Source organism: Streptomyces sp. NPDC034085, assembly GCF_055575555.1.
On the sequence record NZ_JBVISL010000006.1, the window covers coordinates 132,656 to 245,975 of the forward strand.

Genomic DNA, 113,320 nt, shown 5'->3' on the forward strand with positions numbered 1-113,320 from the left:
ATGTGTCCGAGGGGGGACTTGAACCCCCACGCCCGATAAAGGGCACTAGCACCTCAAGCTAGCGCGTCTGCCATTCCGCCACCCGGACCGGGTGTGTGCCTCACGTCCCTCGCGGGCCGTTGCGACGTGGAAAACATTACCAAACATTCCGGGGCGGCTCGTCCCCGCCCTCGCCGGCCCCTACGCGGCCCGTTTCCGGCCCCCACCGGGGCGAAAACGAAGAAGGACCCCGCCTCAGCGGGGTCCTTCTCACATGTGTCCGAGGGGGGACTTGAACCCCCACGCCCGATAAAGGGCACTAGCACCTCAAGCTAGCGCGTCTGCCATTCCGCCACCCGGACCGGGTGTGCGCCTCACGTCCCTCGCGGGCCGTTGCGACATGGAAAACATTACCAAACCGCCGGGGGTCCTCGATCACACCCCCCAGTGGGCCCGGAACGCCCTTGGGCGGACGGGCCCGGGGCGGGAGGATGGGGGCGGTAGCCGGTACTGATCAGTGGGAGGAACAGCGTGAGCGCAACGGGCGCGGGCAAGGCCGTCTCCGGCGAGGACGAGGTCGTCGACCTCTGCCGGGACCTCATCCGGATCGACACCAGCAACTACGGGGACCACTCGGGCCCCGGCGAGCGCAAGGCGGCCGAGTGGGTCGCCGAGAAGCTGGCCGAGGTCGGCCTGGAGCCGCAGATCTTCGAATCGCACAAGGGGCGCGCCTCGACCGTGGCCCGGATCGAGGGGGAGGACCCCTCACGGCCGGCCCTGCTGATCCACGGGCACACCGACGTGGTGCCCGCCAACGCCGCCGACTGGACCTACGACCCCTTCTCGGGCGAGATCGCCGACGGCTGCGTGTGGGGCCGCGGCGCGGTCGACATGAAGGACATGGACGCGATGACGCTGGCCGTCGTGCGCGACCGCATGCGCAGCGGGCGCAAGCCTCCCCGGGACATCGTGCTGGCCTTCCTCGCGGACGAGGAGGCGGGCGGCACGTACGGCGCCCGGCACCTCGTGGACAAGCACCCCCACCTCTTCGAGGGCGTCACCGAGGCCATCGGCGAAGTGGGCGGTTTCTCCTTCACCGTGAACGAGAACCTGCGCCTCTACCTGGTGGAGACGGCCCAGAAGGGCATGCACTGGATGCGGCTCACGGTCGAGGGCACCGCGGGCCACGGCTCCATGACCAACAACGACAACGCGATCACCGAGCTGTGCGAGGCCGTCGGGCGCCTCGGCCGCCACCAGTGGCCGGTGCGCGTGACGAAGACCGTCCGATCCTTCCTCGACGAACTCTCGGACGCGCTCGGAACCCCGCTCGACCCGGAGAACATGGACGCCACCCTCGCCAAGCTCGGCGGGATCGCCAAGATGGTCGGCGCGACCCTGCGCAACTCCGCCGCCCCGACGATGCTCGGCGCCGGCTACAAGGTCAACGTCATCCCCGGCCAGGCCACCGCACACGTCGACGGGCGTTTCCTGCCGGGCTACGAGGACGAGTTCTTCGCCGACCTCGACCGGATCCTCGGCCCGCGCGTCAAGCGCGAGGACGTGCACGCCGACAAGGCGCTGGAGACGGACTTCGACGGGCGGCTCGTGGACGCCATGCAGGGCGCCCTGAAGGCGGAGGACCCGATCGCGCGGGCGGTCCCGTACATGCTCTCCGGCGGGACGGACGCCAAGTCCTTCGACGACCTCGGCATCCGCTGCTTCGGCTTCGCGCCGCTCCAGCTGCCGCCGGAGCTGGACTTCGCCGGCATGTTCCACGGCGTGGACGAGCGGGTGCCGGTGGACGGCCTGAAGTTCGGCGTCCGCGTCCTCGACCGGTTCCTCGACAACGCGTGACGCGTGACGCCTGACCCTGGCGCCTGGCGCCCGATAACGCCGCAGATTCGGGAAGGTGTGCGCATTCCACTGAGAAGAGTGAATGCGCTCATACGCTCGTAGCCCCGGTGAGTCCTCCTCGTTACAGGTGGTGCGGTCCGCGGCTGGGACCGCACTTGCCTACTAGGAGGAACAATGCTCAAGAAGGTTGCTGCCGCTGCGGCTGCCACTGGTGGTCTGGTGCTCGCGGGTGCGGGTCTGGCTGTCGCCGACGCGGGTGCCCAGGCTGCGGCCGTCGGCTCCCCCGGCGTCCTGTCCGGCAACGTCGTCCAGGTCCCGATCCACATCCCGGTCAACGTCTGCGGCAACACCGTCAACGTGATCGCGCTGCTGAACCCGGCCTTCGGCAACACCTGCGTCAACGCCTGACGCATCTGAAGTTCTGGCCCCGGGGCGCTGCCAGCGCTCCGGGGCCGCCGGGCTTTTCCGGCCCGGCCGCTCACATACGGCGCGGCGGGCGGGGGAGCCCGTACGGCCTGCGTGCCGAACGGTACGTACACACCAGGGGACGAGTACAGATGCGACGACCGGTCCAGGTCACGAGGAAGACGCTGATCACCATGGCGGCCGCGGGAGGTGTCCTCGCGTTCGCCGGCGGTCAGGCCCAGGCGGACTCGGGGGCGTCCGGGCACGCCTCGAACTCTCCGGGCCTGCTGTCCGGGAACAACGTGCAGGCGCCGGTGGACACACCGGTGAACGTCTGCGGCAACACGGTGAACGTGGTGGGGGCGCTGAACCCGGCCTTCGGGAACCGCTGCGCCAACCAGTCGGACGACCCGCGGTACCCGGGCCAGTCCGGCCACCCGGAGCACCCCGGCCACCCGGAGCACCCCGGACATCCGGAGCACCCGGGCCACCCCGGGAATCCGGGAGAGCCCGGACACCCCGGCCACCCGGGGCACCCCGGCCACCCGGGCGGCGGGGACGACGAGCCGTGCGACGAGGACGAGCCCGGGCACCCCGGTACGCCGGGCGGTCAGACGCCGGGCAACCCCGGCACCCCGGCCGGACACACCCCCGCGAACCCGGGCACCCCGGCCTCGCCCGGCACCCCCACCGGCCCGGTCACCCCGGCCGGCCACCACGCCCAGCTCGCCGCCACCGGCTCGGGCGACGCCCTGACCGCCGGCGTGCCGCTCGCCGGCGGCCTGCTGCTGGCCGGCGCCGTGCTCTACCGGCGCGCCCGCAACGCCGCCTGACGGGCACTCACGACGCGGGCCCCGGCAGCGGGGCCCGCGTCACCAGGTCGCGCGGACCTGGCGGATGATCCGGCGGCGCAACCGCACGCGGCGGCTGCCGTCCCGGTGCAGGGTCAGGCGCTCCAGCTCCCAGTTCCCGTATTCCGCATGATCGGTCAGCAGGCGGGTCGCCTCCTTGCGGGGCGTCCCGCGAGGCACGTACACGTCGACGAATTCGTATTCCGGCATCGCATCTATTGTGCGGGCACCGGCCCCCTACGGATAGCGTCTGCACTATGTCTGATGCCGCTCTGCCCACTGTTGCCGAGGTACGCGCCGCCGCCGAGGCGGTCAAGACCGCACTCGACCGTCACCTCGCCGCGGTCGAGGGCAGGATCGGGGACGAGGATCCAGCCGTCTACGCCGCCTTCAACGAACTCGCCGCCGCGGCCGAGGAGTACGACGAACTCCTCTACGACCGCTACGACGAGGTCACCCCCTTCGAGATCCCCGCGCCCGAGACCGGTGCCCCGTACACCGGCCCCGCCGAACCCGCCGCTTTCAGCGTGCTGATCCGCCGCGACTACGCCGTGGTCGAACCGGCACGGCTGATCGCCCAGGCCGAGCGCGTCGCCGCGCACGACCAGGACGCCGAGCTCCTCGACGACGGCGGTACCGCCGGTGCGCTGGGCGTGCTCTTCGGTGAGTACGAGCCCGACGAGATCGCCTCCCGCTACAAGGAGTTCGGCTTGGAGGAAGGGGACTCCACGCTCTGGGTCGCCGCCCTGGAAGAAGTCGCCGAACCGGGGGACTGGCTCAACTCCCCGTTCCAGCAGACCGACCCGCAGGACGTGCTGCACCGGTTCGACGTGAGCTCCGTCTTCGACGAGGAGCCCGGTTTCGAGGACGGGGACGAGGAGGTCTTCGAGGCCGCGGCCGGCGCCGACGGCGAGGAGAGCGCCCCCGAATCCGGGCTGACCCCGGCCTGAGTTCCCGCACCCGCGTGCCCCCGCCCGGCGACGGGCGGGGGCACGCGGGCGACCGGCCGTTACGGCTGCTGCTCCTCCTGGGCGGCCGTGAGGGCCCGCAGCAGGCCCGTCAGCCGGGTCGTACGCGGCTTCGGCAGCCCCTGCGCCACCGCCCGCGGCAGCGCCTCGTCCACCCCGTGGACCACGGACAGGTGCCGCTCGGCCCGCCCGAAAGCCGTGTACACCCAGTCCCGGGACAGCGCCTCGGCCGCGTCCCCGGGCAGTACGACGACCACCGCCGGCCAGCGCGCGCCCACGGCCTGGTGCGCGGTCACCGCCCAGCCGTGCCGGACCTGCGCCTCCACCCGCTCCTGCGGTACGACGACCCGCGCGCCCCCCGCGTCCAGGTGCAGCCCCTGCGCGTCGGCCGACACCACCCGGGCCGGCAGCGCCCGCCCCGGCGAGGGCACGTGGACCACCCGGTCACCGGGGTCGAAGCCGCCGAACCGGCCGGGCCCGGGGTTCAGCCGCTCCTTGAGGGCGGCGTTCAGCGTGCGGGTGCCTGCCGAGCCGCCGTGGCCCGGGGTGATGACCTGCACGGCCTCCGCCGGGATTCCGAAGGCGCGGGGCACCGACTCGGCCACCAGCTGGACGGTGCGGTGCACGGCCTCGCCGGCGTCCCGGACGGGGACGATGACGACCTCCTTGCCGGGGGCGTCGACCCGGTTCAGCTCCCCGATGCCGACCCCCGAGACCAGCTCGCCGATCGGGCCGGGGTCCGGGGTGCGGGACACCACCTGGGGGAAGGCCCGTGCCGCCAGCACGTCGGCGAACACCCGCCCGGGCCCGGCCGACCCGAGCACCCCGGGGTCGCCGGAGAGCACCAGGCGGGCCCCGTCGGGCACGGACTCCACCAGGGCGGCCGCCGTGCCGACGTCCAGCTGGGGCGCGTCGAGGACGATGAGCAGGTCCAGGTCGAAGCGGCCGTCGGCGTCCCGGCCGGGGCCCTCCGTCCCGGCGAGCAGACCGGCCACCGTGACGGCCTCGGCGCCCGCGGCGGCGGGGGCGTGCGCCGCCAGACAGGCCCGCAGCCCAAGCTGCCGCGCGGCCGCCAGCAAGGCCGCGGGCTCGGCCCGCGCGGCCTCGCCGCCGGTGTGGGTGACCAGGCCGTGGGCCGCGACGGCCCGGACCAGTTCGGCGGCGGGGCCGGTGGCGGCCGCCGACCAGTCCGCGGGGCCGCCGAAGGTGCCCGCCAGCCGGGCCAGGCCGTCCGCGAGCGCCTCCTCGGCCAGGGCGTGTTCCTCCAGGCCCACGAGGATGCGCACGGGCTGTTCCTCGTCCTCACCGGCGGGCGGCCCCAGCGGCTCGTGGAACACCAGCACCGCGCCGTCGCCGATGGCCGTCTCCAGCGTCTCGGCCGGGGCCGGCACCCCGTACTGGGCCAGGGCCTTCTCCAGGACCGGGGCCTCCAGGGCGGTGTGCCCCTTGACGGCGGCCTGGTCCAGCAGCCAGCCGAGCACCGCGGCCCCGCGCCGCTCGTCGGCGGGGCCCGCCGCGGGGCCCAGCAGGGCCTGCGCGAAGCCGTCCGCCTGCGTCGGGCGCACCCCGGGGACGGCGAGGAGCCGCCAAGGATCCTCGGCGAGCTGCTCGGCCGCGCCCTCGCCGAGGGCCTCGGCGGCCTGCCCGGCCAGGGCCTCGGGGGCGCCGCCGCGGGCGAGCACGGCGCGGACGGCGCCGACGTCCCCGGCGGTACGGGCCGGGGCGGGGGCCGCCGGGCGCGGCTGCGGGGGAGCGGGGGCGGCCCTGCGCGGCGCGGCGGGGGCCTCGTCGAAGTACACGGCGGCGGGCTTGGCCCCGCTCTCCACGGCCCGTACGGCGGCCAGCAGGTCGGCGGCCTTGCCGCTGAGCTTGCCGCCGGCGTCGACGGGGGCCTCCCGCTCGGCCTTGCGGCGGGCGATGCGTTCGCGCTCGATCTTCTGCGCGGCCAGCTCGGCCTGCGCCTCGGTGAGCCCGGCCGGGGTCTCCGCCGCTGCCGGCTCCGCCCCGACGGCGTCCTGGTCAGGGGCCCCGGGCTGTGCGGCGGTCCCTGCGGGGCTCTCCCCCACCCCGCCCCTTCCCGAAACAGGGGGCTCCGCCCCCGGCCCCCCGCCGACCCCGCCCGGCCCCTCGCCCCCGGCGTCGCCGGTCGTCTCAGGGCTCTCGCCCTCGGCGCCGGCGGTCGTCTCAGGGCTCTCGCCCTCGGCGTCGCCGGACTTGTTTGGGCTTTCGGCCACGGCGTCGCCGGTCGTCTCCGGCCGTTCGACCCCGGCTGCGCCGGTCGTCTCCAGGCGTTCGACCCCGGCTGCGCCGGTCGTGTCCCGGCCCTCGACCCCGTCGCAGGCCGTCGTCTCCGGGCTTTCGGCCCCGGCGTCGCCGGTCGTGTCGGGGCCGCCGGTCCCGGTCGTGTCGGGCGCCGGGGCTTCGGCCTGGGCGGCCGGGCCGTCCGCATTGCCCTCGGCCGGGGCAGAGGCGGAGCCGTCCGCGTCGCCCTCGGCCGGGGTGCCGTCCGCGGCGGGTTCCGCAAGGGGCTCCGGGGTTTCGGCGGGGTCCGGGGCGGCCCCGTACGGTTCCTCCGCGGCAGCGGGGTTGGCGGGCTCGGGGGCCGTACTCACAGGGTGCTCCAGTCCTGGTCGGGGTAGCGGTGCACGGGCGCCGACACGTCGTCCAGCGCACGGCGGATCTCCTCCGGAAGACTAAGGGCCTCCACCGACAGTGCCGCCTCCAGCTGCGCGGACGTCCGGGCGCCCACGATCGGGGCGGCCACCCCGGGCCGGTCCCGGATCCAGGCCAGGGCCACCTGGAGCGGGGTCACGGCCAGGCCCTGCGCGGCCGTCACCACCGCGTCCACGATCCCTCGCGCCGCGTCGTGCAGGTACGGCTCCACCAGCGCGGCCAGCGACGGCGACGCCCCCCGGGAGCCGGCCGGCGTCCCGTCCCGGTACTTGCCCGTCAGCACCCCCCGCCCCAGCGGCGAGGACGGCAGCAGGCCGACCCCCAGGTCCAGTGCGGCGGGGAGCACCTCGCGCTCCACACCCCGCTGGAGGAGCGAGTACTCCATCTGGGTCGAGGCCAGCCGGGTCCGCGTCCCGGGCGCGGCGAGCTGCCACGTCGCCGCCCTGGCCAGCTGCCAGCCGCTGAAGTTGGACACCCCCGCGTACCGGGCCCGCCCGCTGGCGACGGCCAGGTCCAGCGCCTGGAGGGTCTCCTCGACCGGGGTACCGGGGTCGAAGGCGTGCACCTGCCACAGGTCCACGTAGTCGGTGCCGAGCCGGTCCAGGGAGTCGTCCAGCGCGGTCAGCAGGTGCCCGCGCGAGCCGTTGAACCGCCGGTCGGGATCGGGGACGCTGCCCGACTTGGTCGCGATGACCAGGTCCCGGCGCGGCACGAGGGAGCCCACCAGCTGGCCGAGGAGGTACTCCGCCTCTCCGTCGCCGTAGACGTCGGCCGTGTCCACGAGCGTCCCGCCCGCTTCCCAGAACGTCCGCAACTGCTCGGCGGCGGCTTCCTCGCCGGTGTCACGGCCCCAGGTGAGGGTGCCGAGGCCGATCCGGGAGACGCGCAGTCCGGTGCGGCCGAGATGCCTCTGCTCCATGAGCGCTGAGACTACTGGGGCACTGCCGTGTGGCCGTCGGGCGCGCTACAGTCCCCCGCAGACCCACGTTACTGATCGGTAAACCGGCACATTCGTGAGAGGGACGACACATGCGGCTCGGCATCAATCTCGGCTACTGGGGTGCGGGCATGGACGCCGACAACCTCGCCGTCGCCCAGGAGGCCGACCGGCTCGGCTACGACGTCTGCTGGGCCGCCGAGGCCTACGGCTCCGACGCGGCGACCGTGCTCGCCTGGGTGGCCGCACAGACGGAGCGGATCGACGTCGGCTCGGCGATCTTCCAGATCCCGGCCCGCCAGCCGGCGATGACGGCGATGACCGCCGCCACCCTGGACTCGCTCACCAAGGGCCGCTTCCGGCTCGGCCTCGGCGTCTCCGGCCCCCAGGTATCCGAGGGCTGGTACGGCGTCACGTTCGACAAGCCGCTCGCCCGCACCCGCGAGTACGTGGAGATCGTCCGCAAGGCCATGTCCCGCGAGCGGCTGACCTACGAAGGCGCCCACTGGACCCTGCCGCTGCCCGGCGGGCCCGGCAAGCCGCTCAAGCTGACCGTGCACCCCGAGCGCGAGCACATCCCGCTCTACATCGCCGCCATCGGGCCGAAGAACCTGGAGCAGACCGGCGAGATCGCCGACGGCGCCCTGCTGATCTTCCCGGCCGCCCAGCACCTGGAGGAGACGGCCCTGAGGCACATCCGCGCGGGCCGCGAGAAGGCCGGCCTGACGATGGACGGCTTCGACGTCTGCCCGACCGTTCCGCTGGCCGTCGGCGAGGACGTGACCGCGCTCGCGGACGTGTTCCGCCCCTACACCGCCCTGTACGTCGGCGGCATGGGCAGCCCGAAGCAGAACTTCTACAACCAGCTCGCGCAGCGGATGGGGTACGAGAAGGAGGCGGCCGAGATCCAGGCCAAGTACCTGGGCGGCGACAAGGAGGGGGCGGCCGCCGCCGTCCCGCACTCGCTGATCGACTCGACCACCCTGCTGGGCTCCGTGGAGCGCATCGCGGACGGGATGCGGGCCTACGCCGAGGCCGGGGTCACCACCCTCACGCTGGCCCCGGCCGGCTTCACCCTCGACGAGCGGATCGCCGCCCTGCGGGCCGGCACCGAGGCCCTGGAGATCGCCGGCCTCGCCTGACGCGACGGAGGCCGACGCAGCCGCCCCCGCACCGTGGAGCGGTGCGGGGGCGGCGTCCGGAAGGAGTCAGCGGCCGTGGTGGGGGCTCGGGGGGTCTTCCCCGCCACGGCCGACACAGCGAACAACGCCGGGGCCGCCCCCGGGGTTACGCCCCGCCGCCCGTCCGGCGGTTTCGTTCATTCGGCCGAGCGGGGCGACGCATCGGTTGCCCGCCCGGTCGATCCGCATTTGACTCGTTGCATGCTCTCTGCCCGCAGCCTGTTCCAGGAGATCGTCGACCACGACGACTCCTTCCAGCTGTTCTGCTCCATCGCCGCCAGCGGGGAGTCCCAGGGCGGCTGGGAGAACGGCCGGATCGCCGCCCTCGTACCCGAGGGCATGCGCGACCTCGCCCCCAAGATCACCCGGCACGGCGCCGACGAGGACAAGCACGGCCGGATCTTCCGGGCCCTGCTGCGCAAGCGCGGCCTGCCCGCCGTCCCGGTCCCGCCCGAGACCGACTACACGATGCTGCTCGAACGCCGCGGCATCGGCCTCGCGCACGACAAGCTCCGCCGCGACCAGCCGCTGACCGAGGAGGACATCGTCGTCTACCTCGCGCACAGCCGGGTCACCGAACAGCGCGCCGCCGACCAGATGGACATGCTGCTGCGCCACTTCGGCGACCACCCCGAGGTCGGCAAGGCCGTCCGCGTCATCAGCAACGACGAGGACAACCACCTCGCCTACTGCCACGAGGAACTGCTGCGCCTCGCCCGCCACGGGCACGGCCGCACCATCCAGCGGGTCCTGCGCGAGAGCGCCCTCGCCGAGATCGGCGTCTACCGGGACGTCAGCCTCGCCGTCATGGACCACATGGGCCGGCTGCTGCGCTGGCCCGCGCCCAAGACCGCCGCGCTCGCCTGCGGCATCCGCGCGATGTACGCGTACGAGCGCTTCAGCGGCTGGCACCGCATGGTCCGGCTGCGCCCGCCGGAGCGCAGGGACCCGCTGGGCGGTGTGGTGAAGGCCGGCCACGGCTTCGCCTGACCAGCGGCCCGCGGTACGGCAGGCGGCCCGGAGCACGGCCGGCGGCCCGGAGCACGACCGGCGGCCCGGAGCGCGGCCCGCGGCCCGCGGTACGGCTCGCGGCTCAGAGCCAGCCGCGCCGTTTGAACAGCCGGTGCAGGCCCAGGCACACGCCCACCATGAGCAGCACCACCGCCGGATAACCCCAGGCCTGCCTGAGCTCCGGCATGTCGGCGAAGTTCATCCCGTAGATCCCCGCGACCATCGTGGGGACGGCCGCCATGGCCGCCCAGGCGGAGATCTTGCGCATGTCGTCGTTCTGCCGGACGCCCATCTGCGCCAGGTGCGCGGCCAGCGCGTCCGACAGCAGCCGGTCCAGGCCCTCGATGTACTCGCTCGCCTTCGTCAGGTGGTCGGCGACGTCCCGGAAGAAGGGCTGGGCGTGCCCGTGCACGAACGGCACCTGCCCGAAGGCGAGCCGGTCCATGGGCTGGAGCAGCGGACTCGTCGCCCGGCGGAACTCCAGGACCTGCCGCTTGAATCCGTAGATCCGGGCGGCGGTGTTCTTGAAGTCCCTGGGGTTCGGCGCGAACACCTCCGCCTCCAGCTCCTCCAGGTCCGCCTGGAGTTCGGCCGCCACCTCGATGTAGTGGTCCACCACCGCGTCGGACACCGCGTACAGCACCGCCGTCGGGCCGTGCCGCAGGACGTCCGGCTCCTGTTCCAGCCGGTGCCGTACGGCAGCCAGCGCGGCCCCCTCGCCGTGCCGGACCGTGACCACGAAGGAGTCGCCGATGAACACCATCAGCTCGCCCGTGGTCACCGTGTCCGCGGAGTCGTCGTACAGCACCGGCTTGAGGACCACGAACAGCGAGTCGTCGTACACCTCCAGCTTGGGACGCTGGTGCGCCGTCAGCGCGTCCTCCACCGCCAGCGCGTGCAGGCCGAACTCCCGGCTCACCCGGTCGAACTCCTCCGCCGTCGGCTCGTGCACGCCGACCCACACGAAGGCGTCCCCGTGGGTCCGGGCCTCCGCCAGGGCCGAGGAGAACTCCCTGGGGGCCTCCGAGCGGCGGCCGTCCCGGTACATCGCGCAGTCCACAATCACGCCCGGCATTCTTCCCCCACCCGCGCCCGCCCGCACGCCGACGGCACCGCATACCCTGCATGCATGGCCACGCTGATCCTCGTACGACACGGGCGGTCCACCGCCAACACCGCAGGGCTGCTCGCCGGATGGACCCCGGGGGTGGCCCTGGACGAACACGGCGCGGAGCAGGCCGCCGCCCTGCCCGGGCGGCTCGACGGGGTACCCCTCGCGGCGGCCGTCAGCAGTCCGCTCCAGCGCTGCCGGGAGACCCTCGCCCCGCTGCTCGCGGCCCGTCCCGGGCTCCCGCTGCACACCGACGAGCGGATCGGCGAATGCCACTACGGCGACTGGTCGGGCCGCAAACTCTCCGAACTCGCCGGCGAACCCCTCATGAAGATCGTCCAGCAGCACCCCTCGGCCGCCGTCTTCCCCGGCGGCGAGTCCATGCGCGCCATGCAGGCCCGCGCCGTGGACGCCGTACGCGCGTGGAACACGCGGATCGAGGAGGAGCACGGCGCCGACGCCGTCTTCCTCATGTGCTCCCACGGCGACATCATCAAGTCCCTCGTCGCCGACGCCCTCGGCATGCACCTCGACCTGTTCCAGCGGATCCACGTCGACCCCTGCTCGGTCACCGCGATCCGCTACACCCCCACCCGGCCCTTCCTGCTGCGCCTGGGCGACACCGGCGACCTCACCCCGCTGATCCCCCGGCCGGCCGCCTCCGCCGAGAGCGAGACCGAGGGCGGCGGCGACGCCGTCGTGGGAGGCGGCGCGGGCGCGGCCTGATCGAACGGCGCAGTAGGGTGGCAGGGCCAGCAACACGTGCGCAGCCCTGCCCCTGCCCCAGACTTGGAGACCGGTCGTGCCCCGTCAGGTGTTCCTTTACGACCCCCCGGACCGCTTCGTGGCCGGCACGGTCGGTCTGCCTGGACGCCGCACCTTCTTCCTCCAGGCCTCCGCGGGCCCCCGCGTCACCAGCGTCTCCCTGGAGAAGACCCAGGTCGCGGCGCTCGCCGAGCGCATGGACGAGCTCCTCGACGAGGTCGTACGGCGCACCGGCGGCAACGCGCCCGTCCCGGCCGTCGCCTCCGCCGAGGCCGCCGACACCGCGCCGCTGGACGTCCCCGTCGAGGAGGAGTTCCGCGTCGGCACCATGGCCCTCGCCTGGGACGGCGAGGAGCAGCGGATGATCGTCGAGGCCCAGGCGCTCGTCGAACTCGACGCCGACTCGGAGGAGGACCTCGCCGAGGCCGAGGAACGCCTGCTCCAGGACGAGGAGAACGGCCCGCCCATGCTGCGGGTGCGGCTGTCCGGCGCGCAGGCCCGGGCCTTCGCCAAGCGGGCCCTCGACGTGGTCAACGCCGGCCGCCCGCCGTGCCCGCTGTGCAGCCTGCCCCTCGACCCCGAGGGCCACGTCTGCCCCCGCCAGAACGGGTACCGGCGCCAGGTGTGAGCGAGGTGACCCCGATAGAGGAGCTGCTCACCCGCGGTGAGCTCACCGTCCGCGGCCGCATCGCCGAGGCGTCCAACGCGGTCCTGCTGTGCACCGTGGCCTACGAGGGCCGAAGCGCGGAGTGCGTCTACAAGCCCGTCAAGGGGGAGCGGCCCCTGTGGGACTTCCCCGACGGGAACCTCGCCCGGCGCGAGCGCGCCGCGTACCTGGTCTCCGAGGCCACCGGCTGGGGGCTGGTCCCCACCACCGTGCTGCGCGACGGCCCGTACGGAGAGGGAATGGTCCAGCACTGGATCGACGCCGGAGAAACGCCGGAGCCCGCGCTCCTCGCGCTCGTCGAGGGCGAGGAGGCCGGCGAGGGCTGGAAGGCGGTGGCCCTCGCCGAGGTGGAGGAGGGCCGCACCGCCCTCCTCGTGCACGCCGACGACCCCCGGCTGCGCCGCCTCGCCGTGCTGGACGCGGTGATCAACAACGGCGACCGCAAGGGCGGCCACCTGCTGCCCGCGCCGGACGGCAGGCTCTACGGGATCGACCACGGAGTGAGCTTCCACACCGAGGACAAGCTGCGCACCCTGCTGTGGGGCTGGGCGGGGGAGCCGCTGACCGACGAGGCGCGCACGGTCCTGGAGTCCCTGGAGGCCCAGCTGGCCGACGGGGGCCCGCTCGCCACCCGGCTGGCCGAGCTGATCACCTCCGTCGAGCTGGCCGCCGTACGGGCGCGCGTGGCCCAGCTGCTGCGCGAGGGCAGGCACCCGCAGCCGTCGGGGCAGTGGCCGGCGATCCCCTGGCCGCCCGTCTGAGCAGGACCGCCGCCGGATGGTGGCGGACGCACAGAACCGGCCAGATCGCAAGAGTGCTGATCAAGCCAACAGTGCTGGTCGCATTCGTTTCCGGAACACTCGTCCGGTTAGGCTCGAGCCATGCATGCCTGGCCCGCTTCTGAGGTCCCCGCCCTGCCCGGCAAGGGCCGCGACCTCCAGATCCACGACACCGCGACCCAGGGGACGATCACCCTCGCCCCCGGTCCCGTCGCCCGCCTCTACGTCTGCGGGATCACCCCGTACGACGCGACCCACATCGGTCACGCGGCGACCTACAACGCGTTCGACCTCGTGCAGCGCGTGTGGCTCGACAACAAGCGGCAGGTCCACTACGTCCAGAACGTCACGGACGTGGACGATCCGCTCCTGGAGCGGGCGCTGCGCGACGGACACGACTGGACCGAGCTGGCGGAGCGCGAGACGGCCCTCTTCCGCGAGGACATGACCGCCCTGCGCATGCTGCCGCCGCAGCACTACATCGGCGCCGTCGAGGCCATACCCGGCATCGTGCCGCTGGTCGAGCGGCTGCGCGACGCGGGCGCCGCGTACGAGCTCGACGGCGACGTCTACTTCTCGGTGGAGTCCGACCCGAACTTCGGCGGGGTCTCCCACCTCGACGCCGCGGCGATGCGGGCGCTGTCCGCGGAGCGCGGCGGCGACCCGGACCGCCCGGGCAAGAAGAACCCCCTCGACCCGATGCTGTGGATGGCCGCACGGCCGGGCGAGCCGAGCTGGGACGGGGCCTCCCTGGGGCCCGGCCGGCCGGGCTGGCACATCGAGTGCGTGGCCATCGCCCTGGACCACCTGGGCATGGGCTTCGACATCCAGGGCGGCGGCTCCGACCTGGCCTTCCCGCACCACGAGATGGGCGCGTCGCACGCCCAGGCCCTGACGGGCGAGTTCCCGATGGCCAAGGCCTACGTCCACGCGGGCATGGTCGCGCTGGGCGGCGAGAAGATGTCGAAGTCCAAGGGCAACCTGGTCTTCGTCTCGGCGCTGCGCCGCGCGGGCGTCGACCCGGCCGCCATCCGGCTGGCCCTGCTGGCGCACCACTACCGCGCCGACTGGGAGTGGACGGACGACGTCCTCGCCGAGGCCGTGTCCCGCCTGGAACGGTGGCGCGCGGCGGTCTCCCGGCCGGACGGCCTCCCGGCGGACGCCCTGGTCGAGGAGGTCCGCGAGGCCCTCGCCCGCGACCTGGACGCCCCGGCCGCGCTGGCCGCGGTGGACCGCTGGGTAGACGCGCAGAACGCCTCGGACGGCGACGACGAAACGGCCCCGGGCCTGGTCTCCCGCACGGTGGACGCCCTCCTGGGCGTGGCCCTGTAACACCGCCGCCGATGCCCCCTGGCTCCGCCCGGGCCGGGGGGCATCGGCGCGCCCGGGGCCGCGCGGGCCCTGCCTGCGGCGCCGCTCCCCGCCCCGCCCTTCAGCCGTTCTCGCCTCGGTCGCCGGCGCGGCTACCAACACGGCGCTACCGCGCCTGCGGGCGGAGCCCGCCCCGCAGGGCTAGGCCGACGGGGGCTCCGGGGTGTCGCCCGGCTCGTCCGGGTCCGGCGGGGTCGGGGGCTCCTCCCCGGAGGGGTCCGGGCGACGGCGCGACGGCCGCGTCAGCCCGCTGGAGGTGTCCCGCAGGTACGAGCCGTCACCCGGCTGCTCCGCGCCCGCGGACGGGTCCCGCCGCCGCAGGTACCGCTCGAACTCCCGGGCGATCGCGTCCCCCGACGCCTCCGGCAGGTCCGCGGTGTCCCGGGCCTCCTCCAGCGTCTGGACGTACTCCGCCACCTCGCTGTCCTCCGCGGCCAGTTGGTCCACGCCCAGCTGCCACGCCCGCGCGTCCTCCGGGAGTTCACCGAGCGGGATCCTGATGTCGATCAGGTCCTCCAGCCGGTTCAGCAGCGCCAGCGTCGCCTTCGGGTTCGGCGGCTGGGACACGTAGTGCGGCACCGCCGCCCACAGCGACACCGCCGGAACCCCGGCGTGCGTGCAGGCCTCCTGGAGCACGCCGACGATCCCGGTCGGGCCCTCGTACTTCGTCTCCTCCAGGTCCATCGTCCGCGCGAGGTCCGCGTCCGAGGTCACCCCGCTCACCGGCACCGGCCGCGTGTGCGGGGTGTCGCCGAGCAGCGCGCCGAGGATGACCACCATCTCCACGCCCAGCTCGTGCGCGAAGCCGAGCAGCTCGTTGCAGAACGACCGCCAGCGCATGGAAGGTTCGATGCCCCGCACCAGCACCAGGTCGCGGGGCTTCGCACCGCCGATCCGGACCACCGACAGCCGCGTCGTCGGCCAGGTGATCTTCCTGACGCCGTTGTCCAGCCACACCGTCGGCCGGTTGACCTGGAAGTCGTAGTAGTCCTCGGCGTCCAGCGCCGCGAAGACCTCGCCCTTCCACTCCCGGTCCAGGTGCGCCACCGCACCGGAGGCGGCGTCACCCGCGTCGTTCCAGCCCTCGAACGCGGCCACCATGACCGGGTCGATCAGCTCGGGCACGCCCTCAAGCTCGATCACCCAGGTCTCCTTCCGAAGTTCCTTGCCCACGTGGGCCAGCCTAAGCCTTCGCGGGACGTCGGCCACAGCCCACGACAGAGGGGCGGTTCCCCTCGGAACCGCCCCTCTTCCCCACCTGCGTACCAGCTATGCCTTGCGGCTCAGCATCTCCTCGACGCGGGCCCGTACGGCCTCGTCGTCCAGGCCGCGGACCGTCACCGTCGTGCGGCGGCGCAGCACGTCGTCGACCGTCTCGGCCCACTCGTTGTCACGGGCGTAGGCCACCTGCGCCCAGATCTCCGGGCCGTCGGGGTGGATGCGCTCGGCCAGCGCCGGGTCCTCGTTCGCCAGGCGCGCGATGTCGAAGGCGAGCGAGCCGTAGTGCGAAGCCAGGTGGCGGGCGGTGAGCGGGTCCATCCGGCTGCCGGGCTCGCGGTCCACCAGCAGCCGGTGCGCGACCGCGTTCGGGTTGGCGACACCGGGCAGCGGGACGCGGCGTACGAGCGACTTCACCGGCTCCATGTCCTCGGTCAGCGGGCTGCCGGGGAGCTTGGCGAGCTTGTCCATGACCACGCGGCCGATGTGGCGGTACGTGGTCCACTTGCCGCCGGCCACCGACAGCATGCCGCCGGCGCCCTCGGAGACCACCGTCTCGCGCTTGGCCTTCTCGACGCCGCCGGGGCCGCCGGGCAGGACGCGCAGGCCGGCGAAGGCGTACGTCATCAGCGACCGGTCGAGGTCGGCGTCCTTGATGGAGAACGCGGCCTCGTCCAGGATCTGCTGGATGTCCTTCTCGGTGGCGCGCACGTCCGCCGGGTCGCCCTCGTACACCTCGTCGGTGGTGCCGAGCAGCAGCTGGTCCTCCCAGGGGAGGGCGAAGGTGATGCGGTACTTGTCGATCGGGGTGGCCATGGCGGCCTTCCACGGCGACTTGCGCTTCATGACGATGTGCGCGCCCTTGGAGAGGCGGATCGACGGCATGGCGTGCTTGTCTTCCATGCGCCGCAGGTGGTCCACCCACGGGCCGGTGGCGTTGAGCACGACGCGTGCGTCGACCCCGAACTCGGTACCGTCCAGGCGGTCCTTGAGCTCGGCGCCGCTGACCCGTCCGCGCGTCATGCGCAGGCCGGTGACCTCGGCGTGGTTGAGGACGACCGCGCCCGACTCGACGGCCGCGCGGACCGTCATGACCGCCATGCGGGAGTCGTTCATCTGGTGGTCGTAGTAGACGGCGACGGCCTTGAGGTCGTCCGTCTTGAGACCGGGATTGTCGGCGACGGCACGGGCCGGGGATATGACCTTGCCCATGCCGTCGCCGAAGGCCGAGAGGGCGGAGTAGGCGAAGACGCCCGCGCCCAGCTTGGCCGCACCCACCGGGCCGCCCTTGTAGACCGGCAGGTAGAAGGTGAGCGGGTTGACCAGGTGCGGGGCCACGTCCTTGGCCAGCACCCGCCGCTCGTGGTGGTTCTCCGCCACCAGCTTGACCGCGCCGGTCTGCAGGTAGCGCAGACCGCCGTGGACGAGCTTGGAGGAGGCCGAGGAGGTGGCGCCGGCGAAGTCGCCGGCGTCCACCATGGCAACCCGCAGACCCGACTGCGCGGCGTGCCAGGCCACCGAGGTGCCCAGGATCCCACCGCCGATGACCAGCAGGTCGTACGTGGCCTTCTCGAGCTGCTCACGGGTCTCGGCGCGGCTCGCGTTGGCACCGGAAGTCGGGTGCGTACCCAGGGCGGGAACGCTCTGCAGGGTGCTCATGTCTCTTTCAGCTCCTCGTCGATTGACTCAGCTGGTGCGGTCAGCTGGCGTCTTCGTCGTCGACCCAGCCCATGGACCGCTCCACGGCCTTGAGCCAGCTCTTGTACTCGCGGTCCCGCTGGTCGGCGGGCATCCGCGGGGTCCACTCCGCCGCGCGGCGCCAGTTGGCGCGCAGGGCGTCGGTGTCGGGCCAGAAGCCGACGGCCAGGCCGGCGGCGTAGGCGGCGCCGAGGCAGGTGGTCTCGGCGACCATCGGGCGCACCACGGGGGCGTCCAGGAAGTCCGAGAGCGTCTGCATCAGCAGGTTGTTGGAGGTCATGCCGCCGTCGACCTTGAGGGCCGCCAGCTCGACGCCGGAGTCCTTGGTCATGGCGTCGGTGATCTCGCGGGTCTGCCAGGCCGTGGCCTCCAGGACGGCACGGGCGATGTGCGCCTTGGTGACGTACCGGGTGAGGCCGGCGATCACACCGCGGGCGTCGGAGCGCCAGTACGGGGCGAAGAGGCCGGAGAAGGCCGGCACGAAGTAGGCGCCGCCGTTGTCGTCGACGGAGAGCGCGAGGGTCTCGATCTCGGCCGCGGTCTTGATCATGCCCATCTGGTCGCGCATCCACTGGACGAGCGAGCCGGTGACGGCGATGGAGCCCTCCAGCGCGTAAACCGGCTTCTGGTCGCCGATCTGGTAGCCGACCGTGGTCAGCAGGCCGCTGTAGGAGTTGATGATCTTGTCGCCGGTGTTCATCAGCATGAACGTGCCGGTGCCGTAGGTGGACTTGGCCTCGCCCTCGGCGAAGCAGGTCTGGCCGAAGAGCGCGGCCTGCTGGTCACCGAGCGCCGAGGCGACCGGGACGCCGGCCAGGACGCCCTCCTTGACGTGGCCGTAGACCTCGGCGGAGGACCTGATCTCCGGGAGCACGTTGAGCGGGACGCCCATGGACTCGGCGATGCGCTCGTCCCAGGCCAGGGTGTGCAGGTTCATCAGCATGGTGCGCGAGGCGTTGGTCACGTCGGTGACGTGCACGCCGCCCTGGGCGCCACCGGTGAGGTTCCAGATGACCCAGGAGTCCATGGTGCCGAAGAGGATGTCGCCGGCCTCGGCGCGCTCCCGCAGGCCCTCGACGTTGTCGAGCATCCAGCGGATCTTGGGGCCGGCGAAGTAGCTCGCCAGCGGCAGGCCGGTCTCGCGGCGGAAGCGGTCCTGGCCGACGTTGCGGCCGAGCTCCCTGCACAGGGCGTCGGTGCGGGTGTCCTGCCAGACCAGCGCGTTGTGCACGGGCTCGCCGGTGTGGCGGTCCCACAGGAGGGTGGTCTCGCGCTGATTGGTGATGCCGACGGCCTTGACGTCGGCGGCGGTGATCTCCGCCTTGGCGATGGCGCCGGCGACGACCTCCTGGACGTTGGTCCAGATCTCGGAGGCGTCGTGCTCGACCCAGCCCGGCTTCGGGAAGATCTGCTCGTGCTCCTTCTGGTCGACCGCGACGATGCGGCCGTCGCGGTCGAAGACGATGCAGCGGGAGGAGGTGGTGCCCTGGTCGATCGCGGCGATGAAGGGGCCGGTGCTGCTGGTCATGGTGGCTGCTCCTGGCAGGTCTGTGGAGTAGGCGGAATCAGGAGGGCGGTGCGGATCTTGCGAGCGCGGCCGAAGCTGATCAGGCGAACGCGATGTTGTACAGACCGCCGGCGAGTGCGGCACCGACGAGCGGGCCGACGACCGGGATCCAGGAGTACCCCCAGTCCGAGCCGCCCTTGTTGGGCAGCGGGAGCAGGGCATGGACGATGCGCGGACCGAGGTCGCGGACCGGGTTGATGGCGTAGCCGGTCGGACCGCCCAGCGAGAGGCCGATGCCGACGACGACGAAGGAGGTGATCAGGACGCCGATGACGCCGAGGCCCTTGCCGCCGTCCTGGAGGCCCTGGGTCAGGATCGCCAGGACCAGCACGGCGGTGCCGATGATCTCCGTCGCGAGGTTCTGGACCACGTTGCGGATCTCGGGGCCGGTCGAGAAGATGCCGAGGACCGGGCCGGCGACGTCGTGCGGGTGCGGGTCCTCCGGACCGAGCCTGGCGTCACGGATGTGCTCCGGGTCGGACAGGTGGGCCCGGAACTGGCCGTAGTAGGTGATCCACATCAGGACCGCGCCCAGCATCGCGCCGAGGAGCTGGCCCGCGAAGTAGACGGGGACGTCGCCCCACTCGCCGGTCTTGACGGCGATGCCGACGGTGACCGCCGGGTTGAGGTGGGCGCCGGAGAGCGGCGCGGAGACGTATGCGGCGATCAGGACGGCGAAGCCCCAGCCGAAGGTGATCGCGAGCCAGCCCGCGCCTCGGGCCTTGGAGCTCTTGAGCGTGAGGGCGGCGCAGACGCCACCGCCGAGCAGTGTGAGCAGGGCGGTACCGATGGTCTCGCCGATGAAGATGTCGGAGCTGGACACCCGCGACTCCTTTGTCTTACGTCCAGGGGCGGGCGGACACCGGGTCCCTCCGGTGGTCCACCCACTCGGTGAGTGCTTCACCGGTCCATGGCCTCGCCATACCCTAACGCGTATTGCCGGTAGGTGTTCGACAATGCCGACCGATGAACGGCAGTTTTCCGCCTGGGTGAAGAACGCGTCAAGGCCTGGCCTGGTCAAAGAACCGGATCGTTACCACTCGGTACGATCGCCCAAATCAGGCCAATGGATGATCGGAAAACGCCAAGGTCCACCCGAACGCCGCGCAAGGCGGTGATCGGGTGGACCAAAGGGATCAGGTCAAGCTCAGAACCGGCCCGCTCCGAGATCGCGCGAAACCGACCGCGCGCAGTCCCGCACCGACGCCACCAGGGCCGCCCGCGGCTCCCCGGACTCCCCGCAGACCCGCTCCACGGCGCCGGCGACCGCCACCGCGCCCACCGGCATCCGCCGCCGGTCGTGGATGGGGGCGGCCACCGAGGCGACGCCCTCCCAGGTCTCCTCCACGTCCGCCGCCCAGCCGCGCGCCCGCGTCAGCCCCAGGACCTCCTCGAAGCCCGCCGCGTCGGTGACCGTACGGGGGGTGAACGCCTCCCGCTCCGCGTCCACCGCCTCGGTGTGCGCCACCGGGTCGTAGGCCGACAGCACCTTGCCCAGCGCCGTCGAGTGCAGCGGCTGCATCGCCCCCACCTCCAGCACCTGGCGGCTGTCGTCCGGGCGGAACACGTGGTGCATGATCAGCACCCCGCTCTTGTGGAGCACGCCCACGTACACGCTCTCGCCGCTCGCCCGCGCCAGGTCGTCCGTCCACACCAGGGCACGGGCGCGCAGCTCGTGCACGTCCAGGTAGCTGTTGCCCAGGCGCAGCAGCTCCGCCCCCAGCTGGTAGCGCCCGGACGCCGGGTCCTGCTCCACGAAGCCCTCGGCCTGCAGCGTGCGCAGGATCCCGTGCGCCGTGCCCTTGGCCAGGCCCAGGGCGGACGCCACGTCCGAGAGACCCAGCCGGCGCTCCCCGCCGGCCAGGAGCCGCAGCATCGCAGCGGCTCGTTCGAGCGACTGGATGTTCCGTGCCATCGCGCAGCCTCCTGCTGACGTAGTTCGACAATGCTGAACACTATCGGTCGATGCCGACCTGGTGCATGCTTGGGTGTTTCCCGCTGCGGCGCGCCCGACGCACCCTCCCACGTGACTCCCGCGCACAGGATGCAGTCCGCCACGTGGGACGCCCCCACCGGGGCCGCCGCCTCGCGGTTACCCTGACCGCGTGCACCCTTGACACAGAGGGTGCAAAGCCGACAGCCGTCGCAGCCCAGGGAGCTCAACCATGGCCTCGTTGCCGAACCCGACCGCAGACACCCAGACACGGGCCGATGCCCTCCGAGAGGCGCTCGCGACCCGCGTGGTCGTCGCCGACGGAGCCATGGGAACCATGCTCCAGGCGCAGGACCCCTCGATGGAGGACTTCCAGCAGCTCGAAGGCTGCAACGAGGTCCTCAACATCACCCGGCCCGACATCGTCCGCTCGGTCCACGAGGCCTACTACTCGGTTGGTGTCGACTGCGTCGAGACCAACACCTTCGGCGCCAACTACGCGGCCCTCGCCGAGTACGACATCGCCGAGCGCAACTTCGAGCTGTCCGAGGCCGGCGCCCGCATCGCCCGCGAGGTCGCCGACGAGTTCACCGCGTCGACGGGGCAGCAGCGCTGGGTGCTCGGGTCCATGGGCCCCGGCACCAAGCTGCCCACCCTCGGCCACATCACCTACGCCCAGATCCGCGACGCCTACCAGGTCAACGCCGAAGGCCTGATCTCCGGCGGCGCCGACGCGCTGCTCGTCGAGACCACCCAGGACCTGCTCCAGACCAAGTCCTCCATCATCGGTGCGCGCCGCGCCATGGAGGCCCTCGGCGTCACCGTCCCGCTCATCTGCTCCGTCACCGTCGAGACCACCGGGACGATGCTGCTGGGGTCGGAGATCGGGGCGGCGCTGACGGCGCTGGAGCCGCTCGGGATCGACATGATCGGTCTGAACTGTGCGACCGGTCCGGCGGAGATGAGCGAGCACCTGCGGTACCTGGCGCGCAACGCCCGCATCCCGCTGTCGTGCATGCCGAACGCCGGCCTGCCCGTCCTCGGCAAGGACGGCGCACACTACCCGCTGTCCGCCCCCGAGCTCGCCGACGCCCAGGAGACCTTCGTCCGCGAGTACGGGCTCTCCCTCGTCGGCGGCTGCTGCGGTACGACACCGGAGCACCTGCGCCAGGTCGTCGAGCGGGTCCGCGAGCTCAGCCCGGCCGTGCGCGAGCCCCGCCCCGAGCCCGGCGCCTCCTCCCTCTACCAGAGCGTCCCCTTCCGCCAGGACACCGCGTACATGGCGATCGGTGAGCGGACGAACGCGAACGGGTCGAAGAAGTTCCGTGAGGCGATGCTGGAGGCCCGCTGGGACGACTGTGTGGAGATGGCCCGGGACCAGATCCGTGAGGGCGCGCACATGCTGGACCTGTGTGTGGACTACGTGGGCCGTGACGGTGTGGCGGACATGGAGGAGCTGGCGGGTCGTTTCGCGACGGCCTCGACGCTGCCGATCGTGCTGGACTCCACGGAGGTTCCGGTCATCCAGGCGGGTCTGGAGAAGCTGGGCGGGCGTGCGGTCATCAACTCGGTGAACTACGAGGACGGTGACGGGCCCGACTCCCGGTTCGCGAAGGTCACCCGTCTGGCGCGGGAGCACGGCGCCGCGCTGATCGCGCTGACGATCGACGAGGAGGGCCAGGCCCGCACGGTCGAGCACAAGGTCGCCATCGCCGAACGCCTCATCGCCGACCTGACCGGCAACTGGGGGATCCGCGAGTCGGACATCCTGATCGACACGCTGACGTTCACGATCTGCACGGGTCAGGAGGAGTCCCGCAAGGACGGCATCGCGACGATCGAGTCGATCCGTGAGCTCAAGCGCCGCCACCCCGACGTCCAGACGACGCTGGGCCTGTCGAACATCTCCTTCGGCCTGAACCCGGCCGCCCGTGTGCTGCTGAACTCCGTCTTCCTGGACGAGTGCGTCAAGGCGGGTCTGGATTCGGCGATCGTCCACGCCAGCAAGATCCTTCCCATTGCCCGGTTCGACGAGGAGCAGGTCACCACGGCTCTGGATCTGATCTATGACCGGCGCAGTGAGGGCTACGACCCGCTGCAGAAGCTGATGGCCCTGTTCGAGGGGGTCAACACGAAGTCGCTGAAGGCGGGCCGGGCGGAGGAGCTTTTGGCGCTGCCGTTGGACGAGCGGCTCCAGCGGCGGATCATCGACGGGGAGAAGAACGGCCTGGAGGCCGATCTGGACGAGGCCCTGGGGTCCCGGCCGGCGCTGGACATCGTCAACGACACCCTGCTGGAGGGGATGAAGGTCGTCGGTGAGCTGTTCGGCTCCGGTCAGATGCAGCTGCCGTTCGTCCTCCAGTCCGCCGAGGTCATGAAGACGGCCGTCGCCTACCTCGAACCGCACATGGAGAAGACCGACGACGAGGGCAAGGGCACCATCGTCCTGGCCACCGTCCGCGGCGACGTCCACGACATCGGCAAGAACCTCGTGGACATCATCCTCACCAACAACGGCTACAACGTCGTCAACATCGGCATCAAGCAGCCGGTGTCGGCGATCTTGGAGGCGGCGCAGGAGCACAAGGCCGATGTGATCGGCATGTCGGGCCTGTTGGTGAAGTCGACGGTGATCATGAAGGAGAACCTGGAGGAGCTCAACCAGCGCAAGCTGGCGGCCGACTACCCGGTGATCCTCGGCGGCGCCGCCCTGACCCGCGCCTACGTCGAGCAGGACCTCCACGAGATCTACGAGGGCGAGGTCCGCTACGCCCGCGACGCCTTCGAGGGCCTGCGGCTGATGGACGCGCTCATCGCCGTCAAGCGCGGCGTCCCCGGCGCGAGCCTGCCCGAGCTGAAGCAGCGCCGCGTGGCCAAGCGGGACACTCCGGCCCTCCAGGCGGAGGAGCCGCAGGAGCCCGGCGGCCGCTCCGACGTGGCCGTGGACAACCCCGTCCCCACCCCGCCGTTCTGGGGCACCCGCGTGATCAAGGGCATCCCGCTCAAGGACTACGCCTCCTGGCTGGACGAGGGCGCCCTCTTCAAGGGCCAGTGGGGCCTGAAGCAGGCCCGCGCCGGCGGGGCCACCTACGAGGAACTGGTCGAGAGCGAGGGCCGTCCGCGCCTGCGCGGCCTCCTGGAGAAGCTGCACACCGAGAACCTGCTGGAGGCGGCCGTGGTCTACGGCTACTTCCCCTGCGTCTCCAAGGGCGATGACCTCATCATCCTCGACGAGCAGGGCAACGAGCGGACCCGCTTCACCTTCCCGCGCCAGCGGCGCGGCCGGCGCCTGTGCCTCGCGGACTTCTTCCGCCCGGAGGAGTCCGGCGAGACCGACGTCGTCGGCCTCCAGGTGGTCACCGTCGGCTCGAAGATCGGCGAGGCCACCGCCAAGCTCTTCGAGTCCGACTCCTACCGCGACTACCTGGAGCTGCACGGCCTGTCCGTCCAGCTCGCCGAGGCCCTCGCCGAGTACTGGCACGCGCGCGTCCGTGCGGAGCTCGGCTTCGGCGGCGAGGACCCCGACAAGGTCGAGGACATGTTCGACCTCAAGTACCGGGGCGCCCGCTTCTCCCTCGGCTACGGGGCCTGCCCCGACCTGGAGGACCGGGCCAAGATCGCCGACCTCCTCCAGCCGGAGCGGATCGGCGTCCACCTCTCGGAGGAGTTCCAGCTCCATCCGGAGCAGTCCACGGACGCCCTGGTGATTCACCACCCCGAAGCGAAGTATTTCAACGCACGCTGATACGGACCGGCGTACACTGGTCGGTCCCGTACAGGCCGGTCACCTGTTCCCGAGGGGATGCTCCCGCGGGTCGAGGTGGCCGGCCTTGTCGTCCCCCAGAGAGGCGCCCGCATGACCAGCACCGTTCCCGCATCCGTCACCCGCACGGCCGACGGGCACGCTCTGCAGGCAGTGCTGCTGGACATGGACGGCACCCTGGTCGACACCGAGGGCTTCTGGTGGGAGATCGAGGAGCAGATCTTCCGCGAGCTGGGCCACAGCCTCGAGGAGTCCTGGCGGAACGTGGTCGTCGGCGGCCCCATGAGCCGCAGCGCCGCCTTCCTGATCGAGGCGACCGGCGCCGCCATCGGCCTCGCCGAGCTGAGCGTCCTGCTCAACGAGCGCTTCGAGGCCCGCATCGCCGACCGGGTCCCCCTGATGCCCGGCGCCGAGCGCCTGCTGAGCGAGCTGGCGCGGCACAACGTGCCCACCGCCCTGGTGTCGGCCTCCCACCGCCGCGTCATCGACCACGTGCTGCGCACCCTCGGCCGCGACCGCTTCACGCTGACGGTCGCCGGCGACGAGGTGCCCCGCACCAAGCCCCACCCCGACCCGTACCTGATCGCCGCCACCACCCTCGGCGCGCACCCCTCGCGCTGCGCCGTGATCGAGGACACCGCCACCGGTGTCGCCGCCGCCGAGGCCGCCGGCTGCCGCGTCGTGGCCATCCCCTCCGTCGGCGGGATCGAGCCCGCCCCCGGCCGCACCATCGTGCGCTCGCTCGAGGAAGTGAACCTCCCCTTCCTGCGCTCCCTCATCACTCCGATGAACTGAGCGCGCACGCTCCGTACCGAACGGTACGGGGGTGAGACGGAGGTCCGACGAGAGGATCTTCCGCCACCCGCGCCGGAGGCCGGAATTCCATCCTCCCCATCCGTGTCCACCCGGGTGACGTTGGTCACCCGCCAAGCCCCCGCCCAGCCCGTCCACAGGCTCCGGGGGCTTCCCTTGTGTCCGGTTTGATCATCTCCTGACCGCATCTGCGAGGACTCCGGCATAAGCGGTAAGTCCGCACCCATCACGGTGCGATTACACCCCAACTCCTGCCAGTTCCAGCCATCCCGCCCCAGGCCACTAATGTCGACGCGGGCACTCCGCACGCACCTTGCCGCACCGGACGCACACCCCTGCGCCGGTACGAGCGTGGACCGATCGTCAAACACCGGCCCGATCGTTCCGCCCCGAACGGGCGACCGCCGCGCAGTGCCCTCTACGCCGCTTTGAACAAGTGCCGGGTGAGGGAGTACTTCCAGCATGAACCGCAAGACCATGGTGCTGACGGCCGCGATCGGCCTGCTCACCCCCGCGCTGTCCGCGTGCGGCAGCGCGAGCGGCGGAGGAGCAGCGTCCGGAGCGATCGTCGTCGGTACCACCGACCGGTTCGAGGCAGCCGACTACGCCCCCGCCCCCGTCGACCCCGCGTACGCCTACGACGCCGGCGCCTGGAACATCCTGCGCCAGACCGTCCAGACGCTCGTGCGCACCCCGCGCGGCGGCGGCCAGCCCGTCCCCGAAGCCGCCTCCGACTGCCGCTTCACCGACACCGGCAACGAGAGCTACCGCTGCACCCTGCGGCCCGGCCTGAAGTTCGCGAGCGGCGACCCGGTCACCGCCAAGGACGTCAAGTTCTCCATCGACCGCGTCCTCGCGATCAAGGACGAGAACGGCCCCTCCTCCCTGCTCTCCACCCTCGACACCGTCGAGGCCAAGGGCGCCGACACCGTCGTCTTCCACCTCAAGACCGCCGACGCCACCTTCCCGTACAAGCTGGCCACCCCCGCCGCCGGCATCGTCAGCGCGAAGAACTACGACGCCAGGAAGCTGCGCCCCGGCTTCGCCGTCGACGGCTCCGGCCCCTACACGATGAAGGCCGAGGTCAAGGACAACCACCTCGTCCGGGCCGTCTTCACCAGGAACCCGCACTACAAGGGCGACATCAAGCCGCAGAACGACAAGGTCGAGCTGCGCACCTTCGCCGACTCCGCCGCCATGGGCAAGGCGCTCACCGACGGAAAGATCCACGTGGTCTCCCGCACCCTGTCGCCCGCCCAGATCACCGAGTTCGCCAAGCAGCCGCCCAAGGGCGTCAAGCTGACCCCGATGCCCGGCCTGGAGATCCGCTACATCGGCTTCAACACCGACGCCCCGGCCGTCAACAACAAGGCCGTGCGCCAGGCCCTCGCCGCTGCCGTCGACCGCAACAACGTCATCTCCAAGGTCTACGGGAAGGCGGCCCAGCCCCTCTACTCGCTGGTCCCCACCGCCGTGCCCGGCCACGTCAACTCCTTCTACAACAAGTACGGCGAGGCCAACACCGCCAAGGCCGCCGAACTGCTCAAGGCCGCCGGGGTCAAGACGCCCGTCAAGCTGACCCTGAACTACACCACGGACCACTACGGCGACGGCACCGCCGCCGAGTTCGAGGCCCTCAAGGCCCAGCTGAACTCCACCCAGCTGTTCGACATCACCGTCCAGGGCAACGAGTGGGGCGACTTCCGCCCCGCCCAGAAGAAGGGCGACTACGCCGCCTACGGCCTCGGCTGGTTCCCCGACTACCCGGACGCCGACAACTTCCTCGCCCCCTTCCTGGAGCAGGACAACTTCCTGGGCACGCCGTACGCCAACACCGCGGTGCGCACCAGGCTCATCCCCGAATCGCGCCGCGCGGCCGACCGCAACGGCGCCGTGCCCGCGATCACGGAGATGCAGGACATCGTCGCCGAGGACGTACCCGTCCTGCCCCTGTGGCAGGGCAAGCAGTACGTCGCCGCACGCGACGGGATCACCGGAGTGGAATGGTCGGTCAACGCCATCTCCGACCTCCAGCTGTGGGAACTCGGCCGGGGTGTCAGCGGCTGAGACCGGCAGCAACCGGCGGCGGACGTCGCAGGCCGGCGCAACGACCAGACAAGACTGTGAAGGACATTCGCGTGAAGAGACGTAACCAGTGGTTGGCAGCCCCCCTCGGCGCGGCCACTGCCGCAGCGCTGCTCAGCGGTTGCGGGTCGCAGGACGGCTCCGCCGCCGGCAACGGCAAGGGCGTGGTCATGGGCATATCCGACAAGGTGAAGTCCACCGACCCCGCCTCCGGCTACGACCCGGGCTCCTGGCTGCTCTTCAACAACGTCTTCCAGTCCCTGCTGACGTTCCCGAAGGGCGGCACCACCCCCGAGCCCGACGCCGCCCAGGCCTGCAACTTCGAGGGCGGTGACAGCAAGGTCTACAAGTGCGTCCTGCGCACCGGCCTGAAGTTCAGCAACGGCGACAGCCTGACCTCCAAGGACGTCAAGTTCTCCTTCGAGCGCACGCTGAAGATCAACGACGAGAACGGCCCGGCCGTCATGCTCTCCTCCATCGCGAGCATCGACGCCCCCGACGAGAAGACCGTGGTCTTCAAGCTCAAGTCCTCCGACGCGACCTTCCCCAGCAAGATCGCATCGGGCGCCGGCGCCATCGTCGACCACCGCGAGTACCCCGCCGACAAGCTCCGCACCGACAACAAGGCGGTCGGCTCCGGCGTCTACAAGCTGGACGCCTTCAGCGAGAAGAGCGCCAACTTCTCGGTCAACGACTCCTACAGCGGCAAGGCCAAGGCCAAGAACACCGGCGTCACGCTGAAGTTCTTCAACGGCGACCAGGCCGGCCTCAAGACCGTCCTGGAGAGCGGCGACGTCGACTTCGCCTTCCGCGGCCTCGCCGCCAAGGACATCGCCGGCCTCGCCGCCACCAAGACCGGCGACAACAAGGTCGACGTGGTCCAGGGCACCGGCGCCGAGGTCCAGCACATGGTCTTCAACGTCAGCGACCCGGTCGTCGGCAAGCTGCCCGTCCGCAAGGCGATCGCCTACCTCATCGACCGCGAAGCGCTCGTCAAGGACGTGTACGCGGGCACCGCCGCCCCGCTCTACTCGATCGTCCCCGCCGGCATCGCCGGACACACCACCCCCTTCTTCGACCGCTACGGCGGCAGCCCCCAGGTCGAGAAGGCCAAGGCGGTCCTCAAGGCGGCCAACATCTCCGGCAAGATCAAGCTGACCCTGTGGTCCACGCCGGCCCGCTACGGCCCGTCCACCGACCACCAGTTCCAGGTCATCGCCAAGCAGCTCAACGACAGCGGCCTCTTCGAAGCCGACGTCAAGTCCGTCGAGTTCGAGCAGTACGAGAAGGACATCCAGGCCGGCAAGTACGGCGTCTACGTCAAGGGCTGGGTCCCCGACTACCCGGACGCCGACAACTTCACCCAGCCGTTCTTCGGCCCGGACAACGTCCTGCACAACAACTACGACAACAAGGAGATCAGCGGGAACATCATCCCGGCGACCTCCACGAAGTCCGACCGCACCGCGGCCAACACCGACTACACCCGCCTCCAGGACATCGTCGCCGACGAGATCCCGGTCCTCCCGCTCTGGCAGGGCAAGCAGTACGCCGTCGCCCGCCAGAACGTGACCGGCCTGCAGTGGTCCCTGGACGCCTCCACGGTCTTCCGCTTCTGGGAGATCAAGAAGGGCTGACCCGCCCCGGACACGGCTCCGCCCCGGCACCCTTCCCGAGTGCCGGGGCGGAGCCGTGTCCGCGAGCCCGCTACTGCGCGCCCGGACGGACCAGGCCGCTCTCGTACGCGTACACCGCCGCCTGCACCCGGTCGCGCAGGCCCAGCTTCGTCAGCACGTGCCCCACGTGCGTCTTCACCGTCGTCTCGCTGACGAACAGGTCCGCCGCGATCTCCGCGTTCGACAACCCCCGCGCCACCAGCTTCAGCACCTCCACCTCACGCTCGGTCAGCGTCCCCAGCATGTCCGGCAGGCTCTCCTCACCCGACGGCAGATGCCCCGCGTACTTGTCCAGCAGCCGCCGCGTGATGCTCGGCGCGAGCATCGCCTCGCCCGCCGCCACCACCCGGATCGCCTGCACCAGCTCGTTCGCCGGGGCGTCCTTCAGCAGGAACCCGCTCGCCCCCGCCCGCAGCGCCTCCACCACGTACTCGTCCAGGTCGAACGTGGTCAGCACCAGCACCTTGGCCGGCCCGTCCCGGTCCGGGCCCGTGATCTGCCGGGTCGCCTCCACCCCGTCCATCCGCGGCATCCGGATGTCCATCAGCACCACGTCCGGCTGCAGCGCCCGCACCTGCTCCAGCGCCTGCAGACCGTCCCCGGCCTCACCCACCACCACCAGGTCCTGCTCCGCCTCCAGGATCATCCGGAAGCCGGTGCGCAGCAGTGGCTGGTCGTCGACCAGCAGGACGCGGATCGCCACGGGGTACCTCGTATTCGTCGGGCGGCAACGGCGGACGCCGCCCATTCTGCCCTGGCCGGACGATCAGCCTCCCGCCGGATCCGCCCCGCTCCGGGGCGAGATCACCAACGGGTAGACCGGGGGAGTGCCCCCGAACTCCGGACACACCGCCCGGTGGTCGCACCAGCCGCACAGCTTCGTCGGCCGCGGCCGCCACTCACCCGTCTCCGTCGCCACCCGGATCGCCTCCCACAGGGCGTGCAGCTTGCGCTCCACCCGCTCCAGGTCCGCCACCACCGGGTCGTACGTCAGCACGTCCCCGCTCCCCAGATAAACGAGCTGGAGCCGCCGCGGCACCACCTGCCGCAACCGCCACACCACCAGCGCGTAGAACTTCATCTGGAACAGCGCACCCTCGGCGTACTCCGGCCGCGGCGCCTTGCCCGTCTTGTAGTCGACGATCCGCACCTCACCCGTCGGCGCCACGTCCACCCGGTCGATGATCCCGCGCAGCCGCAGCCCCGACTCCAGCTCCGCCTCCACGAAGAACTCCCGCTCCACCGGCTCCAGCCGCGTCGGATCCTCCAGCGTGAACCAGCGCTCCACCAGCGCCTCCGCCTCCGACAGCCAGCGCGCCAGCCCCGCCCCCTCGTCACCCTCCGGGAACAGCTCCGCCAGCTCCGGCTTCGCCTCCAGCAGCCGCTCCCACTGCCCCGGCAGCAACTCCTTCGCCCTCGGCACCGTCCGCTCGTGCGCGGGATGGTCGAAGAGCCGCTCCAGCACCGCGTGCACCAGCGTCCCCCGCGTCGCCGCCGCACTCGGCTTCTCCGGAAGCCGGTCGATCACCCGGAACCGGTACAGCAGCGGGCACTGCATGAAGTCACCGGCCCGCGAGGGGGACAGCGAGGTGGGGCGGGAAGCGGCCGCGGAAACATCCGCGGAACCGGCGCCGGGCGTCGTCGTCATGCGTAAAACCCTACGACCCGCCGCGGACGGCACGCGCATACCATCGACTCCTGGCCCCTCGCACTGCATGATCGGAGCATCACACCCCGCAACGGAGCAGCAGCGCGGAGCGCCACCCACGCGACGTGGACCACACTGGAAACAACGCACCGAACGAAGGAAAGCCGTGGCAGACACCGACGAATCCGGCGAGCGCAGGGCCAAGCGCTCCGACCCGGGCGGCGGGATCCTCATGGGCCGCCCCTTCGGCGTGCCCGTGTACGTCGCGCCCAGCTGGTTCCTCGTCGCCGCCCTCATCACCTGGGTCTTCGGAGACCAGCTCGACCGGGTCCTGCCCGACCTCGGCCCCGCCCGCTACCTCGTCTCCCTCTTCTTCGCCGTCGCCTTCTACGCCTCCGTCCTCGTCCACGAGCTCGCGCACACCATCGCCGCCCTGCGCTACAAGCTCCCCGTGCGCCGCATCCAGCTCCAGTTCTTCGGCGGAGTCTCCGAGATCGAAAAGGAATCCGAGAGCCCCGGCCGCGAATTCGTCCTCGCCTTCGTCGGCCCCCTCCTCTCCCTGGCCCTCGCCGGCCTGTTCTACCTCGGCATGACCGCCGTCGACCCCGCCACCGTCCCCGGCGTCCTCCTCGCCGGCCTGATGATCTCCAACCTCCTCGTCGCCGCCTTCAACCTCCTGCCCGGCCTGCCCCTCGACGGCGGCCGCATGCTCCGCGCCGTCATCTGGGGCATCACCGGCAAACCCATGACCGGCACCATCGCCGCCGCCTGGGTCGGCCGCGCCCTCGCCGTCACCGTCCTGCTCGGCCTGCCGCTCCTCACCCACACCGGCGCCCTCGGCAACCCCGCCCAGGAGATCGGCGGCATGGACACCGTCATGGACGCGCTCCTCGCCGCCATCCTCGCCGCGATCATCTGGACCGGAGCCGGCAACAGCCTGCGCATGGCCCGCCTGCGCGAACACCTCCCCGAACTACGGGCCCGCACCCTCACCCGCCGCGCCGTCCCCGTACAGACCGCCACCCCGCTCTCCGAGGCCCTGCGCCGCGCCAACGAAGCCGGAGCCCGCGCCCTCGTCGTCGTCGACGGACAGGGCGACGCCACCGCCATCGTCCGCGAGACCGCCATCGCCTCCGTCCCCGAACACCGACGCCCCTGGGTCGCCGTCAGCACCCTCGCCCAGGACCTCACCGACGGCATGAAGGTTTCCGCCGACCTCACCGGCGAAGAACTCCTCGACCACCTCCGCGCCACCCCCGCCACCGAGTACCTCGTCCTCGAACCCGGCGGCGAGATCTACGGCGTCCTGTCCGCCCTCGACGTCGAGAAGGCCTTCGTGAAGGCCATGGCGCGGCCCCAGTCCTGAAGCCAATACACTGGTCACATGTCCGAACCGACCGGTGCCGCCCGCCGACGCGGGCCCTTCGAGGTCGGGGACCAGGTTCAGCTCACCGACCCCAAGGGCCGCCACTACACGTTCACGCTCGAAGCCGGGAAGAATTTCCACACCCACAAGGGTTCCTTCCCCCACGACGAGCTGATCGGTGCTCCCGAGGGCAGTGTTGTCCGTACCACGGGGAACGTCGCGTACCTCGCGCTGCGCCCCCTGCTCCCCGACTATGTCCTGTCCATGCCCCGCGGTGCCGCCGTGGTCTACCCCAAGGACGCGGGCCAGATCCTGGCCTTCGCCGACATCTTCCCCGGCGCCCGCGTCGTGGAGGCAGGAGTCGGCTCCGGCTCCCTCAGCAGCTTCCTGCTGCGCGCCATCGGCGACCAGGGCATGCTCCACAGCTACGAGCGCCGCGCGGACTTCGCCGAGATCGCCACGGCCAACGTCGAACGCTACTTCGGCGGACCCCACCCCGCCTGGCAGCTGACCGTCGGCGACCTCCAGGACAACCTGTCCGACACCGACGTCGACCGCGTGATCCTCGACATGCTCGCCCCGTGGGAATGCCTGGAGGCCGTCTCCAAGGCCCTCGTCCCCGGCGGCATCCTCTGCTGCTACGTGGCCACCACCACCCAGCTCTCGCGCACCGTCGAGTCCATCCGCGAGTTCGGCTGCTACGCCGAACCGCAGCCGTGGGAATCGATGATCCGCAACTGGCACGTCGAAGGCCTCGCCGTCCGCCCCGACCACCGGATGATCGGCCACACCGGCTTCCTGGTCACCGCCCGCCGCCTCGCCGACGGCGTCGAGCCCCCCATGCGCCGCCGCCGCCCCTCCAAGGGCGCGTACGGCGAGGACTACGAAGGCCCCGGCAGCGACCGCTCCGCGTAGCCGCCCCGCGCGGCCGTCCGGCCAACACGAAAGCGCTGTGGCTCAGTTCCCCGTCCGATCCGGGAACTGAGCCACAGCGCCTTTTCGTTGCCGGAAACGGCCCCGCGCACAACCGGTGCGGACCCGGCCGTTCCAGCCCGGTGTGAGGTATGGCACGATGCTGGCTCCCCGTCACCCTTCGCACAGGAGACACCCGGCGTGCTGCACAGCCCCACCGACCTGGCGCACCGTCGCACCAGGCCCCTCCACTGGCTCGCCACGGCCACCGCCCTCGCCGCCGTCATAGCCGGCGCCGGCCTGCTCCAGCCCGGCCGCGCCACCGGAGCCACTCCCGCGACGGGCCTCCCGGCCGGCGTCCCGGCCGCCGCCCCGGGCGGCCCGCCGCCCGCCGCCCCCGACGCACAGGCGGCCGCGTACCCCCTGGACTGCAAGGGCGCCCCGCACACCGTCACCGCGACCGCCCAGGGCGACCTCGACGGCGACGGCCGCCCCGAGACGGTCGCGGCCGTCCGCTGCGACGCCGGCTCCGGCACCCCGCCCCACGCGCTCTACGTACTGGCCCGGGACCCGCAGGGCCCGGCCCCGCGCGTCGTCGCCACGCTCCTCGACACCGCGCTCCGCCGCACCGCCACCGAGCTCACCGTGCGCGACGGACTCGTCACCGCCCGCCTGCTCGGCTACTCCTCGCCGTCCGTACCGCGCTTCAGCCCCGACGTGGAGCAGCTCGCCAAGTGGCGCTGGACCGGCGGAAAATTCCGCCAGGAGCTGACGGACTCCGCCGCCGGAAGTGTTTGAACCGTCACTCCGCGTCCGGGCCGTACACCTCGACCCCGTCCGAAACGCGCCTTACGTGGATGCAGTCACCCGGGCATTCCTTCGCCGAGTCGACCACGTCCTGAAGCAGCACCAGAGGAACCGGAGTGGTCGCCCCCGCCTCCTGCAGCAGCTCGTCGCCGGCGCTCTTCACGTACGCCAGACCGTCGATGTCCAGCTCGAACACCTCCGGGGCGTACTGCACGCAGATGCCGTCGCCGGTGCACAGGTCCTGGTCGATCCAGACCTCCAGCGGCTCCCCGGCCCCGTCGGAACCACCCGTCGGGGCCTCCTGCTGCACGGTCATATCTCCTGCCGTTTCCTGCTCTGAGTGATCCGACCCGGCCACAACTCGCGGCAAGTCGCGCGGGCTCTGACGGGTGTTGAACGCTTCGACCTTACAACCGGCTGCTTTCCGATGTTGAAGGGTGGGTATTTCCCTGGCGTGAGGGAGTACGCAAGGGTGAAGATCGGACACACCTCTACCGTCTTTGTGATCTAGGGGTTTCAATCACCACCAGCCCAGGTAGGGTCAGGAAGCGTCCAGCTCCCCTTGGAGGAGGTGAGGACCGTGGCAGCCCACGACGACGACATCAACCGCGGCATCCGGCCCGGGCGAGGGTCTGAGGACCCCGCTGGCCAGGTTGCCTATCTCGAGCAGGAAATCGCCGTCCTGCGACGCAAGCTCGCCGACTCTCCGCGGCACACGAGGATTCTCGAAGAGCGGATCGTCGAGCTCCAGACGAATCTGGCAGGCGTCTCCGCGCAGAACGAACGACTGGCGAATACCCTCCGTGAGGCCCGCGACCAGATCGTGGCCCTCAAGGAGGAGGTCGACCGGCTCGCACAGCCGCCGGCCGGCTTCGGTGTCTTCCTTCAGGCGAACGAGGACGGCACCGTCGACATCTTCACCGGAGGACGCAAACTCCGCGTGAACGTGAGCCCCAGCGTCGAGCCGGAAGACCTCCGGCGCGGCCAGGAGGTCATGCTCAACGAAGCGCTCAACGTGGTCGAGGCCATGGAGTTCGAGCGGGCCGGGGACATCGTCACCCTCAAGGAGATCCTCGAGGACGGCGAGCGCGCCCTGGTGGTCGGGCACACCGACGAGGAGAGGGTGGTGAGGCTCGCCGAGCCGCTCCTGGACATCACCATCCGCCCCGGCGACGCCCTCCTGCTCGAGCCCCGCTCCGGCTACGTCTACGAGGTCGTCCCCAAGAGCGAGGTCGAGGACCTGGTCCTCGAAGAGGTCCCGGACATCGACTACGAGAAGATCGGCGGCCTGGGCGACCAGATCGAGCTGATCCGCGACGCGGTCGAGCTCCCGTACCTCTACCCCGACCTGTTCAAGGAACACGAACTGCGGCCCCCCAAGGGCATCCTGCTCTACGGGCCGCCCGGCTGCGGCAAGACGCTCATCGCCAAGGCCGTCGCCAACTCCCTTGCCAAGAAGGTCGCGGAAGTGACCGGGCAGGCAGCCGGCAAGTCCTACTTCCTGAACATCAAGGGACCCGAGCTCCTCAACAAGTACGTCGGCGAGACCGAGCGGCACATCCGCCTCGTCTTCCAGCGGGCCCGGGAGAAGGCGAGCGAGGGCACCCCCGTCATCGTCTTCTTCGACGAGATGGAATCCCTCTTCCGCACCCGCGGATCCGGAGTCAGCTCGGACGTGGAGAACACCATCGTCCCCCAGCTGCTCGCCGAGATCGACGGCGTGGAAGGCCTGGAGAACGTCATCGTCATCGGCGCCTCCAACCGCGAGGACATGATCGACCCGGCCATCCTGCGCCCCGGCCGCCTCGACGTGAAGATCAAGATCGAGCGCCCGGACGCCGAGGCGGCGAAGGACATCTTCGCCAAGTACCTCAAGGCCTCGCTCCCGCTCCACACGGACGACCTGAGCGAGCACTCCGGCTCCGCCCAGGTGGCCGTCCACAGCATGATCCAGACCGTCGTCGAGCAGATGTACGCCGAAACCGAGGAGAACCGCTTCCTCGAGGTCACGTACGCCAACGGCGACAAGGAAGTCCTCTACTTCAAGGACTTCAACTCCGGCGCCATGATCCAGAACATCGTGGACCGGGCCAAGAAGATGGCCATCAAGGCCTTCCTCGAGCACAACCAGAAGGGTCTGCGGGTCTCCCACCTCCTCCAGGCGTGCGTGGACGAGTTCAAGGAGAACGAGGACCTGCCCAACACCACCAACCCGGACGACTGGGCCCGCATCTCCGGAAAGAAGGGCGAGCGGATCGTATTCATCCGCACGCTCGTCACCGGAAAGCAGGGCGCGGACACCGGGCGCTCCATCGACACGGTGGCGAACACAGGTCAGTACCTCTGATGAAGCGAGGCGGCCGCGGATGCCCCACACGGCACCCGCGGCCGACTGCTTTACCACTCCGTAATACCGCAAGCCTTACCGCCCGCCCTTTTCAGCCGGTGACAAGGCAAATCCAATGACTGAAATGATCTCCCCACCAGCGCGGAGTGGTTCTAGGCTCTTCCGTACCGCCGGCCGCGCAGTGCGGGGACGGGCACCGCACATGACGCACCGGAGCACCAGCGGTACTTGAGCGCCGCTCCCGAACGGGAGCGCCGCCGGGCAAGGAGGGCCGCATGACCGTACGGCGAGTAATGGGGATCGAAACGGAGTACGGGATCTCCGTTCCGGGGCACCCGAACGCCAATGCCATGCTCACCTCGTCCCAGATCGTCAACGCCTACGCGGCGGCGATGCACCGGGCGCGACGCGCCCGCTGGGACTTCGAGGAGGAGAATCCGCTGCGGGACGCCCGCGGCTTCGACCTCGCCCGCGAGGCCGCAGACAGCAGCCAGCTCACCGACGAGGACATCGGCCTGGCCAACGTCATCCTGACGAACGGCGCACGGCTCTACGTCGACCACGCGCACCCCGAGTACAGCTCGCCCGAGGTCACCAACCCCCTCGACGCCGTGCTCTGGGACAAGGCAGGCGAACGGATCATGGCCGAGGCAGCCGAGCGGGCCGCCCAGCTGCCCGGCGCCCAGCCGATCCACCTCTACAAGAACAACACCGACAACAAGGGCGCCTCCTACGGCACGCACGAGAACTACCTGATGAAGCGGGAGACCCCCTTCTCGGACATCGTGCGCCACCTGACCCCCTTCTTCGTCTCCCGCCAGGTCGTCACCGGCGCCGGCCGCGTCGGCATCGGCCAGGACGGCCGCGAGCACGGCTTCCAGATCAGCCAGCGGGCGGACTACTTCGAGGTCGAGGTGGGGCTGGAGACCACCCTCAAGCGCCCCATCATCAACACCCGCGACGAGCCCCACTCGGACGCCGAGAAGTACCGCCGCCTCCACGTGATCATCGGCGACGCGAACCTCTCCGAGATCTCGACCTACCTCAAGCTGGGCACGACCTCCCTGGTCCTGTCGATGATCGAGGACGGCTTCATCACCGTCGACCTCGCCGTCGACCAGCCCGTGCGCACCCTCCACCAGGTCTCCCACGACCCCGGCCTCCAGCACCTCATCACGCTGCGCAGCGGGCGCACCCTGACCGCCGTGCAACTCCAGATGGAGTACTTCGAGCTGGCCAGGAAGTACGTGGACGAGCGGTTCGGGACGGACGCCGACGATCAGACCAAGGACGTCCTGGGCCGGTGGGAGGACGTGCTGGGCCGGCTGGAGACCGACCCGATGAGCCTCGCGGGGGAGCTGGACTGGATCGCCAAGCGGGAGATCCTGGAGGGCTACCGCAGGCGCGACGGACTCGGCTGGGACGCGGCGCGGCTGCACCTGGTGGACCTCCAGTACTCGGACGTACGGCCCGACAAGGGCCTGTACAACCGCCTGGCGGCCCGCGGCAAGATGAAGCGGCTGCTGGAGGAGCCGGCCGTGGAGCGGGCCGAGGGCAAGCCGCCGGAGGACACCCGGGCCTACTTCCGGGGCCGGTGCCTGGAGCAGTACGCGGACGACGTGGCGGCGGCCTCCTGGGACTCGGTGATCTTCGACCTCCCGGGCCGGGACTCCCTCCAGCGGGTGCCGACCCTGGAACCCCTGCGGGGGACGCGGAACCACGTCAAGGAGCTCCTGGACCGCTGCCGCACGGCGGAGGACCTGGTCCGGGTGCTTTCGGGGCAGTGAAGGGGCCTGAAAGGCCCCCGTCCAGGGAATCATGAAGAGACCCGGACGTTGTGAAAGTACGGGGACGAACGCCGGACCCTCCTTGTAGGGTCCGACGTAGGGTCTGATCTTGAGAGGTCCCGAATCCCGGGGTCTCTCCGTGTGAGCGTGCGAACCGAGCGGGGTGAGGTAGACATGGCGACCAAGGACACCGGCGGCGGACAGCAGAAGGCGACGCGCTCGACCGAGGAGGTCGAGGAGGCGGCGGTCGAGGAATCGACCGACCTCAAGGAGCGCCAGGAGAAGCTCTCCGACGACGTCGACTCCGTACTCGACGAAATCGATGATGTGCTCGAGGAGAACGCCGAGGATTTCGTGCGATCCTTCGTTCAGAAGGGTGGAGAGTGATTTCACCTTCGAATCGAAGGTGAAACGCTCGCGGGGGAGGGTGAGTGTCGGGGGCGGGGAAGCAGTGTCCGCGGTGCGGCTTGATGAAGCCGTTTGAGGCTTTCGCCTCGAACAAGGCCATGCGTGACGGCCTGCAGTGCTACTGCAGGCCGTGCGCGGCGGAATATCACCAGCAGCGTCAGAAAGCCAAGGGGAAGAACGTTCGGCCCCGGGTCGAAACCCCTGAGGGTCACAAGTACTGCCGCCGGTGCGGGGAGACCAAACCTCACTCGGAATGGGACCGGAACAAGCGGGCCTCGGACGGGCTCTCGACACGCTGCAAGGCCTGCCGGGCCATCGAAAGCCGGGCGGCTCATCTCAAGCGGGCGTACGGCATGACAGAGGCTGAACGGGACGCCATGGTTGCAGCTCAGGGCGGTCTCTGTGGTATCTGCCTGAAAGCTCCGGCCGTGCATGTGGATCACTGCCACGAGACGGGTAGGGTCCGAGGCGTACTGTGCTTCAACTGCAACTCGGCCATCGGCAAGCTGGGGGACGATCCCGACACCTTGCGTCGGGCCATCTCATACCTGGAGGGACACGCGTGGAAGCCAACAATCGTGGCACAGGGCGTCTACCGGCAGCCTTCCTGACGCCGGGGTCGTCGTCCTTCATGGACTTCCTGGGTGCGCACGCGCCCGAGATGCTGCCCGGGAACCGGAAGCTGCCCGAGGGGATCGTGGAGGCGCCGCACGGGACGACCATCGTCGCCGCGACCTTCCCCGGCGGGGTCGTGCTCGCCGGCGACCGGCGGGCGACCATGGGGAACATGATCGCCCAGCGGGACATCGAGAAGGTGTTCCCGGCCGACGAGTACTCCGCGGTCGGCATCGCCGGCACGGCGGGCCTGGCCGTGGAGATGGTCAAGCTGTTCCAGCTGGAGCTGGAGCACTTCGAGAAGGTGGAGGGGGCGACCCTCTCCCTGGAGGGCAAGGCGAACCGGCTCTCCACCATGATCCGGAGCAATCTGGGGATGGCGATGCAGGGCCTGGCCGTGGTTCCGCTCTTCGCGGGGTACGACGAGGCCAAGGAGAAGGGCCGGATCTTCTCCTACGACGTGACCGGCGGCCGTTCCGAGGAGCACGGTTACGCCGCCACCGGTTCCGGTTCGATCTTCGCCCGGGGCTCGATGAAGAAGCTGTACCGCCCCGACCTGACGGAGGAGCAGGCCACGACGCTGGTCGTGCAGGCGCTGTACGACGCCGCCGACGACGACTCGGCGACCGGCGGACCGGACCTCTACCGCAAGATCTTCCCCATCGTCACCGTCATCACCGACGAGGGTTTCCGCAGGCTGGACGAGACGGAGTCGCAGGATCTCGCCCGCCAGGTGACGGACCGCCGGCTCCAGGAGCCCGACGGGCCGCGCGCAGCCCTGCTCTGACCAGTCCTCCTCTCGTCGCCCAGAAGAAAGGGACGGATAACCGGTGTCGACTCCGTTCTATGTGTCACCCCAGCAGGCCATGGCCGACCGGGCGGAATACGCCCGGAAGGGCATCGCCCGCGGCCGCAGCCTCGTCGTGCTGCAGTACGCCGACGGCATCGTGTTCGTCGGCGAGAACCCGTCCCGTGCGCTGCACAAGTTCAGCGAGATCTACGACCGGATCGGCTTCGCGGCCGCCGGCAAGTACAACGAGTACGAGAACCTGCGGATCGGCGGCGTGCGCTACGCCGATCTGCGCGGGTACACCTACGACCGTGACGACGTGACGGCGCGTGGGCTGGCGAACGTGTACGCGCAGACGCTCGGCACCATCTTCTCCTCGGCCGGTGAGAAGCCGTACGAGGTGGAGCTGGTGGTGGCCGAGGTCGGTGCGACGGCGGCCGGGGACCAGATCTACCGGCTGCCGCACGACGGCTCGATCGTGGACGAGCACGGTTCGGTCGCGGTCGGCGGCAATGCGGAGCAGATCAGTACGTACCTGGACCAGCGGCATCAGGACGGCATGAGCCTGCCGGACGCGCTGAAGCTGGCCGTGCAGGCGTTGTCGAGCCAGGCGAACGGCGCGGACAAGACGATTCCGGCGGACCGGCTGGAGGTGGCGGTGCTGGACCGGACGCGGGCGCAGCAGCGCAAGTTCAAGCGGATCCGGGGCCGGCAGCTGGCGCGGCTGCTGGAGGCGGACGTTCCGGCGGCGGTTCAGGCGGATGCCGTGTCGAACGACGAGGCGGCGGAGGACGACGCCGAGTAGGGCCGTGGTGTCCGGGCCCCGGTCCGCCCCTGTGGGGGTGGGCCGGGGCTTTCGTGTGTCTCAGGGGGTGGGTGCGGGGCCGGTGGAGTCGCGGACGGTGAGTTCGACCGGGATGTCGGGGGCCGTCCAGGGGGTGCCGTCGAGGACGGCGAGGAGGGCGGTCATGCCTTGTTCGCCGACGCGTTCGGCGGGGAGGCGGACGGTGGTGAGTTCCGGTTCGACGGCGGTGGCGAGGGCGAGGTCGTCGAAGCCGGTGACGGAGAGGTCCTCGGGGACGCGCAGGCCGAGGCGGCGGGCGGCTTTGCAGACGCCGGCGGCGAGGATGTCGTCGTCGCAGACGACGGCGGTGGGCCGGTTCCGGGGGTCGGCCAGGGCGGTTTCGGAGGCGGTGCGGGCGGCGTCGACGGTGAGGGGGGCTCGTACGGTGTGCAGCTCGGTGTGGGGGCCGAGGAGGGTGGTGAGGGTGCGGGCGCGGATGTGGAAGGTCCAGGAGTCGACGGCGGCGGCGAGGTGGAGGAAGCGGCGGTGGCCGAGGCCGAGGAGGTGTTCGGCGGCTTGGCGGACGCCGTCGGTGATGGCGAGGTTGACGTGGGCGGCGGCTTGGCCGGAGGTGGGGTCGCTGTCGAGCATGACGAGGGGGAGGCCGTCGCCGCCGAGGGCGTCGAGGGCGTCGGTGGCCATGGAGGAGGCGATGACTCCGTCGAGGGCGGCGCGGGCGGAGGCGAAGGGGTCGCGGGCGGGGCCGGTGCCTTCGGGGGAGGGGTAGAGGACGACGCCGAAGCCGTGTGCGGAGGCGACGCGGGCGGCGCCGGTGTAGACGCGGGCGAAGAATTCGTTGGTGAGGGCGGGCACCACGAGGAGGGCGGTGCGGGTGCTGCCGAGGCGTAGGTTGCGGGCGGCGAGGTTGGGGCGGTAGCCGAGGGCGGTGGCGGCTTCGCGGACGAGGCCGGCGGTGCGTTCGGAGACGCGGCCGCGCCATTTGTCGCCGAGGACGAGGGAGACGGTGGCCTGGGAGACCCCGGCGGCGGTGGCGACGTCGCGGCTGGTGGGTCTCGTCACAGGGTGCTCCTGAAGTGCGAGGTGGGGCGGGTCGGGGTGGTTGGCCGGGTGGACCCGGGGTCTGTCGCCATGGTACGTATGACGTGTCTCGTTATACGTATTACCCCGGAGGGTTCCGGGTAGAAGGGGGCGGTCATGGCCGCGGGTTACGCGGAGCTGCTCAGGACCCGGTACGCCGCGAGGCTGCTGGTGGGCACGCTGATAGGCCGGCTGCCGAACGCCACGGCGGCCATCGCGATCGTCCTCTTCATCCGCCACGAGGGCGGCAGCTACACCCTGGCGGGCGCGCTCGCGGCCGCCTACGGGCTGGCGAACGCCGTGGGCCAGCCCCTGCTGGGCCGGGCGGTGGACCTGTACGGGCAGCCGCGTGTGCAGCTGCCGGCGGCGCTGGTGTCGGCGCTCGGCATGGTCTGGCTGGCGGTGGCGGGCACGGGCTCGGTGGCGGCCGCGTACGCGGCGATGGTGGTCGCCGGGCTGTTCACACCGCCGCTGGAGGGTGGTCTGCGGGCGTTGTGGCCGGGTGTGCTGGGTGGCCGTGAGGAGCGGGTGCACGCGGCGTACGCGATGGACGCGGTGGCCCAGGAGGTCATGTACACGGTCGGTCCGCTGTTGGTGACCCTGTGCGTGTCCCTGTGGTCGCCGGCCGTGGCGCTGCTGGTGCTGAACGGTGTCGGGCTGCTGGGGGTGCTGTCCGTGGTGGTCTCGGAGCCCTCGCGGACCTGGCGCTCCGCGCCGCGTGAGGCGCACTGGCTGGGCGCGTTGCGCTCGCGCGGGCTGCTGGCCCTGCTGGGGGCGTTCTTCTTCGTCGGCATGGCGCTCGGCTCGATCGCGGTGGCGGCGGTGGCGTACGCGGACGGGCACGGGGGCCAGGCGGTGTACGGCTGGCTGATGGCGGCGCTGGGTCTCGGCGCGCTGGCCGGCGGCGTGTGTTACGGCGCGCGCCAGTGGGCGGGTGCGCCGGAGCGGCGGCTGCGGGTGCTCGTGGCGCTGCTGGCGGTGTGCTACCTGCCGCTGATGCTGGACGTGGGTCCGGTGGCGATGACGGCGCTGGCGGCGGTGGCGGGCGTGTTCCTGGCGCCTTCGCTGGCGTGTGCGTTCATCGTGGTGGACCGGCACGCTCCGGCGGGCACGGTCACGGAGGCGTTCTCCTGGCTGGTGACCTTCTTCGGGGTGGGCGCGGCCATCGGTACGGCGGTGGCGGGTCCGGCGCTGGAACTGGGCGGTACGGCGGCCGGTTTCGCGGTGGCCTGCGGGGGTGGCGCGGCCGCGCTGCTGGTGCTGATGCTGACTCAAGCCGCGCTGGCCGGGGCGGGCCGCAGCCGGGCGGTGGCGGGGTCGGCGGAGGCCGTTTCGGAGCCGTTGATCAAAAACTGACCTGAACGCCGGTCTCGAACCCGGTTTCAGAAGAGGGCAGAAGGCGTAATGTTCAGTCATGGACCGCCGCATTTTCGGGCTGGAGAACGAGTACGGCGTCACGTGCACGTTCAGGGGACAGCGCCGACTGTCTCCTGACGAAGTGGCGCGCTACCTCTTCCGCCGTGTTGTGTCATGGGGCCGCAGCAGCAATGTGTTCCTGCGGAACGGCGCCCGCCTCTACCTCGACGTGGGTTCGCATCCGGAATATGCAACTCCCGAATGTGACAACCTGACCGAACTGGTCACTCACGACAAGGCCGGCGAGCGCATTCTCGAAGGCCTGCTCGTCGACGCCGAACGCCGCCTGCACGAGGAGGGAATCGCGGGCGACGTCTACCTCTTCAAGAACAACACCGACTCGGCGGGCAATTCGTACGGCTGTCATGAGAACTATCTCGTGGCCCGGCACGGAGAATTCTCCCGTCTGGCGGACATCCTGATCCCGTTCCTCGTCACGCGCCAGCTGATCTGCGGTGCGGGCAAGGTGTTGCAGACGCCCAGGGGCGCGGTCTACTGCGTCAGCCAGCGGGCCGAGCACATCTGGGAGGGCGTCAGTTCCGCCACGACCCGCTCCCGGCCGATCATCAACACGCGGGACGAGCCGCACGCCGACGCGGAGCGCTACCGCAGGCTGCACGTCATCGTCGGCGACTCGAACATGTCCGAGACGACGATGCTGCTCAAGGTGGGCGCCACCGATCTCGTCCTGCGGATGATCGAGGCGGGCACGGTGATGCGGGACCTGACGCTGGAGAACCCGATCCGGGCGATCCGCGAGGTCAGCCACGACATCACCGGCCAGCGCAAGGTGCGTCTGGCCAGCGGTCGGGAGGCCTCGGCGCTGGAGATCCAGCGGGAGTACTTCGACAAGGCCCTGGACTTCGCCGAGCGCCGGGGCATCCGCACCGGGGTGGTGGAGCAGGTCCTGGAGCTGTGGGGCCGCACCCTGGACGCCATCGAGGCCGAGGACCTGGACCGGATCGGCACGGAGATCGACTGGGTGATGAAGTACCAGCTGATCGAGCGGTACCGGGCCAAGCACAACATGACGATGTCCAACCCGCGGGTCGCCCAGATAGACCTCGCGTACCACGACATCCACCGCCGCCGGGGCCTGTACTACCTGCTGGAGCGCAAGGGCCAGGCGGCGCGGGTGTGCAACGACCTGAAGATCTTCGAGGGCAAGTCGGTGCCCCCGCAGACCACCCGGGCCAGGCTGCGCGGCGACTTCATCCGCCGGGCGCAGGAGCAGCGGCGGGACTTCACGGTCGACTGGGTGCACCTGAAGCTCAATGACCAGGCGCAGCGCACGGTGCTGTGCAAGGACCCGTTCCGGTCGGTGGACGACCGGGTGGAGAAGCTCATCGCCGGCATGTGAGGTGGTGCGGCCGAGGACCCCGTGCGCTGTGGCGTACGGGGTCTTCGCACGCCACGGCCTTGTCGGAGAGGGGCCAGCCCGTAGAGTGGGCCGCTACGACGGACCATTCCAGCGACCCTGAGGACCATTGTGCGACGCCGACTTGCTGCCGCGCTCATCGTGCCGGCTCTGATGCTCACCGCGGCCTGCGGAGGGGGCGACGACTCCGGTAAGAAGGACTCCTCCGCCTCTCCGTCGGCCGATGCCGCGAAGGCCGAGGTTCCGAAGCCGGTGGCGTCGGCCGACCCGATGCCGACGGTCGCCGGCGAGGCCGGGAAGAAGGCGGAGATCACCGTCCCCAAGGGCGAGCCCAGCGGCAAGTTCGTGGTGAGCACCGTCAAGGAGGGCACGGGACCGGAGATCAAGAAGGACGATCTCGTGGTCACCAAGTACACCGGCAAGGTCTGGAAGAGCGGCAAGGAGCTGTCCGGTTCCTACGACCCGGAGGGCCAGCCGCTGGTCGTCCCGGCCGGTTCGGCGCAGATCCTGCCGCTGTTCAGCGACGCGGTGCTGGGCAAGAAGGTCGGCAGCCGGGTGCTGGTCGTCGCCCCGCCGGCGGCGGCCTTCGGTGAGCAGGGCCAGCCGCAGCTGGGCGTCGGCCCGAAGGACAACCTGGTGTTCGTCCTCGACGTGGACTCGGTGCTGCCGAAGAAGGCCGAGGGCACCCAGGCGCCGATCCCGTCGGACCTGCCGCAGGTCAAGGCCGACGAGGAGAAGGCCGCTACGATCACGGTCCCGAAGAACGACCCTCCGAAGGAGCTGGTCGACAAGGTCCTGATCGAGGGCAAGGGCCCCGAGGTCAAGTCCGGCCAGACCGTGTACATGCAGTACAGCGGTGCGGCGTGGGCGCCGAACCAGGGCAAGGACGCGGCGAAGCTGTTCGACACCTCGTGGAAGACCGGCGCGCCGTTCTCGACCAAGATCGGCCAGGGTCAGGTCATCGAGGGCTGGGACAAGGGCCTGGTGGGCAAGAAGGTCGGCAGCCGCGTGCTGCTGGTGATCCCGCCGGAGCAGGCGTACAAGGACCAGGCGAAGGGTGAGGACCTGCCGGCCAACTCCACGCTGGTCTTCGTCGTGGACATCGTCGGAGCAGTGTAAGACTGTTCCGGTTGTACATCGTTTCGTACGTATGAGGAGCAGTTCCGTGCGCGAGCTCGAGAAGCCCGAGATCGACTTCCCCGAGGGCCCGGCCCCGACCGACCTGGTCATCGAGGACATCTGGGAGGGTGACGGCCCGGTGGCCGAGGCCGGCAAGAAGGTCTCGGTCCACTACGTGGGCGTGGCCTTCTCCTCCGGTGAGGAGTTCGACGCCTCCTGGAACCGCGGTGCGCCGCTGCAGTTCATCCTGGGCATCGGCCAGGTCATCCCGGGCTGGGACCAGGGCGTCCAGGGCATGAAGGTCGGCGGCCGCCGCAAGCTGACGATCCCCGCCCACCTCGCGTACGGCGACCAGGGCGCCGGCGGCGCCATCAAGCCGGGCGAGACGCTGATCTTCGTCTGCGACCTGATGGGCGTCTGATCTCACCCGGTGTGATCATGGAGGGCCCCCGCCGTGAGGCGGGGGCCCTCGCTTTTGCCGGGGACCGCGGGGGCGGTACGGTCAACGGTCACGAGTGTGTGCCGAGGAGTGGGGGGAAGGGCGTCGATGGCGATTGCCAAGGCCGAGCGGCTGATGAACCTGGCGCTGTGTCTGCTGGGGACGCGCCGTCCCCTCAGCAAGCGTGAGCTGCGCGGTTCCATCGAGGCCTACCTCGAAGCCGGGAACGACGAGTCCTTCAACCGGATGTTCGAGCGGGACAAGGACGATCTGCGCGAACTCGGTCTGGTGATCGAGACGGTGGAGAACCTGGAGGGCGAGACGGGTTACCTGGCCCGCCGGGACAGCAACCGGCTGCCCCCCGTCTCCCTCGACGCGGAGGAGGCCGCCGCCCTCGGCCTCGCGGCCAAGGTGTGGCAGCAGGCCCGCCTGGCGGGCGCGGCCAGCGGCGCCCTGCAGAAGCTGCGCGCGGGCGGGATGCCGGAGGCCGGCGACCCGTACGCGGGCCAGCACTCCGCCATCGAGCCGCGGATCCCCGTCCACGAGGCCGCCTTCGAGCCGCTGATGCTGGCCTGCCGCGACCGGCGCCCGGTGGTCTTCGAGTACCGCAGGTCCAACGCCGCGCGGCCCGAGCCGCGCCAGGTGGAGCCGTGGGCCCTGGAGTGCTGGCGCGGCCACTGGTACCTGGCCGGCTACGACCGCGACCGCGGGGCGGAGCGGGTGTTCCGGCTCTCCCGGATCACCGGCAAGGTCCGCTCCCGCGCCGGGAAGTACACCGCCGAGGTGCCCGACGTGGTGACCGTACGGGAGACCGTGGCGGCCTGGGCCGGCGAGGGCGCCCAGCGTTCGGCGCTGATCCGGCTGCGCGCCGGCGCGGGGTACCCGCTGCGCGCCAAGGCGACCGCCGTGCGCGAGGACGGCGACGGCTGGGACGAGCTGGAGATCCCCTACGGGCACGGGCTGGACGCCTGGCTCGTGGAGTTCGGCCCGGACGTCGTGGTGGTGGGGCCGGCCGACCTGCGGGCCGATGTGGTGGACCGGCTGCGCGCCGTCGCCCAGGGCTGAACCCGAACAACAACAGCAACGCCCTGAGGGGGAGACGTAGCAGCATGGCCGCCAACGCCATCGACCAGACCCGCCGGATGCTGTCCCTGGTGACCTACCTGCGCGAGCGCCCCGGCGCGCACGTCGCGGACGTCGCCCGCGCCTTCGGGATCACCGAGGACGAGCTGATCTCGGACCTCGACGTGCTGCCCATGTGCGGGACCAGCTTCCGCGGCGGGGACCTGCTCGACATCGACACCGACGGGGAGCGCATCTGGTGGCGCAATCCCGACGCCTCGGGGGAGTCCACCGCCGAGCCGCTGCGCCTCGCCGCCGACGAGGCGACCGCGCTGCTGGTCGCCGCCCGCGCGGTGGCGACCCTGCCCGGGCTGCGCGAGAGCGACCGCAACGCGCTGCTGCGCGCCACCGCCAAGCTGGAGGCCGCCGCCGGCGAGGCCGCCGGGGCCAGCTCCCGGCTGTCGGTGACCTTCGAGTCCGAGGGCGGCGTCTTCGCCGACGTCGACCGGGCCATCGCCGAGCGGCGCCGGCTGTGGCTGCGCTACTACTCGCCGGCCCGCGACGAGCTGACCGAGCGCACCGTCGACCCGATCCGGCTCTTCGCGGTCGGGCACACCTACATGGAGGGGTGGTGCCACCTCTCGGAGGCCCGGCGCACCTTCCGGCTCGACCGGGTCGCCGAGATCCGGCTGCTCGACGAGCGGGCCGAGCCGCCCGCGATCGAGCCCCGCGACCTGTCCGAGGGCCTGGTGCAGCCGGCCGCCGAGGACCCGGAGGTGGTGGTCGAGGTGGGCCCCGGCGGGCGCTGGGTCGCCGAGTACTACCCGCACGACAGCGCCGAGGAGCTGCCCGACGGGGGACTGAGGATCACGCTGCGCAGCCCCGACCCGGCGTCCCTGCGCCGGCTCGCGCTGCGCCTGGGCCGCGACGGGCGGATCGTGTCGCCGCCGGAGCTGGCGGACAGCGCCCGGAAAGCGGCTCGAGAGGCACTCGCGGGGTACGGGGAACAGGTCTAGAGGGGGAGCGGGGAGCGATGTCGCGATCAGCAGGTGTGGTGCCGGTCACCTTCAAGGCCGCCTGTCCTGAGTGCCGGGCGCGTTTCGAGCTCGCGGCGGACGCGCTGCGCCTGGCGATCGGCGGCAGCCGGCGCACCACCTTCTACTCCTTCACCTGTCCCGAGTGCGCGAGGCCGGTCCGCAAACCCGCCGGTGAACGCATCGTGGAACTGCTCACGGGCGGGGGAGTGAGCACCCTGCGCAGCGTGTGAGGCCGGCGCGCTAGGCTCCTTCCATGCTGTGGCCGATGCTCGCGATCGCCCTGGGGTTCCTCGGGCTCGCCGTCCTGTCCGTCCTGGCCGTGCGGGTCTTCCTGGAGGTGCGCCGGCTGTCCGGGCAGGTCGCGCTGGCCAGCCGCCGGATCACCGAGGCGTCGGGCGACCTGGAACGGGCCGCGGCCGACCTCGCCCGGACCGGGCGGGCAGCGGCCCCGTGACCGCCGCGCCCGGCCGCGTGCTCGTCCGCTCGGGGGCGTCCCGTCCCCGTCCGCGTATGGAATCCGCGGAGCCGGACCCGTACCGTCGGTGGGGCGGGCCATTGCACGGACCCCCGGGGATTGCCGCCCGTTTACCCGTGGGGGTTACGATCCATGTCAGAGCGGCACCGGATCTTTGTCCGGTATCGCCAGGCCACCACAACCAGCCGCTTCGGTGAGAAGGAAGACACACATGATCGGCAATCTGAAGCCCCTTGAGATCCTTCTGATCATCGCTGTCATCGTGCTGCTGTTCGGCGCCAAGAAGCTCCCCGAGATGGCCCGCTCGCTCGGCAAGTCGGCCCGCATCCTCAAGAGCGAGGCCAAGGCCATGAAGAAGGACGGCGAGGCGGACGACGCCGCCACCGCCGCTCCGGCCGCCGACCCCGCGGCGCAGCAGCCCGTGGCCCCGCGCACCATCCAGGCCGCGCCCGGCGACGTCACCAGCGCCCGGCCCGTCAGCGAGCCGAACCGCACCGCCCAGGGCTGACGCGCGGCGGTCGCCCGTCACGACAGTCATCTGTAACGAGACAAGGGACGTGGGTTGCTCAAGTCTGCCCGCAAGCAGGGGAAACGAGACCGGCAGGCGAAGGACGCCGAAGGGCGGATGCCGCTGGTCGAGCACCTGCGTGAGCTGAGGAACCGGCTGCTGAAGTCGGTTCTGGCGATCATCGTGGTCACCGCGGTCGCGGCCTACTACTACCGGCCGATCATCGATTTCCTGCTGGAGCCGATGCTGTCCTCCGTGGGCTGCACGGGCGGGGCGACGCACCAGCGCAACGGCGCCCCCTGCGCCGAGATGACCACCAACGGCCTGACCGCGCCCTTCTCCATCGCGCTGAAGGTCGGCCTGTCCGCGGGCATCGTGCTCTCCGCCCCGGTCTGGCTCTACCAGCTGTGGGCGTTCGCCGCCCCCGGCCTGCACAAGAACGAGAAGAAGTACGCACTGAGCTTCGTCGCGGTCGGCGCACCGCTGTTCGTCGCCGGCGCCGTCCTCGCGTACAAGATCCTCCCGCAGACCGCGGAGATCCTCCTCGGCTTCACCCCCGACCACGTCAAGAACCTGCTGCCGGTCGACGACTACCTCGACCTGGTCACGCGCATGGTCGTGGTCTTCGGCCTCGCCTTCGAGCTACCCCTGATGCTGGTGCTGCTGAACTTCACCGGCGTCCTCACCGCCAAGCGGCTGGCGAGCTGGTGGCGCGCCATGGTCCTCGGCATCACGGTCTTCGCGGCGTTCGCGACGCCCACCGGCGACCCGGTGACCATGCTGACGCTGGCCTCCCCGATCGTCGCCCTGTACTTCGTCGCCCTCGGCGTCTGCCTGCTGAACGACCGGCGTCGCAAGCGCAACGACCCGGACGCCGGACTCGACGACGACGAGGCCTCCGAGCTGGACCTGACCCCGGCCCCGATCGGCCCGGCGGAAGCGGCCCCCGCGCCCTCCCCCGTGCCCGGGCAGGACGACGGCGGACGCCGCCAGATCAACGGTTACGACGACGCCACCTGACCGGTAGATTCCGGGGGTGAGCGCTGAGATCACCCTCTTCGTCAACCCCACCGCGGGACGCGGCCGGGCCGCGCACGCCGCGCAGCCGGCCGCTTCCGCGCTCCGGGCCGCCGGCTTCCGCGTCCGGACCGTCGTCGGCACCGACTCCGCCGACGCGCTGGCCCGGCTGCGCACCGCCGTCCGCGAGGGCACCGGAGCGGTGGTCGCGGTGGGCGGCGACGGGGTGGTCTCCCTGGCCCTCCAGGCCCTGGCCGGGACGCTGGTCCCGCTCGGGGTGGTCGCGGCCGGCACCGGCAACGACTTCGCCCGCTCGCTCGGGCTGCCCGTACGCGAACCCGCCCGGGCGGGCCGGCTGGCAGCCGAGGCCCTCAAGGAGGGCCGGATCCGGGAGATCGACCTCGGCCGGGCGGCCGGCACCTGGTACGGGACCGTGCTGTGCTCCGGCTTCGACTCGCGCGTCAACGACCGGGGCAACCGGATGCGGCTGCCGCTGGGCCGCTTCAAGTACGACCTGGCCATCGCCCTGGAGCTGGCCGCGTTCCGCCCCTTCCCGTACCGGATCACCCTCGACGACGGCCCGGTCGTCGAGACGGAGGCGACCCTGGTGGCCGTCGGCAACCTGTCCTCGTACGGCGGCGGGATGCGCATCTGCGCCGGCGCCGTGCCCGACGACGGGCTCTTCGACGTGACCGTGGTCGGCGACTGCGGGCGCGCCACCCTGCTGAAGGTGTTCCCGCAGGTCTACCGGGGGACCCACCTGACCCACCCCGCGGTCACCGTCCACCGCGCCGCCAAGGTCACCCTCGAAGCACCGGACCTGGGCGCCTACGCCGACGGCGAGCCGCTGGGTCCGCTCCCCGTGACGGCCGAGTGCGTCCCCGGGGCGGTCCGTCTCCTCACGTAAATGACCGGGACTGTTGTCAGGGGCGACGGGTAGGCTCGACAGCAAGATGACCGAAGAACTCTCACCCGCGGAGCGGTACGCCGCTGCCCGGATCCGCGCCGCCGAAGAGGCCTCCGCCCTGGCCCCCTTCCGCGAGATGTACGCATTCGACCTGGACCCGTACCAGGTCGAGGCCTGTAAGGCACTGGAGGCCGAAAAGGGCGTCCTGGTGGCCGCCCCGACCGGCTCGGGCAAGACCATCGTGGGCGAGTTCGCCGTCCACCTCGCCCTCCGGCAGGGCCGCAAGTGCTTCTACACCACGCCCATCAAGGCCCTGTCGAACCAGAAGTACGCCGACCTCGTCAAGCGCTACGGCGCCGCCAAGGTGGGCCTGCTGACCGGCGACAACAGCGTCAACGGCGACGCCCCCGTGGTCGTGATGACCACAGAGGTCCTGCGCAACATGCTCTACGCGGGCTCCCAGGCGCTCAGCGGCCTCGGCTACGTCGTGATGGACGAGGTGCACTACCTCTCCGACCGGTTCCGCGGCGCCGTGTGGGAGGAAGTGATCATCCACCTCCCCGAGTCGGTGACGCTCGTCTCGCTCTCCGCGACCGTCTCCAACGCCGAGGAGTTCGGCGATTGGCTCGACACCGTGCGCGGCGACACCGAGGTCATCGTCTCCGAGGAGCGGCCCGTACCGCTGTGGCAGCATGTGATGGCCGGCCGCCGGATCTATGACCTCTTCGAGGAGGAGTCCGACCACGGAGGCCGCGGCTCCGGGCGCCGGGAGGTCAACCCCGACCTGCTGCGCATGGCCCGCGAGGAGAACAGCCGCACCTACAGCCCCAAGGACCGGCGGCGCGGCAAGATGGTCCGCGAGGCCGACCGCGAGCGCGAGCGCCGCTCCCGCAGCCGGATCTGGACGCCGGGCCGCCCCGAGGTGATCGCCCGCCTGGACAACGACGACCTGCTGCCCGCCATCAACTTCATCTTCAGCCGGGCCGGCTGCGAGGCCGCCGTCCAGCAGTGCCTGTACGCGGGCCTGCGGCTCAACGACGACACCGCGCGCCTGAGGGTCCGTGAGATCGTCGAGGAGCGGACCGCCTCCATCCCCGCAGAGGACCTGCACGTCCTGGGCTACTACGAGTGGCTCGAAGGCCTGGAGCGGGGCATCGCCGCGCACCACGCGGGCATGCTGCCCACCTTCAAGGAGGTCGTGGAGGAGCTGTTCGTACGCGGCCTCGTCAAGGCCGTCTTCGCCACCGAGACCCTCGCGCTCGGCATCAACATGCCCGCGCGCACGGTCATCCTGGAGAAGCTGGTCAAGTGGAACGGCGAGCAGCACGCCGACATCACCCCCGGCGAGTACACGCAGCTCACCGGCCGGGCCGGGCGTCGCGGCATCGACGTCGAGGGCCACGCGGTGGTGCTGTGGCAGCGCGGCATGGACCCGGTGCAGCTCGCCGGGCTCGCGGGCACCCGCACCTACCCGCTGCGCTCCAGCTTCAAGCCCTCGTACAACATGGCCGTGAACCTGGTCAGCCAGTTCGGGCGGCACCGCTCGCGCGAGCTGCTGGAGACCTCCTTCGCGCAGTTCCAGGCCGACCGCTCGGTCGTCGGGATCTCCCGGCAGGTCCAGCGCAACGAGGAGGGCCTGGAGGGCTACCGCGAGGGCATGACCTGCCACCTCGGCGACTTCGAGGAGTACGCGCGGCTGCGCCGCGACCTCAAGGACCGCGAGACCGACCTGGCCAAGCAGGGCGCGGCGCAGCGCCGGGCGCAGGCGGCCGGTTCGCTGGAGAAGCTCAAGCCGGGCGACGTCATCCACGTGCCGACGGGCAAGTTCGCCGGGCTCGCGCTGGTCCTGGACCCGGGCGTGCCGGGCGGACGGGTCAACGGGCACCGGGGGTACGAGTACCAGGAGGGCCCGCGCCCGCTGGTGCTCACCGCCGAGCGGCAGGTCAAGCGGCTCGCCGCGATCGACTTCCCCGTCCCGGTCGAGGCCATCGACCGGATGCGGATCCCCAAGACCTTCAACGCGCGCTCCCCGCAGTCCCGCAGGGACCTGGCGACGGCGCTGCGCAACAAGGCCGGCCACATCCACCCGCAGCGGCACCGGCCGGGCCGGGCCGCCGCGGCCGACGACCGCGAGATCGCGCGGCTGCGCGCGGAGCTGCGGGCGCACCCCTGCCACGGCTGCGACGAGCGGGAGGACCATGCGCGCTGGGCGGAGCGCTACCACCGGCTCAAGCGGGACACGCAGCAGCTGGAGCGGCGCATCGAGGGCCGGACGAACACCATCGCCCGCACCTTCGACCGGATCCACGCCCTGCTGACCGAGCTGGACTACCTGCGCGAGGACGAGGTCACCGTGCACGGCAAGCGTCTGGCGCGGCTCTACGGCGAGCTGGACCTGCTGGCCTCGGAATGTCTGCGCGAGGGCGTCTGGGAGGGGCTGAACCCGGCCGAACTGGCCGCCTGCGTCTCGGCGTTGGTGTTCGAGGCGCGGCAGTCCGACGACGCGGCGCCGCCCAAGGTGCCGGGTGGCGCGGCGAAGGCGGCGCTGGGCGAGATGGTCCGCATCTGGGGTCGGCTCGACGCGCTGGAGGAGGAGCACCGCATCAACCAGGCGGAGGGCGTGGGCCAGCGCGAGCCGGACCTCGGCTTCGCGTGGGCGGCCTACCAGTGGGCCTCCGACAAGAGCCTGGACGAGGTGCTGCGCGAGGCGGAGATGCCGGCCGGTGACTTCGTACGCTGGTGCAAGCAGGTCATCGACGTGCTGGGGCAGATCGCGCAGGCGGCCCCCGCCTCCACGGCCCCCGCGTCCTCGGCGGGCGGCAGCACGGTGGCGCGCAACGCCCGCAAGGCCGTTGACGCACTGCTGCGGGGTGTAGTGGCCTACAGCTCGGTCGGCTAGGCGCATTTGGGGCTTCCTCCAAAGCCCCTCCTGGCCGGATCTCATCTCTTGCCATGATCGTTTCCGTGTGTCCTGTGCGACGATCGGAGTATGAGCGGGGGAACGGGAGAAGGTCCGAGACGGGTCGGTCGGCCGCGCGCCGATCGGCTGAGGCCGGACAGCGGCCGGCCGCCGCGCGAGGAACTCCTCTGCGCGGCGGCCGAACTGTTCACGGTCCGCGGGTACGCGGCCACCACCACGCGGGCGGTGGCCGAACGGGCCGGAATGCGGCAGGCCACGATGTACCACTACTTCGGCGGCAAGGAGGAACTCCTCGCCGAACTGCTGGAGTCCACCGTCGAGCCCTCGCTGGCGCTCTCCCGCCGGCTGCTGGCCGACACCGGCCGGCCCGCCGCCCGCCGGCTGTGGGAACTGTGCCGCTCGGACGTGCTGCTGCTGTGCGGGGGTCCGTACAACCTGGGCGCCCTCTACCTGCTGCCCGAGCTGCGCGCGCAGCGGTTCGCGCAGTTCCGCCGGATGCGCGAGCAACTGCGGGACGGCTACCGGGCGTTGCTGGCCGCCACGCCCGTCGGCGCCCAGCTCGCCGGGGACCAGGCCGGGCTGGACCTGCGCAACGACCTGGTCTTCGGCCTGATCGAGGGCGTCATGCTGGTCCGCCGCTCCGATCCGGGCCGCCCGGTCGCGGCCTTCGCGCAGGCCGCGGCCGACGCCGCCCTGAGGATCGCGGGGCTCACACCGCCGGGCCCGCTTCCCAGCCCGCGCGGTCCTGCCAGGCCTGGAGGGTGAGGCCGGTCTCCAGGCGGTGGGCCAGGCCGGTGACCGGGTCGGTGAAGGCCAGGGTCCGGGCCAGCAGCTGGAGCGGGCGCCGGTAGTCCGACGGGTCGGCCGCCCCGGCCACCACCGGGTAGACGGGGTCCCCCAGGATGGGCAGCCCCAGGCTGTTCATGTGCACCCGCAGCTGGTGGGTGCGTCCGGTGTGCGGGGTGAGCCGGTAGCGGCCCAGGCCGTCGCGGGCCTCGGCGAGCTCGACCAGGCTCTCCGCGTTGGGCTCGGCGCCGGGGACCTCGACGGCGGCCATCACCCCGCGGGTCTTCTCGATGTGGCTGCGGACCAGCCGGGGCAGCTCGAGCGCCGGGTCGTGCGCCGCGATGGCCTCGTACTCCTTGTGGACCCGCCGCTGCTGGAACAGCAGCTGGTAGGCGCCGCGGTCCTCGGGCCGGATGCTGAACATCACCAGCCCGGCCGTCATCCGGTCCAGGCGGTGCGCCGGGCTCAGGGCCGGCAGGTCCAGCTCCCGGCGCAGCCGCGCCAGGGCGGTCTCGGTGACGTGGCTGCCGCGCGGGGTGGTCGCCAGGAAGTGCGGCTTGTCCACCACCAGCAGGTGCCGGTCGCGGTGGACCACGCGGATCGGGAAGGGCACCGGCGGCTCGGGCGGCATGTCCCGGTGGAACCAGAGCCAGCCGCCCGGCTCGTACGGGTCCTCGTGGCGCAGCACCCGTCCGGCCGGGCCGAGGACCCGCCCGGCCGCGAGCAGCCGGGCCATGGACTCCGCGCCGCGGGTGCCGGCGTACCGCTCGGTCAGGTAGTCGCCCAGCCGCGGCCACCGGCCCCCGGGGTCGGGGGGCAGGCGCATCCGGACCGGGTCGATGCCGGCCTGCTGGGGGAGGGGCGCGGGCGGGATGTGCGATCTGCGGGTCATCGGGACCAGGGTAGGCCGCTACCGCCGGGTGAAGGTGCCGAGGTGGTTGTGGTCGAGGTACTCGACGCGGACCGTGCCGTCGGAGAAGGACACACCGGTGCGGCCGACGGCGTTCTCGCCGGTGGTCTCGAAGCTGAACGTGTCGCCGTCGTAGTGCGTCAGCGGGAAGCGCAGGGGCCGCGGCCCGAGGGAGAGGACCAGCCCCTTGCCGGCGGGGTCCGCGGTGACGGTCAGCCGGCCGTAGTACGGGTTCTCGTAGGTGCCGGTGTAGACGCCGTCGGCGCGGGCGGGCTTCGCGCCGGCCGGGGGGTGGTCGTAGTCGGTGTCGGACCGGACCGCGTCGTTCAGCTGCTCGTACGTGGCGGCGAGGAGCGGCAGCCAGTCGGCGGTCGGCTTGCCGTGCTCGGCGATGTCGAAGAAGTCCAGGGCGATGGAGTCGGCGAGGCCCACGGGGGAACCGTTGGTCAGGACGACGATGCCGAGGCGCTCCAGCGGGAGCATCGTGGCGTTGGTGTTGGCGCCGAGCTCGAAGCCCCCGGAGTGGCTCAGGCGCAGCCGGCCGGCGTCGTCGTAGCTGACGTTCCAGCCGAGCCCGTAGAACTGCGGGACGCCGCGGGGGGTCTGGGCCTGGGAGACGATCTCGGGGATCCGGGTGCGGGTGAGGGTGTCGGCGGGGATGACGCGCTTGCCGTCGAGGGTGCCGGTGTTCAGCTGGAGCCGCAGCCAGCGGGCCATGTCGCGGGCGGTGGAACTGGTCCCGCCCGCCGGGGTCTGGGCGTCGGCGTCGCGGACGTGGCGGGGGCTCCAGGTGTTGCCGCCCTTGCCGGGGGTGCCGGTCCTCACGTGGCCGGAGGCCCGGTCCGGGGCCTTGGCGTAGGCGGAGAACTCGGTACTGGTGCGGGTCATGCCGGCGGGCTTGAACAGGGTGTCCTCGCTGAGCCTCTGCCAGCTCACGCCGTGGTCGCGGGCGACGGCCTCGGCGGCGGCGGTGAACCCGAAGTTGGTGTACGCGTAGCTCGAACGGAAGGGGGTCAGCGGCTCCTCGCGGAGGTGGCCGAGGATGTACGCCTGGTCGTAGCCGAGATCCTCCAGGAGGTCACCGGCGTGGTCGGGGAGGCCGCTGCGGTGCGACAACAGGTCGGCGGGGGTGACGTGCGAGGTGACCCACGGGTCCTTGAGGGCGAAGCCGGGGAGGGTGCCGGCGAGGGGCTTGTCCCAGGCGTCGGGGGAGGCCAGGGCCCCCGCGATCACGGTGGAGGTGACCGGCTTGGAGACGGAGGCCAGCTGGAAGACGGTGTCCGGGCCGACCTTGGCGCTCTCGCCGGTGCGGCGGAGGCCGAAGCCCTTGAGGTAGACCACCTCGTCGTCGTGGACGACGGCCACGGAGAGGCCGGGTACCCCGGTGCGGCGCATGCCGTCGGCGATGACGGCGTCGAGGCGGGCCACGGCGGAGGCGACGGCGGCGTCGGTGAGACGCGGCCGCGGGGGCGGGGGAGGGGCGGGCCCGGCGGCCACGGCCCCGGCGGAGGCCAGCAGCATCGCGGCCCCGACGAGTCCGGCGGCGCGGAGCGTACGCATGGGGTCATTGTCCGCCCTGCGGCTGCGGCGCGCCGCTCGGGCGCTACCGGACTCCGCCCGGCCGGGCGTGGGCCGCCGTGCCGGACTCCGTCCGGTGGGCCTGGGGCCGGGGCCGGCACGTGGCCTGCCGGAGTGCACCGCTGCGGGGGCTGCCCCCCCGCCCCGCCCCTTCGCCCGTTCCTCCAGGACTCCGCCCGGACCCCTTCTGGGGCTCCGCCCCCAGACTGAGGCGCGGGCGCGCGGCGCCCGTACGGGGTCCGGGGCGGAGCCCCGGGGAACGGTGGAAGGGCGGGTAGGGGACGGCCCCGCGCAGCGGCGCCCCACCCGCAGGCGACCCACGGGCACCGGCCCCGCCCCAGGTGCGACGGCCGGGGTTCGGCGCGGCGGGCCCGGACCGGGGCGCACCCGGGCGCTGACCGGTGCGAGGCCCGCGTCGCGAACAGCTCGGCTAGGCGGCGGCCCGGGCCGCCAGGTCCTGTTCGGCTTCGACCGTGGCGTTCCAGTCGCGCTTGATCGCGCGCCAGCCCTCGTCCGTCTCGCCCAGGCGCCAGTACCCGGAGATCGACAGCCGCTCGCGGGCGATGCCCCGGTCCAGGCGGAGGTGGCGGCGCAGCTCCTTCACGAAGCCCGCCTCGCCGTGGACGAAGGCGTGGACGTCCGTCGAGGGGAACTCCAGCGCCTTGACCGCTTCCACCAGCGCTTCGCCCACCGGGCGGTCGCCGCGGTGCAGCCAGACCGGGGAGACGCCGTCCGGGGTCGTGACGGGCTGCTCGTCCGCCGGGCCCGAGACCTCGATGAAGGCGTGCACCCGCGCGCCCCGCGGCATCCGCTCCATCGACGCGGCGATGCCCGGCAGCGCGCTCTCGTCGCCCGCCAGCAGGTGCCAGCCCGCGACCGGGTCGGGGGCGTAGCTGCCGCCCGGGCCCAGGAAGTGGACCGGCTCGCCGGGCTGGACGCGGGCCGCCCAGGGGCCGGCCAGGCCCTCGTCGCCGTGGACGACGAAGTCCAGGGTCAGCTCCAGGCGCGCCGGGTCCCACGCTCTGACGGTGTACGCGCGCTGGCGCGGCCAGGCCTCGCGGCGGTGCGTCGCGCGGATCACGTCCAGGTCCCAGGGCTCGGCGTACCGCACGCCCTCGGGTGCGAGGAGGAGCTTGACGTAGTGGTCCGTGTACTCGCCCGCGCCGAAGCCGGCCAGCCCGTCGCCGCCCAGTACGAGGCGGACCATGTGCGGCGTCAGTCGTTCGGTGCGTACGACGACTGCGGTGCCGACGGTACGGGCGCGTCCTTCTGCCACGGTGTCTCCCCTCACGAAGCTTAGGATTACCTAAGTTAGCATCTCATGGGCGCATCGCGCTGCTCAGACGTGACGCCGCTCCTCCCAGTCCCCACCGATGGGCGAGTGCCTCCACCATCTCGGGTCGAGCGGGTGCCTTCGGAAGGGCCGCTTCGAAGGCCGGGAGCGGCACGTCGGCCGCCACCCGGACGACCTTCGGGGCGACCGCCAGGTAGGGGCGGGACTCGTCCAGGCGCTTGCGCTGGGTGGGCGTCAGCTTCGACTTCGGGTCGTCGACCGCCGCGAGGATCCCGGCCAGGTCGCCGTACGCGTCCAGCAGCTTGGCCGCCGTCTTCTCGCCGATGCCCGGCACGCCCGGCAGGCCGTCGCTCGGGTCGCCGCGCAGCAGCGCGAGGTCCGCGTAGCCGGGGCCGTCCACCCCGTACTTCTCGCGCAGCCAGGCCTCGTCGGTCACCTGGAGGGAGCCCACGCCCTTGAGGGGGTACAGGACGCGGCGCCGGCGGGCGTCGTCCACCAGCTGGTAGAGGTCCCGGTCGCCGGTGACGATGTCCACCGGGCCGGTGGCGCGGGCGGTGAGGGTGCCGATCACGTCGTCCGCCTCGTATCCGGCGACCCCGACCCGGGCGATGCCGAACGCGTCCAGCGCCGCCTCGATGATCGGCACCTGCGGCAGGAGGGTGTCCGGCGTCTCCTCCACGTCCGGACCGGACTCCGTTTCCCGCGCGACCCGGTGCGCCTTGTAGGACGGGATCAGCTCCACCCGCCAGTGCGGCCGCCAGTCGGCGTCCATGCAGGCCACCAGGTCGTCCGGGCGGTGGTCCTGGACCAGCCGGCCGATGAAGTCGAGCAGCCCGCGCACGGCGTTGACCGGGGTGCCGTCGGGGGCCTTCACGGAGTCCGGCACGCCGAAGTAGGCGCGGTAGTAGAGGGAGGCGGTGTCCAGGAGCATCAGGCGTCGTGTCGTCACGCAGACGATGATGCCGCACCGCCGCCGGGCGGTGAGGGGTCACCCGGAGTGGGCGGACAGTCACTCAAACAGTTGCCCCGGCGCGCGCGTTCGCGGTGGCTCGCGGAGGGTTTGATCACCGGCAGGGCGTGGAGCCCGGCCGGTCGCGTCCGCCCCGCCCCGTTCCCCCGTCACGTGAGGGTTCCGCATGCCCCGTCGCGGAGTCGCCCGCGCCCTCGTCGCGAGCGCCGTGCTGTCCCTGCTCCCCGCCGGCCCCGCCCGGGCCCACGACGGCTCCGCCGGTCCGGCCGCCGCCACCGCCCGGCAGAGCCCGGCCGAGCTGCGCGAGCGGGTGCGCCGGGAGGTCTCGCCGGCGGAGGCGCGCCTCCTCGGCCCCGAGCACGCCGAGGCGCACGCCCGTACCCGGCTCGCGATGCGCGACGAAGCGGGCCGGCCCGACAGCGTCAGGGCCGCCCGGCTCGACTCCCTGAGGGAGTCTCAGGCCAGGACGAACGCGGGCTTCCGGCCCGCCCTGTACGGTGCGTTCACGGAGTACTTCGGCTCGCCGGACTTCGGTGCGCACACCGCCCTGCTGCCCACCGGCAAGGTGCTGCTGTACTCCTCCGCGCCCACCGGCGCCGCACGCGCCTTCCTGTGGGACCCGGCGAAGGGCACGGCGGCCGGGGCGTTCACGAGGGTCGCCCCGCCTCCCGCCCCCCTCTCCCCCCGTACCCGCCACACCCTCCTGCCCGGCGGCGAGCTCGACGTCTTCGACGGCGACGGGGCCACCGGGCCCTCGCTGGTGTTCGACCCGCGCACGGAGACCTGGAGCCGCGGCCGGAACACCGCCGCCGGCCGCCGGTCGGGCGTCGCGGGCGGGTACGGGCCGCTGTGGGGGACGCGGGCCCCGGCGATGGAACGGTTCCCCACGCTCGGGCACCCCGCCGCGGCCACCGCCCCGGCCTCCGGACCCACCGGCGGACGCCGTCACGACACCACCCTCGCCCTGCCCGACGGGAGCCTGCTCACCGCGAGCGGCGCCTACGACATCCACGACTACGCGGGCGGCCTGCTCAGCCCCGCCCCCGACCTGAAATACCGCCAGCTGGAGCTGCACGACACCAAGGGCGGCTGGCGGCTCGGGCCGGTGCAGCGGCTGCCGCGCGGCCACCACTCCAACGCGCTGCTCCTCCCGGACGGCCGCGTCATGATCACCGGCGACGAGCTCCAGCAGACCGCCCACGACCCGGACCTGCACGACGGCATGCCCGGCAGCATCGAGATCTACGAGCCCGCCCAGCTGCACCAGGGACCCCGGCCCGTGCTCGACGAGGTGCCCTCGGAGCCGCTCGCCCCCGGTGCCCGCTTCACCGTGCGCACCCGCACCCCGGACCGGGTCCGGCGGGCCGTCCTGCTGGCCCCGGACACCGCCACGCCCGCCTCCGGCACCGGCCGGCGGCCCGTCGAACTGCCGATCGGGCGGCGGGCGGGCGGGGTCCTCACCCTCCAGGCCCCACCACCCGGCGCCGCCCTGGCCCCGGGCCCCCACCTGCTCTTCCTCCTCGACGCGCACGGCGTGCCCGGCATCGCGCGCTGGGTCCGGCTGGCCTGACCCCGACCGCCCCCCGACCCCACCCGCTCCCGCTCCTCCGCCCCACCCTCCCAGGAGACCCGATGGACGACGCGCAGCCCCCCGCCCCCGCCCGCAGGACCGTCATCAAGGCCGGGGCGGCGGCCGCCGCCGCGCTCGCCGTGTGCCCCGTCGGCGCCTCCGCCGCGCAGGCCGCGCCGGCCGCGACGCCGGGCAGGCCGGCCCCCGCCCCGTCCGCGGGCGGTCCCGGGTCCGCCGGCCTGCCCCTGCGCACCGACCGCACCAGCCAGGGTGACATCCTGGCGGGCTCCCGCAAGGACCACGCCTGCCTGCTGCTCCTGCACTTCCACGACGCCGGGCGGGCCCGGGCCTGGCTCGCCCGGCTGCTGCCGGAGATCTCCACCACCGAGGAGATGGCCCGGTTCAACGCCGCCTTCAGCGCGGCCCGCCTCAAGGCGGGCGGCGCCCACCCGTCCGGGCTCTCCGCCCAGTGGACCGGGCTGTCCCTCACGCACGCCGGGCTGCGCCTGTTCGCCGGCCGCGAGCCCTTCCCCGCCCTGCCCGCCGGCAGCACCGCCGAGGCGTTCGCGCAGGGCGCCGCCCAGCGCGCCGAGGCGCTCGGCGACACCGGCGAAAGCGCCCCCCGCTCCTGGCTGTTCGGCGCCGAGGAGCCCGGGGGCGCCGTGCACGCCGTCCTCAGCCTCTCGGCGGACGACCCCGCCCGGCTCGCCTCCGCCGTCGCCCGCCACAAGGAGGCCCTCGGCCCGGCCGGCGGCGAGGTCGTCTTCCGGCAGAACGGCGGCAAGCTGCCGGGGGCGCTGAAGGGGCACGAGCACTTCGGCTTCTCCGACGGCATCAGCCAGCCCGGCGTACGCGGCTTCCACGAACCGGACCCGGCCGACGGGACCACCGTGAAGGGCAAGCCGGGGACCCGTCTGGTCCCGCCCGGGGAGTTCCTCGTCGGGCAGGAGAAGGCCGGGCGGCGGCCCGCCGGACTGCCCGCCTGGGCCACCGGCGGCTCCTTCCAGGTGGTGCGGAGGATGGCCCAGGACGTCCCGGGCTGGTGGGCGCAGGCCCGCGAACGGCTGGCCGACCTCAAGAGGGCCGGGGCCGCGCCGCCCGAGGCGACCGAGACCTGGGTCGCGGCCCGCCTCGTCGGCCGGTGGCCCGGCGGCACGCCCGTCGCGGGCTGCCCGCTCGCCGAGCAGCCCGCTCCCTTCGGGACGGACCCGGACGCCGCCCTGAAGTACGCGGACGACCCCGACGGCCGGCGCACCCCGTTGTTCGCGCACATCCGCAAGGGCAACCCGCGCGACGGCCTCGTGCCCGCCCCCGGCCGGCCCCCGCTGGCCGCCGCCGAGCTGGACAACCGGCGGATCATCCGGCGCGGCATCCCCTACGGCCCCGCCTACGACTTCGAGCGGCCCGCCGGGGAGCAGCGCGCCCCGCGCGGCCTGGTCTTCGTCGGCTACCAGGCCGACCTCGTCCAGCAGTACGAGTTCGTCATCAAGCGGTGGATCGACGAGACCGACTTCCCGCCCGGCCGCAACCCCCGCGTCGGAGCGGACCCGGTCATCGGCCCGGAGTCCCCCGTCACCTTCGAGACCGCATCCGAGCGCGGCAGCCGCCCCACCACCCTGCGCTTCGGCCGGTTCGTGCGCACCGAGGGCGCCCTCTACGCCTTCACGCCCTCGCTGCCCACCCTGCGCGCCCTGGCCGAGGGCCGCCTCGACGACTCGGTGGAGGTCCACGCCGGCACCGTCCTGCGTGCCGGCGACGTCCTCGACGCGGGCGCCGTACGGCTGGCCTTCCAGGCCGACGGGGACCTCGTCCTGCTCGACGCCGAGGGCGCCCGCCTGTGGAACGCGGGCACCGGCGGCGCCGGCCGGGAGGCCGTCTTCTCCGCCGACGGCGAGCTGAGCGTGCGCGACGCAGGGGGTGCGAGCGTGTGGAGCAGCGGGACCGGCGGGCACCCCGGGGCCCGGCTGCTGGTCCGTCCCGCCGGCGACGTGGTGGTGCTCGACGGCGACCGCGCCCTGTGGAGCAAGGGCGGGGCCCGCGTAGGGTGACGGGGGAACCACGGGAACCGGCCGGGTCGCCGCCGGCTGGGCCCTTGCGCGCGAATCCGGAGGCGGTTGCTGCGTAAGGTGCTTAGAGCACACCGATGTGCGACGACGGACAGGGGAGGGCAGCCCCGACATGAACGGCAAGGAAGACGGAAGCACCGCGGACGCCGCGGACGGCGGGCGCTACGCGGCCGCGCGTGCGGGCGCGGCCGACGCCCACGACAAGGAAAAGGACTCCAAGGAGCCGCTGCGGGTGGGCGTCGCCGTGCGCAAGCGGCGCCGCGCGCTGCACCTGACCCTCGCCGCGGTGTCAGCGCGCAGCGGCCTGTCCGTCCCCTTCCTCAGCCAGATAGAGAACGAGCGGGCCCGCCCCAGCATGCGCTCGCTGGAGCGGGTCGCGGACGCGCTGGAGACCACGGCCCTCGACCTGCTGGCCGCCTCCGACACGGCGCGCACCGTGGACCTCGTACGGGCCGGGGACGAGTCCGGGACCGCTCCGGTGACGGGCGTGCGCCCCCTGGTGCGCGGCCACCACCAGCTGCACGCGCTGGAGTTCACCGGCGACCAGGACGCGGGCCGCGAGTACCAGCACCGCAACGACGAGCTGATGTACGTGGTGGCCGGCGCCTGCCAGGTGGAGGCCGAGGGGCGGGCGTACCGGCTGGAGTGCGGGGACGCGCTGTTCCTGTCCGGCGGGGTGCGCCACCGCTGGCGGGCGGTCAGCGACGACACCCGGCTGCTGGTCGTCGCCGTGGGCGACCACATCCACGCCACCTCCGAGCCGCCCTCGCCGGGGCGCTGAGGCGGTGCGCGTCGTCTCGCTCGTGCCGTCCCTGACCGAGGCGGTGGCCGTGAGCGCGCCCGGCGTGCTGGCCGGGGTGACCGACTGGTGCACGCACCCCGCCGGCCTGGGGGACGCCGTGCGGATCGGGGGCACCAAGAACCCGGATGTACGGGCGGTCGTGGAGCTGCGCCCGGACCTCGTGATCGCCAACGAGGAGGAGAACCGGGCCCCCGACCTGGCGGCGCTGCGCGCGGCCGGGGTGGAGGTGCTGGTCACCGAGATCCGCAGCCTGCCGCAGGCGCTGAGCGAGCTGGACCGGGTGCTGGTGGGGGCCCTGGGGCTGAAGCGGCCCCCGTGGCTGGACCGGGCCGAGCAGGCCTGGGCGGCCGTGGAGCCCGTCGGATCCCTGACCGCGTTCGTACTGGTGTGGCGGCGGCCCTGGATGGTGCTGGGCCGCGACACCTTCGCCGGGGACCTGCTCGCGCGGCTGGGCGTGCGCAACGTGTACGCGGAGCACCCGGAGCGGTATCCGAGGGTGCCGCAGGCGGAGCTCGCCGCGAGCGGCTGCGATCTGGTGGTGCTGCCGGACGAGCCGTACCGCTTCACCGCCGCGGACGGCCCGGAAGCCTTCCCCGGGCTGCCCGCCGGCCTGGTCAGCGGCCGCCACCTGACCTGGTACGGGCCCTCCCTGGCACGGGCCCCGCAGGTGCTGGCGGCAGCCGTGGAGGCGGCGCTCCGGACGCGGGCCGTCTAGACGGCCTAGCAGGCCGGCAGCAGGCGGCCGGCGAACAGGCCGCGCAGGGTGTGGACGGCGGCCGGCAGCCAGGCCGTCAGCAGGGCCAGGAACAGGGCGGTGGCCAGCCAGGCGAAGGCGTCCAGACCGGTGTGGCGGGCCAGCCCGGCGGCGCCGGTGACGCAGGTGCCGACGGGGAAGGTCAGCGCCCACCAGGTCATCGCGAAGCCCATGCCGCCACGGGCGGCCCGGACCAGCATCGAGACGGCGAGGGCCAGCCACAGCAGGGCGAAGCCCATGACGGGCACCCCGTAGACCACCGCGAAGGCCCCGAGGGCGTGCGCGTGGGCGGCGTCGATCGCCCCGGGGGCCACGTCGGCGAGCTGGTTCACGGCGGTGGTGGACTGGCCGAGGGGGCCGAGGACCAGGAACAGGGTCGGGGTCAGCACCAGGGGCAGCGGGCCGCTCACGACCAGCCGGCCGAAGACCAGGGGGAGCAGCAGCAGGGTGGCCAGCAGGCTGACGCCGAACATGGCGTAGCAGGCCAGCAGCAGTGCCTCGCGGGGCTGCCCGGCGGGCAGGTGGGGGACCAGCAGCGGGCCGACGGCGGCGGAGACCATGGGGGAGACCACGGGCAGCAGCCAGACGGGGGTGGCCCGGGAGGCGTCCACCTCGTGCCGGACGACCATCAGATAGGGCACCACCACGGCCATGACCAGGCCGATCAGGGTGCCGGCGGTGAAGAGCACGGCGTCCGCGGCGACGGCGGCGCCCGTCCCGACGAGGTCCTTGCCGACGATCAGGGTGCCGCCGCCGACGGCCAGCAGGGCCATCGCGAGGCAGCCGTAGAAGGGCGCCACGGCCGGGTCGAGGAGGTGGGCGCGGGCCTGGTCGCGGTGGTGGAGCCAGTGCCCGGCCCGGGCGGCCAGCAGCACGGCGAGGGCCACGGCGGACAGCGCCCAGGCGATCTGGCAGGCCACGCGCTGGCCGGGGAGCTGGTACGGGAGGGTCGCGCCGGCGTTGGCGATGATCGCCGTGCCCATGACGGGGGCGTACCAGTTGGGGGCGAGGTGGCGCAGCCGCGGGACCTTGTGGGTCCGCAGGACGGGTGCGGCGGTGGTGCGGGGGCGTACGACGGTGGTGGCCATGGGCCCAGCGTCCCGTCGGGAGGGAACCTGCGGCAGAGGCCGCAGGTCTATGAGGCCATAAACTGATGTTATGGGTAACGAGGAGCTGGTTCCGCTCGCGCACCGCGTGCCGGACCTGGGAGCGCTGGAGCTGCTGCTCACGGTGGCCCGGGTGGGCAGCCTGAGCGGCGCAGCGCGGCGGCTGGGCATCACGCAGCCGGCGGCGAGCAGCCGCATCCGGGCCATGGAGACCCGGCTCGGGGTGGCGCTGGTGGACCGCTCGCCGCGCGGCTCGACGCTGACGGCCGAGGGCGCGCTGGTCACCGACTGGGCCCGGCGGGTGGTGGAGGCCGCCGAGGCCTTCGACGTGGGGGCCCAGGCGCTGCGGGGCCGGCGGGACTCGCGGCTGCGGGTGGCGGCCAGCATGACCATCGCCGAGTACCTGCTGCCCGGGTGGCTGATCGCCCTGCGCGGCGAGCGGCCCGACACGGCGGTGTCCCTGCACGCCGGGAACTCGGCCGACGTCGCCCAGCGGGTCCTCGCGCACGAGGCCGACCTCGGCTTCGTGGAGGGGCTGACCGTCGCCGACGGCCTGGACTCCGCCGTCATCGCGCAGGACCGCCTGGTGGTGGCGGTGGCGCCGACCCACCCGTGGGCGCGGCGCTCGCGCGGGGTGGAGCCGGCGGAACTGGCCCGCAGCCCGCTGATCCTGCGGGAACGGGGCTCGGGCACCCGGCAGGTCCTGGACGCCGCGCTCGCCGCTTCCGGGGGGCTGGCCCAGCCGCTGCTAGAGCTGGCCTCGACCACCGCCGTCAAGGCGGCGGCGCTCAGCGGGGCCGGGCCGTGCGTCCTGTCGGAACTCGCGCTGGACGACGAACTGTCGACCCGCCGGCTGGTGGAGGTCCCCGTCCCGGGCGCCGCCCTCGCCCGCGCCCTGCGCGCGGTCTGGCCCACCGGCTCCCGCCCGGCGGGCCCGGCGCGCGACCTGCTGTCGCTGACCCGGCGCTGAGGCGCAATGGCGCTCCCCGGCGTCGGGGAACCGCACCCCGGCACTCGGTCCCGGTGCCGCGCGGCGGGACCAGCACGGCTCAGCTGCGTGCCTGGAGCGACTTCGTCAGGAGCCCGCCCGCGACGATCAGGGCCACGCCCAGCCACCACACGTTCCCGTCGAAGACCAGCACGGCGATGCCGATCGGCACCAGCAGCCCCGCCAGCGGCAGTAGCAGCCCCGCCGTGGGCGGCGCCCCGCCCCGGCCGTCCGCGCGGGCACGGAGCACCTGCGGGTACCAGACCGTGAAGCGCACGGCGGCGACGATGGCCAGGATCTGGATGATCCAGCCCGTCCAGATGTTGTCGGGGTTGTGCAGCACCAGGTCGCCGAAGCCGCCCGCGAGGGCCGCCACCAGGAAGGCGAGCCCCCACGCGCCGGTGATCACGTAGTTGGCGCGCAGGAAGGCGGGCGCGTGCCACAGGGACGGGTCGGTCCGCTCGCGGGCGTACTGCAGGGTGAAGGGCATCCGCACCGCCATCGACCCGAAGGCGATCACCGTCAGGGTGAGGTTCGCGATCTCCCCCGCGTACGTCTCCAGCCAGCGCAGCGTGCCGTCGCCCGCCAGGGCGCCGATGACCGCCAGCGCGGCGAAGAACACCACGTCGGCCAGCTCCAGCAGCTTCCAGGACGCGGCCCGGTGCACCAGCCGGCCCACCACCACCAGCGCGAGGGCCGCGGCCAGGGCGATCCCGACCGCGACCTCGAACCGTCCCGGGCCGACCAGCAGGGAGAAGAGGATCCACGGCGCCATCCCGACGACCGGGTTCTCCAGGAACCCGGACGCCGGGCCGGTGGCCCTGCCGCGGCCTTCCGCGCCTTCCGTCCGCACCCTCCCAGCCTGCGCGCGGCCGGGACGGGCGGCCATTCGGGGGGTCAGGACACCGCGACCGCCGTGCGGGCGCCGGCCGCCTCGACCAGCGAGGCCATCACCCGGGTGTCCTTGTCCCGCTCCGGGTGCCACTGCACGCCCAGCACCCAGCGCGAGCGGTCGGGGATCTCGATGGCCTCCACCGTGCCGTCCACCGCGTACGCCGAGACGACCAGCTCCCGGCCCAGGCGGTCCACGGCCTGGTGGTGGTACGTCGGGACGTCCGCCTCCTCCGGGACCAGCTCCGCGTACCGGGTGCCCGCGACGGGACTGACGGGGTGCCAGGAGGTGACGCCCGGGGTGTGGACGTGGCCGTCGATGTGCTGGATCAGGGTGCCGCCCAGGGCCACGTTCAGCGCCTGCATGCCCCGGCAGATGCCCAGTACGGGGAGGTCGGCGTCCAGGGCGGCCCCGATCAGGGCGAGTTCCCATTCGTCGCGGACCCGCGCGGGGGGACCCGTACGGGGGTCGCGCGCGGCCCCGTAGCGGGCCGGGTCGACGTCCGGGCCGCCCGAGACCACCAGGCCGTCCAGCCGGCTCAGCACCTCCGCGGCCCGCTCCGGTTCGTCCGGCGGCAGCAGCACGGCCGCGCCGCCCGCCGCCTGCACCAGCTCGTAGTACCCGGCCGGGACGAGGGACGCGGGCAGGTCCCACACGTTGTAGCGGGTGGATTCCTCCACGTAGGCGGTGATGCCGATGAGCGGCCTGGGCACGGATTACCTCCAGGATGGTGCCGGATCGAGGGGCGGTACAAGGCTCTCAGCCGCGGGTCAACTCCGCCTCGGCTTCCGCCAGCGCGGCGGCCTCTTCCTCGGGTGCCGAGGCCACGAGGCGGTGGCGGCTGAAGAGCGCGAAGTAGGCGAGGGCGACGGCGTACACGGCGAGCGCGATGAGCGCCGCGTCCTGGTCCACCAGGAAGGTGGCGACCAGCGCCGACAGGGCGAGGACGAAGGCGACGGAGGAGGTCAGGACCCCTCCGGGGGTGCGGTAGGGCCGTTCCAGCGCGGGTTCGCGGCGCCGCAGCACGATGTGCGAGAGGGCCATCAGGGCGTACGAGATGGTCGCCCCGAACACCGCGACGTTCAGCATCCGCGCGCCGTCGCCGGTGGCCGCCGCGAGGGCGAACCCGATGGCGCCCGGAATCACCAGTCCGAGGTACGGGGCCTTGCGCTTCGAGGTGAGGGACAGGAAGCGCGGCAGGTACCCGGCCCGGGACAGGGCGAAGAGCTGGCGCGAGCCGGCGTAGATGAGCGAGAAGAAGGAGGCGACCAGCCCGGCGAGCCCGGCGTAGTTGACGAAACGGCTGAGCGCGGTCGGCCCGCCGTCCCCCTCCAGGGCGACGACCAGCGGGTTCCCGGCGGTCCTGAGGGCGTCGGCGCCCTGCGCGCCGGTGGCGGCGAAGAAGGTGATCACGGCGAGCAGCGTGAGGACGCCCATGGCGATGGCGAGCGCCTTCGGCATGGAGCGGACCGGGTCCTTGGCCTCCTCGGCGGCGAGCGGTACGCCCTCGACGCCCAGGAAGAACCACATGCCGAAGGGGAAGGCCGCCCAGATGCCGAGGACTCCGAAGGGCAGCCAGGAGCCGGAGCCGAACGCGTCCGGGTCCACCGGGATGTCGTCCAGGGCGCCCGCGTCGAAGCCGGTGAGGGCCCCGAGGGCGAAGACCAGCAGTGCGGCCACGGCGACGGCGGTGACGACGAGGCTGAAGCGCAGCGCCTCGCCCACGCCCCACAGGTGCACGCCGATGAAGAGGGCGAAACAGCCGAGGTAGACCGGCCAGCCGGAGGTCAGCCCGAACAGGCCGAGGGACTCGACGTAGTCGCCGATGAAGATGACGATCGCCGCCGGGGCCAGGACGTACTCGATGAGGATGGCGGTGCCGGTCAGGAAGCCGCCCCAGGGGCCCAGCGCGCGGCGGGCGAAGCCGTAGCCGCCGCCCGCCGTCGGCAGGATCGTGGACAGCTCGGCGAGGGAGAACACCAGGCAGGCGTACATGGCGCCCATGAGCACGGTGGCGATGGCCAGGCCGCCGAAGCCGCCCTTGTCCAGGCCCACGTTCCAGCCGGAGAAGTCGCCGGAGACTACGTACGCGACACCGAGGCCGGTCAGCAGCAGCCAGCCGGCGCTGCCGCGGCGCAGGGAGCGGCGTTCGAGGTACGCGGCGTCCGAGTCCCCCGGGGAGGGGGGACTGGACACGGGCACGGGTGCGATGTCGTCGGCCATGTGCGCTCCTGCCTAGGGCAATGCAATGGTTGTGAGGCGTACCTTTGCGTCAAGGGTGTGGAGCGCGCAAGACCCCCGCGTTAAACGGGGGTTACGAAAACCTCCCCGGCGCCTCACGCCAGGAACCCGCGCAGCAGGGCCGCCGTCCCACAGCAGTGCTCGCGCATCACCGCCCGCGCCCCCTCCGCGTCGCGCTCCAGCACCGCCTCCACCAGCGCCGTGTGCTGCTGCTGCGAGTGCTCCAGGTTGCGCACCAGCAGCGGGATGCAGTCCAGCAGGTCGTTCACGCGCGCCCGGACGGCCGCGTACTGGGCCGTCAGGGTGGCGGAGCCGGCGAGTTCGCACAGCGCGAGGTGGAAGAGGGTGTCCTGGCGGCGGTACTCCGCGAGCGGGGCGTCGTGGGTGGCCGCCAGCGCCGCCAGCAGTCGCTCGGCGCCCTCCTCCGAGAGCCCCTGTGAGGCGCACAGCCCGGCCGCGCCCACCTCCAGCACCTCGCGGAAGCGCAGCACGTCCTCGATGTCCACCCCGGCCACGCGCCGCCGCAGCTCCTCCTCGGCGCCGCCGGCCGGCGTGTCCGGGCGGGCCAGCACGAACGTTCCGCCGTACCGCCCGCGCCGGGCCTCCACCAGGCCCTGGTCCTGGAGCACTTTGAGCACCTCGCGCAGGGTGACCCGGCTGATCCCCATCCGCTCCGCCAGCTCCCGCTCCGGCGGCAGCCGCTCCCCGCCCGGCACCAGGCCCAGCCGGACCACCTGGAGGATCTGCTCCAGGGCCTCCTCGAAACCGTTGCCCGCCCGCACCTGCCGCAGCACGGGATTCAGCCGCGCGATCGCGCCACCGCCGCTCGCCGTGTCGGTCATCTCGGCCCCTCCCCTTCCCAAGCAATGGTTCTGTTCAATACCTTAGGCCTCCTCGGCTCACCGAAGGAGAGATTCCAGTGGTAGACCGCAAGCCGCCGCTCGCGCCCGGGGAGCTCCGTGCCCTCGTCGCGAGCGGTGAGATCGACACCGTCGTCCTGGCCTTCCCCGACATGCAGGGACGTCTTCAGGGCAAGCGGTTCGCCGCACAGTTCTTCCTCGACGAGGTCCTCGCCCACGGCACCGAGGGCTGCAACTACCTCCTCGCCGTCGACACCGACATGAACACCGTCGACGGATACGAGATGTCCTCCTGGGACCGCGGCTACGGCGACTTCGCCATGCGCCCCGACCCCGCCACCCTGCGCCGCATCCCCTGGAACCCCGGCAGCGCCTTCATCATGGCCGACCTGGGCTGGAACGACGGCACCCCCGTCGTGGCCGCCCCCCGGCAGATCCTGCGCCGCCAGCTGGAGCGGCTCGGCGAGCTCGGCTACACCGCCATGGTCGGCACCGAGCTGGAGTTCATGGTCTTCCAGGACACCTACGAGCAGGCCTGGAACGCCAACTACCGGGGCCTGACCCCCGCCAACCAGTACAACATCGACTATTCCGTCCTCGGCACCGGCCGCGTCGAACCCCTCCTGCGCCGCATCCGCAACGAGATGCAGGCCGCCGGCCTGGTCGTCGAGTCCGCCAAGGGCGAGTGCAACCTCGGCCAGCACGAGATCGCCTTCCGCTACGACGAAGCGCTCACCACCTGCGACCAGCACGCCGTCTACAAGACGGGCGCCAAGGAGATCGCCGCCCAGGAGGGCGTCTCGCTCACCTTCATGGCCAAGTACGACGAGCGCGAGGGCAACTCTTGCCACATCCACCTCTCGCTCACCGACGCCGACGGACGCAACGCCATGGCCGCCGCCGACGCCGACCAGGACCACGGCATGTCGACCGTGATGCGCCACTTCCTGGCCGGCCAGCTGGCCGCACTGCGCGACTTCTCCCTTCTCTACGCCCCCAACGTCAATTCGTACAAGCGTTTCCGCCCGGGATCCTTCGCGCCCACCGCCGTCGCCTGGGGCTACGACAACCGCACCTGCGCCCTGCGCGTGGTCGGCCACGGCCGCTCCACCCGCTTCGAGAACCGCCTCCCCGGCGGCGACGTCAACCCCTACCTCGCCGTCGCCGGCCTGGTCGCGGCGGGCCTGTACGGCATCGAGAACCAGCTGGAACTGCCCGAAGCCTGCACCGGCAACGCCTACACCGCCGACTACGCCCACGTCCCCGCCACCCTGCGCGAGGCCGCGGAACTCTGGGAGAACAGCGAGATCGCCAAGGCCGCCTTCGGCCCCGAGGTCGTCGCCCACTACCGCAACATGGCCCGCGTCGAACTCGACGCCTACGACTCCGCGGTGACCGACTGGGAGCTGCGCCGCTCCTTCGAACGCCTCTGACCCCCACCGCACCGGTGGAGCAGCACCGACAGACCGGCACCGAACGACCGGCACCGAACGACCGGAACCGAACGACCGGAACCGAAAGACCAGAGAGGCACCACGTGACCGATGTGCTGGCCCCCGCCAGTCTGAGCGTCCTGAACCCGGCCACCGAGGAACTCGTCGCCACCGTCCCGGCCGCCACACGGGACGACGTCGACGCGGCCGTCGTACGCGCCACCGCCGCCCAGCGCCACTGGGCCGCCGCCGCACCCGCCGACCGGGCCCGGCTCCTGCGCCGCTTCGCCGCGGTCGTCGACGCACACGTCGAGGAACTGGCCCTGCTGGAGGTCCGCGAGGCCGGCCACACCATCGGCAACGCCCGCTGGGAAGCGGGCAACGTCCGCGACCTGCTGGACTACGCCGCCGGGGGAGTCGAACGCCTCTCCGGCCGCCAGATCCCCGTCGCCGGCGGCATCGACGTCACCTTCCTCGAACCCCTCGGCGTCATCGGCGTGATCGCCCCCTGGAACTTCCCGATGCCGATCGCCGCCTGGGGCCTCGCACCCGCCCTCGCCGCGGGCAACGCCGTGCTCCTCAAGCCCGCCGAGACCACCCCCCTCACCGCCCTGCGCCTCGCCGAACTCGCCCTCGAAGCCGGGATCCCCGAACACCTCTTCCAGGTGCTCCCCAGCCACGGAACGGTCGCCGGGGACGCGCTGGTCGAACACCCCGGCGTCGCGAAGATCGTCTTCACCGGCTCCACCCGCGTCGGCAAGCAGATCATGGCCAAGTGCGCCGAGCGGGTGAAGCGCGTCACCCTCGAACTCGGCGGCAAGAGCCCCAACATCGTCTTCGCCGACGCCGACCTGGAGGCCGCCGCGGCGGCCGCCCCCATGGCCTTCCTCGACAACACCGGCCAGGACTGCTGCGCCCGCACCCGGATCCTCGTACAGCGCACCGCCTACGACCGCTTCCTCGAACTCGTCGCCCCCGGCATCGAGTCCGTGGCCGTGGGCGACCCGCTCGACGAGAAGACCCTGATGGGCCCGCTCATCTCCCGCGCCCAGCTGGAACGCGTCCGCTCCTACGTCACCGACGACCTCACCGCCGTCCGCGGCACCGCCCCCGAGGGCCCCGGATTCTGGTACCCGCCCACCCTCGTCACGGGCGCCGCCCCCACCGCGCCCGTCGCCACCGAAGAGGTCTTCGGCCCCGTCGCCGTCATCCTCCCGTTCGAGGACGAGGAGGACGCCGTACGCCTGGCCAACGCGACCGAGTACGGACTCTCCGGCTCCCTCTGGACCCGCGACGTCGGCCGCGCCCTGCGCGTCTCCCGCGCGGTCCGGGCCGGCAACCTCTCCGTCAACTCCCACAGCAGCGTCCGCTACTGGACCCCCTTCGGCGGCTACCAGCAGTCCGGTCTCGGCCGCGAGCTCGGACCCGACGCCCTCACCGCATTCACCGAGACCAAGAACGTCTTCATCAGCACGGAGGCCTGAACCCCATGACCGACCGCACCGAAGAGATCGTCTGCCGCCGCCTGGTCGGCCGTACCGCCGTCATCACCGGAGCCGGCAGCGGCATCGGCCTCGCCACCGCCCGCCGCCTCGCCTCCGAAGGCGCCGACGTCGTCTGCGCCGACATCGACCCGGTCGCCGGCAAGGCCGCCGCCGAGGAGGTCGGCGGGACCTTCGTCCAGGTCGACGTCACCGACAAGGAGCAGGTCGACGCCCTCTTCAAGACGGCCTTCGACACCTACGGGTCCGTCGACATCGCCTTCAACAACGCCGGCATCTCGCCCCCCGACGACGACTCCATCCTCACCACCGAACTCGATGCCTGGCGCCGCGTCCAGGACGTCAACCTGACCTCCGTCTACCTCTGCTGCAAGGCCGCCCTCCCCTACATGCAGCGCCAGGGCCGCGGCTCCATCATCAACACGGCCTCCTTCGTGGCCGTCATGGGCGCAGCCACCTCCCAGATCTCCTACACCGCCTCCAAGGGCGGCGTCCTCGCCATGTCCCGCGAACTCGGCGTCCAGTTCGCCCGCGAGGGCATCCGCGTCAACGCCCTGTGCCCCGGACCCGTGAACACCCCGCTCCTCCAGGAGCTGTTCGCCAAGGACCCCGAGCGCGCCGCCCGCCGCCTCGTGCACATCCCGCTCGGCCGGTTCGCCGAACCCACCGAGATCGCCGCCGCGGTCGCCTTCCTCGCCAGCGACGACTCCTCCTTCATCAACGCCACCGACTTCCTGGTCGACGGCGGCATCTCCGGCGCCTACGTCACCCCCCTGTAAACCCCGCCCCCGCACCCCCCACCCGGCAGCCGGGCGTCGCACGACGCCCGGCTGCCGTGCTCCACCACCACCGACGGCCTCCCCACACCCAGGAGCGTCCCCGCAGTGACCCGCCCCAGCACCGCCCGGCGGCTCCGGGCCGCCGCGGCCGCCGTGACGACCGCCGCCACCCTCGCCACCCTCGCCATGACCGCCCCCGCCGCCGAAGCGGCCCGTCGGCCCGCCGCCCACTGCACCACCCCGCGGCTCGCCGCCGGCTGGTACGGCGACAACCAGGCCCGCCTCCAGCAGCTCATCGACCGCCACGGCGACTGCGGCCCCCACCGGCCCGGCCGCGCCAGACCCGTGGCCGTCTTCGACTGGGACAACACCGTCGTCAAGAACGACGTCGGCGACGCCACCATGTTCTGGCTGCTGCGCAACGGGAGGATCCGCCAGCCCGCCGGCGGCGACTGGACCACCACCAGCCGCCACCTCACCCCGCCCGCGGCCCACGCCCTCGCCACCGCCTGCGGCCCCCTCGCCCGCCCCGGCGCCCCCCTGCCCACCGGCACCCCCGAGGGCGCCGCCTGCGCCGACGAGCTGAACGCCGTCTACGGCACCGCCGCCACCCGGACCGGCGCCGCGGCCTTCGCCGGCTGGGACCGCCGTACGACCGAGCCCGGCTACGCCTGGCTGGCGCAGCTGATGCAGGGCTGGACCGCGAGCGAGATCCGCGGCTTCGCGGCCGCGGCCCGCACCGAGAACCTCACCGCGCCCATCGGCACGCGACAGCAGGTAGGCACCGGCACCGCCACCGGCTGGGTCCGCTACTACGACCAGCAGCGCGACCTCATCGCGAACCTCCGGCGCGCCGGCTTCGACGTCTGGATCAGCTCCGCCTCACCCCAGCCCGTCGTCGAGGTCTGGGCCCAGGGCGCCGGCATCGACGCCCGCCACGTCATCGGCATCCGCAACACCACCCGCGGCGGCACGCTGACCGCCCACCTCCAGGGCTGCGGATCCGTCCCCGACGGCGCCGACACGCTGATCCCGTACATCGACGGCAAGCGCTGCTGGATCAACAAGGAGGTCTTCCGGGTACGCGGCCGGGCCGCCGGGGAAGTCCAGCCGGCCGCCCGCCGCCAGGTCTTCGCCGCGGGCGACTCGGACACCGACGTCACCTTCCTGCGCGACGCCACCGCCCTGCGCCTGGTGGTCAACCGCAACAAGAACGAGCTGATGTGCCGGGCCTACGACAACAGCGACGGCAGGTGGATCGTGAACCCGATGTTCATCGAGCCCAAGCCCCGCAGAACCAGCCCCTACCCCTGCTCCACCACCGGCCACACCGACCACGACGGCACCCCCGGCCCCGTCCGCCGGGATGACGGCGGCGTCATCCCCGACCAGACGGACACCGTCCACTAGAGGAAGGTCCGGCCCTCGCCCCGGTACGTGGGGACCGAGTCCACGACCCGGTCCCCCTCCACCAGGTGCAGGACGTCGAACCGCTCGCACAGCTCCCCGGCCTTCGCGTGCCGGAACCACACCCGGTCGCCGATCAGCAGGTCGTCCGCCGGGCTCCCCAGCAGCGGCGTCTGCACCTCCCCGGCCCCCTCCTGCGGGTCGTAACGCAGTCCCGCGGGCAGGTACGGCACCGGCAGCCGGTCGGCGCCCGCCGCCCCCGAAGCCGGATAGCCGCCGCCCAGCACCGTCACCACCCCCACCCCGGGCCGCCGGACCACCGGCTGCGCGAACAGTGCGGCCGGACGCCCCCGGAACGAGGTGTAGTTGTCGAACAGCCGGGGCACGTACAGCCCCGACCCGGCGGCGATCTCCGTCACCGCCTCCTCGGCCGCCGTCTGCGCCACACTGCCGGTCCCGCCGCCGTTGACGAACTCCAGGTCCGGCACCACCGCCCGTACCGCCCGCACCGCCTCGGCCCGCCGTACCGCCAGCTCCCTGCGGGCCGCGCCCTGCATCAGCCGGATCACCCGCGAGCGCACCGGCCGCCCGGCCAGCGCGTCACCGACCCCGGCCACGTGCCCCTCGTAGCCCATCAGCCCCACCACCCGGAAGCCCGGCCGCGCCGCCACCGCCGCCGCCAGCGCCGCCAGCTGCCCCGGCTCGCGCAGCGGCGAGCGCCGCGCCCCGACGCGGACCCGCCCGCCCAGCAGGTGCAGGGCGGTGTCCAGTTCGAGGCAGACCCGGATCTCCTCGGCCCCGCCGCCGCGCGACCGCTCGATCAGGTCCAGCTGCGCCGGATCGTCCACCATCACGGTGACCGCCCGCGCGAGCTTCGCGTCACCGGCCAGCTCCGCGAACCCCGCGCGGTCGGCGGACGGATAGGCCAGCAGCACGTCCTCGAACCCGGACCGGGCGAGCCACAGCGACTCGGCCAGGGTGTACGACATGACGCCGGCGAACCCCGGGCGGGCCAGCACCCGTTCGAGGAGCGCCCGGCACCGGACGGACTTGCTCGCGACCCGGACCGGCTTCCCGCCCGCACGCCGCACGAGATCGTCGGCGTTGGCGTCGAAGGCATCCAGGTCGACCATGGCCAGGGGCGCGTCGAGATGCGCGGTCGCCCGGTCGTACCGGGCCCGGTCCGAGTTCATGGGCGGCAGCTTGCCAGACCGCCGTACCGCCCGGTAGGCCCGTCGGCCACCCGGCTCCGCCCACCCCGCCCCCGCCCGGTCGCCGCCCGAGCCCCGTAGAGTACGGGCAGGCAGCCGTACGGAACGGGGGGCGGAGCCGCCGGATGACCACGTCGACACCACGGGCCGCGGTCCTGGGCGAGCCGGGCGGACCCGGCGAGCCGGGCGGACCCGGCGAGCCGGGCGGACCGGGCGAGCCGGGCGGACCGGGCGAGCCCCACCAGCCCCCGCCGCCGCACCACGCCCACCGCCCCCGCCGCCGCCCCGGCCGGATCCTCGCCGCCACCCTGTGCGCCCTCCTCGGCACCGCCCTCCTCGCCGGCGCCGCCACGGCCGCCTGGAGCGGATACCGCTCCGCACACCGCCCGCCGGCCCCCGAAGCCGCCTACCGCGAGGCCGCCGCGCTGTGGCGCTCGGCCCCCGTGGACAGCCTCCTGCCGCCCGTGCTGGACGGCCCCGACGCCGGCCCCGGCGGTGCCGACCGCAGCTGGACCCGGATCGCCCTCGCCCCCGACGCCGACTGCGCCGCAGCCCTGCCCGCCGACTGGCGGACCGCGCTCGCCGCCACCGGCTGCACCCGCGTGCTCCGCGCCACCTACACCGACGCCACCCGCAGCTCCCTGATCACCGTCGGCCTGGTCTTCACCCCCGCCGACGCCGCCGCCATGAACGCCCTCCGCGGCCACCTGACCGTCCCGCCCGCCTACGAGTACGCCGACGCACGCCGCGCCGCCTGGACGGCGACCGTCGCCGACGAGGCCCCCGCCGTGGTCTACGCCGTCTCCGCCTTCGCCGACGGCCGCACCGTCGACGCGCCGGTCCCCGCCGAGGAGGCGGCCCGGCAAGGCGCCACCGGGACCGTCGCCGAAGCCGGGCTCGGCCACGAGGCCAAGGCCGCCGCCGACCGGGTCGGACAGGCCCTGACCGCCCTCGCGGCCCCCGCTCCGGCCCCGCCGGCCGCACCCCAGCCGCCGGGGAAGGGATCCGCGCGGTGAACCCCGCCCCGCTGCGCGCGGCCGCGGCCGCCGCCCTCGCCGCCCTCCTCACCGCGAGCGCCGCGCACCCCGCCGCCGCCGACACCATCCGCGACCGCCAGTGGGGCCTGCTCGCGCTGCGCGCCGAGGAGGCCTGGGGCACCACCCAGGGCGACGGGGTCACCGTCGCCGTCCTCGACACCGGCGTGGACGCCACCCACCCCGACCTCACCGGCCAGGTCCTCGAAGGCGCCGACCTCGTCGGCATGGGAGCCGGCCGCGGCGACCGCGCCTGGGCCCGCCACGGCACCGCGATGGCGAGCATCATCGCCGGCCGGGGCCACGGACCCGACCGCGGCCAGGGCGTCCTCGGGATCGCCCCGCACGCGCGGATCCTGCCGGTCCGGGTGATCCTCGAGGAGGGCGACCCCGGCCGGGCCCAGGCCCGCGACAGCAAGTCCGGCGCCCTCGCCGAGGGCATCCGCTGGGCCGCCGACCACGGCGCCGACGTGATCAACCTCTCGCTCGGCGACGACAGCGACTCCGCCCACCACGAGCCCGCCGAGGACGAGGCCGTCCAGTACGCGCTCGCCAAGGGCGTCGTGGTCGTCGCCTCCGCCGGCAACGGCGGCGAACGCGGCGACCACACCTCCTACCCCGCCGCCTACCCCGGCGTCATCGCCGTCGCGGCCGTCGACCGCCAGGGCCGCAAGGCGCCCTTCTCCACCCGCCACTGGTACGCCACCGTCAGCGCCCCCGGCGTCGACGTCGTCATCGCCGACCCCGACCGCTCGTACTACGAGGGCTGGGGCACCAGCGCCGCCGCGGCCTTCGTCTCCGGCGCCGTGGCCCTCGTCAAGGCCGCCCACCCCGGCCTCTCCCCGGCCCAGGTCAAGAGGCTGCTGGAGGACACCGCCGCCGCACGCCCCGCCGGCGGCCGCGACGACGCCCGTGGCCACGGCACGGTCGACCCCGTCGCCGCGCTCCAGGCCGGCGCGGCGCTGCGCCCCGAGGCGCCCGTCCCCGCCGCCGTCCCGGCCGGGCGGCGCTACTTCGGCCCGGGCCCCGAGCCGGTCCGGGCGCCCGGTTCCCGGACGCGGCCCGGCGTCGTGGCCGCGGCGGCCGGGGGAGCGGCCCTGCTGGTGCTGGCCGGCGTCCTGGCCCGGCGTCCGCGCGCCGCCCGGCGGGATAGGGTCACGTAACTGTGGTGAACAACAGCGAGGCGACCAAGAACATCCCGGACCCCGGCTTCTCCGACGACGACGGCACGGCCGATCCCCGGCTGAGCGCGGCCCTGGCCGCCTGGGCGGCCGACCGGGCGGCCGAACCGCAGCTGCTGGCGGCCTTGAAGGACGCCCGGCTGCTGGTGCCCGTCGTGGCGATGCTCGGCGAGGTCGAGACGGACCCGGAGACCGGCCTCAAGCGCGAGAAGACCAGCGACATGGCCGTCCCCACCCTCACCGCGGGGAACCGGCGGGCGCTGCCCGCCTTCACCTCCCTCGCCTCGCTGGCCCTGTGGGACCCGGCGGCCCGGCCGGTGGCCGTCCCGCTCCACCAGGCGCTGGCCGCCGCCGCGCACGAGAAGGCCGACACGGTCGTCATCGACCTGGCCGGCCCCGTCCCCTACCAGCTGACCGGCCCGGCGCTGCTCGCGCTGGCCGAGGGCCGCACCGACGCCGACCCGCTGGCGGACCCCGCCGTGCGCGAGGCCGTACGGGCGGCCGTGGCCGCCGAGCCCGCCGTGCTCCGCGCCCACCTGGGCCGGAGCGGCGCCGGCGCCGACGGCACCCTGGCGGTGGTGCTCGCCGCGGACGCCGAGCCCGCTCCCGCGGCCCGCCGCGTGGCCGAGGCGCTGGCGGCGGACGAGACCCTGCGCGGCCGCCTCGTACGCGGCCTGGACCTGGCGCTCCTCCCGGCCGACGCCCCGCTCCCGCCGGGGGACGCGCTCTTCACGCGCTGAGCGCCGTAGCGCGCCCCGCACATGCCGAAGGGCCGCCCGCGCCGTGCGGGCGGCCCTTCGGCGTGGGTCAGGCGTAGACGGGACCCGTGAACTTCTCGCCCGGGCCCTGGCCCGGCTCGTCCTGGACGATCGAGGCCTCGCGGAAGGCCAGCTGGAGCGACTTCAGGCCGTCGCGCAGCGGGGCGGCGTGGAAGGAGCTGATCTCGGTGGCGCTGGCGGTCACCAGACCGGCCAGGGCGGTGATCAGCTTGCGGGCCTCGTCGAGGTCCTTGTGCTCGGAGTCCGGCTTGTCCAGGCCCAGGTTGACCGCCGCGGCGCTCAGCAGGTGGACGGCCACCGTGGTGATGACCTCGACGGCCGGGACGTCCGCGATGTCGCGGGTCATCTCGTCGTAGTCGGGAGGGGTGGAATCGGAGGGCGTCGCGTCAGTCATGCGCTCCACGATAGGTCGTGCGGCGGCCTTGCCATGCGTGGGGTAGTATGGATGACGACCGGCCGGACACCTGCGTGCCCGGCCAACAAGTGGAGGCTCCGATCTCCCACCCGACCACCCTCCGGGGAGGCGGGTCATCCGGTCAAGCGGCAGCCATCGTTCCGTACGGACGATGGAAGCACGCTGATTTGCGCCCCGCGGTCGCACGCGGCGGTGCTCCGGTTGTTTTGGAGCCCCTGCCTGTGCCCGGCGGGGCATTTTGCATTCTCCGCCGCGGTGAGGTCTGACGACACAAGACGTCAGCGGTTGTCTGCCAGGCAACCGTGTGGTGCTACCGAGGAGGATCCATCAGCACCGAGCCCCGCATCAACGATCGGATTCGTGTCCCTGAGGTGCGACTCGTCGGTCCCAGCGGCGAACAGGTGGGCATCGTCCCGCTTGCGAAGGCGCTTGAGCTCGCACAGGAATACGACCTGGACCTGGTCGAGGTCGCGGCATCCGCTCGCCCGCCGGTCTGCAAGCTCATGGACTACGGCAAGTTCAAGTACGAGTCGGCCATGAAGGCCCGTGAGGCGCGCAAGAACCAGGCGCACACGGTCATCAAGGAGATGAAGCTCCGGCCGAAGATCGACCCGCACGACTATGACACCAAGAAGGGTCACGTCGTTCGGTTCCTCAAGCAGGGCGACAAGGTCAAGATCACGATCATGTTCCGCGGTCGCGAGCAGTCCCGGCCGGAACTCGGCTACCGACTGCTGCAGCGCCTCGCGGAGGACGTCCAGGACCTCGGCTTCATCGAGTCGAACCCGAAGCAGGACGGCCGAAACATGATCATGGTTCTCGGTCCGCACAAGAAGAAGACCGAGGCGATGGCCGAAGCCCGCGAGGCGCAGGCCGCCCGCAAGGCCGAGCGTCAGGGCGGTGCCCTCGCCGAGGCCGCTCCGGCCGAAGCGGAGTCCGCCGAGGCAGGCGCCGAGGGAACTGCCGAGGCCGCCGCCGAAGGCACTGCCGAGGCGAACGCCGAGGCCTGATCCAGGACAGCCCGTCCCGGATCACCCAACAAGCATGACGCTCCCGCAAGCCGGTCCCCCGGGGCCGGCGGGAGCGCCACCGACGAGGAGATAACGGCGCCATGCCGAAGAACAAGACGCACAGCGGTACCAAGAAGCGCTTCAAGGTCACCGGCTCCGGCAAGGTGCTCCGCGAGCGCGCCGGCAAGCGCCACCTGCTCGAGCACAAGTCGTCCCGCGTCACCCGTCGCCTCACCGGCAACGCGGAGATGGCTCCCGGCGACGCCGCGAAGATCAAGAAGCTTCTCGGCATCTGACGCCCTCCGCTCCCGTCCGGGAGCGGGACGTCAAGACCGGGACCCCATCGAATTTCGGGCCGTGTGAAGACAACCACGGCCCCGCTACAAGGAGTTAAAAGTGGCACGCGTCAAGCGGGCAGTAAACGCCCACAAGAAGCGCCGGGCGATCCTCGAGGCGGCCTCCGGCTACCGCGGTCAGCGCTCGCGCCTGTACCGCAAGGCCAAGGAGCAGGTCACCCACTCGCTGGTCTACAACTTCAACGACCGCAAGAAGCGCAAGGGCGACTTCCGTCAGCTGTGGATCCAGCGCATCAACGCCGCTGCCCGCCAGAACGGCATGACGTACAACCGCCTCATCCAGGGTCTGAAGGCCGCCAACATCGAGGTGGACCGCAAGATCCTCGCGGAGCTGGCCGTCAACGACGCCAACGCGTTCGCCGCGCTCGTCGAGGTCGCGCAGAAGGCCCTCCCGGCCGACGTCAACGCGCCCAAGGCTGCTGCCTAAAGCCTGGCCGGCCCGCTTCACGCGACCGGCACCCCACGGACCCGCAGGCTTCCCGCCTGCGGGTCCGTGTGCTTTCGCCCCGCGGCCCGCAGGACCGCTCCGCAGGACCGCTCCGCAGACTGCCCGCCGAACCGCTCCGCAGGACCGCCCCGCCGAACCGCTCCGCAGAACCGAGAGAGAACCGCAGACACCATGGGTCACCCCACCGAGCTGATCTCCCCCCGATCCCCGCGGGTGGCCGCCGCCCGGCGGCTGGCGCGGCGCAACTTCCGCACCAAGGAGCGGCGGTTCATCGCCGAGGGCCCCCAGGCCGTCCGCGAGGCGGTCGAGCACCGCGGCGCCCAAGGCGCGACCCTGATCGAGCTGTTCGCCACCGTCGAGGCCGCGGAGCGCTACGCCGGCATCGTCGAGGCGGCGCTGCTGGCCGGGGCCCGGGTGCACTACGCCTCCGACGAGGTGCTCGCGGAGGTCTCCCAGACGGTCACCCCCCAGGGGCTGGTCGGCGTCTGCCACTTCCTTGACTCCCCGTTCGAGGAGATCCTCGAGGCCGGCCCCCGGCTGGTCGCCGTCCTCGCCCACGTCCGCGACCCGGGGAACGCCGGCACGGTGCTGCGCTGCGCGGACGCCGCCGGCGCCGACGCGGTGGTGCTGACCGACGCCTCCGTCGACCTGTACAACCCGAAGTCCGTACGCGCCTCCGTGGGCTCCCTCTTCCACCTCCCGGTGGCCGTGGGCGTGCCGGTCGAGCAGGCCGTGGAGGGCCTGCGGGCGGCCGGGGTGCGGATCCTCGCCGCCGACGGGGCCGGGCAGGACGACCTCGACGCCGAGCTGGACGCGGGCACCATGGGCGGCCCCTCGGCCTGGGTCTTCGGCAACGAGGCGTGGGGCCTGCCCGAGGAGACCCGGGCCCTCGCGGACGCCGTCGTCCGGGTCCCGATCCACGGCAAGGCGGAGAGCCTGAACCTCGCGACGGCCGCCGCCGTGTGCCTCTACGCGTCCGCGCGTGCACAGCGGGCGCCCGGAGGGTGCCGCTCCGTGACCCCCAGCTAGTAATGTGGCCGCCCGGGGGCCCACTGCGCTACCCGGAGATGTGGGGTACGGGGACATGACCGTCGGTACGAACAGCTCGCCAGGAGCCGCTGGCGGTGCCTTCGGGCTGGACCCCGACGAACTGCCCGACGGGCTCGTCGTCGCCGACCACACCGGGCACGTCGTCTGCTTCAACCGGGCCGCCGCCAGGATCACGGCCCTCGCGGCCGGCCGGGCCCTCGGCGCCCCCATCGAGCACGCGCTGCCGCTGGAGGACCTCGAAGGCCGCCGCTGGTGGGCGCTGACCGACCCGTACGGGGGACTGGCCACCCGGCGCGGCCAGCCCGAGCGGAACCTGCTGCTGCCCGGCGGGCGCGAGGTGCTCGTCGCCGCAAGCTACGTGCGCACCCACCCCACCGGCCCGCTCAGCCGCCTCGTGGTCACCCTGCGCGGCACCGAGGCCCGGCGGCGCACCGAACGCAGCCACGCCGAGCTGATCGCGACCGTCGCGCACGAGCTGCGCTCTCCGCTGACCTCCGTGAAGGGCTTCACCGCGACCCTGCTCGCCAAGTGGGAGCGGTTCACCGACGACCAGAAGCGGCTGATGCTGGAGACCGTCGACGCCGACGCCAACCGCGTCACCCGGCTGATCGCCGAGCTCCTCGACATCTCCCGCATCGACTCCGGCCGCCTGGAGGTGCGCCGCCAGCCGGTCGACATCGCCGCCGCCGTGGGCCGCCACGTCCAGGCGCTCACCGCGAACGGCCAGGCCCCGGAGCGGTTCCTCGTACGGGTCAGCAGCCCCCTTCCCGATCTGTGGGCCGACCCGGACAAGATCGATCAGATCCTCGGCAACCTCCTGGAAAATGCGGTGCGCCACGGTGACGGAACGGTCACCATCGACGTAGCGCCGCACGAGAAGGGAACAGCCGTCACCGTGACCGACGAGGGCCCCGGGATCCCCGAGGAGTCGATGGGCCGCGTCTTCACCCGTTTCTGGCGGGGGAGCAAGCGCGGCGGCACCGGCCTGGGCCTGTACATCGTCAAGGGCATCGTGGAGGCCCACGGCGGCACCATCACCGTCGGCCGCGGCCCCGGAGGCGGCGCCGAGTTCCGATTTATCCTGCCCGTGAGCGCCCCGGCCTACCTCACGCAGTAACCCTGCGGAGGTCTCGCCAGGCGGCCCACGGGCTCCTCCACCCCCGGCGGCCCTTAGACTCGTCCTTTGGCACCTTTGTGTCCTTGTGCCGATCGAGCCGAGACGTATCGATCAGGTCGTGCGGGGACCCACCAGCCAGCCATCGGAAGTACGGGAAGAGATGTCGGCACCGAACAAGTCGTACGACCCTGTCGAGGTCGAGGCACTGAAACCGGAAGAGATCGAGCGCATGCGGGACGAGGCGCTCGCCGCCTTTGCGTCCGCCGGCGACCTCGACGAGCTCCGCGAGGCGAAGACCGCGCACATGGGCGACCGCTCGCCCCTCGCGCTCGCCAACCGCGAGATCGGCGCCCTGCCGCCCCAGGCCAAGGCCGAGGCGGGCAAGCGCGTCGGACAGGCCCGCGGCGCCGTGAACAAGGCCTTCGGGGCCCGCACGGTCCAGCTGGAGGCCGAGCGCGACGAGCGGGTGCTGGTCGAGGAGGCGGTGGACGTCACGCTGCCCTACGACCGCGTGCCGGCCGGCGCCCGCCACCCCCTGACCACCCTGATGGACCGCATCGCGGACATCTTCGTGGGCATGGGCTACGAGGTTGCGGAAGGCCCCGAGGTCGAGGCGGAGTGGTTCAACTTCGACGCCCTCAACTTCACCCCCGACCACCCGGCGCGCCAGATGCAGGACACCTTCTTCGTCCGGGGCCCCGAGGGCACCGCGGGCGACGAGTCCGGCGTCGTGCTGCGCACCCACACCTCCCCGGTGCAGGCGCGCTCGCTGCTGGAGCGCAAGCCCCCCGTCTACATCGTCTGCCCGGGCCGCGTGTACCGCACCGACGAGCTCGACGCGACGCACACCCCCGTCTTCCACCAGGTCGAGCTGCTCGCCGTGGACGAGGGCCTGACCATGGCCGACCTCAAGGGCACCATCGACCACATGGTCAAGGAGCTCTTCGGGGAGCAGACCACCACCCGGCTGCGCCCGCACTTCTTCCCCTTCACCGAGCCGTCCGCCGAGATGGACATGCAGTGCTACGTCTGCCGCGGCGCGTCGGTGGGCAACCCCGACCGCCCCTGCCGTACCTGCTCCAGCGAGGGCTGGATCGAGCTCGGCGGCTGCGGGATGGTCAACCCCAAGGTGCTCACCGCCTGCGGTGTGGACCCGGAGAAGTACAGCGGGTTCGCCTTCGGCTTCGGCATCGAGCGGATGCTGATGTTCCGTCACAACGTTGAAGACATGCGAGACATGGTCGAGGGTGACGTGCGCTTCACCCGGCCGTTCGGGAGTGAGATCTGATGCGCGTCCCGCTTTCCTGGCTGCGGGAGTACGTCGACCTCCCCGCGGGCGAGACCGGCCGTGACGTGGCCGCCAAGCTGGTCGACGCCGGCCTCGAGGTCGAGACCGTCGAGCAGCTCGGCACCGGCCTCAAGGGCCCCCTCGTCGTCGGCCAGGTGCTGACCATCGAGGAGCTCGAGGGCTTCCGCAAGCCGATCCGTTTCTGCACGGTCGACGTCGGCCAGGCCAATGGCACGGGCGAGCCGCAGGAGATCGTCTGCGGCGCCCGGAACTTCTCCGTCGGCGACAAGGTCGTCGTGGTCCTGCCCGGCGCCGTCCTGCCCGGCGACTTCGCGATCGCCTCGCGCAAGACGTACGGCAAGACCTCGCACGGCATGATCTGCTCCGGCGAGGAGCTGGGCATGGGCGACGACGGCACGCACGGCATCATCGTGCTGCCGCCGGAGTACGAGCCGGGCACCGACGCGATCGAGCTGCTCCAGCTCGTCGACGAGGTCCTCGACATCGACATCACCCCGGACCGCGGCTACTGCATGTCCATGCGCGGTGTCGCCCGCGAGGCCGCCACCGCCTACGGCCTGCCGCTGCGCGACCCGGCGCTGCTCGACGTGCCCGCGCCGAACTCGTACGGCTACGCGGTGCAGATCTCCGACCCGCAGGGCTGCGACCGCTTCACCGCCCGCACGGTGACCGGCCTCGACCCCGAGGCGCGGTCCCCGATCTGGCTCACGCGCCGCCTCCAGAAGGCGGGCATGCGCCCGATCTCGCTGGCCGTCGACATCACCAACTACGTGATGCTGGAACTCGGCCAGCCGCTCCACGCCTACGACCGCGCGCGCCTCGACGGCGCGATCGGCGTCCGCCGTGCCGAGCAGGGCGAGAAGTTCACCACCCTCGACGGGGTCAAGCGGACCCTCGACGCCGAGGACCTGGTGATCACCGACAGCAGCGGCCCCATCGGGCTCGCCGGTGTCATGGGCGGCGCCAACACCGAGATCGCCGACTCCGTGACGGACCCCGAGACCGGACGGGTCACGGGCACCACGGACGTCGTCATCGAGGCCGCGCACTTCGACTCCGTGTCGATCTCGCGCACCGCCCGCCGCCTGAAGCTGTCCTCCGAGGCCTCCAAGCGCTTCGAGCGGGGCGTCGACCCGCAGGCCGCCGCCGCGGCCGCGCAGCGGACCGTCGACCTGCTGGTGCTGCTCGCCGGCGGCACCGCAGAGGCCGGCGTCACCGAGCTCATCGCCCCGGGCGCCCCGCGCACCATCGCGATGAGCGCGGACCACCCGGACCGCGTCGCGGGCATGGAGTACGGCCGCGAGACCGTCGTACGCCGCCTCCAGGAGATCGGCTGCGACGTCTACGGCCAGGACGAGCTCGTCGTCACCGTCCCCTCGTGGCGCCCCGACCTCGCCGAGCCCAACGACCTCGCCGAAGAGGTCATCCGGCTGGAGGGCTACGGGAACCTCCCCTCCACCCTCCCGCAGGTGCCCTCCGGCCGCGGACTGACCCCGCGCCAGCAGCTGCACCGCCGCGTCGGCCGCGCGCTGGCCGGCGCCGGCTACGTCGAGGCGCTGAGCTACCCGTTCCTCGGCGAGGCCGTCTTCGACCAGCTCCAGCTGCCCGCGGACGACGCGAGCCGCCAGGTCGTCAGGCTGGTCAACCCGCTGTCCGACGAGGAGCCGGCGCTGCGCACCACGCTGCTGCCGGGCCTGCTCGCCGCGCTGCGCCGCAACGACAGCCGCGGCAGCCACGACCTCGCGCTCTTCGAGACCGGCTCCGTCTTCCGTGCCGCCGCCGAGCCGGGCGTCGCCGTACGGCTGGGCGTCGACCGGCGTCCCACCGACGAGGAGGTCGCCACCCTGGACGCGGCCCTGCCCGCGCAGCCGCGGTACGCCGCGGTCGTGCTGGCCGGTGCCCGCGAGCAGGCCGGCTGGTGGGGCAAGGGCCGTCCGGCCGACTGGGCCGACGCGGTCCAGGCCGCCCGTTCGCTGGCCGTCGAGGCGGGCGCGGAGCTGGTCGTCCGCCAGGGCCAGTACGGCCCCTGGCACCCGGGCCGCTGCGCCGAGCTGGTCGTCACCGTCGACGGTGCCGAACAGGTCATCGGCCACGCCGGCGAGCTGCACCCGCGCGTGGTCAAGGCCATGGGCCTGCCCGCCCGCACCAGCGCCATGGAACTCGACCTGGACCGCCTCGCGGCGGCCGGCGGCGGGGCCGTGCAGGCGCCCCGGATCTCCACCTTCCCGGTGGCGACCCAGGACGTCGCGCTGATCGTGGACGCGTCGGTCCCCGCCTCGGCGGTGGAGGACGCGCTGCGCCAGGGCGCCGGCGAACTGCTGGAGTCCCTGCGCCTGTTCGACGTGTTCACCGGTGAGCAGGTCGGCGCGGGCAAGAAGTCCCTCGCGTACGCGCTGCGCTTCCGCGCGGCCGACCGGACGCTGACGGCCGAGGAGTCCACGTCCGCGCGCGACGCGGCGGTGGCCCTGGCCGGCGAGCGGACCGGGGCGGTGCTGCGGGGCGCGTAGCGCCGCCGTAGCTCTCGCTGAGGGGCGCGTCCGGATCACCGGGCGCGCCCCTCACCCGTTCGGGTGGGCTCCGGCTACCCTGCGGCGGCCGTTCCCCTACCCGCCCTTCAACCGTTCTCGCCTCAATCGCCGGCGCGGCTCAAAGACTCGGGGCTCGCCCCGGACCCGGTGCGCTCAAAACGCCGCGCGGGCCGGAATGCGCGCAGCGAATTTCCAGCCCCGCCGGCGTTTGAGGCGCGGGGTGCGGGGCGGAGCCCCGGGGAACGGTGGAAGGGCGGGTAGGGGACACGCTCCGCGCAGCGGTACGCCCGCCACGGGCACGCCCGCGCGGCTGGCTGCGGGCGTGCGCGCCGTGCACGGCACCGGGAGGGCGGCCCCACCGCCGACGCCGCCGGCCCCAGGGTGCCGCGCCGACCGCGCACGACCGGTGCGGACCCGCCCGGCCGGGGGGAGTGGTACGGCCCGGGCGGATCCGTGTCACCGGCGGAGCCGCTCCGCACCGGGCCGGTGGACGGACCCGGTGCGGAACCGGCCCGGCTCCGGCGGGGGCCCGGCGACCAACCGGGCCCCGGCGGAGCCGTGGAGCGCCGCCCGCGCCTGCCATGGAGTGTCGGGCAGACAGCAGGAGCGGGCGGCGCGGTGCCGGGTCGTCGCACTGTACGAGGGGGAGCCGACGACCGGGCGGCCTCCTTGGCGAGGCTCTTCAGTGAACCGTTCCCGGGCCCCCGCGCGGCAGGGTGCGCAACGCATTTATGCGCGCACTCGCTTCACACCCCGTGTGAAGGAACCGCGGAACGCCCCCGCGCGCACGGCCCAGCCACTAGCCTGATGCCGACGAGCCCTTGGAGGGGCCCATGCAGCCCAACGCCCTGCTCGACGCCCTCCTCGCCGAGGCGGGCATGTCCCGCGCCGGCCTCGCCGCGCACGTCAACCAGGCGGGCCGGTCCCGCGGACTCGCGCTGCGCTACGAGCACACCGCGGTCTCCCGCTGGCTGAAGGGGCAGCGCCCCCGCGGCCAGGTGCCCGACCTGATCTGCGAGGTGCTCGGCGGGCGGCTGCACCGGCCCGTCGGGCTCGACGACATCGGGCTCGGGATCCCCGGCGGGCCGAGCCCGCACACCACCCGGCTCAGCGGCTTCGTCGACGGCGCCACCGCCCTGTGGCGCTCCGACGAGCTGGGCCGGCCCGCGCAGCTCTCGGCGCGGGCCCTCACCGGCACCCCGGCCGTCATCCCGGTGTGGGAGTGGGAGAACCCGCCCGAGGACGCCGACGTGTCCCGGGACGGACCGCACCGGATCGGGCCCGAGCACATCGAGATCCTGCGGGCCGCCCGCGCGCACTACGAGCTGATGTACCGCCGGGCCGGCGGAATGGCCACCCGGGCCCGGATCGTGCGCTTCCTCGGCAGCGAGACCGCCCCGATGCTGCGCGGGAGCTACTCCGACGAGGTGGGCCGCCCGCTGCACCGGGCGACGGGCTCCCTGGTGGCGGTCGCGGGGATCTGCGCGTACGACTGCGACGCCCACGGCCTCGCCCAGCGCTACTTCCACCAGGCGCTGCGGCTCGCCAAGGCCAGCGGGGACCGCGGGCTCGGGGCGTACGTGATCGCGCTGCTCGTCAACCAGTCGCTGCACCTGAGGGAGTACCGCCAGGCCATCGCCTTCGCCGAGGCCGCGCTGCGGGCGGCCGGGCGGGACACCACCCCGGCGCTGGGCGCCGACCTGTACGCGATGCAGGCCAAGGCGTACGCGCAACTCGGCGACTCCTCCGCCGCGTTGGCCTGCATCCGGCGCGCCGAGGCGGCCGCCGAGCGGATCCGGCCCGCCGCCGAGCCCGCCGAGACCGGCTACGTCCAGCCCGGGCTGGTCAACGTACAGGTGGCCGAGGCGCTGTTGAGCCTGGGGGACCTCGACGGGGCGCACGAGCAGGCGGCCGAGGCGGCGGGGACCCCCGCGCACGACCGGGGGCGGGTGCACCGCCTCGCGATGCTGTGCGAGATCCAGCTGCGCCAGGGGGAGGCCGACCGGGCGGTGGCGTCGGCGGCCGAAATGGCCGAGCGGGCCAAGGGGATGGAGTCGCTGCGCCTGCGGGACCGGCTGCGGGCGGTGCGGGGACAGCTGCTGAGCAGCGGGTGCGCGGGTGCCGAGGAGACCGCGCACCTCATCGACGGGGCGCTCCGCGTTCCCCTGTGAGGGCGCGAACTGCTGCCATGTTGCCACCAACGGATGCGAAAGGTGGCACTACCGTGCAGTGGACGAACCTGAGTGAGCAAACCGTGTACAAGAACCGCTGGTTCGACGTGAACCTGGCGGACGTCGAACTCCCCGACGGACGGCACCTGGACCACTTCGTCATCCGGCTGCGGCCGGTCGCCGTCGCCACGGCCGTCAACGAGGCCGACGAGGTGCTGCTGCTGTGGCGGCACCGGTTCATCACCGACAGCTGGGGCTGGGAGCTGCCGGCCGGCGTGGTCGAGGACGGGGAGTCCGTGGAGGCGGCGGCAGCACGGGAGATGGAGGAGGAGTCGGGCTGGCGGCCCGGCCCGCTCCACCACCTGATGACCGTGGAGCCCTCCAACGGGCTGACCGACGCCCGTCACCACCTCTACTGGGCGGACGGGGCCGCGTACGTCGGCGAACCGGAGGACGGCTTCGAGTCCTCACGCCGCGCGTGGGTGCCCCTGGCGCTCGTCCCGGAGATGATCGCGCGCGGGGAGATCCCGGCCGCCAACATGGCGGCCGGGCTGCTCCTGCTGCACCACCTGCGACGGGGCCGGCCCTAGCTGTCGTCAGCCGTACGGGTAGAAGCCCGAGCCCGTCTTGCGGCCCAGGCGGCCCGCGTCGACCATGCGCTGGAGCAGCGGGGGAGCGGCGTACAGCGGCTCCTTGTACTCGGCGTACATCGAGTCGGCGATCGAGGCGATGGTGTCCAGGCCGATCAGGTCGGACAGCTTGAGCGGGCCCATCGGGTGGGCGCAGCCCAGCTCCATGCCGTTGTCGATGTCCTCGCGGCTCGCGATGCCCGACTCGAACATCCGGATCGCGGACAGCAGGTACGGCACGAGGAGCGCGTTGACGACGAAACCGGACCGGTCCTGGGCGCGGACGGCGTGCTTGCCCAGCACGTCCCGTACCAGGGCCTCGGCCCGCTTGACGGTCTCCTCGCCCGTGGTCAGCGCGGGGATCAGCTCGACCAGCTTCTGCACCGGCGCCGGGTTGAAGAAGTGGATGCCGATGACCTGGTCCGGCCGCGACGTGGCGACGGCCAGCTTGACCAGCGGGATCGAGGAGGTGTTGGACGCCAGGATGGCGTCCGGGCGGGTGATCACCTGGTCGAGGACCTGGAAGATCTCCGTCTTGACCTGCTCGTTCTCGACGACCGCCTCGATGACGAGGTCGCGGTCGGCAAACTCGCCGAGGTCGGTGGTGAAGGTGAGGCGGGCCAGGGTGGCGTCCCGCTCCTCCTCGCTGATCTTGCCGCGTTCGGCGGCCTTGGCCAGCGAGTTGGTCAGCCGGGCCCGGCCGATCTCCAGGGCCTCGCCGGTGGTCTCGGCGACCTTCACCTCAAGACCGCTGCGGGCGCACACCTCGGCGATGCCCGCGCCCATCTGGCCGCAGCCCACCACGCCGACCTTTGCGATGTCGGTCAGGGGGGTAGAGAGGTCCGTCACATCGTGCCTTTCGCTGCTCATCCATCGCGCGGGTCCCCCGTGTTCGGCAGTGGTAACTGCATTCCGGCGCCCGCCACGCCCCCCGACGTTACTCCCGCGTTGCCCCTGACGGCGGAGCGGGGCGGGCATGCTGTGCCCACGTAGGACAATGTCACGGAGAGGGACGGAGTCGTCACATGGCGCAGATCGGACGGCGGGGGCTGCTCGCGGGTGCCGCGGGCGCGCTGGCCGCCACGGCCGGGGGCCCGGCAGCGGCGGCGGGGACCGGAGCGGGTGCGGGAGCAGGGGCGCGGCCGGCGGCCGCGGCGGCGGGCGCGCGAGCGGCGGGGGATCCGGCGGGCCCACCGGGGGGGCGCCCGGCCCCGCCCGCCGCCGGGCGCCGGGCGGGGGCCGCCGAGTTCCGGGGGATGTGGATCGCCTCCGTACAGAACGTGGACTGGCCCTCCGAGAGCGGCCTGTCCGCCCGGAAGCAGCGCGCCGAGCTGATCGCGCTCCTCGACACGGCCGTGGCGCGCCGGCTCAACGCGGTGATCCTCCAGGTCCGGCCCGCCGCCGACGCCCTGTGGCCCTCGACGCACGAGCCGTGGTCGCAGTGGCTGACCGGCGTGCAGGGCCGCGACCCGGGCTGGGACCCGCTGGGCACGGCCGTCACCGAGGCGCACGCGCGCGGGCTGGAGCTGCACGTCTGGTTCAACCCGTACCGGGTGGCCAACCACACCGACCCCTCCCGGCTCGCCTCCTCGCACCCCGCGCGCCGCAACCCGGACTGGACCGTCCCCTACGGCGGCAAGCTCTACTACAACCCCGGCCTGCCCGAGGTGCGCACCTTCGTCCAGGAGGCGATGCTCGACGCCGTCTCCCGCTACCCCGTCGACGCGGTGCACTGGGACGACTACTTCTACCCGTACCCCGTGGAGGGGGAGTACTTCGACGACGACGAGGCCTACGACGAGTACGGCGGCTCCTTCGCCACCCGCGCCGCCTGGCGCCGCCACAACACCGACACCCTCGTGTACGAGATGTCCCAGCGGCTGCGCACCGTCCGCCCGGCGGCGCGGTTCGGCGTCAGCCCCTTCGCGGTGTGGCGCAACCAGGGCACCGACCGGCTCGGCTCGGCCACCCGGGCGGGCGTCCAGACCTACGACGACCTCTACGCGGACACCCGCAGGTGGGTCCTGGAGGGCTGGATCGACTACATCGCGCCGCAGGCGTACTGGCACATCGGGCACCCCCAGGCCGACTACGCCGCGGTCGTCCCCTGGTGGGCGAAGACGGTCGCGGGCACCGGGGTCGACCTGTACGTGGGCGAGGCGCTGTACCGCTGCGACGCCCACAGCTCCACCGCAGCCTGGCGCGACCCCGCGGAACTGTCCCGGCACCTGACCTTCGCCCGCCGCCACCCGCAGGTCCGCGGCCACGCCTACTTCTCGGCGAAGTACGCGGTCGCGGACCCCAACGGGGCGCTGGCCAGGGTCGTCGCCGACCACTACCCGACGGCCGTCCCGCCGAACTGAGTCAGTGCCAGGGGGTGGTCGTGGCCTTGCCCTCGGCCTCGTCCGGGTGGCGTACGACGCAGTCGGGGCCGGGGGACATGACGGCGTCGTGCCCGTCCGGGAAGTGCACCCGGTACGGAGGAGCGCCGTTCTCGCCCAGGACCTCGACGATCTCGCCCACCCTGTCGTGCTGCCCCACGATCCTGCCGTGCTGCACCAGCTGGTCGCCCTCGGTCGCGCGCATCTGCTGACCTCCCTCGGAGCCGGTCCGATCCGGTGCTAGAAGTTTAGGCCGATACGTGGCTATTTGACCCGCTGGGTCACGGTGATGCAGACCAGGACCGCGCAGGCGGCGAGCGGTGTGGCCGGGGACAGCCGCTCGCCCAGCAGCGCCACCGACCACACCAGGGTCAGCAGCGGCTGGGCGAGCTGGAGCTGGCTGGCGCGCGGCGCCCCGATCTCGGCCATCCCCCGGTACCAGACGTACAGCCCGAGGAACGTCGAGCCGGCCGCCGCCCACACCAGTCCGGCCACGCCGTGCCAGGTCAGGTGCACCGGCTCGGACGCCAGCCCGAACGCGGAGCCGGCCAGCGTCAGCGGCAGGCACATCACCAGCGCCCAGCCGATCACCTGCCAGCCCGGCATGGCCCGGGCCAGGCGCCCGCCCTCGGTGTAACCGGCGGCGCACACCAGCAGCGCCCCGAACAGGTAGGCGTCCCCCGCCGAGACGGAGCCGCCGCTCTGGGCCAGGGTGAAGCCGAGCACCACCGCGGCGCCGGCGACGGCCGCCGCCCAGAACCGGCCCGAGGGACGGGCTCCGGTGCGCAGGGCCGACAGGGCGGCCGTCGTCAGCGGCAGCAGGCCCACCACGACGGCGGCGTGCGAGGTGGTCGAGGTCTGCAGCGCGAGGGTGGTCAGCAGCGGGAAGCCGACCACCACTCCGGCGGCGACCACGGCCAGGCCCGCCCAGTGCTCGCGGGCCGGCAGCGGCACCCGTCCGGCCAGCAGGAAGGCGCCGGCGATCACGGCGGCCAGCACACTGCGCAGCGCGACGAGCGACCAGGGGCCGAAGCTCTGCAGACCCCAGGCCGTGGAGGGGAAGGTCAGCGAGAACGCGACGACCCCGAGGAGGGCCAGGGCGGTGCCGCCGCGGAGGCCGGTACGTCCGGAGGTGCGTCCCTCCCCCTGGACTGCTATCGAGGTCGGGCGAGTAGCGCTATTCTGTGCTGTCATGTACGAGCGTAGCAGTGTGGCCGAACTGGCAGAATCCCTGAGGTCGGAACTCGACCGCTATCCGGTAGGTGGAAAGCTCCCGTCCAGCCGGGCCATGGTCGAGCGCTACCGGGTCAGCCCCGTGACCGTCTCCCGGGCCCTCGCGCAGCTCGCCGCCGAGGGACTCGTCGTCACCCGGCCCGGCGCGGGTGCCTTCCGCGCCCGCCCCCGTACGGCCGACCCCGCGCCCGGCGACACCTCCTGGCAGGAGGTCGCCCTCAGCGCCGAAGGCGCCGGGGAGGTCGTCCCGCGCTCCGTGGACGCCGCCGGGGTCGTGAACTCGCTCGCCCTCCCGCCGCCCGGGGTCATCGAGCTCAACGGCGGCTACCTGCACCCCTCGCTCCAGCCCGAGCGGGCCATGGCGGCGGCCCTGGCCCGCGCCGGACGCCGGCCCGGCGCGTGGGGGCGTCCGCCCCTGGAGGGGCTGCCCGAGCTGCGCGACTGGTTCGCCCGGGAGATCGGGGGCGCGGTCGGGGCGGTGGGCGCCGCCGACGTGCTGATCACCGCCGGCGGGCAGAGCGCCCTGACCACCGCCGTACGGGCGCTGGCCCCGCCGGGGGCTCCGATCCTGGTCGAGTCGCCCACCTACCCCGGCCTGCTGGCCATCGCCCGCGCCTCCGGCTGCCGGCCGGTACCCGTCCCGGTGGACGCCGAAGGGGTCAGGCCGGAGCTGCTGGCCGCCGCGTTCGAAGCCACCGGCGCACGGGTCTTCGTATGCCAGCCGCTGTTCCAGAACCCGACCGGTGCCGTGCTGTCGGCCGCGCGGCGCACCGAGGTGCTGCGCATCGCGCGCGCCGCCGGGGCCTTCGTGGTCGAGGACGACTACGCGCGGGCCCTGGCCCACGAGGACGCCGGTCCGCTGCCCGCGACGCTCGCCGCCCAGGACCGCGACGGGGTCGTCGTCCACGTGCGGTCCCTGACCAAGGCCACCTCGCCCAGCCTGCGCGTCGGCGCCCTCGCCGCCCGCGGCCCGGTGCTGGACCGGCTGCGGGCCATCCAGATCGTCGACAGCTTCTTCGTGCCCCGCCCCCTCCAGGAGGCCGCGCTCGAACTGGTCGGCGCGCCCGCCTGGCCGCGTCACCTGCGGGCCGTCGCCGCCGAGCTGCGCCACCGGCGCGAGGTGCTCGCGGGCGCCCTGCGGCGGGAGCTGCCCGGCGCCGAGCTCGCCCACCTGCCGTCGGGGGGCTTCCAGCTGTGGGTGCGCCCCGGCGGCGACGGCGACGACGCCGGCTTCGCGGCGGCCGCCCTGCGCGCGGGGGTCGCGGTCACCCCGGGCCGTCCGTACTTCTGCGCCGAACCGCCCGCCGCGCACGTGCGGATGAGCTTCGCGGGGGTGCCGGGCCCCGGGGAACTGGTGGAGGCGGTGCAGCGGCTGCGCGGCGGCCTGCCCGAGGGGCTCCTCGGCGGGGCGCGGAGCGGGCCGGCGGAAGCGGCCCAAACCCTGTTGAGGTGATCCGGACGCCACCCCTAGCCTGCGCACATGACCGAGCTGGAGATCACCTCCCTGGACCGCCGCCCCGAACTGGCCACCCGCCTCTGGGACATGAAGGACTCCTGGCCGGAGTTCGCCCGGCACGACCCGCTGGCCTGGCTGCTCTACCCGCGCCTGGTCGCCGAGTTCCCCGCGTACGTGTTCGTCGCCACCGACGGCGACGCTGTGGTGGCGCGGGCCTTCAGCGTCCCCTTCGCCCTGCACACGCCCGAGCGCGGCGGGGAGCTGCCCGGGCAGGGCTGGGACCGGGTCCTGATGTGGGCCTTCTCCGACCAGCGGCGCGGGGTGCGGCCCGACACGGTCAGCGCCCTGGAGATCTCCGTCGACGCCGGCCGGCAGGGCGAGGGCCTGTCCGGCAGGATGCTCGCCGCCATGCGGGAGGGCGCCCGTGCGGCCGGGTTCACGGAGGTGGTGGCCCCGGTGCGGCCCAACGGGAAGCCCGCCGAGCCCGACACGCCGATGTCCGAGTACGCGTACCGCACCCGCGAGGACGGGCTGCCGTACGACCCCTGGCTGCGGGTCCACGTCCGCGCGGGGGCGGTCATCGACTCGGTGGCCCCGGTGTCGATGACCATCAGCGGCACCCTCGACGAGTGGCGCCAGTGGACCGGACTGCCCTTCGACACCCCGGGCCCGGTCCGCGTGCCCGGGGCGCTCAGCACCGTCCACTGCGACCCGGAGCACGACCGCGCGGTCTACCTGGAGCCGAACGTATGGGTCCGCCACCCGCTCGGCGCCGGGCCGGCGGTCGCCGGATGATCGCCGTCCGTGCCGCCGGCCCGGGCGACGGGGACGCCGTCGGCGAGATCCACGCCGCCGCGTGGGAGGCCGCCTACGCCCCCTTCTTCGCGCCGGCATTCGCCGCCGAGGGCGTTCGCAGTCGCCGCACCCGCTGGCACCGGCGGCTCGCGGAGGATCCGCGGACGCTCCTGCTGGCCGAGGTGGACGGCCGCCCCCTGGCGATGTCCTGGTCGGGTGCCTCCGGGAGCCGGAGCGGCCTCGCGGAGATCCTCAGTTTCTACGGCCATCCCGACGGCTGGGGCAGCGGCGTCGCCGCCGTGCTGATGGCGGCGACGCTGGAGCGCCTGCGCGCCGACGGGTTCGCCCGGGTACACCTGTGGACCCTGCGCGACACCCCGCGCTCCCGCGGCTTCTACGCCAAGTGCGGCTTCGCCGGGACCGGTGGCGTACGGGCCCTGGACTTCGGCGACGGCCATCCGCTTGAGCAGGTCGAGTACGAGCGGGAGTGTTGAGGCAGGACCCTTGTCGTACAGGACCCCTTGTCGCACAGGGCCCCTTGTCGCACAGGGCCCCTTGTCGCACAGGGCGCCGCCGGACCGGAAGGGCTTTGCATAAAACTGCATAGGTACGTATAGTCATGCCATCGAGGAGGAGGGTCCGATGGTGGTACGTGTAGCGGTGGCCGGAGCGAGCGGATACGCGGGCGGTGAAGTCCTGCGCCTGCTGCTGTCGCACCCCGAGGTGGAGATCGGTGCGCTGACCGGGCACTCCAACGCCGGCCAGTCCTTCGGACCGCTCCAGCCGCACCTCGTCCCGCTCGCCGGCCGGACCCTGGAGGCGACCACCCCCGAGGTCCTCGCCGGCCACGATGTCGTCTTCCTGGCGCTCCCGCACGGACAGTCCGCCGCCGTCGCCGCGCAGCTCGGCGACGACGTGCTCGTCGTCGACATGGGCGCCGACCACCGGCTGAAGGACTCCGCCGACTGGGACGCCTTCTACGGAGCCCCGCACGCCGGCACCTGGCCCTACGGGCTCCCCGAGCTCCCCGGCGGCCGGGCCGCCCTCGCCGGCACCAGGCGCATCGCCGTGCCCGGCTGCTTCCCGACCGCCGTCACGCTCGCCCTCTACCCCGCCTACCAGGCGCGCCTCGCCGAGCCGGAGGCCGTGATCGTCGCCGCCACCGGCACCTCCGGTGCGGGCAAGGCCCTCAAGCCGCACCTGCTCGGCTCCGAGGCGATGGGCACCGTGACCCCGTACGGCGTCGGCGGCGCCCACCGGCACACCCCCGAGATGGTGCAGAACCTCTCCCCGCTCGCCGGGGAGCGGGTCTCCGTCTCCTTCACGCCCACCCTCGTGCCGATGCCGCGCGGCATCCTCGCCACCTGCTCCGCCAAGGCCGTCCCCGGCACGACCGCGGAGTCGGTGCGCGCCGCGTACGAGAAGGCGTACGCCGACGAGCCCTTCGTGCGGCTCCTCCCCGAGGGCCAGTGGCCCACCACCAAGGCGGTGTACGGCTCGAACGCCGTCCACCTCCAGGTCGCCTACGACGGGTCCGCCCAGCGGATCATCGCCATCAGCGCGATCGACAACCTCACCAAGGGCACCGCCGGCGGCGCGGTGCAGAGCATGAACATCGCCCTCGGGCTCCCGGAGGCGCTGGGTCTTTCCACGATTGGAGTGGCGCCGTGAGCGTGACGGCTGCACAGGGATTCACGGCGGCGGGCATCGCCGCCGGGATCAAGGCGAACGGCAACCCCGACCTGGCCCTCGTGGTCAACAACGGGCCGCGACTGGCCGCGGCGGGCGTCTTCACCTCCAACCGCGTCAAGGCCGCCCCCGTCCGCTGGTCCGAGCAGGTGCTGCGCGGCGCGACCGTGAGCGCCGTCGTCCTCAACTCCGGCGGCGCCAACGCCTGCACCGGCCCCAAGGGCTTCCAGGACACCCACGCCACCGCCGAAAAGGTGGCGCAGGTCCTCGGCGGTGAGCACAACGCCGGCGAGATCGCGGTCGCCTCCACCGGCCTGATCGGCGTCCTGCTCCCCATGGACAAGCTGCTCCCCGGCATCGAGACGGCCGCCGCCGCCCTGTCCGCCGACGGCGGCGAGGACGCCGCCATCGCCATCAAGACCACCGACACGGTGCACAAGACGGCCACCGTCACCCGGGACGGCTGGACCGTCGGCGGCATGGCCAAGGGCGCGGGCATGCTCGCCCCGGGCCTGGCCACCATGCTCGTCGTCCTCACCACCGACGCCGACCTGGACGGCCCCACCCTCGACAAGGCACTGCGCGACGCGACCCGCACCACCTTCGACCGGGTCGACTCCGACGGCTGCATGTCCACCAACGACACCGTGCTGCTGCTCGCCTCCGGCGCCTCCGGCCAGGCGCCCGCGTACGCGGACTTCGCCGACGCCGTGCGGACCGTCTGCGACGACCTCGCCCGCCAGCTGATCGGCGACGCCGAGGGCGCCAGCAAGGACATCCGCATCGAGGTCGTCGGCGCGGCCAGCGAAGAGGACGCGGTCGAGGTCGGCCGGTCCATCGCCCGCAACAACCTGCTCAAGTGCGCCATCCACGGCGAGGACCCCAACTGGGGCCGGGTGCTGTCCGCCATCGGCACCACCAAGGCGGCCTTCGACCCGGACCGGCTGAACGTGGCCATCAACGGGGTCTGGGTCTGCCGGAACGGCTCGGTCGGCGAGGACCGCGACCTGGTGAGCATGAAGGACCGCGAGGTCCGCATCACCGCCGACCTGTCCACCGGCACCGAGTCCGCGGTCATCTGGGCCAACGACCTGACCGCCGAGTACGTCCACGAGAACAGCGCGTACAGCTCATGAGCACCGCGAGGAAGCACACCGCGCTCCCCAAGGCCGAGATCCTCATCGAGGCCCTGCCCTGGCTGACCCGCCACAACGGCAAGGTCGTCGTCATCAAGTTCGGCGGCAACGCCATGATCGACGAGGACCTCAAGGCCGCCTTCGCCCAGGACGTGGTCTTCCTGCGCCAGGCCGGCCTCAAGCCGGTCGTGGTGCACGGCGGCGGCCCCCAGATCAACGCCCAGCTCGACAAGCAGGGCCTGATCAGCGAGTTCAAGGCGGGCCTGCGCGTCACGACCCCGGAGGCCATGGACGTCGTACGGATGGTGCTGGCGGGCCAGGTCCAGCGCGAGCTGGTCGGGCTGCTGAACCAGCACGGGCCGCTCGCCGTCGGCATGACCGGCGAGGACGCCCACACCATCACCGCCACCAAGCACAGCCCGGAGATCGACGGCGAGCTCGTCGACATCGGGCGGGTCGGCGAGATCACCGCGATCGACACCGGCGCGATCGAGGCGCTGCTGGCCGACGGCCGGATCCCGGTGATCTCCTCCATCGCGCGCAGCGCCGACGACCACCACGTCTACAACGTGAACGCGGACACGGCGGCGGCCGCGCTCGCGGCCGCCCTCGGCGCCGAGACGCTGATGGTCCTCACCGACGTCGAGGGCCTCTACGCCGACTGGCCCAACAGCGACGAGGTCATCAGCCGGCTGACCGTCAGCGAGCTGGAGAAGCTGCTGCCCGAGCTGTCCAGCGGCATGGTGCCCAAGATGGAGGGCTGCCTGCACGCCGTCCGCAACGGCGTCACCACCGCCCGCGTGATCGACGGGCGGGTCCAGCATTCGATCCTGCTGGAGATCTTCACGGACGAGGGAATCGGCACGATGGTCGTGCCCGACGGACAGGGAGGGGATCCCCGGTGACCACCGGCAACGAGGAGTACCGCACCCGCTGGCAGGGTGCGCTGACCAACAACTACGGCACCCCCGCGCTGGCCCTCGTACGCGGTGAGGGCGCACAGGTCTGGGACGCGGACGGCAGGCAGTACACCGACTTCGTCGGCGGGATCGCGGTCAACGCGCTCGGCCACGCCCACCCCGCCGTCGTCGCGGCCGTCACCGACCAGATCCAGACCCTCGGCCACGTCTCCAACCTCTACGCCTCCGAGCCCGTCCTCGCGCTCGGCGAGCGGCTGCTCCAGCTCTTCGGCCGCGAGGGCCGGGTCTTCTTCTGCAACTCCGGCGCGGAGGCGGTCGAGGCCGTCTACAAGATCGGCCGGCTGACCGGGCGGACCCACATGGTCGCCACCGGCGGCGGCTTCCACGGCCGGACCATGGGCGCCCTGGCGCTCACCGGCCAGCCGGCGAAGCAGCAGCCCTTCCTGCCGCTGCCCGGCGACGTCACGCACGTCCCGTACGGCGACGTGGAGGCCCTGCGGGCCGCCGTCACCGAGGAGACCGCCTTCGTCCTGATCGAGCCCGTACAGGGCGAGAACGGCGTGGTCGTCCCGCCCGCCGGCTACCTGACGGCCGCCCGTGAGATCACCCGGGCCACCGGGACGCTGCTCGCCCTCGACGAGGTCCAGACCGGCATCGGCCGCTGCGGCACCTGGTTCGAGCACCAGCAGCACGAGGGGGTCGAGCCCGACCTCGTCACGCTCGCGAAGGGCCTCGGCGGCGGGCTTCCCATCGGCGCGGTGGCCGCCTTCGGCCCGGCCGCCGGGCTGCTCCAGCCGGGCCAGCACGGCACCACCTTCGGCGGGAACCCGGTCGCCTGCGCCGCCGGCCTCGCCGTGATCGACACCATCGCCGCCGAGGGGCTGCTCGACCGGGTCAAGGCGCGGGGCGAGCGGCTGCGCTCCGGAATCGAAGCCTCCGCCCATGGGCTGGTGTCCCACGTCCGCGGGTCGGGGCTGTTGCTGGGTATCGTGCTGACGGAGCCGCTCGCACCGCAGGTGCAGCAGGCGGCCCAGAAGGCCGGTTTCCTGGTCAACGCGCCCGCCCCCGACGTCGTACGGCTGATGCCCCCGTTCGTCATCACCGAGGCCGAGGTCGACGCGTTCGTCCGGGCACTGCCCGGCCTCCTCGACGAAGCGGGACGATCCGGAGAATGAGACGACGATGAGCCAGGCCCAGGAACCCGAGCAGAACGGCGGCCCTTCCGTTCCGCAGACCCGGACCGCCCGCCACCGCCGGATCGTGGACATCCTCAACCGGCAGCCGGTCCGCTCCCAGAGCCAGCTGGCCAAACTGCTCGCCGACGACGGGCTGAGCGTCACCCAGGCGACGCTCTCCCGCGACCTCGACGAGCTGGGCGCGGTCAAGATCCGCAACACCGGCGGCGAGCTCATCTACGCGGTGCCCAGCGAGGGCGGCTTCCGCACCCCGCAGGCCCCGCTCGGCGAGTCGGCGAAGGAGGAGCGCATGCGGCGCCTCTCCGGGGAACTGCTGATCTCGGCGGAGGCGTCGGCGAACCTCGTGGTCCTGCGCACCCCGCCCGGCGCGGCCCAGTTCCTCGCCTCGGCCATCGACCAGGCCGAACTTCACGCGATCCTCGGCACCATCGCGGGCGACGACACCCTGATGCTCATCAGCCGCGACCCGGCGGGCGGCCAGGCCCTGGCGGACCACCTGCTGCGCCTGGCCCAGAAGGAGGGCTAGCGGCTCCCTTCAGTACCGGGTCACGGCCAGGGCGCCGGCCTCCGTGCCGATCGCGATGTGCGGGCGGCGGCGGGGGTCCGCCCAGCGCAGGATCGCGCGCATGGCCCGGTGCGGGACGGAGACGCAGCCGGCCGTGGCGCCCTTGCCGTTCACGTGCAGGAAGATGCCCGCGCCCCGGCCGCGTACGGGCCGGTCGTAGTTGAAGGCGATGACCAGGGCGTGCGCGTACTGCTCCTGGTACGCCACCAGGTGCTCCGCCTCGCCCGGCGCGCAGTCGGCCGGCAGCGGTTCCGTCCAGCGGTTGTACGCGGCGGAGGCGTTGTCCTGGCACCACCACGAACGGTCCGTCACCCGCCGGTATCGGTATTCCGTACCGGCCGGCGGGCGCGCGGTGCCGAAGGCGTACGGCAGCTCGTACAGGCCCGTCGGGGTGGTGTTCGTGCCCTGGACCCGGGAGCCGCCCTCCGTCAGCCCGTTGGCGCCGAACCGGGCGGGCGCGCTGCCCGCCTCGAACCAGTGGCCCGCGCGCCGGTCCCACCAGGTCAGCGTCCCCGTCGTGGATCCGGGCGCGGGCGCGACGGCGGTGATCAGCTGGCTGCCGCCGCCGGTGTCGGCGAGGCGGGCCGGCAGCGGATCGGGACCGTACGGGAAGAGCCCGGCGAGAACCAGCGAGCCCGTGAGCAGAGCGGTACGCAGCACACCCCAGACGGTACGGCCGACGGGGCCGGCGGCCGCGCAGGCAGGCCGTCGAAGGGGCTCACAGCCGCAACTGGTGGAGGTCCAGGAGCCGGGCGGCGCGCGCCAGCAGTGCGCCGAGCTCCGCCTGATGCGCCTCGCCCTCGTCCAGGGTGCTGAGCCAGTTCCAGTTGACGACGGTGACCCGCGCCTGCCTGCCCAGGCCCGGGTCGGGGTCCGTCAGCATGGCGACGGAGGCCCGCAGTTCGGCGCTCCCGCCCCGCCCGCGCAGCATCCGGAACGCGGCCCTTCGCGTGTGCGCGGGCCACTCGGGGCCGGTACGGGCGGCCAGCGCGGCGGCGTCCAGCCGGCCGGCCCCGGGCAGCAGGCTGAGCGCGGCCTCGCGGGCCGCCGAGGGGGACGGGTCCTCCAGCATCGCGAGCAGGGCCGCGTCCCCGACGGTGAGGCCCAGCCGGCGGAGCGCGGCCACGGCGGCGGCCCGTACCGCGCCGTCGGGGTGGTCCAGCAGGGCGTGTAGCAGCGGCCCGTCGGACGGTCCGGCCACCTCGCGGAAGCCGGTCACCGCGTACGCGCTCACCCGTTCCGGGTCCGTGACGAGCTCGCGGTAGTGCGCGTACGGGTCGCCGCCGGCCTGCCGCAGCAGCCAGCGGGCGCAGGCCCGTACGCGGCCGGCCCGGTCCGCCAGGTGGTCCACGGCCTGCGCCGCCCGCCCGGCCCGGCGCAGCGCGGTGACCCCGGCGGCCCGTACCGCCGCGAAGCGGGAGCCGAGCAGGGCGTCGACCGCCCCGTCGTCCGGCCCGTCGGCGGCCATCGCCGCCAGGGCGGCGTCGGTCCACATCCGGGCCGTCACCGGGTCGGGCTCGACGGCGGCCCGCCGGGCGGTCTCCCGTACGCCGAACCGCCCGGCGGCGAGGGCCACGCGGACGCCGAACCGGCGGGTCGTCAGGTCGGCCGCCCCGCACAGGGCCTCCAGGAGGCGGTCGCGCTGTTCCGGCGTCAGCGCGTTCCAGCTCCACGTCGTGCACGGCCGCCCGGGGCGCCACCAGGCGGCGAGGAGCGAGTAGCGGCCGCTGAGGGCGGCCTCCAGCTGCTCCACCGCCCAGCCCCCGTGATCGCGGCCGCCCAGGCGCAGGACGAACGGGGTCAGGCCGAGCAGGACCTCGGCGGGGTGTTTGGCCACCGCCCTGCCGAGGACCCTGCGGGCGCGGTCGCGGACCTGCGGCACCCAGTCGGCGCACCGGATCACCAGGAGCGGCAGCGGCGGGTTGCGCCACGCGGCGAGGGCGGCCATGCGGACCCGCCCGTCGGGGTGGCACAGCCGGGCCTCCAGGCGCTTGGCCCCGGTCTCGGTGCCGGGGGAGCGCAGGGCCCGGCGGACCTCCCGGTCGAAGGCGATCCAGGCGTCCGGGCCGTTCCCGGCGAGCCTGGCGGCCACCGGCGAGGCGTCGCCGTGCAGCAGCCCCCTGGCCACGTTGCGCCCCCACGACGCGTTCTCGGCCGCGCTCCACATGTGCCCTCCCCGGGGTCGTTCCGCTCGCGCGATCGTAGGCGGCCGCCCCCGGCCCGCGCTCGCGATAAAGGGGCTGGTCAGCGGCGGGCCCTCGGAGCTCGATTGACGAAACATACGGAGCAATGCATAGTTATGCCTACACCCCGGCCGGTCGCGCGTCGCATCGCGCCGTGAATCGTTTGACGCTGTACCGAGACGGTCTCTCCGCTTCCTGCGCGGCGGGGAGCCCGTCGCACCACCACCCTCCTGAGGAGCAGTAGCTGTGAGCAGCAACCACGGTGACGTCCGGCTCTGGGGCGGCCGGTTCGCCGACGGCCCGTCCGAGGCCCTCGCGAAGCTGTCCGCGTCCGTCCACTTCGACTGGCGCCTGGCGCCGTACGACATCGCCGGCTCGCGCGCCCACGCCCGTGTGCTCCACAAGGCCGGGCTGCTCACCGCCGACGAGCTGGAGCGCATGCTCGACGGCCTCGACCGGCTCGAAGCGGACGTCGCCGACGGCTCCTTCACCGGCACCATCGCCGACGAGGACGTGCACACCGCCCTGGAGCGCGGCCTGCTGGAGCGGCTCGGCCCCGACCTCGGCGGCAAGCTGCGCGCCGGGCGCTCCCGCAACGACCAGGTGGCCACCCTCTTCCGGATGTACCTGCGCGACCACGCGCGGACCATCGGCGGGCTGATCGCCGACCTCCAGGACGCGCTGGTCGGCCTCGCCGAGGCGCACGCGGACGTGGCGATGCCGGGCCGGACCCACCTCCAGCACGCGCAGCCCGTCCTCTTCGCCCACCACGTGCTGGCCCACGTGCAGGCCCTGTCCCGGGACGCGGAGCGGCTGCGGCAGTGGGACACCCGGACCGCGGTCTCCCCCTACGGCTCGGGGGCCCTGGCCGGCTCCTCGCTCGGCCTGGACCCGGAGGCGGTCGCCGCCGACCTGGGCTTCGAGCGGGGTTCGGTCGGGAACTCGATCGACGGCACGGCCTCGCGCGACTTCGTCGCCGAGTTCGCCTTCGTCACCGCGATGATCGGGATCAACCTGTCCCGGATCGCCGAGGAGATCATCCTGTGGAACACGAAGGAGTTCTCCTTCGTCACCCTCCACGACGCCTTCTCCACCGGCTCCTCGATCATGCCGCAGAAGAAGAACCCGGACATCGCGGAGCTGGCGCGCGGCAAGTCGGGCCGCCTCATCGGCAACCTGACGGGCCTCCTCGCGACCCTGAAGGCGCTGCCCCTGGCCTACAACCGGGACCTCCAGGAGGACAAGGAGCCGGTCTTCGACTCCTGCGACACCCTGGAGGTGCTGCTTCCGGCCTTCACCGGGATGATGGCCACCCTCACGGTCAACCGGGAGCGCATGGAGGAGCTGGCCCCGGCCGGCTTCTCGCTCGCCACCGACATCGCCGAGTGGCTGGTCAAGCAGGGCGTGCCGTTCCGGGTGGCGCACGAGGTGGCCGGCGAGTGCGTCAAGGAGTGCGAGGCGCAGGGGATCGAGCTGGACGAGCTCACCGACGAGCAGTTCGCGAAGATCTCGGAGCACCTGACCCCCGAGGTCCGCACCGTCCTCAACGTCGCCGGCGCCCTCGCCTCCCGCAACGGCCGCGGCGGCACCGCCCCGTCCGCGGTCGCGACCCAGCTCACCGAGCTGAAGGCCGACCTGGTCATCCAGCACGCCTGGGCGGTCCACAAGCAGTAGCCGCCGTGCCCGCAGGGGCGGTACGGGCCCCGGGCCCGTACCGCCCCTGCGGCGTGCCGGGCCCGGTGCGCCGCAGGGGCGGCGGGAAGGTCAGCGCGCCCAGTCCGCCAGGGCGTCGAAGTCCGGCCGGGTCAGGCCGATCCGCTCGTCCACGTACATCAGCAGGGCGTGCGCCGGGTGGCGCTGGTCGACGTACTCGTGGTCCATGGCCGTGATGTCGTCGTCGATCCAGGCGAAGGGCCGCGCGCCCGCGTACTCGAGGACGTACTGGGTCTTCCAGAAGGTGCCGCGCGGTGCACGGCCGTGCATCTGCGGCCAGTCGATGAACGGGAGCCGCGGCAGCCCCAGGCGCGGCCCTATCCAGTCGTTCGCCTCGTCCTTCCAGGTGGTGGCCCAGACGAGGTCGTACGCGTCCGCCAGCGCGAGCAGCTCCGCTCCGTGGTCGGGGTTCAGCCAGACCCGCAGCGGCTTGCCCGCGGTGAAGCCGGTGGGCCGCATCCGGTGCGTGGTGTAGCCCTCGGGGCGGCGCTCGGCCTGGGCGGCGTACGGGTTCAGGGGGCCGTCGACGTCGATGAGCAGCAGTGGCTTCATGGCTCCGGGTTTCCTCTCCGGCCGCCCGGTCGGGCGGCTCGTCTTCCGATTGATCGAACAGGCTTGTGAGACGCGCGCGTCTCATTCGGGGTAGGCTTGTCTCATGGCTATGGATCGTGACCAGGTGCTCCGCGACGCGGCGGCCCTGCTCTCCCGCAAGTCGACCGCCACGATGGACGAGGTGGCCCGCGCCGCCGGCATCGGCCGCGCGACCCTCCACCGGCACTTCGCCGGGCGCGACGCCCTCGTACGGGCCCTCGAAGACCTCGGCATCCGCGAGTTCGAAGGCGCCTTCGACCGGGCCCGCCTCGACGAGGACACCGCCGTGGACGCCCTGAAGCGCCTGATCGCCGAGGCGGAGCCCAACGCCCAGCTGCTGGCCTTCCTCGTCACCGAGAACCAGCTCTTCGAGGGCGACCAGGTCAACGAGGGCTGGGCCCGCCTCGACGCCCGCGTCGGCGCGCTCTTCCGGCGCGGCCAGCAGGAGGGCGACATCCGCATCGACCTCAGCCCCGCCTGGCTCACCGAGGCCCTCTACGGCCTCATCGGCACCTGCGCCTGGGCCGTCATGGACGGCCGGGTCGCGGCCAAGGACTTCCAGTACATGATCACCGAGTTGCTGCTCGGCGGCGCCCGACGGAGTGTGGAGTGATGAGCCGAACGCAACAGCTGAACCGGCGGACGGGGGCGGAGGGGAGGAGCGCGGGGCGCTGGCTCGCCCTCTCCGTGCTCGTCCTGGCCGTCCTGCTGGTCGCGGTGGACGCCACCGTACTCGGCCTCGCGACGCCCTCCCTCAGCGAGGACCTCAAGCCGACCGGCACCCAGCTGCTGTGGATCGGCGACATCTACTCCTTCGTCATCGCCGGCCTGCTCGTCTCCATGGGCTCCCTCGGCGACCGGATCGGCCGCAAGAAGCTGCTCCTCAGCGGCGCCACCGCCTTCGGCGCCGTCTCGGTCCTGAACGCCTACGCGTCCAGCCCCGAGATGATGATCGCGGCCCGCGCCCTGCTCGGCGTCGCCGGCGCCACCCTCATGCCGTCCACCCTCGCGCTGATCCGCAACATCTTCCACGACCCGCGCGAGCGCAGCCTCGCCATCGGCATCTGGGGCGCCACCGCCTCCGCCGGCGCGGCCGTCGGACCCGTCGTCGGCGGGGCCCTGCTCCAGCACTTCTGGTGGGGCTCGGTCTTCCTCATCAACCTCCCGGTGATGATCGCCCTGGTCCTCGTCGGGATCCGGCTGCTGCCCGAGTCCAAGAACCCGGTCGCCGGCCCCTGGGACCTGCTCAGCGTCGGCCTGTCCCTCGTCGGCGTCATCGGCGTCGTCTACGCCGTCAAGGAAGGGGCCACCCACGGCGCCGTCCCGGGCGTCTGGATCGCCGCCCTCCTCGGCGCCGCCTGCCTGTACGCCTTCGTACGCCGCCAGTTCGCCCTGGCGTCCCCGCTGCTCGACATGCGGCTCTTCAGGCACCGCGGTTTCTCCGGCGCGGTCCTCGCCGACCTCCTGACCGTCTTCGGCCTCTCCGGCCTCGTCTTCTTCCTCTCCCAGTTCCTCCAGCTCGTCCAGGGCCGCGATCCGCTGGAGGCGGGCCTGGCCGAACTGCCCGCCGCCATCGGCGCGGTGGCCACCGGCCTGGTCGCGGGCCGGTTCGCCCGCCGGTACTCCGTACGCGTCATCGTGACCGGAGGGCTCACCGCGATCGGCCTGGCCCTCGGGGCGCTCACCGTGATCCACCGCGAGAGCGGCTACCCGCTGCTCGGTGCCGCCCTGCTCGTCGTCGGACTCGGCGCGGGCTTCTCCTTCACCGTCACCGCCGACGTCATCCTCTCCAGCGTCCCCAAGGAACAGGCCGGTTCCGCCTCGGCCGTCTCCGAGACCGCGTACGAACTCGGCGCGGCCCTCGGCATCGCCCTGCTCGGCTCCGTCGTCACCGGCGTCTACCAGGGCTTCACCGCCCCGGCCTCCGTCCCCGCCCCCCTGGCCGACGCCGCCCACGAGTCGCTCGGCGGCGCGGTGGAGGCCGCCCGCGCCCTGGACCCGCAGACCGCGTCGGCCATGGTCGGCGCCGCCCAGGAGGCCTTCGTGGACGGCCTGCGGCTTGCCTCCGGCGTCGGCGCAGCCGTCCTGCTGGCCACCGCGGCGGCCGCCTGGTTCCTGCTCAGGGGACAGGAGCTCCAGGAGGGTGTCGAACACTGACGCACCGTCCGGCCGCCGCGCCCCGGCGGGAGTTGACCGGGTTGACACGGTGATCACGGCCGGGACACGATCCCGGCGATGGAGATCACCGAGTTGAGCGCCGCGGAACGCCGCGTCTGGGACGCCTTCCCCCGCGGCGAGGCCGTCGACTTCCGCGAGGGCCCCGGGGAGACCTCCCACGACGGGGGCACCTGGGGGCCCGAGCGCACCGTTCGCGCGGAAGTGCTGCGCGCCCTGCTGGTCGCCGGCTCCGCCGACGAGGGACACGTCGCCGGGATCAAGCTCTACGGCGCGAAGATCGCCGGCAAACTCGACCTGAAGTACGCGGTCGTGGACCACCCGATCCGGATGCGGGGCTGCTGGTTCGAGCGCAAGCCCATGATGTACGGCGCCCAGCTGCGCGCCGTCGTGCTCGGGGACTCCACCCTGCCGGGCCTGACGGCCGCCACCGTGCGCGTCGAGGTGGTGCTCAGGCTCTCCGGCTGCCGCATCGACGGCCCCGTCCGGCTCGCGGGCGCGAAGATCGCCGGCGGTCTCTTCCTCCAGGGGGCCGTCATCCGGCCCGGGGCCCTGCCCGACGAGGCGGACGAACCCCCGCTCCAGCTCAACCACGCCGACATAGGCACGGACATCATGGCCGACGGCCTCACCGTCCACGGCCAGTTCCGCCTCAACGGAGCCGGCGTCGCCGGCCAGATCAGCCTCGACGGAGCCCGGCTCCTCAACCCCGGCGGCATCGCCCTGCACGCCGAGACGCTGACCGTCGGCAGCGACGTACGTGGCAACCGGCTGCACGCCGAGGGCCTGGTCAACCTCACCGGCGCCCGCGTCCCCGGCCAGGTGATACTGAGCCGGGCGACCCTGTCCAACCCCGGCGACGTGGCCCTGCGCGTCAGCTCCGCCGTCATGGGGGAGTTCTGGCTGCGCAAGGCCCCCACCATCGACGGCATCGTCAACCTGCGCCGCAGCCAGTTCGACCTGCTGTGGGCCGAGCCGTCCGTGTGGCCCGCCCTGGTCCGCACCGACGGGCTCACCTACCGGCTGCTGCACCCGCACCTGCCGGCCGAGGACCGGCTGCCGCTGCTCGAACGCGAGGAGGACGGCTACCTCCCGTACGCCTACGAGCAGTTGGCCGCCTCCTACCGCACCGTCGGCGACGAGGCGGGCGCCCGTACCGCCCAGCTGGCCAAACTCCGCCGCCACCGGCGCACCCAGCCCCGGCACACGCGGCTGTGGGGCCTGCTCCAGGACGTCACCGTCGGGTACGGGTTCCGGCCGCTGCGCGCGGCGGCGTGGCTGCTGGCCCTGACGGTGACGGGGACCGTCGCCTACGGGCTCCGGCCGCCCCCGGCCCTGAAGGCGGGGGAGGCTCCGGAGTTCAACCCGCTCTTCTACACCCTCGACCTGATGCTGCCGATCATCGGCTTCGGCCAGGAGTCGGCGTTCGCGCCCGCGGGCTGGTACCAGTGGCTGTCGTACCTGCTGATCGTGACCGGCTGGGTCCTCGCCACCACGACGGCGGCGGGCGTCAGCCGGTCACTGCAACGGCAGTAGCGCGGTTCAGGCCGCCTTCGCCTTGGTGGCGTACATGTCCACGTACTCCTGCCCCGACAGCCGCATGACCTCGGCCATCACCGAGTCGGTGACGGCGCGCAGCACGTAGCGGTCGCGGTCCATGCCGTCGTAGCGGGAGAACTCCATCGGCTCGCCGAAGCGGATCGTGACCCGGCCCGGGCGCGGCATGCCGGCGCCGCCGGGCTGGAGCTTGTCCGTGCCGATCACCGCGAAGGGGACCACCGGCGCACCGGTCATCAGGGTGAGGCGGGCGATGCCGGTCCGGCCGCGGTAGAGCCGGCCGTCGGGGGAGCGGGTGCCCTCGGGGTAGATCCCGAAGATCTTGCCCTCCTCGAGGATCCGGCGGCCCGTCATCAGCGCGGCGACGCCGCCGTTCGCGCCGTCCCGGTCCACCGGGATCATGCCCGCGCCGGTGAAGAACCACGCCATCAGCCGGCCCTTGAGGCCCTTGCCCGTCACGTATTCGTCCTTGCCGATGAAGTGGACCGTACGGTCGCACACCAGCGGCAGGATCATCGAGTCGATGAAGGTGAGGTGATTGCCCGCCAGGATCACCGGACCGGTCCCCGGGATGTTGTCGAGCCCCTCCACCTTGGTGCGGAACATCAGGCGCATGGCCGATCCGACAGTGGCCTTGATGAGCGCGGTACGGAACAACGTGAGCCCTCCGGCATCGAAAAGCGGCTTTCGCACCACACGGCGGTAGTGCAGGTGAGGACGATACTCGCGGGTCACCCCTGATCGCACATCGGGTTCACGAGGTGGATACGCAGTGTTGACACGCGTTTGCGCCATGTTCGGACGCGGCCCACCCCCGCGCCACCCGGCGCTGCCTACCATCGGCACGCCGGCCCGGGCCGCACGCACCCCGGAGATCCCGGGGCCGCGGGCCCGTCCGCAGCGAGGAGAGGCACTGATGACACAGGGTGGGGCAGCGCGGCGCACGGTCCTGGGAGCGGCGGCCGCGCTGGCGGCCGGAACCGGACTCACCGGCCTGTCGGCGGGGTCCGCCTCGGCCGCCGACCGTGTACGGGACGACGCCGTCCGGGGCGACGGACGCGGTCGCGGCGGACACGGCGAGGGCGGCTACCGCGACCTGCCCGTCCCGCTGGTCATCGGACACCGCGGCGCCAGCGGCTACCGGCCCGAGCACACCCTCGGCTCGTACCAGCTGGCCCTCGACCTCGGCGCCGACGTCATCGAACAGGACCTCGTCCCCACCAGGGACGGCCACCTCGTCTGCCGCCACGAGAACGAGATCGGCGGCACCACCGACGTCGCCGACCACCCCGCGTTCGCCTCCCGGCGCACCACCAAGACCGTCGACGGCGTCTCCGTCACGGGCTGGTTCACCGAGGACTTCACCCTCGCCGAGCTGAAGACCCTGCGCGCGAAGGAACGTATCCCCGCCGTCCGCCAGCGGGGCACCCTCTACGACGGCCGGTGGGCCGTCCCCACCTTCGAAGAGGTGCTGCGCTGGGCCGACCGCGAGGGCCGGCTGCGCGACAAGCGGATCTGGCTCCACGTGGAGACCAAGCACCCCAGCTACTTCAGAGGGCTGGGCCTCGGCCTGGAGGAGCCCCTCGCCCGGCTGCTGCGCCGCTACGGCCGCGACGGCCGCGACGCCGCCGTGTTCCTCCAGTCCTTCGAGCCCTCCAGCCTCCAGCGGCTCTCCCGCCTGGTGTCCGCCCCGCGCGTGGTGCTGCTCTCCGCCGCGAACACCCGGCCCTGGGACTTCGAGGCGGCCAAGGACCCCCGTACCGTCGCGGACCTGGTCAAGCCCGAGGGGCTCCGGTGGATCGCCGGCTTCGCCCAGGGCATCGGCCCCACCCTCGACCTGATCGTGCCGCGCGACGCGGCCGGCAAGCTCGGCACCCCGACCACCCTCGTCCGCGACGCCCACGCCCGGGGCCTGGTGCTGCACCCCTACACCGCGCGCAACGAGAACAGCTTCCTGCCGGCCGAGTACCGCAAGGGATCCGACCCGGCCGCCTACGGGGACGCGTTCGGCGCCTTCCGCAGGTACTTCGAACTGGGCATCGACGGCATCTTCACCGACAACCCGGACACCGGACTGCTCGCGGCGGAGGACTTCCGCCCCGGACGCGGCGTCAACCGCTAGGCCGCCGGCCCCGAACGGGTGGGCCGGGCCCGGCGGGGAAACCGCCCGGCCCGGCACCCGCGTCCCGCCCGGCATGGACCTGATACAGGAACCCCACCTGCTCGACGAACTGGGCCCGCTGCTTTCCGCCGAGGCCGCCGCGGAGGCCCCGGCCGCCGGAGTGGAAGCCGCCGACCTGGAACAAGCCGTCTGGGTGCGGCTGCTGGAGCGCGGCCCGCGCGCCCCCGACCCCACCGGCCGCGCCCGCTGGCTGCGGCGCGCGGTGCGCGCCGAGGCCCGGCTCG

Annotated in this window: 103 protein-coding genes and 2 tRNA genes (1 of these 105 only partly in view); 72 read left to right on the forward strand and 33 right to left on the reverse strand. The window is 72.8% G+C overall.

Features of this window, described 5'->3' with window-relative positions; all coding sequences use genetic code 11:
• Positions 1-3 precede the first annotated feature (3 nt).
• Positions 4-88: transfer RNA gene (locus ACZ501_RS21890), tRNA-Leu, on the reverse strand.
• Positions 89-256: 168 nt separating this feature from the next.
• Positions 257-341: transfer RNA gene (locus ACZ501_RS21895), tRNA-Leu, on the reverse strand.
• Positions 342-510: 169 nt separating this feature from the next.
• On the opposite strand from ACZ501_RS21895, the gene ACZ501_RS21900 reads away from it, so the two are divergent.
• The 3 genes from ACZ501_RS21900 (at position 511) to ACZ501_RS21910 (ending at position 3,074) form a co-directional block, all read left to right on the forward strand.
• The gene (locus tag ACZ501_RS21900) at positions 511-1,836 is read left to right on the forward strand and encodes a M20/M25/M40 family metallo-hydrolase (protein ID WP_361611391.1); all 1,326 of its coding nucleotides are present in this window, start codon (positions 511-513) and stop codon (positions 1,834-1,836) included.
• A 174-nt stretch (positions 1,837-2,010) separates the two neighbouring features.
• Positions 2,011-2,244 (forward strand): chaplin, encoded by a 234-nt coding sequence (locus ACZ501_RS21905; RefSeq protein WP_361611389.1) that lies wholly within the window; start codon positions 2,011-2,013, stop codon positions 2,242-2,244.
• Positions 2,245-2,393: 149 nt separating this feature from the next.
• The gene (locus ACZ501_RS21910; RefSeq protein WP_468797443.1) at positions 2,394-3,074 is read left to right on the forward strand and encodes a chaplin; all 681 of its coding nucleotides are present in this window, start codon (positions 2,394-2,396) and stop codon (positions 3,072-3,074) included.
• A gap of 39 nt (positions 3,075-3,113) precedes the next feature.
• On the opposite strand, the gene ACZ501_RS21915 is transcribed toward ACZ501_RS21910, so the two are convergent.
• Complete coding sequence (locus ACZ501_RS21915; protein WP_361611335.1) at positions 3,114-3,302, reverse strand: DUF5703 family protein; 189 nt, start codon at positions 3,300-3,302, stop codon at positions 3,114-3,116.
• A 47-nt stretch (positions 3,303-3,349) separates the two neighbouring features.
• Between ACZ501_RS21915 and ACZ501_RS21920 the strand changes: the two genes are divergently transcribed.
• On the forward strand, positions 3,350-4,042 hold the full coding sequence (locus tag ACZ501_RS21920) for a hypothetical protein (RefSeq protein WP_468797445.1): 693 nt from the start codon (positions 3,350-3,352) through the stop codon (positions 4,040-4,042).
• A gap of 59 nt (positions 4,043-4,101) precedes the next feature.
• Here the strand turns inward: ACZ501_RS21920 and ACZ501_RS21925 are convergent, their stop codons facing one another.
• A complete protein-coding gene (locus tag ACZ501_RS21925; protein WP_468797693.1) occupies positions 4,102-6,294 on the reverse strand; it encodes a helix-hairpin-helix domain-containing protein in 2,193 nt (730 codons plus the stop codon).
• A 374-nt stretch (positions 6,295-6,668) separates the two neighbouring features.
• On the reverse strand, positions 6,669-7,652 hold the full coding sequence (locus ACZ501_RS21930) for an aldo/keto reductase (protein WP_361611425.1): 984 nt from the start codon (positions 7,650-7,652) through the stop codon (positions 6,669-6,671).
• A 110-nt stretch (positions 7,653-7,762) separates the two neighbouring features.
• Between ACZ501_RS21930 and ACZ501_RS21935 the strand changes: the two genes are divergently transcribed.
• Complete coding sequence (locus ACZ501_RS21935) at positions 7,763-8,812, forward strand: LLM class F420-dependent oxidoreductase (protein WP_362465801.1); 1,050 nt, start codon at positions 7,763-7,765, stop codon at positions 8,810-8,812.
• 240 nt (positions 8,813-9,052) lie between these two features.
• A complete protein-coding gene (locus ACZ501_RS21940) occupies positions 9,053-9,841 on the forward strand; it encodes a ferritin-like domain-containing protein (protein WP_361610651.1) in 789 nt (262 codons plus the stop codon).
• A gap of 103 nt (positions 9,842-9,944) precedes the next feature.
• Here ACZ501_RS21940 and ACZ501_RS21945 read toward each other — a convergent pair whose 3' ends face one another.
• Positions 9,945-10,937 (reverse strand): magnesium and cobalt transport protein CorA, encoded by a 993-nt coding sequence (locus tag ACZ501_RS21945; RefSeq protein WP_361610650.1) that lies wholly within the window; start codon positions 10,935-10,937, stop codon positions 9,945-9,947.
• Between the two features lie 54 nt (positions 10,938-10,991).
• On the opposite strand from ACZ501_RS21945, the gene ACZ501_RS21950 reads away from it, so the two are divergent.
• The 4 genes from ACZ501_RS21950 to mshC all read left to right on the forward strand — a co-directional run bounded on the left by ACZ501_RS21950 (position 10,992) and on the right by mshC (position 14,516).
• Positions 10,992-11,699 carry a histidine phosphatase family protein gene (locus ACZ501_RS21950; RefSeq protein ID WP_361610648.1) on the forward strand — a complete coding sequence of 236 codons (708 nt, stop codon included), beginning with the start codon at positions 10,992-10,994 and terminating at the stop codon, positions 11,697-11,699.
• A gap of 76 nt (positions 11,700-11,775) precedes the next feature.
• Positions 11,776-12,366, forward strand: a complete 591-nt coding sequence (locus ACZ501_RS21955; protein ID WP_361610646.1) for a DUF3090 domain-containing protein — start codon at positions 11,776-11,778, stop codon at positions 12,364-12,366.
• Positions 12,330-13,166, forward strand: coding sequence for an SCO1664 family protein (locus ACZ501_RS21960; RefSeq protein ID WP_468797696.1), 837 nt, complete (start codon positions 12,330-12,332; stop codon positions 13,164-13,166). Before ACZ501_RS21955 ends, ACZ501_RS21960 begins: the two co-directional genes overlap by 37 nt.
• Positions 13,167-13,286: 120 nt before the next feature.
• On the forward strand, positions 13,287-14,516 hold the full coding sequence (mshC, locus tag ACZ501_RS21965; protein ID WP_361610644.1) for a cysteine--1-D-myo-inosityl 2-amino-2-deoxy-alpha-D-glucopyranoside ligase: 1,230 nt from the start codon (positions 13,287-13,289) through the stop codon (positions 14,514-14,516).
• 180 nt (positions 14,517-14,696) lie between these two features.
• Here the strand turns inward: mshC and ACZ501_RS21970 are convergent, their stop codons facing one another.
• From ACZ501_RS21970 to ACZ501_RS21990, 5 genes are all read right to left on the reverse strand, one after another.
• Positions 14,697-15,698 (reverse strand): PAC2 family protein, encoded by a 1,002-nt coding sequence (locus ACZ501_RS21970; protein WP_361609923.1) that lies wholly within the window; start codon positions 15,696-15,698, stop codon positions 14,697-14,699.
• A 126-nt stretch (positions 15,699-15,824) separates the two neighbouring features.
• Positions 15,825-17,432: a glycerol-3-phosphate dehydrogenase/oxidase gene (locus ACZ501_RS21975; protein ID WP_361609922.1), complete on the reverse strand. Its 1,608-nt coding sequence runs from the start codon at positions 17,430-17,432 to the stop codon at positions 15,825-15,827.
• Positions 17,433-17,472: 40 nt separating this feature from the next.
• Positions 17,473-18,999, reverse strand: a complete 1,527-nt coding sequence (glpK, locus tag ACZ501_RS21980; RefSeq protein WP_361609921.1) for a glycerol kinase GlpK — start codon at positions 18,997-18,999, stop codon at positions 17,473-17,475.
• Positions 19,000-19,078: 79 nt separating this feature from the next.
• Positions 19,079-19,861 carry an MIP/aquaporin family protein gene (locus ACZ501_RS21985; protein ID WP_361609920.1) on the reverse strand — a complete coding sequence of 261 codons (783 nt, stop codon included), beginning with the start codon at positions 19,859-19,861 and terminating at the stop codon, positions 19,079-19,081.
• Positions 19,862-20,185: 324 nt separating this feature from the next.
• Positions 20,186-20,953, reverse strand: coding sequence for an IclR family transcriptional regulator (locus ACZ501_RS21990; RefSeq protein ID WP_361609919.1), 768 nt, complete (start codon positions 20,951-20,953; stop codon positions 20,186-20,188).
• A gap of 250 nt (positions 20,954-21,203) precedes the next feature.
• On the opposite strand from ACZ501_RS21990, the gene metH reads away from it, so the two are divergent.
• The 4 genes from metH to ACZ501_RS22010 all read left to right on the forward strand — a co-directional run bounded on the left by metH (position 21,204) and on the right by ACZ501_RS22010 (position 29,269).
• A complete protein-coding gene (gene metH / locus ACZ501_RS21995; protein ID WP_468797447.1) occupies positions 21,204-24,716 on the forward strand; it encodes a methionine synthase in 3,513 nt (1,170 codons plus the stop codon).
• Positions 24,717-24,827: 111 nt separating this feature from the next.
• The gene (locus tag ACZ501_RS22000) at positions 24,828-25,529 is read left to right on the forward strand and encodes an HAD family hydrolase (RefSeq protein ID WP_361610654.1); all 702 of its coding nucleotides are present in this window, start codon (positions 24,828-24,830) and stop codon (positions 25,527-25,529) included.
• A gap of 480 nt (positions 25,530-26,009) precedes the next feature.
• Positions 26,010-27,614 carry an ABC transporter substrate-binding protein gene (locus ACZ501_RS22005; RefSeq protein ID WP_361610656.1) on the forward strand — a complete coding sequence of 535 codons (1,605 nt, stop codon included), beginning with the start codon at positions 26,010-26,012 and terminating at the stop codon, positions 27,612-27,614.
• Positions 27,615-27,685: 71 nt separating this feature from the next.
• Complete coding sequence (locus ACZ501_RS22010) at positions 27,686-29,269, forward strand: ABC transporter substrate-binding protein (protein WP_361610658.1); 1,584 nt, start codon at positions 27,686-27,688, stop codon at positions 29,267-29,269.
• 70 nt (positions 29,270-29,339) lie between these two features.
• Here the strand turns inward: ACZ501_RS22010 and ACZ501_RS22015 are convergent, their stop codons facing one another.
• Both ACZ501_RS22015 and ACZ501_RS22020 read right to left on the reverse strand, forming a co-directional pair.
• On the reverse strand, positions 29,340-30,011 hold the full coding sequence (locus ACZ501_RS22015; RefSeq protein WP_361606423.1) for a response regulator transcription factor: 672 nt from the start codon (positions 30,009-30,011) through the stop codon (positions 29,340-29,342).
• A gap of 63 nt (positions 30,012-30,074) precedes the next feature.
• Positions 30,075-30,956: a RecB family exonuclease gene (locus ACZ501_RS22020; RefSeq protein ID WP_468797449.1), complete on the reverse strand. Its 882-nt coding sequence runs from the start codon at positions 30,954-30,956 to the stop codon at positions 30,075-30,077.
• A 166-nt stretch (positions 30,957-31,122) separates the two neighbouring features.
• On the opposite strand from ACZ501_RS22020, the gene ACZ501_RS22025 reads away from it, so the two are divergent.
• The 3 genes from ACZ501_RS22025 to ACZ501_RS22035 all read left to right on the forward strand — a co-directional run bounded on the left by ACZ501_RS22025 (position 31,123) and on the right by ACZ501_RS22035 (position 34,032).
• Positions 31,123-32,322, forward strand: coding sequence for a site-2 protease family protein (locus ACZ501_RS22025; RefSeq protein WP_468797451.1), 1,200 nt, complete (start codon positions 31,123-31,125; stop codon positions 32,320-32,322).
• Between the two features lie 18 nt (positions 32,323-32,340).
• On the forward strand, positions 32,341-33,237 hold the full coding sequence (locus ACZ501_RS22030) for a tRNA (adenine-N1)-methyltransferase (RefSeq protein WP_007263187.1): 897 nt from the start codon (positions 32,341-32,343) through the stop codon (positions 33,235-33,237).
• Between the two features lie 198 nt (positions 33,238-33,435).
• Complete coding sequence (locus ACZ501_RS22035; RefSeq protein ID WP_361606432.1) at positions 33,436-34,032, forward strand: hypothetical protein; 597 nt, start codon at positions 33,436-33,438, stop codon at positions 34,030-34,032.
• A 4-nt stretch (positions 34,033-34,036) separates the two neighbouring features.
• Here the strand turns inward: ACZ501_RS22035 and ACZ501_RS22040 are convergent, their stop codons facing one another.
• Entirely contained in the window at positions 34,037-34,357 is a 321-nt protein-coding gene (locus ACZ501_RS22040; protein WP_361606435.1) for a ferredoxin, read from the reverse strand.
• A gap of 264 nt (positions 34,358-34,621) precedes the next feature.
• Here ACZ501_RS22040 and arc point away from each other — a divergent pair, with 264 nt between their 5' ends.
• The 6 genes from arc (at position 34,622) to prcA (ending at position 40,793) form a co-directional block, all read left to right on the forward strand.
• Complete coding sequence (arc, locus tag ACZ501_RS22045; RefSeq protein ID WP_361606438.1) at positions 34,622-36,388, forward strand: proteasome ATPase; 1,767 nt, start codon at positions 34,622-34,624, stop codon at positions 36,386-36,388.
• Between the two features lie 275 nt (positions 36,389-36,663).
• On the forward strand, positions 36,664-38,175 hold the full coding sequence (gene dop, locus ACZ501_RS22050; RefSeq protein ID WP_361606441.1) for a depupylase/deamidase Dop: 1,512 nt from the start codon (positions 36,664-36,666) through the stop codon (positions 38,173-38,175).
• A gap of 174 nt (positions 38,176-38,349) precedes the next feature.
• Positions 38,350-38,562: a ubiquitin-like protein Pup gene (locus ACZ501_RS22055; protein WP_030233608.1), complete on the forward strand. Its 213-nt coding sequence runs from the start codon at positions 38,350-38,352 to the stop codon at positions 38,560-38,562.
• Between the two features lie 398 nt (positions 38,563-38,960).
• Positions 38,961-39,194 (forward strand): endonuclease VII domain-containing protein, encoded by a 234-nt coding sequence (locus tag ACZ501_RS22060; RefSeq protein ID WP_468797699.1) that lies wholly within the window; start codon positions 38,961-38,963, stop codon positions 39,192-39,194.
• Positions 39,146-39,985 (forward strand): proteasome subunit beta, encoded by an 840-nt coding sequence (gene prcB / locus ACZ501_RS22065; RefSeq protein ID WP_361606448.1) that lies wholly within the window; start codon positions 39,146-39,148, stop codon positions 39,983-39,985. The genes ACZ501_RS22060 and prcB overlap by 49 nt, the downstream gene beginning before the upstream one ends.
• A 43-nt stretch (positions 39,986-40,028) precedes the next feature.
• Positions 40,029-40,793, forward strand: coding sequence for a proteasome subunit alpha (gene prcA / locus ACZ501_RS22070; RefSeq protein ID WP_361606451.1), 765 nt, complete (start codon positions 40,029-40,031; stop codon positions 40,791-40,793).
• Between the two features lie 60 nt (positions 40,794-40,853).
• Here the strand turns inward: prcA and ACZ501_RS22075 are convergent, their stop codons facing one another.
• Positions 40,854-41,852 (reverse strand): LacI family DNA-binding transcriptional regulator, encoded by a 999-nt coding sequence (locus ACZ501_RS22075; protein WP_468797453.1) that lies wholly within the window; start codon positions 41,850-41,852, stop codon positions 40,854-40,856.
• A gap of 135 nt (positions 41,853-41,987) precedes the next feature.
• Here ACZ501_RS22075 and ACZ501_RS22080 point away from each other — a divergent pair, with 135 nt between their 5' ends.
• The 13 genes from ACZ501_RS22080 (at position 41,988) to ACZ501_RS22140 (ending at position 54,913) form a co-directional block, all read left to right on the forward strand.
• Positions 41,988-43,226: an MFS transporter gene (locus ACZ501_RS22080; RefSeq protein ID WP_361606457.1), complete on the forward strand. Its 1,239-nt coding sequence runs from the start codon at positions 41,988-41,990 to the stop codon at positions 43,224-43,226.
• Between the two features lie 58 nt (positions 43,227-43,284).
• Complete coding sequence (gene pafA, locus ACZ501_RS22085; protein WP_361606460.1) at positions 43,285-44,646, forward strand: Pup--protein ligase; 1,362 nt, start codon at positions 43,285-43,287, stop codon at positions 44,644-44,646.
• Between the two features lie 129 nt (positions 44,647-44,775).
• Entirely contained in the window at positions 44,776-45,783 is a 1,008-nt protein-coding gene (locus ACZ501_RS22090; RefSeq protein WP_361606463.1) for an FKBP-type peptidyl-prolyl cis-trans isomerase, read from the forward strand.
• Between the two features lie 31 nt (positions 45,784-45,814).
• The gene (locus tag ACZ501_RS22095) at positions 45,815-46,204 is read left to right on the forward strand and encodes an FKBP-type peptidyl-prolyl cis-trans isomerase (RefSeq protein ID WP_362463987.1); all 390 of its coding nucleotides are present in this window, start codon (positions 45,815-45,817) and stop codon (positions 46,202-46,204) included.
• A gap of 126 nt (positions 46,205-46,330) precedes the next feature.
• Entirely contained in the window at positions 46,331-47,287 is a 957-nt protein-coding gene (locus tag ACZ501_RS22100; protein ID WP_361607208.1) for a helix-turn-helix transcriptional regulator, read from the forward strand.
• A 44-nt stretch (positions 47,288-47,331) separates the two neighbouring features.
• A complete protein-coding gene (locus ACZ501_RS22105; protein ID WP_361607205.1) occupies positions 47,332-48,300 on the forward strand; it encodes a helix-turn-helix transcriptional regulator in 969 nt (322 codons plus the stop codon).
• Between the two features lie 17 nt (positions 48,301-48,317).
• On the forward strand, positions 48,318-48,551 hold the full coding sequence (locus ACZ501_RS22110; protein ID WP_361607202.1) for a hypothetical protein: 234 nt from the start codon (positions 48,318-48,320) through the stop codon (positions 48,549-48,551).
• A 23-nt stretch (positions 48,552-48,574) separates the two neighbouring features.
• On the forward strand, positions 48,575-48,775 hold the full coding sequence (locus tag ACZ501_RS22115) for a hypothetical protein (RefSeq protein ID WP_361607199.1): 201 nt from the start codon (positions 48,575-48,577) through the stop codon (positions 48,773-48,775).
• Between the two features lie 232 nt (positions 48,776-49,007).
• A complete protein-coding gene (gene tatA, locus ACZ501_RS22120) occupies positions 49,008-49,304 on the forward strand; it encodes a Sec-independent protein translocase subunit TatA (RefSeq protein ID WP_361607196.1) in 297 nt (98 codons plus the stop codon).
• A gap of 54 nt (positions 49,305-49,358) precedes the next feature.
• Positions 49,359-50,324 carry a twin-arginine translocase subunit TatC gene (tatC, locus tag ACZ501_RS22125; RefSeq protein ID WP_362463992.1) on the forward strand — a complete coding sequence of 322 codons (966 nt, stop codon included), beginning with the start codon at positions 49,359-49,361 and terminating at the stop codon, positions 50,322-50,324.
• 16 nt (positions 50,325-50,340) lie between these two features.
• On the forward strand, positions 50,341-51,228 hold the full coding sequence (locus ACZ501_RS22130; RefSeq protein WP_468797455.1) for a diacylglycerol kinase: 888 nt from the start codon (positions 50,341-50,343) through the stop codon (positions 51,226-51,228).
• Between the two features lie 46 nt (positions 51,229-51,274).
• The gene (locus ACZ501_RS22135; protein ID WP_468797457.1) at positions 51,275-54,127 is read left to right on the forward strand and encodes a DEAD/DEAH box helicase; all 2,853 of its coding nucleotides are present in this window, start codon (positions 51,275-51,277) and stop codon (positions 54,125-54,127) included.
• A 90-nt stretch (positions 54,128-54,217) separates the two neighbouring features.
• Positions 54,218-54,913 carry a TetR/AcrR family transcriptional regulator gene (locus ACZ501_RS22140; protein ID WP_468797459.1) on the forward strand — a complete coding sequence of 232 codons (696 nt, stop codon included), beginning with the start codon at positions 54,218-54,220 and terminating at the stop codon, positions 54,911-54,913.
• On the opposite strand, the gene ACZ501_RS22145 is transcribed toward ACZ501_RS22140, so the two are convergent.
• The 4 genes from ACZ501_RS22145 to ACZ501_RS22160 all read right to left on the reverse strand — a co-directional run bounded on the left by ACZ501_RS22145 (position 54,858) and on the right by ACZ501_RS22160 (position 59,647).
• Entirely contained in the window at positions 54,858-55,826 is a 969-nt protein-coding gene (locus tag ACZ501_RS22145) for a pseudouridine synthase (protein ID WP_361607182.1), read from the reverse strand. The two genes, ACZ501_RS22140 and ACZ501_RS22145, sit on opposite strands and share 56 nt — an antisense overlap.
• Positions 55,827-55,844: 18 nt before the next feature.
• Entirely contained in the window at positions 55,845-57,404 is a 1,560-nt protein-coding gene (locus ACZ501_RS22150) for a serine hydrolase (protein WP_468797462.1), read from the reverse strand.
• A 448-nt stretch (positions 57,405-57,852) separates the two neighbouring features.
• Entirely contained in the window at positions 57,853-58,698 is an 846-nt protein-coding gene (locus ACZ501_RS22155) for a siderophore-interacting protein (protein WP_468797465.1), read from the reverse strand.
• Positions 58,699-58,741: 43 nt separating this feature from the next.
• On the reverse strand, positions 58,742-59,647 hold the full coding sequence (locus ACZ501_RS22160) for a 5'-3' exonuclease (protein ID WP_361607211.1): 906 nt from the start codon (positions 59,645-59,647) through the stop codon (positions 58,742-58,744).
• Positions 59,648-59,852: 205 nt separating this feature from the next.
• Here ACZ501_RS22160 and ACZ501_RS22165 point away from each other — a divergent pair, with 205 nt between their 5' ends.
• The 4 genes from ACZ501_RS22165 (at position 59,853) to ACZ501_RS22180 (ending at position 64,839) form a co-directional block, all read left to right on the forward strand.
• Positions 59,853-61,256, forward strand: coding sequence for a galactose oxidase-like domain-containing protein (locus ACZ501_RS22165; protein WP_468797468.1), 1,404 nt, complete (start codon positions 59,853-59,855; stop codon positions 61,254-61,256).
• 62 nt (positions 61,257-61,318) lie between these two features.
• Complete coding sequence (locus tag ACZ501_RS22170) at positions 61,319-63,304, forward strand: Dyp-type peroxidase (protein WP_468797471.1); 1,986 nt, start codon at positions 61,319-61,321, stop codon at positions 63,302-63,304.
• Between the two features lie 250 nt (positions 63,305-63,554).
• Positions 63,555-64,103 (forward strand): helix-turn-helix domain-containing protein, encoded by a 549-nt coding sequence (locus ACZ501_RS22175; RefSeq protein ID WP_468797702.1) that lies wholly within the window; start codon positions 63,555-63,557, stop codon positions 64,101-64,103.
• A gap of 4 nt (positions 64,104-64,107) precedes the next feature.
• A complete protein-coding gene (locus tag ACZ501_RS22180) occupies positions 64,108-64,839 on the forward strand; it encodes a helical backbone metal receptor (protein ID WP_468797474.1) in 732 nt (243 codons plus the stop codon).
• A 5-nt stretch (positions 64,840-64,844) separates the two neighbouring features.
• Here ACZ501_RS22180 and ACZ501_RS22185 read toward each other — a convergent pair whose 3' ends face one another.
• Positions 64,845-65,966: a TDT family transporter gene (locus ACZ501_RS22185; protein ID WP_468797477.1), complete on the reverse strand. Its 1,122-nt coding sequence runs from the start codon at positions 65,964-65,966 to the stop codon at positions 64,845-64,847.
• A gap of 70 nt (positions 65,967-66,036) precedes the next feature.
• On the opposite strand from ACZ501_RS22185, the gene ACZ501_RS22190 reads away from it, so the two are divergent.
• A complete protein-coding gene (locus tag ACZ501_RS22190; protein ID WP_362466276.1) occupies positions 66,037-66,954 on the forward strand; it encodes a LysR family transcriptional regulator in 918 nt (305 codons plus the stop codon).
• Between the two features lie 79 nt (positions 66,955-67,033).
• Here the strand turns inward: ACZ501_RS22190 and ACZ501_RS22195 are convergent, their stop codons facing one another.
• From ACZ501_RS22195 to ACZ501_RS22210, 4 genes are all read right to left on the reverse strand, one after another.
• Positions 67,034-67,825 carry a hypothetical protein gene (locus ACZ501_RS22195; RefSeq protein WP_468797480.1) on the reverse strand — a complete coding sequence of 264 codons (792 nt, stop codon included), beginning with the start codon at positions 67,823-67,825 and terminating at the stop codon, positions 67,034-67,036.
• A gap of 44 nt (positions 67,826-67,869) precedes the next feature.
• Positions 67,870-68,577, reverse strand: coding sequence for a gamma-glutamyl-gamma-aminobutyrate hydrolase family protein (locus tag ACZ501_RS22200; RefSeq protein WP_361608749.1), 708 nt, complete (start codon positions 68,575-68,577; stop codon positions 67,870-67,872).
• A 46-nt stretch (positions 68,578-68,623) separates the two neighbouring features.
• Positions 68,624-70,087 carry an ethanolamine permease gene (eat, locus tag ACZ501_RS22205; RefSeq protein WP_362466285.1) on the reverse strand — a complete coding sequence of 488 codons (1,464 nt, stop codon included), beginning with the start codon at positions 70,085-70,087 and terminating at the stop codon, positions 68,624-68,626.
• 113 nt (positions 70,088-70,200) lie between these two features.
• Positions 70,201-70,947: a FadR/GntR family transcriptional regulator gene (locus ACZ501_RS22210; RefSeq protein WP_361608751.1), complete on the reverse strand. Its 747-nt coding sequence runs from the start codon at positions 70,945-70,947 to the stop codon at positions 70,201-70,203.
• Between the two features lie 77 nt (positions 70,948-71,024).
• Here ACZ501_RS22210 and ACZ501_RS22215 point away from each other — a divergent pair, with 77 nt between their 5' ends.
• From ACZ501_RS22215 to ACZ501_RS22230, 4 genes are all read left to right on the forward strand, one after another.
• Positions 71,025-72,398, forward strand: a complete 1,374-nt coding sequence (locus ACZ501_RS22215; protein WP_361608753.1) for a glutamine synthetase family protein — start codon at positions 71,025-71,027, stop codon at positions 72,396-72,398.
• A gap of 104 nt (positions 72,399-72,502) precedes the next feature.
• Positions 72,503-73,882 carry an aldehyde dehydrogenase family protein gene (locus ACZ501_RS22220; protein ID WP_468797483.1) on the forward strand — a complete coding sequence of 460 codons (1,380 nt, stop codon included), beginning with the start codon at positions 72,503-72,505 and terminating at the stop codon, positions 73,880-73,882.
• Between the two features lie 5 nt (positions 73,883-73,887).
• Positions 73,888-74,679 carry a 3-oxoacyl-ACP reductase gene (locus tag ACZ501_RS22225; protein WP_361608755.1) on the forward strand — a complete coding sequence of 264 codons (792 nt, stop codon included), beginning with the start codon at positions 73,888-73,890 and terminating at the stop codon, positions 74,677-74,679.
• Between the two features lie 186 nt (positions 74,680-74,865).
• Positions 74,866-76,089 (forward strand): haloacid dehalogenase-like hydrolase, encoded by a 1,224-nt coding sequence (locus ACZ501_RS22230; protein WP_468797705.1) that lies wholly within the window; start codon positions 74,866-74,868, stop codon positions 76,087-76,089.
• Here ACZ501_RS22230 and ACZ501_RS22235 read toward each other — a convergent pair.
• Positions 76,086-77,279, reverse strand: coding sequence for an amino acid deaminase/aldolase (locus ACZ501_RS22235; RefSeq protein ID WP_361610911.1), 1,194 nt, complete (start codon positions 77,277-77,279; stop codon positions 76,086-76,088). The two genes, ACZ501_RS22230 and ACZ501_RS22235, sit on opposite strands and share 4 nt — an antisense overlap.
• A 143-nt stretch (positions 77,280-77,422) precedes the next feature.
• On the opposite strand from ACZ501_RS22235, the gene ACZ501_RS22240 reads away from it, so the two are divergent.
• Genes ACZ501_RS22240 through ACZ501_RS22250 form a run of 3 tightly spaced genes read left to right on the forward strand, consistent with a single transcriptional unit; the run spans position 77,423 to position 80,252 of the window.
• Positions 77,423-78,313 (forward strand): hypothetical protein, encoded by an 891-nt coding sequence (locus tag ACZ501_RS22240; protein ID WP_468797486.1) that lies wholly within the window; start codon positions 77,423-77,425, stop codon positions 78,311-78,313.
• On the forward strand, positions 78,310-79,494 hold the full coding sequence (gene mycP / locus ACZ501_RS22245) for a type VII secretion-associated serine protease mycosin (RefSeq protein WP_468797489.1): 1,185 nt from the start codon (positions 78,310-78,312) through the stop codon (positions 79,492-79,494). Before ACZ501_RS22240 ends, mycP begins: the two co-directional genes overlap by 4 nt.
• A gap of 5 nt (positions 79,495-79,499) precedes the next feature.
• Positions 79,500-80,252 (forward strand): SseB family protein, encoded by a 753-nt coding sequence (locus tag ACZ501_RS22250; protein WP_468797492.1) that lies wholly within the window; start codon positions 79,500-79,502, stop codon positions 80,250-80,252.
• 67 nt (positions 80,253-80,319) lie between these two features.
• Here the strand turns inward: ACZ501_RS22250 and ACZ501_RS22255 are convergent, their stop codons facing one another.
• A complete protein-coding gene (locus ACZ501_RS22255) occupies positions 80,320-80,685 on the reverse strand; it encodes a DUF1844 domain-containing protein (protein WP_361609715.1) in 366 nt (121 codons plus the stop codon).
• A gap of 323 nt (positions 80,686-81,008) precedes the next feature.
• Here ACZ501_RS22255 and infC point away from each other — a divergent pair, with 323 nt between their 5' ends.
• From infC to ACZ501_RS22300, 9 genes are all read left to right on the forward strand, one after another.
• Positions 81,009-81,716: a translation initiation factor IF-3 gene (infC, locus tag ACZ501_RS22260; protein ID WP_468797495.1), complete on the forward strand. Its 708-nt coding sequence runs from the start codon at positions 81,009-81,011 to the stop codon at positions 81,714-81,716.
• A gap of 101 nt (positions 81,717-81,817) precedes the next feature.
• The gene (gene rpmI / locus ACZ501_RS22265) at positions 81,818-82,012 is read left to right on the forward strand and encodes a 50S ribosomal protein L35 (RefSeq protein WP_030012385.1); all 195 of its coding nucleotides are present in this window, start codon (positions 81,818-81,820) and stop codon (positions 82,010-82,012) included.
• Between the two features lie 100 nt (positions 82,013-82,112).
• Positions 82,113-82,499, forward strand: coding sequence for a 50S ribosomal protein L20 (rplT, locus tag ACZ501_RS22270; RefSeq protein WP_007263143.1), 387 nt, complete (start codon positions 82,113-82,115; stop codon positions 82,497-82,499).
• A 192-nt stretch (positions 82,500-82,691) separates the two neighbouring features.
• Positions 82,692-83,549, forward strand: coding sequence for a TrmH family RNA methyltransferase (locus ACZ501_RS22275; RefSeq protein ID WP_362466189.1), 858 nt, complete (start codon positions 82,692-82,694; stop codon positions 83,547-83,549).
• A gap of 55 nt (positions 83,550-83,604) precedes the next feature.
• Positions 83,605-84,687, forward strand: coding sequence for a sensor histidine kinase (locus ACZ501_RS22280; RefSeq protein WP_468797498.1), 1,083 nt, complete (start codon positions 83,605-83,607; stop codon positions 84,685-84,687).
• A gap of 160 nt (positions 84,688-84,847) precedes the next feature.
• Positions 84,848-85,975, forward strand: coding sequence for a phenylalanine--tRNA ligase subunit alpha (gene pheS, locus ACZ501_RS22285; protein WP_361609706.1), 1,128 nt, complete (start codon positions 84,848-84,850; stop codon positions 85,973-85,975).
• Positions 85,975-88,503, forward strand: a complete 2,529-nt coding sequence (gene pheT, locus ACZ501_RS22290) for a phenylalanine--tRNA ligase subunit beta (protein WP_468797501.1) — start codon at positions 85,975-85,977, stop codon at positions 88,501-88,503. The genes pheS and pheT overlap by 1 nt, the downstream gene beginning before the upstream one ends.
• 854 nt (positions 88,504-89,357) lie before the next feature.
• Positions 89,358-90,695, forward strand: coding sequence for a transcriptional regulator (locus ACZ501_RS22295; protein WP_468797503.1), 1,338 nt, complete (start codon positions 89,358-89,360; stop codon positions 90,693-90,695).
• Positions 90,696-90,748: 53 nt separating this feature from the next.
• On the forward strand, positions 90,749-91,285 hold the full coding sequence (locus tag ACZ501_RS22300; RefSeq protein ID WP_361607217.1) for an NUDIX hydrolase: 537 nt from the start codon (positions 90,749-90,751) through the stop codon (positions 91,283-91,285).
• Positions 91,286-91,291: 6 nt separating this feature from the next.
• On the opposite strand, the gene ACZ501_RS22305 is transcribed toward ACZ501_RS22300, so the two are convergent.
• A complete protein-coding gene (locus ACZ501_RS22305) occupies positions 91,292-92,152 on the reverse strand; it encodes a 3-hydroxybutyryl-CoA dehydrogenase (RefSeq protein WP_468797708.1) in 861 nt (286 codons plus the stop codon).
• Positions 92,153-92,349: 197 nt separating this feature from the next.
• On the opposite strand from ACZ501_RS22305, the gene ACZ501_RS22310 reads away from it, so the two are divergent.
• The gene (locus ACZ501_RS22310; protein WP_468797506.1) at positions 92,350-93,687 is read left to right on the forward strand and encodes a glycoside hydrolase family 10-like protein; all 1,338 of its coding nucleotides are present in this window, start codon (positions 92,350-92,352) and stop codon (positions 93,685-93,687) included.
• A gap of 1 nt (position 93,688) precedes the next feature.
• Here ACZ501_RS22310 and ACZ501_RS22315 read toward each other — a convergent pair whose 3' ends face one another.
• Positions 93,689-93,910 carry a DUF1918 domain-containing protein gene (locus tag ACZ501_RS22315; RefSeq protein WP_361607226.1) on the reverse strand — a complete coding sequence of 74 codons (222 nt, stop codon included), beginning with the start codon at positions 93,908-93,910 and terminating at the stop codon, positions 93,689-93,691.
• A 59-nt stretch (positions 93,911-93,969) separates the two neighbouring features.
• Positions 93,970-94,899 carry a DMT family transporter gene (locus tag ACZ501_RS22320; protein WP_468797509.1) on the reverse strand — a complete coding sequence of 310 codons (930 nt, stop codon included), beginning with the start codon at positions 94,897-94,899 and terminating at the stop codon, positions 93,970-93,972.
• Between ACZ501_RS22320 and ACZ501_RS22325 the strand changes: the two genes are divergently transcribed.
• From ACZ501_RS22325 to ACZ501_RS22360, 8 genes are all read left to right on the forward strand, one after another.
• Entirely contained in the window at positions 94,898-96,391 is a 1,494-nt protein-coding gene (locus ACZ501_RS22325) for an aminotransferase-like domain-containing protein (RefSeq protein WP_468797512.1), read from the forward strand. The two genes, ACZ501_RS22320 and ACZ501_RS22325, sit on opposite strands and share 2 nt — an antisense overlap.
• A gap of 27 nt (positions 96,392-96,418) precedes the next feature.
• Complete coding sequence (locus ACZ501_RS22330) at positions 96,419-97,189, forward strand: N-acetyltransferase (protein WP_468797515.1); 771 nt, start codon at positions 96,419-96,421, stop codon at positions 97,187-97,189.
• Positions 97,186-97,683 carry a GNAT family N-acetyltransferase gene (locus ACZ501_RS22335; protein ID WP_361607238.1) on the forward strand — a complete coding sequence of 166 codons (498 nt, stop codon included), beginning with the start codon at positions 97,186-97,188 and terminating at the stop codon, positions 97,681-97,683. The genes ACZ501_RS22330 and ACZ501_RS22335 overlap by 4 nt, the downstream gene beginning before the upstream one ends.
• Positions 97,684-97,831: 148 nt before the next feature.
• Positions 97,832-98,860, forward strand: a complete 1,029-nt coding sequence (gene argC, locus ACZ501_RS22340) for an N-acetyl-gamma-glutamyl-phosphate reductase (protein ID WP_361607241.1) — start codon at positions 97,832-97,834, stop codon at positions 98,858-98,860.
• Positions 98,857-100,014, forward strand: a complete 1,158-nt coding sequence (argJ, locus tag ACZ501_RS22345; RefSeq protein ID WP_468797518.1) for a bifunctional glutamate N-acetyltransferase/amino-acid acetyltransferase ArgJ — start codon at positions 98,857-98,859, stop codon at positions 100,012-100,014. Before argC ends, argJ begins: the two co-directional genes overlap by 4 nt.
• Positions 100,011-100,919: an acetylglutamate kinase gene (argB, locus tag ACZ501_RS22350; protein WP_215149655.1), complete on the forward strand. Its 909-nt coding sequence runs from the start codon at positions 100,011-100,013 to the stop codon at positions 100,917-100,919. Before argJ ends, argB begins: the two co-directional genes overlap by 4 nt.
• Positions 100,916-102,109, forward strand: a complete 1,194-nt coding sequence (locus ACZ501_RS22355; RefSeq protein ID WP_362465154.1) for an acetylornithine transaminase — start codon at positions 100,916-100,918, stop codon at positions 102,107-102,109. The genes argB and ACZ501_RS22355 overlap by 4 nt, the downstream gene beginning before the upstream one ends.
• A gap of 7 nt (positions 102,110-102,116) precedes the next feature.
• The gene (locus tag ACZ501_RS22360) at positions 102,117-102,656 is read left to right on the forward strand and encodes an arginine repressor (protein WP_007263124.1); all 540 of its coding nucleotides are present in this window, start codon (positions 102,117-102,119) and stop codon (positions 102,654-102,656) included.
• A 9-nt stretch (positions 102,657-102,665) separates the two neighbouring features.
• On the opposite strand, the gene ACZ501_RS22365 is transcribed toward ACZ501_RS22360, so the two are convergent.
• Positions 102,666-103,352, reverse strand: coding sequence for a L,D-transpeptidase family protein (locus tag ACZ501_RS22365; RefSeq protein ID WP_468797711.1), 687 nt, complete (start codon positions 103,350-103,352; stop codon positions 102,666-102,668).
• Between the two features lie 61 nt (positions 103,353-103,413).
• Positions 103,414-104,862, reverse strand: a complete 1,449-nt coding sequence (locus tag ACZ501_RS22370; protein ID WP_468797521.1) for a HEAT repeat domain-containing protein — start codon at positions 104,860-104,862, stop codon at positions 103,414-103,416.
• Positions 104,863-105,124: 262 nt separating this feature from the next.
• On the opposite strand from ACZ501_RS22370, the gene argH reads away from it, so the two are divergent.
• The gene (gene argH, locus ACZ501_RS22375; RefSeq protein ID WP_362465148.1) at positions 105,125-106,552 is read left to right on the forward strand and encodes an argininosuccinate lyase; all 1,428 of its coding nucleotides are present in this window, start codon (positions 105,125-105,127) and stop codon (positions 106,550-106,552) included.
• Positions 106,553-106,642: 90 nt separating this feature from the next.
• Here argH and ACZ501_RS22380 read toward each other — a convergent pair whose 3' ends face one another.
• A complete protein-coding gene (locus tag ACZ501_RS22380) occupies positions 106,643-107,143 on the reverse strand; it encodes an HAD domain-containing protein (protein ID WP_361609490.1) in 501 nt (166 codons plus the stop codon).
• A gap of 103 nt (positions 107,144-107,246) precedes the next feature.
• Between ACZ501_RS22380 and ACZ501_RS22385 the strand changes: the two genes are divergently transcribed.
• The 3 genes from ACZ501_RS22385 to ACZ501_RS22395 all read left to right on the forward strand — a co-directional run bounded on the left by ACZ501_RS22385 (position 107,247) and on the right by ACZ501_RS22395 (position 110,893).
• Positions 107,247-107,795 carry a TetR/AcrR family transcriptional regulator gene (locus ACZ501_RS22385; RefSeq protein WP_361609488.1) on the forward strand — a complete coding sequence of 183 codons (549 nt, stop codon included), beginning with the start codon at positions 107,247-107,249 and terminating at the stop codon, positions 107,793-107,795.
• The gene (locus tag ACZ501_RS22390; RefSeq protein WP_361609486.1) at positions 107,795-109,339 is read left to right on the forward strand and encodes an MFS transporter; all 1,545 of its coding nucleotides are present in this window, start codon (positions 107,795-107,797) and stop codon (positions 109,337-109,339) included. The genes ACZ501_RS22385 and ACZ501_RS22390 overlap by 1 nt, the downstream gene beginning before the upstream one ends.
• A gap of 78 nt (positions 109,340-109,417) precedes the next feature.
• Positions 109,418-110,893: a translocation/assembly module TamB domain-containing protein gene (locus ACZ501_RS22395; protein ID WP_361609484.1), complete on the forward strand. Its 1,476-nt coding sequence runs from the start codon at positions 109,418-109,420 to the stop codon at positions 110,891-110,893.
• A gap of 6 nt (positions 110,894-110,899) precedes the next feature.
• Here the strand turns inward: ACZ501_RS22395 and ACZ501_RS22400 are convergent, their stop codons facing one another.
• On the reverse strand, positions 110,900-111,529 hold the full coding sequence (locus ACZ501_RS22400) for a lysophospholipid acyltransferase family protein (protein WP_361609482.1): 630 nt from the start codon (positions 111,527-111,529) through the stop codon (positions 110,900-110,902).
• A gap of 301 nt (positions 111,530-111,830) precedes the next feature.
• On the opposite strand from ACZ501_RS22400, the gene ACZ501_RS22405 reads away from it, so the two are divergent.
• Positions 111,831-113,036 (forward strand): glycerophosphodiester phosphodiesterase, encoded by a 1,206-nt coding sequence (locus ACZ501_RS22405; protein WP_468797523.1) that lies wholly within the window; start codon positions 111,831-111,833, stop codon positions 113,034-113,036.
• A gap of 73 nt (positions 113,037-113,109) precedes the next feature.
• A protein-coding gene (locus tag ACZ501_RS22410; protein ID WP_468797525.1) for an RNA polymerase sigma factor crosses the window boundary here: on the forward strand, positions 113,110-113,320 show its 5' end (the start). The gene runs 326 nt beyond the window's last position; 211 of the gene's 537 nt are visible here — the first part of the coding sequence; it begins with the start codon at positions 113,110-113,112; its stop codon lies beyond the right edge, outside the window.

Bases quoted from the DNA above. Each gene is read 5' to 3' on its own strand.
- ACZ501_RS22405 (WP_468797523.1), top strand. From the start codon at position 111,831: ATGACACAGGGTGGGGCAGCGCGGCGCACGGTCCTGGGAGCGGCGGCC.
- ACZ501_RS22325 (WP_468797512.1), top strand. From the start codon at position 94,898: ATGTACGAGCGTAGCAGTGTGGCCGAACTGGCAGAATCCCTGAGGTCG.
- ACZ501_RS21920 (WP_468797445.1), top strand. From the start codon at position 3,350: ATGTCTGATGCCGCTCTGCCCACTGTTGCCGAGGTACGCGCCGCCGCC.
- ACZ501_RS22390 (WP_361609486.1), top strand. From the start codon at position 107,795: ATGAGCCGAACGCAACAGCTGAACCGGCGGACGGGGGCGGAGGGGAGG.
- argC (WP_361607241.1), top strand. From the start codon at position 97,832: ATGGTGGTACGTGTAGCGGTGGCCGGAGCGAGCGGATACGCGGGCGGT.
- argB (WP_215149655.1), top strand. From the start codon at position 100,011: ATGAGCACCGCGAGGAAGCACACCGCGCTCCCCAAGGCCGAGATCCTC.
- tatA (WP_361607196.1), top strand. From the start codon at position 49,008: ATGATCGGCAATCTGAAGCCCCTTGAGATCCTTCTGATCATCGCTGTC.
- ACZ501_RS22370 (WP_468797521.1), bottom strand. From the start codon at position 104,862: ATGTGGAGCGCGGCCGAGAACGCGTCGTGGGGGCGCAACGTGGCCAGG.
- ACZ501_RS22080 (WP_361606457.1), top strand. From the start codon at position 41,988: ATGGCCGCGGGTTACGCGGAGCTGCTCAGGACCCGGTACGCCGCGAGG.
- ACZ501_RS22170 (WP_468797471.1), top strand. From the start codon at position 61,319: ATGGACGACGCGCAGCCCCCCGCCCCCGCCCGCAGGACCGTCATCAAG.
- ACZ501_RS22335 (WP_361607238.1), top strand. From the start codon at position 97,186: ATGATCGCCGTCCGTGCCGCCGGCCCGGGCGACGGGGACGCCGTCGGC.
- ACZ501_RS22185 (WP_468797477.1), bottom strand. From the start codon at position 65,966: ATGGCCACCACCGTCGTACGCCCCCGCACCACCGCCGCACCCGTCCTG.
- ACZ501_RS22140 (WP_468797459.1), top strand. From the start codon at position 54,218: ATGAGCGGGGGAACGGGAGAAGGTCCGAGACGGGTCGGTCGGCCGCGC.
- ACZ501_RS22005 (WP_361610656.1), top strand. From the start codon at position 26,010: ATGAACCGCAAGACCATGGTGCTGACGGCCGCGATCGGCCTGCTCACC.
- ACZ501_RS22330 (WP_468797515.1), top strand. From the start codon at position 96,419: ATGACCGAGCTGGAGATCACCTCCCTGGACCGCCGCCCCGAACTGGCC.
- pafA (WP_361606460.1), top strand. From the start codon at position 43,285: ATGGACCGCCGCATTTTCGGGCTGGAGAACGAGTACGGCGTCACGTGC.
- ACZ501_RS22105 (WP_361607205.1), top strand. From the start codon at position 47,332: ATGGCCGCCAACGCCATCGACCAGACCCGCCGGATGCTGTCCCTGGTG.
- ACZ501_RS22115 (WP_361607199.1), top strand. From the start codon at position 48,575: ATGCTGTGGCCGATGCTCGCGATCGCCCTGGGGTTCCTCGGGCTCGCC.
- ACZ501_RS22030 (WP_007263187.1), top strand. From the start codon at position 32,341: ATGTCCGAACCGACCGGTGCCGCCCGCCGACGCGGGCCCTTCGAGGTC.
- ACZ501_RS22385 (WP_361609488.1), top strand. From the start codon at position 107,247: ATGGCTATGGATCGTGACCAGGTGCTCCGCGACGCGGCGGCCCTGCTC.
- ACZ501_RS22145 (WP_361607182.1), bottom strand. From the start codon at position 55,826: ATGACCCGCAGATCGCACATCCCGCCCGCGCCCCTCCCCCAGCAGGCC.
- ACZ501_RS22020 (WP_468797449.1), bottom strand. From the start codon at position 30,956: ATGACGACGACGCCCGGCGCCGGTTCCGCGGATGTTTCCGCGGCCGCT.
- ACZ501_RS22295 (WP_468797503.1), top strand. From the start codon at position 89,358: ATGCAGCCCAACGCCCTGCTCGACGCCCTCCTCGCCGAGGCGGGCATG.
- ACZ501_RS22380 (WP_361609490.1), bottom strand. From the start codon at position 107,143: ATGAAGCCACTGCTGCTCATCGACGTCGACGGCCCCCTGAACCCGTAC.
- ACZ501_RS21910 (WP_468797443.1), top strand. From the start codon at position 2,394: ATGCGACGACCGGTCCAGGTCACGAGGAAGACGCTGATCACCATGGCG.
- metH (WP_468797447.1), top strand. From the start codon at position 21,204: ATGGCCTCGTTGCCGAACCCGACCGCAGACACCCAGACACGGGCCGAT.
- ACZ501_RS22000 (WP_361610654.1), top strand. From the start codon at position 24,828: ATGACCAGCACCGTTCCCGCATCCGTCACCCGCACGGCCGACGGGCAC.
- ACZ501_RS21940 (WP_361610651.1), top strand. From the start codon at position 9,053: ATGCTCTCTGCCCGCAGCCTGTTCCAGGAGATCGTCGACCACGACGAC.
- eat (WP_362466285.1), bottom strand. From the start codon at position 70,087: ATGGCCGACGACATCGCACCCGTGCCCGTGTCCAGTCCCCCCTCCCCG.
- ACZ501_RS22310 (WP_468797506.1), top strand. From the start codon at position 92,350: ATGGCGCAGATCGGACGGCGGGGGCTGCTCGCGGGTGCCGCGGGCGCG.
- ACZ501_RS22320 (WP_468797509.1), bottom strand. From the start codon at position 94,899: ATGACAGCACAGAATAGCGCTACTCGCCCGACCTCGATAGCAGTCCAG.
- mshC (WP_361610644.1), top strand. From the start codon at position 13,287: ATGCATGCCTGGCCCGCTTCTGAGGTCCCCGCCCTGCCCGGCAAGGGC.
- ACZ501_RS22255 (WP_361609715.1), bottom strand. From the start codon at position 80,685: ATGACTGACGCGACGCCCTCCGATTCCACCCCTCCCGACTACGACGAG.
- ACZ501_RS21950 (WP_361610648.1), top strand. From the start codon at position 10,992: ATGGCCACGCTGATCCTCGTACGACACGGGCGGTCCACCGCCAACACC.
- ACZ501_RS22315 (WP_361607226.1), bottom strand. From the start codon at position 93,910: ATGCGCGCGACCGAGGGCGACCAGCTGGTGCAGCACGGCAGGATCGTG.
- ACZ501_RS22165 (WP_468797468.1), top strand. From the start codon at position 59,853: ATGCCCCGTCGCGGAGTCGCCCGCGCCCTCGTCGCGAGCGCCGTGCTG.
- ACZ501_RS22230 (WP_468797705.1), top strand. From the start codon at position 74,866: ATGACCGCCCCCGCCGCCGAAGCGGCCCGTCGGCCCGCCGCCCACTGC.
- ACZ501_RS22395 (WP_361609484.1), top strand. From the start codon at position 109,418: ATGGAGATCACCGAGTTGAGCGCCGCGGAACGCCGCGTCTGGGACGCC.
- dop (WP_361606441.1), top strand. From the start codon at position 36,664: ATGACCGTACGGCGAGTAATGGGGATCGAAACGGAGTACGGGATCTCC.
- ACZ501_RS22280 (WP_468797498.1), top strand. From the start codon at position 83,605: ATGACCGTCGGTACGAACAGCTCGCCAGGAGCCGCTGGCGGTGCCTTC.
- ACZ501_RS22275 (WP_362466189.1), top strand. From the start codon at position 82,692: ATGGGTCACCCCACCGAGCTGATCTCCCCCCGATCCCCGCGGGTGGCC.
- ACZ501_RS21935 (WP_362465801.1), top strand. From the start codon at position 7,763: ATGCGGCTCGGCATCAATCTCGGCTACTGGGGTGCGGGCATGGACGCC.
- ACZ501_RS21945 (WP_361610650.1), bottom strand. From the start codon at position 10,937: ATGCCGGGCGTGATTGTGGACTGCGCGATGTACCGGGACGGCCGCCGC.
- ACZ501_RS22360 (WP_007263124.1), top strand. From the start codon at position 102,117: ATGAGCCAGGCCCAGGAACCCGAGCAGAACGGCGGCCCTTCCGTTCCG.
- ACZ501_RS21905 (WP_361611389.1), top strand. From the start codon at position 2,011: ATGCTCAAGAAGGTTGCTGCCGCTGCGGCTGCCACTGGTGGTCTGGTG.
- ACZ501_RS22055 (WP_030233608.1), top strand. From the start codon at position 38,350: ATGGCGACCAAGGACACCGGCGGCGGACAGCAGAAGGCGACGCGCTCG.
- ACZ501_RS21975 (WP_361609922.1), bottom strand. From the start codon at position 17,432: ATGAGCACCCTGCAGAGCGTTCCCGCCCTGGGTACGCACCCGACTTCC.
- ACZ501_RS22160 (WP_361607211.1), bottom strand. From the start codon at position 59,647: ATGCTCCTGGACACCGCCTCCCTCTACTACCGCGCCTACTTCGGCGTG.
- glpK (WP_361609921.1), bottom strand. From the start codon at position 18,999: ATGACCAGCAGCACCGGCCCCTTCATCGCCGCGATCGACCAGGGCACC.
- ACZ501_RS22225 (WP_361608755.1), top strand. From the start codon at position 73,888: ATGACCGACCGCACCGAAGAGATCGTCTGCCGCCGCCTGGTCGGCCGT.
- ACZ501_RS21990 (WP_361609919.1), bottom strand. From the start codon at position 20,953: ATGGCACGGAACATCCAGTCGCTCGAACGAGCCGCTGCGATGCTGCGG.
- ACZ501_RS22110 (WP_361607202.1), top strand. From the start codon at position 48,318: ATGTCGCGATCAGCAGGTGTGGTGCCGGTCACCTTCAAGGCCGCCTGT.
- pheS (WP_361609706.1), top strand. From the start codon at position 84,848: ATGTCGGCACCGAACAAGTCGTACGACCCTGTCGAGGTCGAGGCACTG.
- ACZ501_RS22060 (WP_468797699.1), top strand. From the start codon at position 38,961: ATGGTTGCAGCTCAGGGCGGTCTCTGTGGTATCTGCCTGAAAGCTCCG.
- ACZ501_RS22095 (WP_362463987.1), top strand. From the start codon at position 45,815: ATGAGGAGCAGTTCCGTGCGCGAGCTCGAGAAGCCCGAGATCGACTTC.
- pheT (WP_468797501.1), top strand. From the start codon at position 85,975: ATGCGCGTCCCGCTTTCCTGGCTGCGGGAGTACGTCGACCTCCCCGCG.
- ACZ501_RS22190 (WP_362466276.1), top strand. From the start codon at position 66,037: ATGGGTAACGAGGAGCTGGTTCCGCTCGCGCACCGCGTGCCGGACCTG.
- ACZ501_RS22400 (WP_361609482.1), bottom strand. From the start codon at position 111,529: ATGCGCCTGATGTTCCGCACCAAGGTGGAGGGGCTCGACAACATCCCG.
- ACZ501_RS22040 (WP_361606435.1), bottom strand. From the start codon at position 34,357: ATGACCGTGCAGCAGGAGGCCCCGACGGGTGGTTCCGACGGGGCCGGG.
- ACZ501_RS22150 (WP_468797462.1), bottom strand. From the start codon at position 57,404: ATGCGTACGCTCCGCGCCGCCGGACTCGTCGGGGCCGCGATGCTGCTG.
- ACZ501_RS22235 (WP_361610911.1), bottom strand. From the start codon at position 77,279: ATGAACTCGGACCGGGCCCGGTACGACCGGGCGACCGCGCATCTCGAC.
- rpmI (WP_030012385.1), top strand. From the start codon at position 81,818: ATGCCGAAGAACAAGACGCACAGCGGTACCAAGAAGCGCTTCAAGGTC.
- ACZ501_RS22240 (WP_468797486.1), top strand. From the start codon at position 77,423: ATGACCACGTCGACACCACGGGCCGCGGTCCTGGGCGAGCCGGGCGGA.
- ACZ501_RS21915 (WP_361611335.1), bottom strand. From the start codon at position 3,302: ATGCCGGAATACGAATTCGTCGACGTGTACGTGCCTCGCGGGACGCCC.
- ACZ501_RS22210 (WP_361608751.1), bottom strand. From the start codon at position 70,947: ATGACCGACACGGCGAGCGGCGGTGGCGCGATCGCGCGGCTGAATCCC.
- ACZ501_RS22135 (WP_468797457.1), top strand. From the start codon at position 51,275: ATGACCGAAGAACTCTCACCCGCGGAGCGGTACGCCGCTGCCCGGATC.
- ACZ501_RS21930 (WP_361611425.1), bottom strand. From the start codon at position 7,652: ATGGAGCAGAGGCATCTCGGCCGCACCGGACTGCGCGTCTCCCGGATC.
- ACZ501_RS22100 (WP_361607208.1), top strand. From the start codon at position 46,331: ATGGCGATTGCCAAGGCCGAGCGGCTGATGAACCTGGCGCTGTGTCTG.